The sequence below is a fragment of the Mucilaginibacter sp. A3364 genome (genome assembly GCF_059690715.1).
On record NZ_JCAWED010000002.1, the window covers coordinates 460,219 to 575,561 of the forward strand.

General features: G+C 45.9%; 62 protein-coding genes, 2 tRNA genes and 1 pseudogene (2 of these 65 only partly in view). 37 read left to right on the forward strand and 28 right to left on the reverse strand.

Translation table 11 applies throughout. From position 1 onward, the window contains the following. The 4 genes in view from AC59JT_RS14615 to AC59JT_RS14630 are tightly spaced (at most 4 nt apart) and all read right to left on the reverse strand, a layout consistent with a single transcriptional unit that may run on beyond the window. A protein-coding gene (locus tag AC59JT_RS14615; RefSeq protein WP_497400182.1) for an ABC transporter permease/substrate-binding protein crosses the window boundary here: on the reverse strand, window positions 1–788 show its 5' portion. The gene continues 781 nt to the left of window position 1, outside the view; only the first 788 of its 1,569 coding nucleotides appear in the window; its start codon is at window positions 786–788; its stop codon lies off the left edge, out of view. Beyond that, a complete protein-coding gene (locus AC59JT_RS14620) occupies window positions 785–1,744 on the reverse strand; it encodes an ABC transporter ATP-binding protein (protein WP_497400184.1) in 960 nt (319 codons plus the stop codon). Before AC59JT_RS14620 ends, AC59JT_RS14615 begins: the two co-directional genes overlap by 4 nt. Window position 1,745: 1 nt before the next feature. Continuing rightward, window positions 1,746–3,137 (reverse strand): mercuric reductase, encoded by a 1,392-nt coding sequence (locus AC59JT_RS14625; RefSeq protein WP_497400186.1) that lies wholly within the window; start codon window positions 3,135–3,137, stop codon window positions 1,746–1,748. A gap of 4 nt (window positions 3,138–3,141) precedes the next feature. After that, window positions 3,142–3,423: a DUF427 domain-containing protein gene (locus AC59JT_RS14630; RefSeq protein ID WP_497400188.1), complete on the reverse strand. Its 282-nt coding sequence runs from the start codon at window positions 3,421–3,423 to the stop codon at window positions 3,142–3,144. A 199-nt stretch (window positions 3,424–3,622) separates the two neighbouring features. Here AC59JT_RS14630 and AC59JT_RS14635 point away from each other — a divergent pair. From AC59JT_RS14635 to AC59JT_RS14680, 10 genes are all read left to right on the forward strand, one after another. Continuing rightward, window positions 3,623–3,694, forward strand: a tRNA-Glu gene (locus AC59JT_RS14635). Between the two features lie 317 nt (window positions 3,695–4,011). After that, the gene (locus tag AC59JT_RS14640; protein ID WP_497400190.1) at window positions 4,012–5,166 is read left to right on the forward strand and encodes a glycoside hydrolase family 99-like domain-containing protein; all 1,155 of its coding nucleotides are present in this window, start codon (window positions 4,012–4,014) and stop codon (window positions 5,164–5,166) included. Window positions 5,167–5,215: 49 nt separating this feature from the next. Beyond that, complete coding sequence (locus AC59JT_RS14645) at window positions 5,216–5,788, forward strand: RNA polymerase sigma factor (RefSeq protein ID WP_497400191.1); 573 nt, start codon at window positions 5,216–5,218, stop codon at window positions 5,786–5,788. A 125-nt stretch (window positions 5,789–5,913) separates the two neighbouring features. Continuing rightward, entirely contained in the window at window positions 5,914–7,059 is a 1,146-nt protein-coding gene (locus AC59JT_RS14650; RefSeq protein ID WP_497400193.1) for a FecR family protein, read from the forward strand. A gap of 289 nt (window positions 7,060–7,348) precedes the next feature. Next, window positions 7,349–10,675: a SusC/RagA family TonB-linked outer membrane protein gene (locus tag AC59JT_RS14655; RefSeq protein ID WP_497400195.1), complete on the forward strand. Its 3,327-nt coding sequence runs from the start codon at window positions 7,349–7,351 to the stop codon at window positions 10,673–10,675. Between the two features lie 29 nt (window positions 10,676–10,704). Beyond that, window positions 10,705–12,168 (forward strand): RagB/SusD family nutrient uptake outer membrane protein, encoded by a 1,464-nt coding sequence (locus AC59JT_RS14660; protein ID WP_497400197.1) that lies wholly within the window; start codon window positions 10,705–10,707, stop codon window positions 12,166–12,168. Window positions 12,169–12,264: 96 nt separating this feature from the next. Continuing rightward, window positions 12,265–13,839 carry an FAD-dependent oxidoreductase gene (locus AC59JT_RS14665; RefSeq protein WP_497400199.1) on the forward strand — a complete coding sequence of 525 codons (1,575 nt, stop codon included), beginning with the start codon at window positions 12,265–12,267 and terminating at the stop codon, window positions 13,837–13,839. Between the two features lie 4 nt (window positions 13,840–13,843). Next, on the forward strand, window positions 13,844–15,517 hold the full coding sequence (locus AC59JT_RS14670) for an FAD-dependent oxidoreductase (RefSeq protein ID WP_497400201.1): 1,674 nt from the start codon (window positions 13,844–13,846) through the stop codon (window positions 15,515–15,517). Window positions 15,518–15,531: 14 nt separating this feature from the next. Next, complete coding sequence (locus AC59JT_RS14675) at window positions 15,532–16,782, forward strand: MFS transporter (RefSeq protein ID WP_497400204.1); 1,251 nt, start codon at window positions 15,532–15,534, stop codon at window positions 16,780–16,782. A 91-nt stretch (window positions 16,783–16,873) separates the two neighbouring features. Continuing rightward, window positions 16,874–18,742, forward strand: coding sequence for a glycoside hydrolase family 127 protein (locus tag AC59JT_RS14680; protein WP_497400206.1), 1,869 nt, complete (start codon window positions 16,874–16,876; stop codon window positions 18,740–18,742). A 283-nt stretch (window positions 18,743–19,025) separates the two neighbouring features. Here AC59JT_RS14680 and AC59JT_RS14685 read toward each other — a convergent pair whose 3' ends face one another. The 8 genes from AC59JT_RS14685 to susR all read right to left on the reverse strand — a co-directional run bounded on the left by AC59JT_RS14685 (window position 19,026) and on the right by susR (window position 33,485). Continuing rightward, window positions 19,026–21,455 carry a glycoside hydrolase family 31 protein gene (locus AC59JT_RS14685; protein ID WP_497400208.1) on the reverse strand — a complete coding sequence of 810 codons (2,430 nt, stop codon included), beginning with the start codon at window positions 21,453–21,455 and terminating at the stop codon, window positions 19,026–19,028. A 45-nt stretch (window positions 21,456–21,500) separates the two neighbouring features. Further along, entirely contained in the window at window positions 21,501–22,277 is a 777-nt protein-coding gene (locus AC59JT_RS14690) for a 3-keto-disaccharide hydrolase (RefSeq protein ID WP_497400210.1), read from the reverse strand. 8 nt (window positions 22,278–22,285) lie between these two features. Then, complete coding sequence (locus AC59JT_RS14695; RefSeq protein WP_497400212.1) at window positions 22,286–24,118, reverse strand: glycoside hydrolase family 13 protein; 1,833 nt, start codon at window positions 24,116–24,118, stop codon at window positions 22,286–22,288. Window positions 24,119–24,123: 5 nt separating this feature from the next. After that, a complete protein-coding gene (locus AC59JT_RS14700) occupies window positions 24,124–25,470 on the reverse strand; it encodes an alpha-amylase family glycosyl hydrolase (RefSeq protein WP_497400214.1) in 1,347 nt (448 codons plus the stop codon). A 20-nt stretch (window positions 25,471–25,490) separates the two neighbouring features. Beyond that, window positions 25,491–26,888, reverse strand: coding sequence for a glycosyl hydrolase family 28 protein (locus AC59JT_RS14705; RefSeq protein ID WP_497400216.1), 1,398 nt, complete (start codon window positions 26,886–26,888; stop codon window positions 25,491–25,493). A 65-nt stretch (window positions 26,889–26,953) separates the two neighbouring features. Continuing rightward, a complete protein-coding gene (locus AC59JT_RS14710; RefSeq protein WP_497400218.1) occupies window positions 26,954–28,429 on the reverse strand; it encodes a RagB/SusD family nutrient uptake outer membrane protein in 1,476 nt (491 codons plus the stop codon). 12 nt (window positions 28,430–28,441) lie between these two features. Further along, window positions 28,442–31,387: a SusC/RagA family TonB-linked outer membrane protein gene (locus AC59JT_RS14715; RefSeq protein ID WP_497400220.1), complete on the reverse strand. Its 2,946-nt coding sequence runs from the start codon at window positions 31,385–31,387 to the stop codon at window positions 28,442–28,444. Window positions 31,388–31,763: 376 nt separating this feature from the next. Continuing rightward, window positions 31,764–33,485 carry a SusR family glycan utilization regulator gene (gene susR / locus AC59JT_RS14720; RefSeq protein WP_497400222.1) on the reverse strand — a complete coding sequence of 574 codons (1,722 nt, stop codon included), beginning with the start codon at window positions 33,483–33,485 and terminating at the stop codon, window positions 31,764–31,766. A gap of 221 nt (window positions 33,486–33,706) precedes the next feature. On the opposite strand from susR, the gene AC59JT_RS14725 reads away from it, so the two are divergent. The 6 genes from AC59JT_RS14725 to AC59JT_RS14750 all read left to right on the forward strand — a co-directional run bounded on the left by AC59JT_RS14725 (window position 33,707) and on the right by AC59JT_RS14750 (window position 43,751). Continuing rightward, window positions 33,707–34,276 (forward strand): RNA polymerase sigma factor, encoded by a 570-nt coding sequence (locus tag AC59JT_RS14725; protein ID WP_497400224.1) that lies wholly within the window; start codon window positions 33,707–33,709, stop codon window positions 34,274–34,276. 79 nt (window positions 34,277–34,355) lie between these two features. Further along, complete coding sequence (locus AC59JT_RS14730; protein WP_497400227.1) at window positions 34,356–35,375, forward strand: FecR family protein; 1,020 nt, start codon at window positions 34,356–34,358, stop codon at window positions 35,373–35,375. A gap of 114 nt (window positions 35,376–35,489) precedes the next feature. Further along, a complete protein-coding gene (locus AC59JT_RS14735) occupies window positions 35,490–38,942 on the forward strand; it encodes a SusC/RagA family TonB-linked outer membrane protein (protein WP_497400229.1) in 3,453 nt (1,150 codons plus the stop codon). 12 nt (window positions 38,943–38,954) lie between these two features. After that, a complete protein-coding gene (locus tag AC59JT_RS14740) occupies window positions 38,955–40,442 on the forward strand; it encodes a SusD/RagB family nutrient-binding outer membrane lipoprotein (protein ID WP_497400231.1) in 1,488 nt (495 codons plus the stop codon). A gap of 34 nt (window positions 40,443–40,476) precedes the next feature. Next, entirely contained in the window at window positions 40,477–41,976 is a 1,500-nt protein-coding gene (locus tag AC59JT_RS14745; protein ID WP_497400233.1) for a DUF5689 domain-containing protein, read from the forward strand. Window positions 41,977–42,176: 200 nt separating this feature from the next. Then, on the forward strand, window positions 42,177–43,751 hold the full coding sequence (locus tag AC59JT_RS14750) for a hypothetical protein (RefSeq protein WP_497400235.1): 1,575 nt from the start codon (window positions 42,177–42,179) through the stop codon (window positions 43,749–43,751). Between the two features lie 38 nt (window positions 43,752–43,789). On the opposite strand, the gene dgoD is transcribed toward AC59JT_RS14750, so the two are convergent. Beyond that, on the reverse strand, window positions 43,790–44,950 hold the full coding sequence (gene dgoD / locus AC59JT_RS14755) for a galactonate dehydratase (RefSeq protein ID WP_497400237.1): 1,161 nt from the start codon (window positions 44,948–44,950) through the stop codon (window positions 43,790–43,792). A gap of 536 nt (window positions 44,951–45,486) precedes the next feature. Between dgoD and AC59JT_RS14760 the strand changes: the two genes are divergently transcribed. From AC59JT_RS14760 to AC59JT_RS14775, 4 genes are all read left to right on the forward strand, one after another. After that, the gene (locus AC59JT_RS14760) at window positions 45,487–46,077 is read left to right on the forward strand and encodes an RNA polymerase sigma factor (protein ID WP_497400239.1); all 591 of its coding nucleotides are present in this window, start codon (window positions 45,487–45,489) and stop codon (window positions 46,075–46,077) included. Window positions 46,078–46,215: 138 nt separating this feature from the next. Further along, window positions 46,216–47,271 (forward strand): FecR family protein, encoded by a 1,056-nt coding sequence (locus AC59JT_RS14765; RefSeq protein WP_497400241.1) that lies wholly within the window; start codon window positions 46,216–46,218, stop codon window positions 47,269–47,271. A gap of 247 nt (window positions 47,272–47,518) precedes the next feature. Continuing rightward, window positions 47,519–50,779 (forward strand): TonB-dependent receptor, encoded by a 3,261-nt coding sequence (locus AC59JT_RS14770; RefSeq protein ID WP_497400243.1) that lies wholly within the window; start codon window positions 47,519–47,521, stop codon window positions 50,777–50,779. An 11-nt stretch (window positions 50,780–50,790) separates the two neighbouring features. Beyond that, on the forward strand, window positions 50,791–52,455 hold the full coding sequence (locus tag AC59JT_RS14775; protein ID WP_497400245.1) for a RagB/SusD family nutrient uptake outer membrane protein: 1,665 nt from the start codon (window positions 50,791–50,793) through the stop codon (window positions 52,453–52,455). Between the two features lie 154 nt (window positions 52,456–52,609). Here AC59JT_RS14775 and AC59JT_RS14780 read toward each other — a convergent pair whose 3' ends face one another. Continuing rightward, on the reverse strand, window positions 52,610–53,479 hold the full coding sequence (locus AC59JT_RS14780; RefSeq protein ID WP_497400248.1) for an AraC family transcriptional regulator: 870 nt from the start codon (window positions 53,477–53,479) through the stop codon (window positions 52,610–52,612). Window positions 53,480–53,626: 147 nt separating this feature from the next. Between AC59JT_RS14780 and AC59JT_RS14785 the strand changes: the two genes are divergently transcribed. The 3 genes from AC59JT_RS14785 to AC59JT_RS14795 are packed head-to-tail and all read left to right on the forward strand — an operon-like array spanning window position 53,627 to window position 58,563. After that, window positions 53,627–56,566, forward strand: a complete 2,940-nt coding sequence (locus AC59JT_RS14785) for a PVC-type heme-binding CxxCH protein (RefSeq protein ID WP_497400251.1) — start codon at window positions 53,627–53,629, stop codon at window positions 56,564–56,566. A gap of 6 nt (window positions 56,567–56,572) precedes the next feature. Further along, entirely contained in the window at window positions 56,573–57,433 is an 861-nt protein-coding gene (locus AC59JT_RS14790; RefSeq protein WP_497400253.1) for a sugar phosphate isomerase/epimerase family protein, read from the forward strand. A 14-nt stretch (window positions 57,434–57,447) separates the two neighbouring features. Then, window positions 57,448–58,563: a Gfo/Idh/MocA family protein gene (locus AC59JT_RS14795; RefSeq protein ID WP_497400256.1), complete on the forward strand. Its 1,116-nt coding sequence runs from the start codon at window positions 57,448–57,450 to the stop codon at window positions 58,561–58,563. Between the two features lie 40 nt (window positions 58,564–58,603). Here the strand turns inward: AC59JT_RS14795 and AC59JT_RS14800 are convergent, their stop codons facing one another. The 4 genes from AC59JT_RS14800 to AC59JT_RS14815 form a co-directional block, all read right to left on the reverse strand. After that, window positions 58,604–60,262, reverse strand: coding sequence for a hypothetical protein (locus AC59JT_RS14800; RefSeq protein WP_497400262.1), 1,659 nt, complete (start codon window positions 60,260–60,262; stop codon window positions 58,604–58,606). Window positions 60,263–60,528: 266 nt separating this feature from the next. Beyond that, the gene (locus AC59JT_RS14805) at window positions 60,529–61,998 is read right to left on the reverse strand and encodes a sensor histidine kinase (protein WP_497400266.1); all 1,470 of its coding nucleotides are present in this window, start codon (window positions 61,996–61,998) and stop codon (window positions 60,529–60,531) included. Window positions 61,999–62,056: 58 nt separating this feature from the next. Continuing rightward, window positions 62,057–62,503, reverse strand: a complete 447-nt coding sequence (locus AC59JT_RS14810) for a response regulator (RefSeq protein ID WP_497400269.1) — start codon at window positions 62,501–62,503, stop codon at window positions 62,057–62,059. 42 nt (window positions 62,504–62,545) lie between these two features. Beyond that, a complete protein-coding gene (locus tag AC59JT_RS14815; protein WP_497400271.1) occupies window positions 62,546–64,198 on the reverse strand; it encodes a GAF domain-containing sensor histidine kinase in 1,653 nt (550 codons plus the stop codon). 327 nt (window positions 64,199–64,525) lie between these two features. On the opposite strand from AC59JT_RS14815, the gene AC59JT_RS14820 reads away from it, so the two are divergent. Further along, a complete protein-coding gene (locus tag AC59JT_RS14820) occupies window positions 64,526–65,965 on the forward strand; it encodes an autotransporter outer membrane beta-barrel domain-containing protein (protein ID WP_497400273.1) in 1,440 nt (479 codons plus the stop codon). A 548-nt stretch (window positions 65,966–66,513) separates the two neighbouring features. Here AC59JT_RS14820 and AC59JT_RS14825 read toward each other — a convergent pair. The 7 genes from AC59JT_RS14825 to AC59JT_RS14855 form a co-directional block, all read right to left on the reverse strand. Next, complete coding sequence (locus AC59JT_RS14825; RefSeq protein WP_497400275.1) at window positions 66,514–66,798, reverse strand: hypothetical protein; 285 nt, start codon at window positions 66,796–66,798, stop codon at window positions 66,514–66,516. Window positions 66,799–66,800: 2 nt separating this feature from the next. Then, a complete protein-coding gene (locus AC59JT_RS14830; protein WP_497400277.1) occupies window positions 66,801–75,122 on the reverse strand; it encodes an RHS repeat domain-containing protein in 8,322 nt (2,773 codons plus the stop codon). 21 nt (window positions 75,123–75,143) lie between these two features. After that, window positions 75,144–75,941 (reverse strand): hypothetical protein, encoded by a 798-nt coding sequence (locus AC59JT_RS14835; RefSeq protein WP_497400279.1) that lies wholly within the window; start codon window positions 75,939–75,941, stop codon window positions 75,144–75,146. Then, complete coding sequence (locus AC59JT_RS14840) at window positions 75,938–82,462, reverse strand: hypothetical protein (protein WP_497400281.1); 6,525 nt, start codon at window positions 82,460–82,462, stop codon at window positions 75,938–75,940. Before AC59JT_RS14840 ends, AC59JT_RS14835 begins: the two co-directional genes overlap by 4 nt. 82 nt (window positions 82,463–82,544) lie before the next feature. Beyond that, window positions 82,545–82,961 (reverse strand): hypothetical protein, encoded by a 417-nt coding sequence (locus AC59JT_RS14845; RefSeq protein WP_497400283.1) that lies wholly within the window; start codon window positions 82,959–82,961, stop codon window positions 82,545–82,547. Further along, a complete protein-coding gene (locus AC59JT_RS14850) occupies window positions 82,958–84,037 on the reverse strand; it encodes a DUF928 domain-containing protein (protein ID WP_497400285.1) in 1,080 nt (359 codons plus the stop codon). Before AC59JT_RS14850 ends, AC59JT_RS14845 begins: the two co-directional genes overlap by 4 nt. A gap of 3 nt (window positions 84,038–84,040) precedes the next feature. After that, window positions 84,041–86,869: a hypothetical protein gene (locus AC59JT_RS14855; protein ID WP_497400286.1), complete on the reverse strand. Its 2,829-nt coding sequence runs from the start codon at window positions 86,867–86,869 to the stop codon at window positions 84,041–84,043. 410 nt (window positions 86,870–87,279) lie between these two features. Here AC59JT_RS14855 and AC59JT_RS14860 point away from each other — a divergent pair, with 410 nt between their 5' ends. The 5 genes from AC59JT_RS14860 (at window position 87,280) to AC59JT_RS14880 (ending at window position 95,839) form a co-directional block, all read left to right on the forward strand. Then, the gene (locus tag AC59JT_RS14860; RefSeq protein ID WP_497400288.1) at window positions 87,280–88,335 is read left to right on the forward strand and encodes a metallophosphoesterase; all 1,056 of its coding nucleotides are present in this window, start codon (window positions 87,280–87,282) and stop codon (window positions 88,333–88,335) included. Window positions 88,336–88,580: 245 nt separating this feature from the next. Then, a complete protein-coding gene (locus AC59JT_RS14865) occupies window positions 88,581–90,134 on the forward strand; it encodes a tetratricopeptide repeat protein (RefSeq protein WP_497400290.1) in 1,554 nt (517 codons plus the stop codon). A gap of 510 nt (window positions 90,135–90,644) precedes the next feature. Next, complete coding sequence (locus tag AC59JT_RS14870; protein ID WP_497400292.1) at window positions 90,645–93,428, forward strand: TonB-dependent receptor; 2,784 nt, start codon at window positions 90,645–90,647, stop codon at window positions 93,426–93,428. Window positions 93,429–93,460: 32 nt separating this feature from the next. Continuing rightward, the gene (locus AC59JT_RS14875; RefSeq protein ID WP_497400294.1) at window positions 93,461–94,717 is read left to right on the forward strand and encodes a beta-helix domain-containing protein; all 1,257 of its coding nucleotides are present in this window, start codon (window positions 93,461–93,463) and stop codon (window positions 94,715–94,717) included. A gap of 21 nt (window positions 94,718–94,738) precedes the next feature. After that, window positions 94,739–95,839, forward strand: a complete 1,101-nt coding sequence (locus AC59JT_RS14880; protein ID WP_497400296.1) for a phytase — start codon at window positions 94,739–94,741, stop codon at window positions 95,837–95,839. Window positions 95,840–95,887: 48 nt separating this feature from the next. On the opposite strand, the gene AC59JT_RS14885 is transcribed toward AC59JT_RS14880, so the two are convergent. From AC59JT_RS14885 to AC59JT_RS14895, 3 genes and pseudogenes are all read right to left on the reverse strand, one after another. Continuing rightward, entirely contained in the window at window positions 95,888–96,214 is a 327-nt protein-coding gene (locus AC59JT_RS14885; RefSeq protein ID WP_497400298.1) for a hypothetical protein, read from the reverse strand. 135 nt (window positions 96,215–96,349) lie between these two features. After that, a pseudogene (locus AC59JT_RS14890) lies at window positions 96,350–96,770 on the reverse strand (BLUF domain-containing protein). A gap of 156 nt (window positions 96,771–96,926) precedes the next feature. After that, window positions 96,927–96,998 (reverse strand) — tRNA-Cys (locus AC59JT_RS14895). A 197-nt stretch (window positions 96,999–97,195) separates the two neighbouring features. Between AC59JT_RS14895 and AC59JT_RS14900 the strand changes: the two genes are divergently transcribed. The 8 genes from AC59JT_RS14900 to AC59JT_RS14935 all read left to right on the forward strand — a co-directional run. Continuing rightward, window positions 97,196–98,965: a 7TM diverse intracellular signaling domain-containing protein gene (locus AC59JT_RS14900; protein ID WP_497400300.1), complete on the forward strand. Its 1,770-nt coding sequence runs from the start codon at window positions 97,196–97,198 to the stop codon at window positions 98,963–98,965. Between the two features lie 359 nt (window positions 98,966–99,324). Continuing rightward, window positions 99,325–108,642, forward strand: a complete 9,318-nt coding sequence (locus AC59JT_RS14905; RefSeq protein WP_497400301.1) for a cadherin-like beta sandwich domain-containing protein — start codon at window positions 99,325–99,327, stop codon at window positions 108,640–108,642. A 174-nt stretch (window positions 108,643–108,816) separates the two neighbouring features. After that, window positions 108,817–110,343: a glycoside hydrolase gene (locus AC59JT_RS14910; RefSeq protein WP_497400304.1), complete on the forward strand. Its 1,527-nt coding sequence runs from the start codon at window positions 108,817–108,819 to the stop codon at window positions 110,341–110,343. A gap of 154 nt (window positions 110,344–110,497) precedes the next feature. Beyond that, a complete protein-coding gene (locus AC59JT_RS14915; RefSeq protein ID WP_497400306.1) occupies window positions 110,498–111,745 on the forward strand; it encodes an efflux RND transporter periplasmic adaptor subunit in 1,248 nt (415 codons plus the stop codon). A 7-nt stretch (window positions 111,746–111,752) separates the two neighbouring features. Next, entirely contained in the window at window positions 111,753–113,210 is a 1,458-nt protein-coding gene (locus AC59JT_RS14920; RefSeq protein ID WP_497400308.1) for a TolC family protein, read from the forward strand. A 20-nt stretch (window positions 113,211–113,230) separates the two neighbouring features. Next, window positions 113,231–113,896, forward strand: coding sequence for an ABC transporter ATP-binding protein (locus AC59JT_RS14925; RefSeq protein WP_497400310.1), 666 nt, complete (start codon window positions 113,231–113,233; stop codon window positions 113,894–113,896). Window positions 113,897–113,920: 24 nt separating this feature from the next. Further along, window positions 113,921–115,159, forward strand: a complete 1,239-nt coding sequence (locus tag AC59JT_RS14930) for an ABC transporter permease (protein ID WP_497400312.1) — start codon at window positions 113,921–113,923, stop codon at window positions 115,157–115,159. A gap of 30 nt (window positions 115,160–115,189) precedes the next feature. Continuing rightward, a protein-coding gene (locus tag AC59JT_RS14935) for an ABC transporter permease (RefSeq protein WP_497400314.1) crosses the window boundary here: on the forward strand, window positions 115,190–115,343 show its 5' portion. Its footprint extends 1,034 nt past the window's final position; the window shows 154 of its 1,188 coding nt (coding positions 1–154); its start codon is at window positions 115,190–115,192; its stop codon lies beyond the right edge, outside the window.

Below are 115,343 nucleotides of genomic sequence, written 5' to 3' on the forward strand. Positions count from 1 at the left end.
TATTTACTTTGCAGGCCCAGGTTACCATCCTGCCTTCCCATAAACTCGGGCGTAAAGCCGGCGGTTAGTTTTCCCGCGGTAGCGGAAGGAATAAAATAAAAAGCCCCCATTACCAACATGGCCGCCAGTGTGCCTATGCCGACGATTTTTAATTTTTTGAGGTTGACGTGTTGAAGCAGCGACAATAGCTGATCGAACAATACCGCCAAAAGCGCCGCCGGGATGGCTCCCGCCAAAATCATGTTGGTATTGTTAAGCGATATACCGCCGAAAATAAACTCGCCTAAGCCACCCGCGGCAATGTAGGAGGCCAGTGTTGCCACGCCCACATTGATGACGGTAGCGGTGCGAATACCGGCCAATATAACGGGCATAGCCAGCGGCAATTCAACCTTGAATAATATCTGCCATTTACTCATGCCCATAGCTACGGCAGCTTCTTTTACCGATGCATCCACGCCGGTAATGCCCGTGTAGGTATTACGAATGATGGGTAGCAAAGCGTACAGCAGCAAGGCCACAATAGCGGGCTTAGGACCAATACCCAACAGCGGGATCATGAAACCCAGCAAGGCAATGCTCGGGATAGTTTGCAGCACCCCTGCTACGCCCAGTACCGAACCTGAAAACTTCCGTTTACGGGCTATCAAAATGCCCAATGGCAGGCCTATCAGCACCGCTATAATTAAAGAAATAAAAGTAAGCCCAATGTGTTGCAGTGTTTGGGTTAACAGTTTATCGCTTTGCTGAACCATAAACTGCCACAGGGTTTGCTGCTGCTCGTTCATGGTTTTGCTTTTTGTTTTTTATATTGATAAAAGGCAGCCATCAGCTCATCAAAACCAAGGCTTTTTAATTTTTTATGCTGATGATCATAAACCGATAAACTATCGCGCCCCGCGAATTTAAATACCTCTAAAACCGACCAAAAATCACTTTCGGCCTTAATATCTTCTTCGTGCAGTTTAAAGGTTTGCCCTTCGGGGATGACATTACTTAAAGTAACTGCCTTAAATTCCAATTGTAAGCGTTGTTGATCCAAAAAATCCTTCACAAAATCATTCGCTGGGTTAAACAACAGCTCAGCAGGTGTGCCGTTTTGGATGATCTTACCTTTATCCATCAGCGCGATGCGGTCGCCCAATTCAAAGGCTTCCTGCACATCGTGTGTCACCATCACAATAGTTTTGCGTTTCAGTTCATCAAGCGCCTTAAACTCGGCATGAATTTTTGAGCGGGTAACATTGTCCAGCGCGCCGAAGGGTTCGTCCATCAGCAATACGGGTGGGTCGGCAACTAAGGCGCGGGCAAGGCCTACGCGTTGTTGCTGTCCGCCGCTTAGTTCGGCAGGGTAAGCTTTTAAATAGCGTTTATCCAGGTGCAGTTTTTCTATTAATTCGCTAACGCGATGGTCGGTTCGTTTTTTATCCCAGCCCAACAGCTGCGGTACAATGGCTATGTTTTGCGCCACAGTATAATGCGGAAAGAGGCCGTTGTTTTGTAACACATACCCAATGCCCCGGCGCAGTTGCTCGGGCTGTTGTTGGGTTACGTCTTCGCCATTAATAAATACTTTGCCGGCGTCGGGCTCTATCAGGCGGTTAAGCATTTTAAGCGTGGTAGTTTTGCCGCAGCCGCTGGTTCCCAACAGCACCAGCGTTTCCTGCTCCTGCACTTCAAAAGAAATGCCGGCAACAGCTTTAACCCTATTAAACGACTTGCTTAATTGCTCAACCCTGATCATGCTATTGATCTAAACTCATGAACAGGTTATTTAATGATTCGGAGTACAGCGGGTGCGCGAACACACAGTAGCGCATCCTGTCATAAGTAATATCGCCCTCCATAGCCATTTGCAGTACCGACATGATCTCGCCGCCTTCTTCGGCCAGGATAGCGGCGCCCAGTATCTTTTTTGTTTTAGGGTCCACCACCGCTTTCATAAAGCCACGGGTATCGCCCACCTCAACAGCGCGGGCCACGCGGGCCATGGGGAGTTTGGCTACCAGCACATCCAGTCCTTGTTCCTTGGCTTCGCTTTCGCTGATGCCGATACGGCCCAGTTGGGGGTCGGTAAACATGCAATAGGGTACGGGACGATCGGTAGCCTTATAATTAGTTTTTTCGATGAGGTTGCGGTAAACAATAGTATAATCGTTGTAAGCGATGTGCGTAAACGCCGGACCGCCCTTTACATCGCCCAGGACATAAATGCCTTTTACGTTGGTTTCCAGTTTGGCATTTACTTTAACAAAGCCTTTATCGTCCAGCTTTACACCGGTTTTATCCAGCCCCAGCCTGTCCGTTTGCGGGGCACGGCCAACGGCTACCAGCACATGGCTGCATTTAATTTTCTTTTCGTGCCCGGCGTTTTTAACCGTAGCGGTTATGCCGCCTTTGGCGCGCTTTTTAAATTTAATAGCTTCCGAGCCGGTTTGTATGCTGATGTTTTCCAGCTCCAGTATTTTGCGCATTTCGATGGAAATGTCCTCGTCCTCGCGGGGCACCAATCGCGCCGAGCGCTCCAACACAGTCACTTTGCTACCAAAACGGGCGAACATCTGTCCAAACTCCAAACCAATGTAGTTGCCGCCCAGTATCAGTAAATGTTTCGGCACTTTTTCCAGTTCGAGGATGGAGGTGGAGGTTAAAAAATCAATGTCATGTAATCCTTCAATTTCGGGGATAACGGTGCGGTTGCCGGTATTAATAAAGATCCATTCGCCTTTGATCATCTTAGTGCCGCCTTCGTTTAGTTTTACCTGCAGGGTTTTAACATCGGTAAACTCGGCTTCGCCAAAGATAAGGTCGAGGTTATCGGTACTCTCCAAAGCCTTAGTGCTACCATTGCGGGCATTTAGCACAATATCGTCCTTGCGTTTTTTTATCTGCACCATGTCCACCTTAACCCCTTTCACCTTAACACCTACATGGGCGCTGTTAGCAGCCGTGTAAGCCGCCTTGGCTGATCCTATCCAGGTTTTGGTAGGCGTGCAGCCATCGTTAACGCAGGTACCACCTACCCAGCGCATCTCAACCAGCGCGGTTTTTTTGCCGGCTTTGGCCAGCTTTTTGGCCAGCGGCACACCGGCCTGCCCGGCGCCAATAATAATAGCATCGTATTGTTTTGGCTTCATAAGCTTATGCGGTTATTTTAACGCCACGCCAAAAGGCAATGTAATTTTTAATGTGGGCCGCCTCTGCCTTAGGCTCGGGATAATACCAGGCCGCGTCGGTATTGGTCTGGCCGTCAACCACCACGCTGTGGTAAGAGGCCACGCCCTTCCAGGGGCAAACCGTGTTGGTGCCCGAGCCGCAGAGAAACTCGGGCTTCACGCTGTCGGCCGGGAAATAATGATTGTTTTCAACCACAATGGTATCGTCGCTTTCGGCAATAACCTGGTTGTTCCAGATAGCTTTCATAGGTTAGCAGGTTTACTAAATAAAGATAAGTGTATGTTTTGATAGAAATACAATGCCTGAGCGCCCTTTTTGTTTGGGCAGCGTCACGATTTGGATGTGACGGAGAGGAAAAAAATATTTTTTTAAATTTTATTTTTGTTTTAGCGGCAGATGTCTATCTTTGCAATCCCAAAACGAAGGAAATATCCTTCAAAAAGACGGCCCGTTCGTCTAGGGGTTAGGACAGGAGATTTTCATTCTTCAAACAGGGGTTCGATTCCCCTACGGGCTACAAAACAAAAGCCGCTTTACGAAAGTAAGGCGGCTTTTTTATTTACGGCCGTGTTGATCAAAAATTTAAATATTCAAAGGCCTTCTCTCCCTCGCCCGGCATATTTTTTTAATTTATCTACTCCCTGTGGTTTAATTAGCTGTCATGCATTTAATACAAGGATTATAAACCAATAAACCAGGTACTCACTAAATCAGCCGGTGGCAATTACTGCTGCAAAACGCTCATAGCGACTATCAGTCTTTGTCAAGAAATTTGACCTAAGATGGTAGGGCTTTTATTTGATGTACTGAAATAAATTTAAACTACTAATATCTATGAGAACTATCAACATCATGGCTACTTGCGTGTTAACCGCGTTTTTGGCCATTGGCTGCACGGCCTGTAAAAAACTGAAACCCGAAGAAAAAAAGGTGACGCCCGACCCACCGAAACCCGACCCGGTTACCTACGAGTACACTGGCCCCGGCGAGTATAATATCGGTGTGTTTTATTATCCCGGCTGGCGCGATAATGTTATCCCATCAAACGCGGCCCCATGGAACCTGATCAAAGCCTCAACACCCGAGCGCGAACCACTGCTGGGCTGGTACCCAGAAGGTACCATAACCCTGGCCGAGCAGCAATTACAATGGATGCATGATTATGGCATTGATTACGTGGTGTATGATTGGTACTGGAACAAAAACAACTACGTTGATTACGGACATGCGCTGTCTGCTTACCTATCAGCCAAAAACAAAAACCTGCTAAAATTTTCTATCCTGTGGGATAACGTATCAACTGCGGTACTGAATGAACCCCAATTTACCACTATGGTTAACAACTGGATAACCACGCTGTTCAATCAGCCGCAGTTTTTAAAAATAGACGGCGCGCCGGTAGTGTACATATTCTCGATGTATAACCTGCACGAGGATGCCAAAAAGTTTAACACCACCACCAAAGAGCTGCTTGACAAAGCCGAAGCCATGGCCAAAGCCGCCGGCTACACAGGCATAACCTTCGTAGGTGGCAGTACCGGCCAGCCGGGCGATGAATACTGGATGGATTACGGAACCAAAAACAGCTATGATCTGTATTCGGCTTATAATTACCATCGCGGGGCGGATATTAATACACAATCAACCTCGTACCAGGACCTGAGTGATGGCTACCAGGCACACTGGCAGTTTGTACTCAACAAAAGCCACGGTTACAAATTTATTGTGCCCATGACGTCCGGCTGGAACAAAAAGCCCTGGGGTGGCAGCGCCAACCCCTTACATGACAACAGCGTAAGCACGCCCGAAACCTTTGAACAGCACTTGCTACGCGGCAAAGCTTTTATGGATGCCAACGCCGCCCGCACCATGAAAATGGGTGTAATATGCGCCTGGAATGAATACGGCGAAGGATCGTACATTGAGCCAACCAAAGCCTTCCAGATGCAGTATCTCGAAAAAATTAAAAAGGTTTTTGGCACACCGTAACCAATACTATGGCGGGTATTTAGGTATATTTAAATAACAACAATTATAAGTGCAAAGCTGCAATGCGTTTACTGATCATGAATTGATAGTTCTTGTAAAAGAGGGCCGTGAGGCTGCTTTTGCCGAATTGTATAACCGGTACAAAGGCAGTTTGTACCTGCATGCCTATCGCATGCTGCAGGATAAGGACGAGGCTATGGATATTGTACAAGAGTTTTTTGCCGCCATCTGGGGCAAACGCGAAACGCTTGTAGTACCCAACTCGGTTAACGATTACCTGTACGCGTCAATACGCAACCGCATTTTAAATTTTATTGCCCACCAAAAAGTGATAGCCCGCTACACCAGCACACTTAACGCTTACCTGGAGACCGATGGCTCGGCAACCGATGAGCGCTTTATACAAAAAGAACTGATCAGGCTGATTGAAACTGAAGTTGCCCAATTGCCCGCTAAAATGCGTGAGGTGTTTGAGTTAAGCCGCAAGCATGACCTATCGCATAAACAAATAGCGCAGCATTTAAATATATCAGACAAAACCGTGAAAAAGCAAGTAAGCAACGCCATTAAAATTATCAAGCTTAAGCTTAACCTGAATGTTTTACTTACGTTTTTTATGTAGAGGGGAAGTTTTTTGAAAATTAATCTGCTACCAGTAGCGCGACAGCTTGTCTTACGATTTTAGGCTCATTAACAGCTATGGGCCTGCCTTAATAAACCGGGTGCAAACCCTACATACCAATAGTGATGAACAAAAACGGAGCCGAGCAGCTTTTAGAAAAATACCGTAACGGTGAGCTTACCGAACAGGAGCGTTTAGATCTGTATGGATGGTACACGCACCAGGCCGGCCAGTCCGAGCCGTTGGCCGACGAAGAAATTTTTAAACAGCAAATGGCGGCGCTTGATGATGCTTTCCCGTTTCAGCGGGAAGCGCCTGTTAAACGCATTAACCTATTGCCGCGCGTTGCTGCTGCGGCTTTGATATTGGTAACCTTGGGTGCCGGCTTTTATTTTTATGCAGATAAGGGATCAAAGCAGTCCTCGCAAAAAAACGTAGCTGTTAAGCACGATGCGCCATACGGTAACAATAAAGCCTACTTAACCCTTGCCGATGGCAAACGTATTGAATTAACAGATGCCGGCAATGGCACTATAGCTGTACAACAGGGTATTGATATTACAAAAACACCCGATGGTCAGCTTGTTTATAAAGTAGCCAAAACCGACCCTGCATCTACCAGCAACGCAGCCGGCTTTAACACCATTGAAACGCCGCGTGGCGGCCAGTACCAGGTTTACCTGCCCGATGGTACGCACGTTTGGCTAAATGCCGAATCGTCACTAAAATACCAAACTTCGTACGCGGGCTTAAGCACCCGTAAGGTTGAACTAAGCGGCGAGGCTTATTTCGAAGTGGCTAAAGACAAAACCAAACCCTTCATCGTATCAACCAAAAATCATACAATTGAGGTGTTGGGCACCCATTTTAATGTAAGCGCTTACGCGGATGATGCTAACGCCAAAACCACCTTGCTGGAAGGCTCGGTAAAAATTGTGGCCGGCAGTGTAACCCGCCTGTTAAAGCCTGGTCAGGAAGCTGCTATCGGTAACACTATTGAAATAAACGAAGTAGATGTAGACGAAGCCATAGCCTGGAAAAATGGCTTTTTCCGTTTTGATGATGAGCGGCTGGAAAGCGTAATGCGCAAAATTGCCCGCTGGTATGATGTGGATGTGAGCTACCAAAACGAGGCGCTAAAAAACGAAACCTACGCGGCGGTAAGCACCCGTTTTACCAACGTATCTGCTCTGCTTAAAATGCTGGAGCAAACCGGCGATGCCAGGTTCACTATCGAGAACAAGAAGATCATTATCGCTCCAAAAAAATAAACCAAACAGGGCTAACCACCCGCATAAACCAATAATTATAACCTAATCAATTTTAAAATTATGAAGAGAAGAAAAGATCAGAATACCTCCTGAGCGGAAGCGTACATAAGGCTTATAAAAGGCAAGATCAGAAACACTCGCAATGTCTCTGATCTCTGGCCTGTATAGCGCCTTAATGCAATTTGTGGTTCACATTTTTTTACTATTAAAACAGACTAACCAAATGTATAAAAATTTTATAACAAACATTTGCAGGCCCTCGGCGTGCAAAAAAAAGTGCGTTTTAATAATGAAGATCACCTTCCTGTTATTCTTTGCTACTTTAATGCAGGTAAGCGCGGCTTCATTCGCACAAAAAATTACGTATACCCAAAAGGATGCTACCTTAAAGCAGGTATTCACCGAGATAAATAAACAAACGGGGTATAACGTTTTCTGGTCGCCCAAGCTGATAAAAAAAGCCGGCAAAATAACCGTAAGCTTTAACCAAACCCCGCTTGATGAAGCGCTGTTTTTTTGTTTGGATGGTTTCTCGCTAACCTACGCGCTTGATCAGAAAACCATCATCATTAAAGAAAAAGAAAAAACCTTTACCGAGCGTATAAAAGCCGCAATTGATATTACCGGTAAAGTGATCGATCAAACAGGCAAAGGCCTGCCCGGTGTAACCGTAAAAGTTAAAGGCGCAACCCTCGCCACTGCCACTAATGCAGATGGCACTTATACCATTAAAGACGCCGACAACAACGCGGTGCTGGTATTCAGCTTTATAGGTTTTGCTACACAGGAAGTGGTCATCAATGGCCGCACCAATATTGATGTAACCCTGCTGGAAGAAACATCAAAACTAAACGAAGTTGTGGTAGTTGGTTACGGCACCCAAAAACGTAAGGACCTTACCGGCTCGGTATCATCCATCAGCGCTAAGGATATAAAGATGCAACCCATCAACTCGTTTAACCAGGCCTTACAGGGTAAGGTTGCGGGTGTGCAAATTACCCAGGCCTCAAACGCTCCGGGCGGTGGTATTACCATCAGGGTAAGGGGCGCAGGTTCTATATCGGGTAGTAATGATCCCTTATATGTGGTTGACGGTTATCCGCTGGCGGTGCCCGACGCGCCTTCAGGTCCCTCAAATGGTGGTGCGCCTTATGCCAACCCTTTATCAACCATCAACCCAAATGATATTGAATCGATAGAGGTTTTAAAAGACGCCTCGGCAACAGCTATTTACGGTTCGCGCGGTGCCAATGGCGTAGTTATAGTAACCACCCGCCGCGGCAAAGCAGGCCAAACCCAGGTTGACCTGGAAACCTACACCGGTATTCAACGTGTTACCAAAATGTTGGAACTGGGCGATGCTATGGATCATTTAAACCTGAAGAACGAGCAACTGGCTAACCTTGGTTTTGCATTGCGCTATGGCATTCCGGGTAGCCTTTACCCAAAACCTATCGCATCCTACGGCACGGGCACCAATTGGCAGCATGAAATTTTTACAGACGCGGTAATGCAAAACCACCAGGTATCTATAACCGGCGGAACCGAAAAAGCCCGCTACCTGGTAAGCGCCAACTATTTTGACCAGGATGGTATTGTGATAGAAAACAAATTTAAACGCTACGCCACCCGCTTTAACCTGGATGCCGCTATTTCTGACCGTTTAAAATTTGGCAGCAATTTTACCATATCGCGCACGGTGAATAATGGTGTTAACGAAACGGGGGCTTCTTACAGCCCTGTTGGCGCAGCTGTAACTATATCGCCGGCCAGCCCTGTTTATGATGCTAATGGCAACTTTCAATTGATAAACTTTGGCCCGGGTAGTGGTTTTTCAACCGTGGCCAACCCGGTAGCCATGCAAAAAACATCAACCAATGCTTTAATTAGCGACAGGGTGCTGGGCAACATATTTGGGCAGGTTAACATACTACCCGGCCTTTCGGCGCGTGTAAGTGTTGGTGCCGACGTATTGAACTCCCGTCGCTCGGTATTTTATACCCCGCAAACATTGGTCGGAAGTGATCGTAATGGTTATGGCAGCAGCGGCTCAACAAACAACATCAACTTATTAAATGAGAATACAATTACCTATAACAAACAAATTAACGTTGACCACGCTTTTGAGTTTTTAGCCGGTGCAACCTTTCAAACCAATACCGAAGACAGGGCCTACCTGGAAACAGAAAACTTCCCTAACTATACCCTGGGTGCCAACAACCTTGGCGCAGGCGAAAAGTTGATAGCTTCAAGAACGGCATTGAACAAATGGGCGCTTAACTCGTACCTGGCACGCGTAAACTATCGTTTTAAAGACCGCTATTTATTTACTGTTACCGCTCGCGAAGACGGGTCATCACGCTTTGGTGCCAATAACAAGTATGGCTTTTTCCCTTCGGGTGCATTTGCATGGCGGGTGAGCGAGGAAAGCTTCCTGAAAAACAATAAAACTTTAAGCGACCTTAAACTTCGCGCCAGCTATGGTATTACCGGTAACGATGGTATTGGTTTATACAATTCACTATCGCGCTACATAGTAGGCCGTACCGTGTTTAACGATGTGGAAGTATTAACCAACCAGGTTGAACGTATTGAAAACCCCGATTTGAAATGGGAGAAAACGGCACAGCTTGATCTGGGTGTTGATGTAGGCTTTTTTAACAGCCGCTTAAATATCACCGCCGACTACTACATTAAAAAAACCACCGACTTGTTGCTGAGCGTTGAACTACCGGCCACCACCGGCTCAACCAGCGTTTTACGTAACGTGGGCAGTGTAGAGAACCGTGGTTTTGAGTTGGCAGTTAACACGGTAAATATCCAGGCAAAAGGCAATGGCTTGAACTGGACAACATCGGCCAATATATCGTTTAACCGTAATAAAGTATTGGCATTAGCCAATGGCGTAAACCGCTTCTTCGTGTCAAACGGGGTTGTGCAGGTAGGCGAATCAGTAGGCTCGTATTATGGTAACGTGTTTGGCGGCATTTGGCAAAGCCAGGCAGAGATAACAGCTGCCGGCCCGTTGGCTGCCGCAGGCGTACTGCCGGGTGCTTACCGCTTTGCGGATGTTGACGGTAATGGTATTTATAACGAAGCCAATGATCGTAAGATATTAGGCAATGGTTTGCCACGTTTCATTTTCGGTTTTACCAATACCATGACCTTTAAAGGGTTTGACCTTTCGGTGTTTTTACAAGGTGTGCAGGGTAACAAAGTATATAACATTCCGCGCACGTTGTTGGATGGATCTGACCCTAGCACCAACATGCTGAAAGCAGCTATAAATGATCACTTCACCGCAAATAACCCAAGCAACAAAAGGGCTTCTATCCGCCAGTGGCGCACCCCAACTACGTTTGATTATTATTTGGAGGATGGATCATTTATGCGTGTAAAAAATGTAACGCTGGGTTACCAGTTACCGGTTAAAAGTGGATTGGTTAAAAAGGCCCGTGTTTATGTAAGCGCGCAAAACCTGCTCACCATTACCAACTACCAGGGTTTTGACCCGGAGGTTAATGCCGCCTTTAACAATGCAACGGTATATGGCTTGGATAATTTTAACTATCCGCCGGCACGTACCTTCATTTTGGGCGCAACAGTTTCATTTTAGTAAGTAATTCATTTATAATAATATATACGATGAAAAGATTTAAAAATATAAGCAATAAATGGAAAGCGGTATGCTGCTGCATAGTGGCTTTAATGTTATCGGCAGGTTGCAACAAGCAGCTAAAAGAAGTGCCGTATTCATTTTTGGGAGAGGATAATTCCTACCAATCGGGCGCCGACGCGGTTACAGCTATTAACGCGGTTTATGATCGTTTAAGATCAATATATGGCATGCCGATGCTGATTTTGGCTGATATGAACGGCGAGGAAATGATGCTGCGCCCCGACGGTGGCGCCAACGTTTTGGAGATTGACAAAAACACTTACACCGCAGCCAATGGCAACTTTGATGGTTATTATACCAATTGCTACCTCATTATAGATCGTGCTAACCGCGTGCTTAAAAATGTACCACGCATTACCATGAACGAAACCCAGAAAGCCCAGATATTAGGCGAAGCCAAATTTTTGCGCGCCTTAATTTACTTCGACCTGGTGCAGGCATTTGGCGATGTGCCCCTGGTAATTGCCCCTACCAGCGACGTTGTTAACGTGGCTCTGCCACGCGACCCGGCCGCCGCCGTGTATGCCCAAATTGTAAAGGACCTTAAGGAAGCTGACGCTGCTAACCTGCCGGCAAAATACACAGTATCGGGCGAGATCGGTCGTGCAACTTCGGGAGCCGTAAAATCAATCCTGGCCAAAGTTTATTTAACGCAAAAAGATTGGACGAACGCTGCCGCGAAAGCCAAAGAGGTGATCGATGCTAACAACTACAGCCTGTTCCCTGATTATAAAGACATTTTTATACCAACTAATAAAAATGGTCGCGAGCATATTTTCTCGGTACAATACAGCTGCGTTAAAACGGCTTATGGCAGTAACATGGGCTTAAACTTTGCCATCTTCTTTTCATGGCCCATACAGCAAAGCGGCGGTAGTTGCCAGGTGGAGGACCTTTTTGCGGCATCATATTTAACCGATGATTATCGCAAAAAAGTAACCATTATTACCTCAAAAGTAAACCCGGCTACCGGCGTTAAGGTTGATTCGCGCACAGGCCCGCATTTGGATAAATACTGGGACCCATCGCCTTGTGGCCTTGAAACTGCGCGCAACAATTTTATGGTTATTCGCTACGCAGATGTGTTATTGATGTATGCCGAAGCGTTGAACGAATTAAGCGGCCCTACCACCCAGGCTTATGCTGCCATAAACCAGGTACGCGCCCGCGCCCGCAACGGCGTAGCCGCTGCCAACCCGCAGGACCTGGCCGGCTTAACGCAGGAGCAGTTTAGAGACGCCGTGTTAAAAGAACGCAGCTGGGAGCTTTGCTTTGAGGGCCATCGCCGTTGGGATTTGTTGCGTACCGGAAAATACACATCAGTACTAACAGCTGCCGGTATAGCAGTTCAGCCCAAAAACCTGCTGTACCCAATACCACAAAACGAAAGAGACGTTAATAGTGCCCTAACCCAAAACCCGGGTTATTAAGTTGAATAGCTCCCCTGCTGTTATGGCAGGGGGCTTTTAAAAGCTTTACAATATTGTTCATTATTGAAGCTGCTAGGGCTTCAGGCAATTCTCTTTATGAAAAAAATATTCTTTTTAATGGGCTTGCTCGCCATGCTATCGGGTGCGTTAAAGGCGCAAAAAAAATACCAGGTGGTGGTTTACGGTGGCACACCCGGCGGTATAACCGCGGCTGTTGCTGCTGCCCGGCAAGGGGCAAGCGTGCTGCTTATTGAACAAACCAAACACGTGGGCGGCCTTAACACCAGCGGCATCGGCACCGCTGAAACCGAGCATATGATAGAGCAAACTATATCGGGGCTGCCGCTTGAATTTTATACTGCGCTAGGCAAAAGCTACGGCTCGGATAAGCCTGCCTTCTATTTCGAATCGCACGTAGCCGAGCGTGTATTTAACAAAATGCTGGCGGATGCACACGTAAAAGTGATTTTTGATACCTATGTAAAGACGGTAAACAAAACCAACGGCGCCATAAAAACCATCAGCCTTACCAACGGTCAAAGCATTGCCGGCGATGTGTTTATTGATGCCACTTACGAAGGCGACCTGATGGCGCGTTCGGGCGTATCCTACACTTTCGGGCGCGAAAGTATTACGCAGTACAATGAACCGTTAGCGGGCATCCGTTTGCTGGATAAACCTATCGATGCTTCGCCTTATAATGATAATGGCCTACTGTTGCCGGGCTTTGTGGAGGCTTCTGCTTTGGAGAATGGCAAAGCCAGCAAGCGCGTTATCAATTATAACTTCAGGTTGATGTTATCTACGTTGGATAATAAAACACCTTTCCCGGCACCAAAAAATTATGATCCTAACCGTTTCCTGTTATTGAAACGCTTGCTGGCCAATCGTCCGCAAACTAAGCTGCAGGATATTATCGATCTCTATTCCTGGAACTATCCCAAAGGGAAATTCGAATCAAACAATAAGCAAAACTCATTGATATCATTGGGCCTGTTTGGTGGTAATGCCGAATATCCTGATGCTGATTATGCCAAACGTGCTATCATTTTTCAAGATCATAAAGACTGGACGCTGGGTTTATTTCATTTCCTGCTGAATGATCCATCGGTACCACCAACCCTAAAGGCCGAAACCGCAAAGTACGGTCTCTCGGCAGATGAGTTTACCGATAACGGCAACTTTCCGTACTACCTGTACGTGCGCGAAGCCCGCCGTATGATAGGCAGCTATGTGCACACGCAGAAAGATATTTTTGACGACCCCTATAAAAAAGATGCCATCGCCCTGGGCTCGCACTTTGTGGATTGCCACCATGTACAGCGCGTTGCTGTTTCCAAAACGCAATATGTAAATGAGGGGCGCATCTGGGTAAAAGTAGAGCAGCCTTACGAGATATCGTACCGAAGCATCATCCCCAAACAAACAGAATGTACCAACCTGCTGGTGCCGGTAGCGGCTTCAGCTTCGCATGTGGCATTTTGCTCTTTCCGGGTCGAAGTAACCTGGATGCAACTGGGGCAGGCTGCGGGTATAGCTGCTGCTATGGCGGCTAAAAGCAAGAAACCTGTGCAACAACAAAGCGTATCTGCCTTGCAACAGCAACTAAAAAAAGCGGGCGTTATCATCAGTCGCGATGCCCAACAATGGCATACCGACGATAAAATTTAAGTTTATGTGGAAGAAAATTTTAATCATAGCATTACTGCCAACATTGTTATCTGGCAGCAAAAGCAATGCGCAGGTAAAGCCTGCCCAAACCTATGATGTTATTGTTTACGGCGCTACGCCGGCAGGTGTTTGCGCGGCTATACAAGTGGCGCGGGTGGGCAAAAGTGTGTTACTTATTGAGCCAACAGCCAGCATAGGCGGCATTATGGTGAACGGTTTGGGCGGTACGGATATTGATAACCATAGCGATTTTCATAACAGCCCCGCGGTAAGCGGCATTGCCCTTGAGTTTTACCGCAAAGTAGCCAAACATTATGGCCGATTGGATGAGTTTGATACCAAGCTTAAAAATGGCATTAAAGAACCATCCATATGGCGCTTTGAACCGCATGTGGCCGATAGTATTATCACCCATTGGCTGAAGGAATATCGCATCCCCGTACAAACCAATACCGCTATTGCTGAAAGTGCAGGCGCGGTTAAAAAAACAGGAACTAACATCACCCAAATAAAAACCACCCAAGGCAAAGTTTATACGGCCCGTATTTTTATCGATGCATCGCTGGAAGGCGACCTGCTGGCTAAAGCTGGTGTAAGCTACACCTGGGGTCGCGAGAGTAATTCGCTTTACAACGAAACCAAGAACGGCATTATCCGCGAAACTACCAAAGCGCAGTTTTTGGTAAAGGTTGATCCCTACAAAATACCCGGTGAGCCTAACAGCGGCGTAATACCTACCATACAAGATGAACCTTTCGGCATACCCGGCGATGAGGATAGGTTGTTACAGGCGTATTGTTTCAGGATGTGCCTCACCAAAAACCCGCAAAACCGTATCCCGTTTAGCAAACCCGAAAACTACGACCGTGGCCAGTACGAGATCTACCTGCGCTACCTGAAAGCCGGCGGTAAATTGTATGTGCCCGATGTAAGCATCCCCAACGGTAAAACGGACCTGGGTGCCTGGCATGATCTGTCGCACAATTTATACGGCATGAACCGAGGCTATGCTAATGGCAATTACGAATTACGCAAACAGATATTTGATCAGCATAAAACATTTACGCAGGGTCTGTTTTACTTTTTGGCTAACGATGCCGAAGTGGGTAAACTAGCCCCTGCCTTGCAAGCCAGCTGGCAACAATGGGGGCTGAGTAAAGACGAATTTAAAGCCACCCAAGGCTGGCCCGCCCAGTTTTACGTGCGCGATGCAAGGAGAATGGTATCCGACTACGTAATTACCCAACACCATGTTAACCGCAACAATCCCATAGACGTGCCCGACCCGGTAACCATTGCCTACTGGCCCACAGATCTGCACTCGGTTAGGCGCATTGTTAAAGACGGTTATGCCTATAATGAGGGCTATGTTTTTGGCGGCAACGAATGGCGGCCCTTCGGCATATCATACCGCGCACTGGTGCCTAAAAAAGGCGAATGTACCAACCTGTTAACACCAACCTGCGTATCATCAAGCCATATCGCCTACGGTGCTATCCGCATTGAGTTTACTTATATGAATTTAGGGCAGGCTTGCGCGCTTGCGGCAGTACAGGCTATTGATAAGCGTGTTGCGGTACAGCAGGTAAACTACCTGCAATTGAAACAAAAATTATTGAACGCGACCATGAAACTTGATGCAACTAAAGTAGGCATGCCTGAAGGCCGCACTAAATAATACAACGTAAAACAATGATAAAAACCAACACATCTGCCGGGATAAACAATCAACCCATCAAGCTTTTTAGCGCCGCTGTGATCGTAGCATCGTTGGGTTATTTTGTTGATATATACGATCTGCTGCTTTTTAGTATAGTGCGGCTGCCCAGCTTAAAATCATTAGGCTTTATAGGCGACGAGCTGACCGATAACGGTATCTTCCTGCTCAATGTGCAAATGATAGGCTTGCTGGTTGGCGGTATATTCTGGGGCATAGCTGGCGATAAAAAAGGACGCTTGTCGGTATTATTCGGGTCGATATTTTTATATTCGGTGGCCAACATCGCCAACGGCTTTGTACAAAGTATTGAAGCTTATGCCGCCTGGCGTTTTATTGCAGGCTTTGGCCTGGCCGGCGAACTTGGTGCGGGCATTACCCTGGTAGCCGAATTAATGCCCAAACATAAACGCGGCTATGCCACTACCATCGTGGCCGCCGTAGGCGTAAGCGGCGCCGTCGTAGCTTTTATAGTGGCCCGCTATTTTGAATGGCGAACTTCGTTTTTTATTGGCGGAGGCTTAGGGCTTTCGCTATTGTTACTCCGTATCGGCGTTTCCGAATCGGGCGTGTTTGATAGCGCTAAGAACGCCCGGGCATCAAGGGGAAATTTCCTATCCTTATTCACAAACAGCGCGCAGTTCTTTAAATATCTGCGCTGCGTAATTATAGGCGTGCCTTTATGGTTTGTGGTGGGGATATTGATCACGCTATCGCCCGAATTTGGTTTCGCGCTAAACGTACAGGAGCCTGTTAATGCCGGGGCGGCGGTGGCCTGTTGTTATGCCGGTTTAGTTTTTGGCGATATTGCCAGCGGGCTGCTTAGCCAGTTTTTAAAAAGCCGCATCAAAGTGGTTTATGTATACCTCACCTTGGCCATGGTGGTTATAGCGGCTTACTTTACGCTGCATGGTATCAGCCTTACCACGTTTTATACCATTTGCTTTTTGCTGGGTTTTTCGGTGGGGTACTGGGTTATTTTCATGACTATAGCTACCGAGCAGTTTGGCACCAATATACGGGCTACGGTAACCACTACGGCACCAAACTTTGTGCGCGGGGCGGTTGTGCCCCTGTCTATGCTTTTTCAGTATTTAAAGGAGGTGTTTAACGGTTCTATTATTTACTCGGGCATCGCGGTTGGCTTATTGTGTATGGGCGCGGCGTTTTGGGCGCTGAGCAAAATGCAGGAAACTTTTTATAAAGACCTGGATTATATAGAATAGCCATAAATTTTTAAATTTATCTACACCCACAGGCGGCTGTTGCTGTCATGATTAAAAAGGGGAATAAGCCAATTACCCAAACCAATTTTAAATGAGAAACAAAACATACACCACATTGCTGATCCTGTTTATTGCTGCCGCGAACACTTTTGCGCAGGTGGTAGTAAAACCTGCGGTAACCGATAAACTTTCGCCGGCGCAGGCCGCGCAAATGAACGGCTATGTTGGCGCCAAACTGGAAGCATCGTACGAGCATCGCATCCTGGCTCAGGATGTGGACAGACTAATAGCGCCGTTTAAAGACCGCACGGAAACCAGCTGCTGGCAAACCGAGTTTTGGGGCAAATGGTTCACCTCGGCGGTGCTGGCCTATAAGTACAATCCTCAGCCAAAATTAAAAGCGGTGCTGGATAAAGCTGTGGCCGGATTACTGGCCACCCAAACGCCCGATGGCTACATTGGCAACTATACCGAAAAGGCGCAGTTTGAGCAGTGGGACATATGGGGCCGTAAATACTGTATGCTGGGCCTGCTGGCTTACTATGATCTTACAAAAGATCAAAAAGTGCTGTCCGCTACGCGTAAACTGGCTGATCATTTAATTAATGAACTGGCGGATAAAAAAGTATTAATAGTTAAAAAAGGAAACCACCGGGGCATGGCGGCTACATCGGTACTGGAGCCTGTTTGTTTGCTGTATACCCGCACGGGCGACAAGCGTTATCTCGCGTTCGCGGAAGAAATAGTGAATCAATGGGAATCGCCCGACGGGCCGCAGCTGATCAGTAAAGCAGGTGTTGATGTCGCCAAACGTTTTGCCAAGCCAAAAACATGGTTTGGCTGGGAACAGGGACAAAAGGCTTACGAAATGATGTCGTGCTATGAAGGTTTGTTGGAGCTGTACCGCATAACAGGCAAGGCCCCGTATCGCGAAGCGGTAGAAAAGACCTGGGAAAATATCCGTGATACCGAGATCAACATTGTAGGCTCGGGTTCGGCGGTGGAGTGTTGGTTCGGCGGCAAAAATATGCAGACACTGGGTATTGAACATTACCAGGAAACCTGCGTAACCGCCACCTGGATAAAATTAAGCCAGCAACTACTGCGACTTACCGGCGAAGCTAAATATGCCGATGTAATAGAGCAATCATACTATAATGCCCTACTGGGTGCTATGACACCTGATGGCAGCGACTGGGCCAAATACACCCCGCTGGCCGGCGAGCGTTTACAAGGAAACGAGCAATGCCACATGGGCCTTAATTGCTGTGTAGCTAGTGGCCCGCGAGGGTTGTTTACCTTGCCTTTAACAGCTGTTATGGGCGATAAGCAGGGCCTGCACGTTAACTTTTATGTGGACGGAAATTACAAGCTGCAAACACCGGCGGGACGTGCGGCCGAGTTGGTGCAGCAAACGGATTACCCGGCTTCGGGCAACATAAAACTTTCGCTAAAACTAGCGAAGGCTGAAAGCATGACCGTATTTGTGCGCATACCGGCATGGAGTAAGCAAAGTACACTAACCGTAAACGGCGAGCAAATTGCGTTAAAAGCCGGCGATTATGCCGCTGTAAACAGAACATGGAACACCGGCGACAATATTAAACTGACCATTGATATGCGCGGTCGAATTGAACACATAGGCACATCACCACAACACCTGGCCATTGTACGGGGCCCTATAGTTTTAGCTCGTGACGCACGTTTAGGCGGGCCTAATGTAGACGCGTCTATTGTGCCGGTGGCCGATAAAGACGGCTTTATTACGTTGGAACCTGCAGCCGCAAACGGCGACGAACTGTGGATGCGCTACAACGCACTATTTAAAATAGAATCATACAAAGAGGGCGGTAATAAGCCGGTGGCCATCGCGCTGTGCGATTACGCTTCGGCGGGTAATACGATTGATCAGCGGTCGTGGTTCAGGGTTTGGTTGCCGCAGTTGTTTGATCCGCGCTAGCAGTTAAAATAAAGAAATTTAAGGGGATGATATTTATCCGTGTATAAGTATCAGTGAGATCTTACGTGCTTGGTTCGTAAGTATGTATAATTGGTTGTAAGCAATGGTGGCGACTCCCCGTCGCCACCGCTTACTTAATGGCCGGATTACGTGTAAAAAGCAGGCATATTCAAGAAAATTTAATAAAAAAGCCCCGGTGAGAGAATCTCCCGGGGCTAACCAATTTATATCATACTTCTCGGACGAGTTGTAAAGGGAGGGACATGATTTATAGGTTCATCTGTTATTCAAAACTGATTGATTGTTTTTCGGAGCTGTTTCTAACAGTTAATTCATACACGTTACTGTTTAAATTGCCAACTGCTTTGCTTTGTAAGGGCGGCACAGGCGAACTAAAACCAACTGTATTTAAAGCTGCGTTATTAACTTTTAAACCCGGACCAAAGCCGTGTAACACCAATTTTAGATGATGAAATTTACTTGGTGCTCTGCCTGACAATTCGCCCATGCTGATAGTCTTTTGGCTTGGGTTAAATTCAAAAGTTCGTTTGTAAAACTCGTTTTTTTCGTAAGCGTAAGTTTTGCCGTCATCTTCATAATAAACAAATTTATTAGGCACGCTGCCATTGTAAATGTGCAGCGTCAGCGTATCTGTAGGCTGTTCGGCGGTTGACTGTACGAGGGATTGCATAGGGATGATGCTGCTTTCCTTTACATAAACCGGCAATTGGTCGATAGCCAGATCTTTAACCATTTCGGCATCGCCTGTCAGCTTTTTATCGGTGTAGAGATCATACCATGATCCTTTGGGCAGGTATATTTTACCAAATTCTTTATCGCTCTCAAACGGAGCAATCAGGAAGGAGTTGCCAAACAAAAACTGGTTTTGATAGGCCACATCGTAAACCTTGCTGTTAAAAGTATGATCAATAGCTAATGAGCGTACCACCGGCAAACCATTCTGTGTAGCCTCGTAAAAAGTAGAATACAGGTACGGCAGCAATTTATAACGCAGGTTAATGTAATTGCGACTTATTTCCAGTGCATCTTCACCAAAGGTCCAGGGCTCTGCTGATTTGGTGTTTAGCTGGGTATGGTTTCGGTAATAAGGCGTGAACGCGCCCAACTGCATCCAGCGGATGTATAATCCGGTACTGGGATTGCCGGTAAAACCGCCGACATCCATAGCCGTAAATGGCATACCGCTTATGCCTAAACTGGCCAATAATCTTACGCCCAGCAGCATATGGTTATCTTCTGCCCGGTTATCGCCTGTCCAGATAGCGCCGTAGCGTTGCAGACCGGCATAGCCTGAGCGGGTAAGTATAAAAGGCCGCTCTTTCATATGCTCACGGGCCCCTTCGTAGCTGGCGCGGGCCATTTGCATGCCGTAAGCGTTGTGCGCCTGAAGGTGGGTTGTTTTGGCACCATCGTAATCAAACAATACGTTTGATGGCATTTTTTGGCCCCAGGTGGCAATCTCGTTCATATCATTCCAGATACCGCTTATACCGGCATCGGCAAAAAATTTGGTTTGTTTGCGCCACCAGGTACGGCCCTTCTCGCTGGTAAAATCGGGGAAGTTGCACCAGCCCGGCCATACTTCGCCGGTGTAAGGTTTATTGTCTACGTACTTGATAAAAATATCTTCTTTAAGGCCGCTTTGGTAGGCCGCGGCATCTTGCTGTACTTTTATGCCCGGGTCAACAATAACCGTTAGTTTAAAGCCAAGTTTGTTCAATTGCGTTGATAGTCCTACCGGGTCGGGAAAACGCTTTTTGTCCCAGGTAAACAGCTGGTATTTATCCATGTAATGAATATCCAGTGTAATACCATCGCCCGGGATCTTTTTCTCGCGCAGTGTGTTGGCGATACGCAGCACTTCGGTATCCGGGTAGTAGCTGTAGCGGTTTTGCTGATAGCCTAAGCTCCACAATGGCGGCATCTTCATTTTGCCCGTAAGGGTGCTGTATGAGGTGATGATGTCAGCCAAACGGGTGTGATAGATAAAATAATAATTCATCTCGCCACCCTTAGCACCGAAGGATGAGAATCTGTCATTACTGGCACCGAAGTTAAAGTCACTTTGGTACGTGTTATCAAAAAACAGCCCGTAGTTAAGGTTGTGATGGATGCCTACATAAAATGGCACGGTAGCATACAGTGGATCCTGGTTTACCGAGTAGCCAAAGTTATCTTCGTTCCAATTGGTGTAGGCATTGCCTTTACGGTCTAAATTACCAACCTTTTCACCGAGGCCGATAAAGCGTTCATCGACATTCATGGTTTTGTAGGTGGTAACCTCGTCGCCTATCCACGAGGTGGTCAGGCCGGGTTCGTCCTGGTTTATTACTTTACCATCAGGCGTATAAAACGCTATCGCGAATGGCCGGGTAGTAACTTTCACCTTTACCGAGTCGGTGTTGATCCATATTTCGGTGGCCGATTGGGTGATCTTCACCTTCGTTTTCTGCGGCTGCTGGATAACGGCGTATGAAAAATCACGGCCCAGCTCTTTCTTATCCAGCCTTACCCGGATGACCGATGGAGTGTAGGCTGTGATACTTCCGAAAGCGCGCGTAGTTTTAAATGTTACGCCATTGGCATTTTCGCGCACACTTTGGATATTGCCGGGGCTTAGCACCGTACTTTGGGCAAATAGCCGCCCGTATTGCAGCAGCACCAGGGCCGCAATTAATTGGATAGTTCTCATGTATAAATGTTAGCTCAGCCTTTTGCAGGCTTAGATGTTATGTTGTTAGTTTGGCAATTCGCGCAGCCATATGTTTCTAAAGCTTAGTGGCTCGCTCCTGTCGCCGTGGGCCTGTAGCTTTATGGGCGATGCGCCGTGTTGTTTGTAGCTTGGTTTACCGATGTATTGTGTTTCGCCAACCAAATCAAGGCTGTTGTTAACCAGCACGCCGTTAAAAAATACGGTTACACGAGCAGGGGTTTTAATGGTACCATCAGCATTAAAAACAGGCGCCATCCACACCACATCATACGTTTGCCATTCGCCCGGTTTTTTGGCGGGATTGGCCAGTGGCGTAAATTGCTTGTATATGCTGCCGGCCATGCCGTTTACGTAGGTTTTGTTATTGTACGAATCCAGTATCTGCAACTCATAACCCGCGTCGCCTTTACCGGTTGATGCCAGGAAAATACCGCTGTTACCACGGCTCTGCCCCTCGCCGGTAATGCCCTCAGGCACCAGCCACTCCAGGTGCAGTTGGTAGTTGGTAAATGCTTGTTTGGTTTCAATATTGCCGGTTCCTTTTTTAACGGTAAGCGTGTTGTTGCTTACCGTCCATGCTGCTGTTTGCTCCCGGTTTGAGGTTGATACCCATTGGTCGAGATTTTTGCCGTCAAACAATACAATAGCATCCGATGGCGCATCTGTAAAAGGCTTTGCGGTGTTTACCGTTTTGGGGATAGGCTCCCACACTTCTGTATCCTGCGGCCGGCCGCGTTGCTGGGCATTAACTATGAAAAAGCTACCAACAAACGCTACCGTACCTATTATTTTTCTGATCATTGCTTCCATTATTTAAGATCCAACACTAACTCACCTTTAGCCGGGATAGTGAACGCAGTAGCCAGGTCAATATCCTTACCGGTTATCACGTCAGTACCGCTTTTATAAGTACCCATGATATCGCTAAAGCGATCTGTTTTTACAGACTGTTCTTTGTCCGAGCTGTTCAACACCACCATTACCCTGTGATTATCCTTCATACGTCCGTACACATAAATGCCACCCTTAGGCGCGTAGTGCATCATTTTGCCCTGGGTAACCGCTACGCTTTTTTTACGCCATTGCAATAGCTTCTGCATATAATCCCAGGCTTCATTTTGTTTGGCGCTGCGACCGGCTTTGGTAAACTCGTCTGTTTTATCGCCTGCCCATCCGCCAGGGAAATCTTTACGCAAACGGCCATCACCTTCTTCCTTGGTACCTGTCATCAACACTTCGGTACCATAGTATAACTGCGGGATGCCGCGCATGGTTAGCAGAAACGCGATGCCTTGCTTGTAGCGATTAAGCGTGCTGTCTTCCTTACGGTTAAAGCGGCCCAGGTCATGGTTGTCTAAAAAAGTAAGCAGGTGATAGGGATCCGGGTAGATAAAATCCTGCGCTATGTCTTCAAAAATGTTTTCCAGGCCTTTGTCCTCTTTAGCATCAAAAGCTTTTTGGGTGATAAAGGTTAACGAGAAATTCATCGATGTTTTCAGGAACGGATCTTTAGGGCTCAGCTTTGAGCCTTTTTGCCACCAGGCAGGCGAGGTACTTTTGTTATACCAGGTTTCGCCCACGATATCAAAATTCGGGTACTCGGCATACACCTCACGGTTCCAGCGGGCCAGGAAATCAAAGTCCATGTACGAGTAGGTGTCCTGGCGGATGCCATCAATACGGGCATATTCAATCCACCAGATACTGTTTTGGATCAAATAGGTTGCCACATGCGGGTTACGCTGATTCAGGTCGGGCATACCGCGGGTAAACCAGCCGTTAAGGAAAGTGTTTCTTTCGGTTGGTGATGCGTGCACATCCATTACCGATACGGTGGCGTGGTTGGTTTGCATAAATACGCCGCCATTGTTTATCCAGTCTTTTGATGGCATATCCTTAAACCACCAGTGCGAGCTGCCGCAATGGTTCAACACCATATCCATTACCATTTTAAGGCCTTTTTGATGGGCGGTTTTCGTCAGGTCCCGAAACTCTTCGTTGCTGCCATAGCGCGGGTCCATGTTATAAAAATCGGTAATGGCATAGCCGTGGTAAGAGCCACCGGGACCACCGTTTTCCTGTATCGGGTTCAACCAAACGGTAGTTATACCCAAGTCTTTCATATAATCCAGGTATTTGCCAACACCGGCTAAATCTCCGCCGTGCCTACCGTTAGGGCTGGTACGATTTACAGTTACGCCTAATAAGTTATCATTAGCCGGATTCGCGTTAGCAAACCTATCCGGCGTAATTAAATATAACACATCCGCAGGCGTAAAGCCCATAGCACCGCTTTTATCAGTACGTGCTTTTAGCGGATAGTTATGCGTAAATTTTTGCGTACCGGCGGTAAACACCATAGGCATATTACCGGCTTTGGTAGTTGGCGCAATATCAACATATACAAACAGGTAATTCGGGCTTTCCACCTTCTCTACACGGTTAATTTTAACGCCGGGATAGTTGATCGTTAGTTTGGCTTTGGAAATCTCAGGCCCGTGCACCAATATTTGCAGCTGGCGGTTTTTCATGCCCACCCACCAGTTGGCCGGTTCCACACGATCGATGCTTGCAGCTTTAACGGCCGGCGCGGCCAGTAATGCGGCAGCGCAAAGTAAAAGGGTATATATTTTCTTATTCATCATTCTTAATTTTTTAGCACCAGATAGGCGTACGGCTCCAGCTTTACGTTAGTGGTAAGTTTTGTTTTCGAGTTATTATAGGCGTCTTTCCATGAGGTGTTAGCCAGGTCGGCAGGCAATTCAAAAGTTACGGCCTTATCTCTCAGGTTTGATAGTACCAATACCTTTTCAGACCCGGCTGTTTTGGTGAACGCGGCTACGTCATCACTGCTGAATGATTTTAATTCGCCCCTGCGGATAGCGGTACTTTTGTTACGCAAAGCGATCACTTTTTTATACTCCTCGGTTACATCCTGGTTGCCTATCGTCCAATCTATTGAGCGGCTTTTAAAAGGGAACGTCAGCCTGAACGGTGTGGCTATCTCCTGCCCGTTATAGATCATCGGGATACCCTTCATATAAGCAATAACCACAAACGCGGCCATTGATCCTTTTTTGCCGCCGAACAGGTCGAGCGGCGTACCGTCAGAGCCGTTTACGTCGTGGTTGGTGGTATAACGTACCATGCCCTGGCCGTCTTCGGTAACGCCCTGGTATTCGCGCTGGTTTATGTCGTCAATAGACTTTACAGATTTGTTGTTTTTGTAAATGTTTTTCAGGTTACCAAAAAAGGTAAAGCCGAAATTATAATCGAACCCGGCGCCGAAATGCTCTTTACGGCTACCTTCGGCCAGCATCAGCAACTTATGGGTGCGGATGGTTTTTAGGGTATCCAAAGTTTGCTTCCAAAAGTCAACCGGCGGCCCATCGGCAAAATCGCAGCGGAAACCATCCACGTTTGCTTTCAAAACCCATGATTTCATCGACCTGATCAAACTCATCCGCACATCTTTATTATCAAAATTAAGCTGCGCCACGTCCCGCCAGGTGCGCGGATACTTTATGTTGCCTAACGAATCGGTTACATACCATCCTTTGTTGGCTATCCAGGGGTGATCCCATGAGGTATGATTGGCCACAATATCTATCATCACGGCCATTTTGCGTTTGTGCGATTCGTCAACCAGTTTGCGTAGATCGTCAAGCGAGCCGAACTCTTTTCCTACCGCGTCATAATCCTGTGTTGCATAGGGTGAATTAGCCCCTTTTAAGGTCCCTACAGGATAGATAGGCATGAGGTAGATAACATTTATGCCGAGGGCTTTTATCGAGTCCAGGCGGGCTGTAACGGCGTCTAATTTGCCATCTTTACTAAAGGCACGCATGTTAACCTGGTACATGGTTACATCCCGGCGGTCGGGCACCCCGGCGTAGGGTTTGCCATATTGCGGCGGATAAGCCTGTCCAAAGCTTGCGCAACTTGCCGTACACAACAAGGCGATGCTTAATAATTGGCGTATAGTTTTATTCATTTCAGTTCAATTAAAATACGTTATTTTTTAGTGTTTAATGGCGATTTAACAAACCTGATGTCTTTGGTAAACTCGGTTTGGAAATCGCCATCCTTTAGGTTGGTGAGCAGTTTGCCGCCCAGGTAGCAGTTATCAAAGGTTACGTCCTCCACAAAATTTTGCGGTACGCCTGCAATTACAAATGGCTTGTTGGTGTTTTCCCATTTAATATTTTTTAAATACACACCCACAATATTACCCGGTCCGGCGGTGCCATAGCGGCGCCCTTCGGTTACAATGATCTCCAGGTTCTTGTATTCAATTTCGCCTTCCACCCTTATGTCTTCAAAGCGAATGTTTTTCACCATCGAAGGGCCATCACACACAATACCAAAAGCAGCATGGCCACCCGTACGGCCCTGGCCGCGGGCACGCAAAATGTCGTTGTTTTTTACCAGCACATTTTGCACCACGCCGCCCTGCAATTCAAAGCCAAGTGTTACGCCATCTGCATGCTCCCACCCTACCAGCAAATTGTTGGTTATGGTAATGGAATCGGTATTAATATCCTTAACAGGGTTACGCTCGCTGCCTACCGGCGATTTAATAGCGATACAGTCATCCCGCGTGCGGATAAAGCAATCGTTAATTAAAAAGTCTTTGCATGATACCGGGTCAATACCATCTATGCCCCAAACGGTGCGGTAGGTAAATATTTTTACGTTGTTGTAAACGCTATGTCTGCAGTCGGTTAGTGTATTGGCCCAGCCATTGGTGCTGCGCATAAAAATGCCGTCAACCAATATATTTTTTGAGGCTGATATCCGCACGTTGCCATTCAGCATACCGCGGCCCATTATCTTCACATTCTCTACATTATTCCCACGCACATTGGCTTTAACCACGGCGCCTGCGGCGATGTAAATGGTTTGATTGCTCTTTAGATCTATCTGGCCAACGTTATGAAAACCGGGTTTGTAATAAACTACACCGGCATCGGTTTCCTTAGGTTTGTTAAGCTCTAAAGCGTTGGCGAATATGGCCAGGTGCGGCAGGTCGTTTATCTCTACATATAATTTACGCGGGCCACTGATTGTAAAGGAGAGCTCGCGCCCGTTAACTTTTCCAACTATACCTGCGCTTTTTGGCTTGATAGCGTACCTGGTAATATTGGCTGAAGCTATTATGGTAATGATTTGTGTACCGCTGCATTCAAAATTTGCGATGTTGAGATTTTCCATACCGCCATTGCCTACACGCTCGGTCCAGATGGGGGTGCCGTTTGATTTTACCGTAAAATCAGGACTTGTTACCAGCGTATCAACAGCCGGATAGGCTACAACCTTGCCTTTAGCGGGGGTAAGCTTACGCTGCGCATAGGCCTGCTGTAGCAGCAGCAAAAAACACAATGTGGTATAGATGGCAAATTTTTTATACATAGCTAGCAGCAATTAAATAACAGGAAGCGCTTGCGCGCCTCCTGTTATTTGCAATTATTTACCAATTAATAACCGGGGTTTTGTTTCAGGTTAGGGTTAGCGTTTATCCTGGCCGTAGGTATCGGGAATATCAGGAAGTGATCATCAACCGCCGGTACAAAACCATGTGCTTTGGTAAATGTGCCAAAGCGGATCATGTCCTGGCGGCGATGGCTCTCGCCAAATAACTCAAAGCCACGCTCGTTGTAAATATCATCGAGCGTTGGGTTTGCGGCAAGACCTGTTAAGCCTGCTCTAACACGTACCTGGTCAATAAATGGTTTGGCTGCTGCTGCATTGCCTAACCTTACATTACATTCGGCCTGCATTAACAGGATGTCCGCGTAGCGGAAGATCGGGAAGTCGTTGGAGTGACCGCCACCGTCTATTACGCCGGCAGGGTAAAATTTAACCCAGCGCACGCCTTCGTAAATCCCGGCACCCGGGTTAATCAAGCTGGTTACTTTTGGCGTGTAGGTTATGCCCGGTGTTTGCGGACCAACCAAAAATTGCTTTTTACGGATATCGGCATCATCAAACTTATTCCAGGTCTCTTCGGGCACGATAGTACCGTTCCAGCCCGAAATACCGGTGCCAAACAAGGCCACACCATGCGGACCGATCAGGCTTCGTAAGGCATAGCAGTTGTTACCAACTGTATTTTTTCTTATCCATACTGCCCAGATGGTTTCATCGGCAGGCAGTTCATCACCAAACATCTCAAAATACCTGTTGCCTAATGGCGATGACGCGTTAGCAGCACCCGAGTGCAACGTAAAACCACCTGTAGCTACCTTGTTACAAGCCGCTAAAGCTTCGGTCCATTTTGGGGTACCGGTATAAACACCTGCGTTAAGGTAAACTTTAGCCAAAATGGTATAGGCTACCCATTTGTTAATCCGGCCGTAAAATGTACCGCCTTTGGTTTCGGGTAACAGATCGGCGTTGGCTGTGATCTCTCCTACTATCCAGTTAAATATCTCTGTTCTGCTTTTAACTTTTAGCTCGGCAGTTGTAACGGTGTTCTCTAAATAGAAAGGCACGGCGCCATAGTCATCTATCAACAAATAATATATCCATGCACGAAACACTTTCATTTCAGCAATTTTAGCCGCAGGCGCGTTGGCCTTGGTTAACTGCTCAATGGCTAAGTTGGCCAGGTAGATGGTGTTATAGCAATCGCCCCATGGGTTGTTAAAGTTGCCCATATTAGGCAGCCATTGGCGGGTATATAATTGCGCGTTCTCGGGGCCCCAGTCGCCGCTTACACGGTGTGGTACCACCTGCTCATCCGTTGTCATGTTATTGGTATCGTAATACCGGTTATCGCCACCGAAAAACTGCGGCATACGGGCGTATACGGCTGCCAGTGCGATATCCGGTCCTTTAGGGTCTTCGTAAAACTCGTTGGATGGATACCTGTTGTAAATGTTTTCGTCAAGCTTGGTACAGCTTTGCGCCGCAAGCCCAACTAATAATGTGATGATTAATATCTTTTTCATGATGATCAATGATTATTTCAGTACAATATTTAAACCCATGGCGAAGGTTCTGATCCTTGGATAGATACCATTGTCGCCACCTGTTTCTTCCGGGTCGATACCTTTGTATTTGGTGATCAGTAACAGATTCTGGCCGGTAAGTGATAGGCGGAACGCGCTGATGTATTTCATTTTTGGTGTAGGAATTTTGTATCCCAAGGTAACGTTCTCTAAACGGATGAACGCGCCGCTCTCCAACCAATAATCAGAAGTACCGTAGTAGGCCGAAGTAAACATAGGATCGTCAATCGAGCTTGCCAGCAGGTTTGATTTACCCAGGTTTTCCAGGAAGCTTAAGTTAGCACGTAACTGGTTGTACAGTTTGTTACCACCCTGGCCGCGCCATACCATTGATGCATCAAAGTTTTTGTGGCTAAAGCTTGGCGTAAACGCGAAGGTGTATTTAGGCTGATTTTGACCGGCAACATATCGGTCTAAACTGGCCGCGCCGGCATCTATTGATCCATTGCCGTTCAGGTCTTCCATGGTTTCGGCACCGGCAGCTGTAACGCCTTTGTGTTTTAAAATACGGATGGTACCTACGGCCATACCTTCAACCAGGTAACCGTTTGCACCACCATAACCCGGGAAGTTAACCGTTAACGGGATGCCCATATAGGTACCGTTCAAACTCAATACTTTCGAATCCATTAGCGTACCGTTACCGGCTATGGTTAACCTGGTATTAGCGTTGCTTATCACATCATATGCTAATGATAACTCAATACCACGGGTGTAAAAGCTACCTATGTTGGCGGTAATGTTTGTTGAAGGGAACGGTGGCTGCGGTACGGTATAATTATACAATAGCTTGGTAGTGGTATTTTTGTAGGCATCAATACTACCGGTAAGGCGATTGTTAAAGAAACCAAAATCCAACCCAAAGTTTGTTGCTTTTTTGGTTTCCCACTCTACATCGGGGTTGGCATTCTGGTTAACCACGAAGTTGGTTTGCAGCTGACCGGCAAAATAAACCGTGCCCGAGCCATTAACAAACTGTTTTGACTGGCCGATGGCGATTGGTTGCTGGTTACCGGTTTCGCCATAGCCTGCGCGGAATTTCAAGGTTGAGAATATATTCTGCTCCTTCATAAAATCCTCCTGATCAATACGCCAGGCCACAGCTACTGATGGGAAATTACCCCACTTTTTGTTCTCGCCAAATACGGTCGAACCATCGCGGCTGATGCTGGCAGTGATCAAATAACGGTTTTTGTAAGAATAATTGGCTCTGCCTTTAAGCGATATACCACGGCGCTCGTCACGACCCGAGCGATAATCGCCGCTTTGTACTTTTGAAAAATCGCCAAGGCTTAAGTTATTGTATAAAGCCAAATCGTTAACAAACCCACGCGCGCTGGCACCAACACTATAACCAATGGCCGACTGCCATTCGTAAACGCCGGTTACATCAAAATGGTGTTCGCCGATATCTTTTCGGTAGCTTAACTGAGCGTCAAATAGTTTGTTATCGTCAAAATTGCTGTTAACACTGGCAAAGCCTTTCTGGCTGATGGCTGATGCCAGGGTTGAAGCTGCCGGGGTATAATTTGCCGACCATGCATCTGCCCTTAACCAGCTACCAAATACCTCGCCAGATAACCCAGGCAGAATTTGAAGATTAGCCCTTAATGATCCAACCAAACGGTTTTGGCTTATGGGGTTTTTGATGAGGTTTGCTGCTGCCAGAACGTTTAACGGCTCAAACAGTAAAGGATCGGTAAAATAGGTACCGTCTGCTTTGTAAATAGGGTCGGTAGGCCTGCTGATGTAAGCGTTTGATATCAGGTTTGAGGTAAACGCCGCACGACCAATGCTGCCCGAGTTATAGTTACCTGTATTCACCGAATTGTTCAGCGTCATGGTAATGGTTAACTTGTTGTCCAAAGCCTTCTGTGTGGCCTCTATACGCGCGTTGTAGCGTTTGTTATCCGAATTGATAACAATACCATTTTGCAGGATAGCGCCAAATGAGGCACGATAAGTAAAGTTATCGGTACCGCCGCCTAAAGCTATGGTATGGTTTTGGGTGAAACCATTGCGGGTAAGCAGGTCAAACCAATCGGTATTGGCACCAAAGTTTGATGATGCGGGGATGCCACGAGCGGCTGCTTCTTTACCCCATTCTTCGGCCGTAAACATTCTTAACTGGCGGGTTACCACGTCTACCGAAGCATTGGCATTATACTCTATCGAAGTTCTACCCGGGCGACCTTTCTTCATGGTTACGATAACCACACCCGTGGCACCACGAGAGCCATAGATGGCCGTAGCCGACGCATCTTTCAATATGTCGATACTTTCTATCTCCGAAGGTGATATTTGATTTAACAGGCCCACATCGCCCTGCACACCATCAATAACCACCAACGGGTTATTGCTGCCGTTAAATGATGATATACCACGGATTTTAATGTTAGGTGCCTGTCCCGGCTCACTGCCTGTTTGGGTAATGGCCACACCGGCTGCCTTGCCCGCTATTTGTTGCAGCGGGTTGGTAACCGGGCCGGGGTTAAAGTCTTTATTAGAGATATTAGTAACAGCGCCCGTAAGGTCTGATTTTTTGGCAGTACCGTAACCTACTACTACAACCTCTGCCAGTGATTTGGCGTTTGGCCTTAACTGTATGTTTACATTTTGGCCCATGCTTATGATACGCTCGCTGGCATCGTAGCCTAAAAAGCTTACACTAACAGTTATTGCTGTTTGGTTGATATTAATACTGAACTGGCCATTTGCATCGGTTGAGAAGCTTTGGTTGGTTCCTTTTACGCTTACGGTTGCACCGGGCAAGGGTTGAGCGTTTTCGTCAACCACCTTACCGGTAAAAGTTGACTGGGCATATACATTAATTGTACACACCATAAAGAGCACGGCAAGGCCATACTTAAATAAATACGAAAAGTAATTTTTTTCCATAATTCGGTTTATTAGGTTATTTGGTTTATGATTACCCGGCAAGGACTGCCTGTAACTCAAAATCAAAGTAAATGCTGTTTGAAAACCCAATCAAGAAATATGAAGGCGTATATTAAAAATAAAAGACGTTATTTTTAATTAAATAACTGAATATCAATTATTTAAAAAACAAGGAAGAGCCCGGATATATAGATAAATCCCTACCGCAATATTAACTTTCAAGACGATTTTTCATGAAAACCTATACTTTCGTTACACGTTTTTAGACGAAAAAACAGGCTTTTTCACCGGGAAATAAACCAAACGGTAAAGGCTATAAAAAAACAAGCCCCGTTGCGCTGCAAAGGGGCTTGTTGCTAAATGGTATTAAGCAATATTAAGAAACCGGTACGGTGTCGGGCTCTTTTACCGCTTTTATGCATAATATCTTTTCCTCAAATAACTCGTTAGGCACAAACGAGCGGTTTTTAACTTTGGTTTTGTAGGTGTAGATGGTATTAACCGAGTAGTTTAATATTTTGGCTATGGTTTCATTTTCATCAATACCTAAACGTATCAGCGCAAATATGCGCAGCTCATTGTTCAACAACTGACCCGGGGCAAGGTGTACCTGGTGTTCGGCATCAAACAAAGCATTAAAATCTTCCACAAAATTGGGGAACAGGTTTAAAAACACCTGGTCAAAACTATGCGACAGATTTTCGCGCTCGAAGTTTGTATTCAAACGGTTCAACACACTTTGCACTTCATCAAAGCGTTTTTCCTTCAACATCTTTTCGATGGAACGTTTCAGGCGGTCCAGCTTCTCAATATAATCCGAGTGGATATTAAAAAAATTACCGATATACTCATCCTTAATAAGGTTAACCTCATCCAGCTTTTTATTGGTTTGTTTTAATGATTGATTGGCAACATCTAACGAGGTATTGATATTTAACAGCGAAGCGTTGGCCGCATTCAGATCATTGTTTTTGTTGATGATCAACTGATCGGCAATACGTAATTTTTTCAATTGTTTTAGGGTGATGGAAGCAAACACCACCACCAATAATATTAACGAGGTGATGATAGAAGCATAAATGATCAATGATCGTTTTTGCTTTTCAATACCGGCAATCTGCTCGCGCTCGATAATGGGCAGTATCCGGCTTATTTGCACTTTACGGTGCCGTGCGCCGTAAAAGTTATTATCATATACAGCGTTGTTGATGTATTTAAACGCTGTTTCTATCTGCCCGTTTTGGTAATAATGGTTGGCTAGCTGCGTAAGCGCTACCGACTCTTTAGTAGCGTGCATATTATCAACAATAGCCGCCTTTATTAAAGTAGCCAAACCGCGCCGCGCATCGCCGGTTTGAAAATACAGGTAGCTTACGCAACTGTAATTAATGGCGCTATCCTGGTAAGGGCGTTTTATGGTCAGCATTTTTTCAAAAGGCTTTATCGCTGCCTTCATATCCTTTGCGCGCAATAACTTTAAACCCAAGCCAGACAGATATTCGTAAGAGTTAACGGGATTTTGATTAATGATCGAGTCGCAATAGCCTAAACCAATAGCGGTATACTTATTTGCATAATCTTCTACCTGGTCAAAATCGGCCAGGTCAAAATAGCTGCGCGCCTGCAAAAACATGTACTCGTATTTTTGCTGCTTATCCAGGTATTTCGACTTTACGGTACTCAGCGTATCAATCCCCTCCTTAAACATTCCTGACGATATGAGCACAAAACCCATTTTTACTTTGGCATCATTTATTCTGTTGGGATCATTTAACAGTCGTGCGCACGCTATCAGTTTCTTACTGTACACAAAAGCCGAATCATGAACGAAGGCTTTATACTCGTCAAACAGCTTTTGATAGTTATTGTAACGTAACGGCAATGATGCAAAGTTGGCATGAAGGCCTTTTTTAAGTGCCTCTATTTTATTCAGTTTACGTTGATGAATCAGGGCCTTGTTCTCAATTAAATTATCGAGGGTTTTAACCAGCACAGCAGGGTCATCAGACGGCCCATCCTGCCCGGCAAACACGTGTTGGGAGAATAATAGCAGCAGGCAAAAACCTGTAATAAAAGCAATTTTATTGCAGATACTCATTAGGGGTTACAAATGGTTATTGCAATATACGTTATCATGCCATACTTACAGCCTTATTTGTGTAACAAAATACTAAGATGAATTTTAGGCTACATCCGTAATATAAGGCTTGCCATCCTGTTATTTTGTTGACATATGTTTAAATCCCACCGTCAACCAGCCCAACAATTAACATTGGCATAACATTGGGCGCTTAACTTTGGCAAAAACACGGAGACGGCATGCACCTACCACCTACCGATGAAGAGTTAATGCGTTTGTTAAAACAGGATGATCACGCGGCGCTCGAAACACTATTTAATCGTTACTACAAAAGCTTGTGCCAGTTTTGCGCGGTATACACCAATAACATAGAAACCGCCGAAGAGATCATTGCCGACCTGTTTATTAAACTTTGGGATAACCGCCACAATCTTGCCATACTAAACATTAAATCGTACCTGTTTGTATCGGCTAAGAACCAGTCGTTAAACTTTATTCAGAAAAAGAAAGCACCGGTTGAGCTTCTGGATGACATTACCATCATACCACATACCCCGGCCGATGGCAACACACCGCTAAGAATTATCTCAGGCCGCGAATCATACTCGCAGATCATGAGCCTGATAGATACATTACCCAAAAGCCAGCGCCAGATACTGCTTATGAGCCGCATAGACAACCTGGAAAAACACGAGATCTCGCGCCTGCTCAAAATATCGGCACGCACCGTAGAGACCTCCTTGTACCAGGCCATCAAAAAGCTCCGCACGTTAATTCCCGACACTCATAATTTTATCAACGGCGCTTAACAATTCTTTAATGCAACGTTAATAAACTTCGCTACGTAAGCGTTGGGCCAAAATCTGTCTTTATTGGGAGAGACAGATAATGGAAGATCACTACTACCGATTAATATTAGCCTATTTTGATAAAACCATCAGCGATGATGGCCTTACCGAGTTACAGGACTGGATAGATGCCGGCCCCGATAACCAAACCCAGTTTATCGAAACCATCCGCATACTGGAAGCGGCGCGTGTATCGTTAAAAACACCACTGCACACCACCCAAAGCTGGGCTAAAATACAGGCTCATGCCGTAGCCAATCCGGCACCGGCAACATCCACCCTAAAAAAATGGAAATGGGCCTCTATAGCGGCAGCTTGCCTGGTGGCTAGCATTAGCGGCTGGTTAAGCTACAGCGCCTACCAAAACGGGCAGGAGCCCGAGTACGCCATTGTAAGCAATATAGATGGTAAACATGCCCAAATCGTACTGCCCGATAATTCAACCGTAATATTGAGCGGTGGCAGCTCATTAAAATATGCCAAAAACTTTAACGGCGACAAACGCATGCTGGTGCTTGATGGCGAAGCCTTTTTTGACGTAGTACACCACGACAAAAAACCCTTTGTAGTTAAAACCGGTAAAATAAGCACCATTGTGTTGGGCACCTCCTTCAACATAAAAGCTTACCGGGCCGATAATAAGGTTGCGGTTACTGTGCTCACCGGCAAAGTAGGCGTTGTTGCCAATATTGACGGGCAGGAGCAAATGGTAAAGCACCTGGTACGCAACGAACAGATCAACATCAACACGCAAAACGGCATTTACACCTTTAACGTTACAGACGCCGGCGCGGTGAAGGCATGGGTAGCCAACAACCTGGTTTTTTACGATACTTCTTTCAAAGACATCGCCGCCTCGTTGGAGCACCATTATGGGGTAAAGATAAGATTTACGGATGCCGAGCTGAGCAAAGTAAGGCTTACGGCCAAGTTTAATAACGCGTCGCTTAGCCAGGCTATGGATGACTTGTGTGCCTTGTCGGGACTGGCGTACACGCAAAAAAACAAACAGGTTTTTGTATCACAACACCATCAAAAAGGAGGCAGCATAATGAAATAATTATACATCAAAACCTATTAAAAAAACAAAGCCCCGGATTTGCTGGTAACAAACCGGGACTCAATGATCTGACAATTTAAACTCAATTCAAACAAGTATAAATTAAGTAAATATATGAAAAAGTTATGGTTAATAACCATGCTGATCCTGTTGCAATTGCCACTGGCTTACATCAATACCAGTGCACAGGCGATAGCCGCCAAAAAGATAGTTTTTGGGGCGGATGGGATCACTTTAAAAAATGCGTTTCAGCAGGTAGAGAAACTCGCTGATGTTTCTATAAGCTACAGCAACAATTTATTAAATGATAGCCGCACGGTAACTGTACCGCGCGCGCAGCGTTCGGTATCCGAAACTATCGATCTGTTATTAAAAGGCACTTCGCTTACTTTCAGGGCATCAGGCGAAAGCACTATTTTGATAGTAGCCCGCTCGCAAGGGAATGGCCGTATAGAGGGTAAAGTAAGCGATGAAAAAGGCGAGTCGCTGCCATCGGCAACCGTACGTATTGTAGGCACTAATGTGTCTGCCGCAACAAATGTTAACGGCGTTTACTCGCTTCCGGTTGCTGCAGGCACTTATTCGGTTGAGGTTAGTTATGTATCGTACCAAACACAGCGCATTGATAATGTTGTGGTTAACGCCAATGGCGCTACCGCTTTAAACTTTGTTTTAAAAGAAAGTGCCAGCGCCCTACAGGAAGTAGTAGTAACCGCCTTAGGTATTAAGCGCGAGCAAAAAGCCCTGGGTTACGCGGCCACTGTAGTTAAAGGCGACCAGTTAACCAACGCGCTTTCAAACAACTGGACCGACGCGCTTTCGGGCAAAGTGGCCGGCTTGAACCTTATCCGTTCAAACAGTGGGCCCGGCGGTTCAAACAAAATTATTTTACGTGGCGAAAACAACCTTACCGGCGATAACGAAGCGCTGATAGTGGTTGATGGTGTTGTAATAAACCAGGGTAGCGGCAGGCGTACTTCAAACGCGGGCGAAGTTACCTACGGCGTGGGCAGCGATAACATGCCGGCCGACTACGGCAGCAACCTGAACGACCTTAACCCCGAAGATATTGAAACAGTAACCGTGTTAAAAGGCCCCGGCGCATCGGCCCTTTACGGCCAGCGTGGTGCCAACGGTGCAATTATTATCACTACCAAATCGGGCTCGCGCCACCAGGGCCTGGGGGTTACCTTTAACTCTAACTCGGCATTTGAACAAGTTAACCGCTGGCCCGATCTGCAATATGAGTATGGCCAGGGTACTGCGGGTTCACGCTATTACTCGTTTTTGGCGGGGCCTGATGGAGCCAGCACCAGCGCGACAAGCTCGGCTTACGGTCCTAAGTTTGATGGGCAGATGTTCTACCAGCTTGACCCGGTAACACAGGCACAATCAAAAGTGCGCACACCATGGGTACCTTACAAAAACCAAAGCCGCGAGTTTTTTGAAACCGGCCAAACCTTTACCAATTCGGTAAGTATTGATGGCGGAAGCGATAAAACCAGCGCGCGTTTTTCGGCTACTAACGCTACTAACCACTGGATAACGCCAAATACAGGCTATACCCGTAACAGCATAGCGCTATCGGTTAACTCAAAAATAAATGATAAGCTAACCATTAGCTCAAAAGTAAACTACAACAACAAAAACAGCGGCAATTTGCCGGGTGCCGGTTATGGTAACCAGTCGTTAATGTACTGGTACATTTTCTGGCAGCCAAACGCCGATCTGAACTGGCTGAAAAATTATTGGAAGAACGGGCAGCAGGATAAAGCGATATTCTATCCGTTCTCGTCATTCCCCGAGAATCCATACGCGGTATCGTACGAATTCATCAACCGCTCAAACCGCAACTCGGTTACCGGTAACATTATGGCCGAATATGCTATAACCAAAGAATTAAGCATACAGGTACGTGCCACCCTTGATATGGGTTATGAGCAACGTGCACAGGAAAGGCCTTATGATGCCGGTACTAAATTCCCGAAGGGATCATATCGCACACAAAACATTTATTCGCAGGAAACAGGTGGCGATTTCCTGATCAGGTACAACAAAAAGATCGACAAGAATTTCACCATTACAGCAACTGGCGGTGGCAGCATGCTGCGTAACAATTATAACCGAGACGAGGTACGTGCCGACTCCCTGGTATACCCGGGCGTATTCTCTATGGCTAACAATGCCGGTCCGCTGGTAACAGCACCTTACAGATCGCGCTACGCGCTTAACAGCTTTTACGGTTTATTAACCGCCAGCTTTAAAGACTATTTATACCTTGACGTTACCGCCCGCCAGGATTGGGCAAGTACGCTTGCTACTAAAGACAGGCTTGACCGAGTTGGTTTCTTTTACCCGTCAACAAGTTTAAGCTTCATCGCTTCTGACGCTTTAAAACTTCCGCAGGTTATTGATTATGCAAAGTTAAGAGCGTCATTCTCGGGCGTTGGTAGCGGTACCACCACGCCATATCAAACCGCGTTAAATTATCAATCAGCCGGTAGTACCTACGCGGGTGGCTTGCAAAACCCTACCACGCTACCTAACATGGACCTGAAACCGCTACGTACCTTCACCCTGGAGTTAGGTGCCGAAATGCGCTTCTTTAAAGACCGTTTGGGCTTTGACGTAGCAGTATACAGCGGTGTTACCAAAGACCAGATACTTAACCGCAGACTTGATCAATCATCGGGTGCCTCATACGCGGTTATCAACATAGGTAAGGTAAATAACCAGGGTATTGAGCTTGCCCTTAACGGCACGCCTATACGCACCGGCAGCGGTTTCGATTGGAAGATATACGGAACATTCGCGGCCAATAAAAACACCATCAAGCAACTGGCAGATAGCGCCGTTGTATTACGCACCGGGCCGGTAGGTAACGGCCAGATAGTGGCGCAGGTAGGTGGCAGCATGGGCGATATGTATGGCCGTGGCTACTTACGCGCACCTGATGGACAAATAGTTTACGACCCGGCTACCGGCTTCGCCAAACTATCAGATCAATTGGTTTACCTGGGCAACACTCTGCCAAAATGGAAAACCAGCATGGCGCATGATTTTAGGTACAAGCAATTTAACCTCCATGTATTGTTCGACGCGCAGTTTGGCGGCGTAGCTTACTCGTTATCAAATTATAAACTGGCGGAACAGGGTAAAACCACCATTACCCTACCGGGCCGTTATAACGGCATTATAGGTACGGGTGTTATACAAAATGCCGATGGCAGCTACCGCCCTAACGATGCCATTGCGCAGGATATTGACGGTTACTATCGCTCGCACTATGGTATTGATAACGCCGAAGGAAACACGTTTTCAACCAACTTCCTGAAGTTTAGAGAGGCCCGTTTTGACTATTCACTTACACCAAAACTTACCAGCAAACTAGGCTTGCGCCGCGCTACCATTGGTGTATACGGTCGTGATCTGTTCATCTGGTCAAAATGGCCAATATTCGATCCGGAGTTTGGTACACTATCAGGCAACGACATTGTGCAAGGCTTTGAGGTTGCTCAATTCCCGTCAACACGCTCATTTGGTTTTAACCTGGTTATTGGCATTTAATCATCCCATAAAATGAAAAAGAGTTTTAAAATAATAACTATGATGCTAACGGGCTTGGTGCTTATATCATCATGCAAAAAGGGTTTTATTGAAATTAATACCGACCCTAACGGAACACCAAACGCGCTGCCGCAGCAATTGCTGGCACCCGCGCTGGTAAATACGCTTGGCATAAACATGCTGCGCAACCGCAATTTTAATAACGAGTTGATGCAGGTTACTGTTGACCCGGGCGATGCTGAAGGCAAAGTTTTCAGGTACGATATCCGCCGATCAATGGCTGACAATACCTGGAATGGCTGGTATACCCAGTTAACCAATTTTAAGGATATATATACCATAGCCAGCCAGCCTGTAACCTATAACCGTAGCTATATGGGTATATCATTAATATGCCAAAGCTGGTTATATTCTATGCTGACCGATACCTATGGCGATGTACCTTACTTTGAATCGAACAGAGGTAAGGAAGGCATTTTTACGCCTAAGTTTGACAAGCAGAAAGACATCTATCTTGATATTTTTAAACAACTGGAATCGGCAGATACGTTATTAAAAACCGGCCCCAACGTACAAGGCAACAGCGACCCGGTGTTTAACGGTAACGCTGCTAAATGGCGCAAGTTTGGCAATAGCCTTTACCTGCGCCTGCTACTGCGTTTATCCGGCAAAGCCGAAGTATCTGCACAGTGCATTGCCAAAATCAAAGACATTGTTGATACTCACCCGGCCGACTATCCTATTATGGCCGGCAACGAAGACGCGGCCGTATTACGCTGGACCGGCTCCGGATCGCTTACCTCACCTTTTATTGGTGGTGTTAGGGAGCAGGACTGGAGAGCATTAGGTATTTCAGAGTTTTTCATTAACAACCTGGCACAATGGGGCGACCCACGTTTAACCACCAACCGTTGGTCAATATCAACCTACCAGGGTGGTTACGCCGGTATCCCAAGCGGTTATCCGCCGGGCCAGGGTGTATCAAACCGCTCGTACTTTTTGTCAACAACATCGGCCACTTCGTTAATGAACGATCCGTTAACGGGCAACATTATGAACTATGCCGAGCTGCAATTTATACTGGCAGAAGCCGCGGCTAAAGGCTGGATAAGCAGTAGTGCCGAAAGCTATTACAAAGCAGGCGTACAGGCAGGTATTACCTTCTGGGTGCCTACATTCAATACGCCGATAGACACCTATTTAACCAGTGCCGATATTGTTTGGAACGAAGCGCAATCATTAGATGCCAAGATGGAAGATATCCACCTGCAAAAATACTACGCCATGTTCTTTACCGATTTTGAGCAATGGTTTGAGTATCGCCGTACCGGCCACCCGGTATTGCCAAAAGGCGCGGGCCTGCGTAATAACGGTGTTATGCCGGCACGCTTGCACTACCCGGTTTATGTACAATCTGCCAATCCTGATAATTACAAAACGGCGGTAGCCGCGCAGGGTGCCGACGAGATAAACACCCAGGTATGGTGGCAAAAACCATAATTCAAATCAGTGCTATAGTCAATACATAAACAAAATGAAAAAGATATATTTATTACTGATCATGATTGCGGGCCTGAGCTTTTCGGCCTGCAAAAAAGTAAACTATGCCGAGGGTACGTTAAGCCCCATCATAGCCGTTGTTGATCTGCGCGACCTATACAAAGGTGCCGACGTGGCCCTGGGTACCGAATCTTTGAACGGTGCCAAACAAATGGTAGGCGTTGTAATTTCCGACGCGGCAAAAGGCAATGCCCCATCAGGTTTACTGGTAGTGCAAAACAGCAGGCGTAACGCTTTGCGTGGTATTGCAGTAAACATCGGCGCGGCTGCATCAAACTACATTCCCGGCGACTCGGTGGTGATACAACTGACGGGCGCTACCTTAACCAAAGTAAACGGCAGTCTGCGTATTAACGGTGTTGCGGCATCGGCGGTTAGCAAAGTAGCATCGGGCAAGGCCTTAAGGGTACAATCTGTACCTTCATCTACCCTGATGGCTTCGCTGGATGTTTATGAGCATACCATGGTTACCATCAGCAAAGCGGTTACCACGCCGGAGCCAACCGCGGGCGAAAAATTTGCAGGCGATAAGCAGATAAACGATGGTTTTGGTACTATTACGCTGCATACCGAAGCTGCTGCATCATATGCTAATAAGGAACTGCCTTTCAGCGCCAACTTTACGGGCATCCCGGTTATTACTACTACAGGAACTACCACTAAAGTAGCTTTATGGCCACGTTCGGCAGATGATATCTTCGCGTTAGCGGCTACCAAGCCAACGCCCATAGTGATCACCGGTTACCTGACAGACCCAACCAGCACCGACGCCAATTACGAGTACATACAGTTTAAAGCAACCAAGGATATTGATTTCGCGGTTACGCCTTACTCGGTAGTTACCTGCAACAACGCGGGCACCAACCCACCGCATCCGGATGGCTGGGCGCAAGGTGGTGTACGTACTTACAAGATCAACATCACATCGGGTAAAGCTTTAAAAGGCCAGTATTTTTACGTGGGCGGAAATAAAAACATTTGGGGTGCAAGCACTACCGACATCAGCGCCGCCAACTGGGTAGCCAGCGTACTTTACGCCAACGGCCCGGGAGCTGATTTCGGCACCGCCACTACCAACCTGTTAGCCAACAGCGGTAATGTAGCGGGTATAGCGGTATTTGATGGACTTACCGTAACTTCAACCTCGGTTCCGCTTGATGTGGTGATGTACGGTGGCAACGGTTCGGTTTATGCTGCCGGTCCGCCGGAGATTGGTTACCGCATTACCAATACCGATTACTATAGCACCATTAATGCTTTAACCCGCCAGCCACAGGCATTCTACGCCGGTGGTACCAACACGGCCAAATTAGGTTTCCCGGCCACGGGTAACTTTACGCGCCTGGGCGGTGTTTATGATGCCCTGACGGGAAGATGGACAACCGGCAGAACGGTTACTAGCTTACCATTAACAGCAACTTCGCTATTAACGGTTATTGAAGCCGGCGAAGGTGTCACAGCTATTCAGAACTAAATAATTAATGAATGATACAATAGCCGTTTTACCCAGGTAAGGCGGCTATTTTTTGCTATACAAACCAGCTATTCCGCGCGCTAACGTAGCTGGCTTAACCTACGCTCTACCAGGCTCTGCCTATTAAATTTGTTACATTACGATCCTGATAAAACCGGCGAATGTAGCGGTATATTTAACTAATAATAAGCCCAATCAATATGCTTAGAATTAAAGCCATAAGTTTCCTTTCGTTATTGCTGTTAGCTGCGCCGTCTATGGGCCAGGTTAAGTGGCCGGCGGGCCAGTTGTTGCCGTCATTCCCGGCACCTGCGCCGGTTCAGGATCTGATCATGCTTGGGCGACAAAGTTCTTCGGCTGAGCAGTATTTATTTGCATCCTTAAAAGGATTGGTAAACCGCACCAAGCCGCGTATTTTTTCGTATGAGGGCAATGCCTCCGGCGAAGGGCCTTATACCTGGCTCAAGTCCTTAGATCTAAAATGGACAGAGCCTGCCGATAAGTGGGACCTGATCACAAAATACCGCAAAGAAATTTCGGGCCTGATCGTTTATGATACCGCCCAGGTACATACCGTAAACCTGGCCACCATGTTGGCAAAAAGCCAAAGCGCGCTTATCGCTTCGCCATCCTTATTAGCCAGGTTAACTGCCGCGCCTTATAACTTTCCGGTACTGCTTGATCTGCGCGGAAAATTTAACAGCAAGCTGGAAGTTTACCAGGCTTTATATGATACGTACTGGCCCAAACTTGACCACCGTTTGCTCATCGGCTTAAACCCGGCATCGCATAAAGCCGCACTGCGTGAATATGCCGTGGCCTTAGGTAATGCTACCGTTTGGCTCGATCCGAAAATCGCCGGCGAAAGTGAGCTGCTGGATAGATTTTTATCCACCATGTCGCCCGGCGCAAGCTATATGGGTTGGTGGCCCGAGGAAGCGCCCGGCATCACCAGGGCTTCTAAATATGGTATTGCTACCATTGCCAGCGATTGGTCGTATAACCTAACGATATACAGCGGCACATCCCGAAAGATCAACATTAAACCGGCTCCCCCAAAACCTGCCCTACAGAACAAGGTGTATGTCGCCTTTATATTGAGCGACGGCGATAACCTGCAGTTTGTAGAACACCTGATGCGTAAACTTTGGGATAACCCCGACCGTGGCGCGGTACCCATGGGCTGGACCGTATCACCCGCCATGGTTGATGCCATGCCCGGCGCACTCAATTATTACTATCAAACAGCTACCAACAATGATAACCTAATTTCGGGACCATCCGGCTACGGTTATACTTATCCTAATACCTGGACAGACGAGAATTTCCTGAAAGCCTTCGTTGCAAAAACCGAGGATTATAACAAACGCGCCGGCCTGCGGGTAACCACCGTATGGAACACTATCACCGGCGGCATTAACCCTAATGTAGGGAAGATATTTGCCGGCGGCGCAAAAACACTGCTTGGCTTAACCGCGCAAAATACCGGTGGCGGATTAACGATTTATGACGACAATTTACCTGGCATGGCGCTATCCTGCAACTATTGCACCAATGAGCAGGCTATGAAAGATCATATTGCCCGTGCGGCGTCCGGTTGGGATAAGGCATCACCCCGTTTTGTGATCATACAGGCGCAGCCCTGGAAAGGCGTAACACCTACCAGCTTTAAAAATGTGGCCGCTTCATTAAATGAGGATTATGTAATTGTTCGCCCCGATCATCTTTTTCAGCTGCTTCGCGAGAAGAACGGGTTAGTTATTGATCCTAAATAATTACCGGATATATCCTTTTGAGGAAATCGCGATAATTTTTACCACTCCGCCAGGCTACCATCTTCCAGGCGCCAAACCGGGTTGGCCCAGTTATGGCCTATCTTTTGGGCTTCCAGTAAAGCGGCTTCGTTTATTTCGACGCCTAAGCCCGGTTTTTGGAACAGATCGATATAACCATCTTTAATGTCAAATATTTCCGGGTTGGCTACATAATCCAGCAGATCAAAGCCCTGGTTATAATGTATGCCGATACTGTTTTCCTGAATGATGGCGTTAGGGCAGCTAAAGTCAATATGTAAGGCCGATGCCAGCGATATTGGGCCCAGCGGGCAATGCGGCGCTATGGTTATGTCATAAGCCTCGGCCATACTGGCTATCCTGAATACTTCAGATATACCACCCGCGTGGCTCAGGTCGGGTTGGATGATATCCACGTGCCCGTCATGCAATAAATTTTTAAAATCCCAGCGCGAAAACATACGTTCGCCGGTGGCGATGGGGATGCTGGTGTACGAGGCTATCTGTTTAAGTGCTTCATTGTTTTCACTCAGCACGGGTTCTTCAATAAACATCGGGTTGTAGGGTTCCAACTCGTCTATCAGCCTACGCACCATGCCTTTGTGTACACGGCCATGAAAATCCAGGCCTACCTCCAGGTTGTCGCCAAATTCTTCGCGCAGCAATCGAATATTCTCGGAAACTTTTTTGATCTCTTTCTGGGTAGTGATCCATTCCAGGGGACCGGTGGCATTCATTTTTACAGCGGTAAAACCGGCATCCAGTTTTTCCTTCGCCTGCTGAATTACTACCTCAGGATTATCACCGCCTATCCAACAATACATTTTTACTTTATCGCGCACCGCGCCACCCAATAACTGGTAAACCGGCACACCCAAATGCTTGCCTTTAATATCCCAAAGGGCCTGGTCAATACCCGCTATCGCGCTCATTAATATGGGGCCGCCACGGTAAAAGCCCAGGCGGTACAGCATTTGCCAAATATCCTGAATACGGTGGGCGCTTTGCCCTATCAGGTACTGCTCCATCTCTTTAACGCAGGCCTCAACGGTATCGGCTTTGCCTTCAACAATTGGCTCGCCCCAGCCTACAATGCCTTCTTTGGTGGTGATCTTTAAAAACAGCCATCTCGGCGGGACTTTGAATAATTCAATGCGCTCAATTATTAATTCGTTTTGCATACCGTTTTCTATTTTTTGTTCGACAAAATTCCAGCCCGATCCAGCCAACCTGCGGCGATAAATTTAACATCTTTAAACGGGCTAAACAACGCTTAAAACAAACCCCTTCAAAAGCAAATAAAATAATAGCCATGCGGCGCAGTGTAGCGGCGTATGCGTAGCACCCTAAAACGCTACACCCCTAACACTCGCTACACCTATGGCTATCAGCAACTTACAAAAACAGCCGCTACACCTGTGCATTATTGCGCTACCCCTGTTTTTCAGTTTTACAGAATGGCTAACAGGGCATCAAACCCAAATTTGTAATTGCGGCTCCCGGCAAACCAACAAGGCACTTATTATTAAAAATATTAAATAGTTAACGAACACGATGTAGTAGCGTCAAAAAGCCGTCTATAGTTTAAAAAAGGCATTTTTTTGGTTGATAAGGCAAGGCCACAACTACAGGGTGTTTGAATTAGTGGCGAAAAACTTATAGTTTTATTGATTGGAGAGCTTATCATATCCTACTCCTTTATTAACCAGTTTTGCATTTGAACAGAGACGGAATAAGTGTTGAAGGTATACAGTCGCCCGGGCAGGATGACCACAACCGGCGTGCTTATACCAACCTGATCAAGCAATATTCCAAACAACTTTTCGACTTTGGTTACCGGTTTTGCCCTGATGAGGACATTGTTAAAGATTGCATCCAACAACTTTATCTCGACCTATGGAACCGTGGGTTTGACATCAGCGGCAGCAATACTATTAAAGCCTACCTTTTTAAAGCCATACGTAACCGCGTGCTGCGCGAAAAAGAGAAATGGGCCAAAAACAACCCTTTAAACGAGGATTACAGCTTTATGCTGGAGTTTGGCATTGAACATAAACTGATAGCCGACATTGCCGACCGCGAACTGGCCGAAAAGGTAAAAAAAGCACTGCAGGCCCTGCCCGAACGGCAACGCGAAATTATATACCTCAAATTTTTTGAGGGGCTTGATGTTCAGCAAATAGCTATTGTGATGAATATTAATAAGCAATCGGCACATAACCTTTTGCAAAAGGCCTACAACAGCATCAGGGCTGATTGGGGCGTACTTACCTTCTTCATCGCAGCGCTGCATTTGCAGCGCCCTTAAAGCATTCCCACTAATATCTTCACAGATTAATATATTGTTTTACAGTTATTTAATAATTATTTGAAAAAAATATCTATTAAATAGGGTAATATAAGCAGGTAAGCGGGTATTACTATTGAACCGATCAATAATACCTTTATGAAAGATTACCGGGACTTTACTGCCGAGGACCTCCTTAGCGATGAGTTTTTTATGGAATGGGTGCTTACCCCTGGCACCGAACATACCTTATTTTGGGACAAATGGCTCGCTGAAAACCCTGATCGCGTTCACGAGGTTCAGCGTGCAACCAATATTGTTAAAGCCCTATACATCAAACCCAACGACAGGCAGCTAACAGATGATGAGGTAGCCACCATGGCCGATCATTTTCTGCAAAACACGGGTGCCCCGCGTGCGCGCATTTTTACCTTACCTGTGCGATGGGCTGCTGCGGCTGCTGTTTTAATAGTGGCCCTGGTTTCAACACTAATGCTTTCCAAGCAAAATAGTAAGCCTGCTGAAACAGCTCAAACAAATGCTTCTGTAGCCCAACTCATCAACATAAAAAACGCTGAACAAACCTCAAAAATGCTGAAACTAAGCGATGGCAGTATCATCGTGCTTAAAGGGCATTCGGAGTTAAGTTATTCGCCTGCATTTGGTAAAGCTAAACGCGAGGTATTTTTAAAGGGCGAAGGCTTTTTTGAAGTAACAAAAAATCCCGCCAAGCCATTTTTAGTACATGCCGGCAATATGATAACCCGGGTATTGGGCACCAGTTTTACAGTAAGCGCCTACCACGGCGATGACGATTTTAAAGTGATTGTAAATACCGGCCGCGTACAAGTTTACGACAAACGCAAAACTGCCGATGGTACCGGCGACGGCGCAGTAATACTGATGCCAAACCAACAGGTTATACACCCGCGTGGCCTTGGATCGCTTAAAACAAGCACGTTGAAAGAGCCGCTTTTACTTTCGCCCGAGCTGGCTAAAAAAGAGTTTTTATTTACCGATGCGCCGCTGCCTACCATTATTGCCAAATTGGAACAAGCTTACGGCGCCACCATTAATTACGATAAAGCAAAATACTCCGATGTTACTGTAACCGCTTCTTTATCCAAGCTTCCGCTTGATGAGAAAGTGCGCGTTATTTGCAAGGCTATTGATGCCAAATGCGAATTCAAAGACGGCAACATCTGGATAAGATAAGAAACCAATCATAAAATTATAAACCAAAAATCCCTACACACTATGAGAAAAAACGATTCATAAAATCCCCATAAAAAAACAAAACCGATAGTATTCGCAGTACTACCGGTTATTGTAAGCCCTTTAATGATGTTGAGCCATTTTACACACCTTTTCAGGTTGTGCGGGGGCTTCTTTGTCGAGTTTTAATCAGAAAATTATAACCCAAATCAAATGTATGAAATATAAATATCTACTCGTAAAAATTATGAGAATAACATTTTTACAGTTAACTATTTTGATCTCGGTGTTTGGGACCGCGCTTGCCAAAAACAGTAAGGCGCAGGCGGTCTTAAACACTAAAATTACCATTAACGAGCCATCTATAGGTTTCGACAAACTGTTGAAACAACTGGAGAAAGATTACGATGTGAACTTTGTTTACAGCCCAAAAGCGGTAAATGTTAAAGTAAAAGTGAACGCCTTTAGCCAGGTGCGCCCTTTAGCCGAACTGCTTGACCAGATACTTACGCCGTTAAACCTTGAGTATGAGGCATCAGAAGATGTGATCATCATATCAAAAAAACAGGCCGATAAAAGCCTCCGCCAGCAAATTGCCGTAAACATCCCCATAACCGGTAAGGTGGTTGACGAGAAAACCGGCGAACCCTTACCCGGCGTAACCATAAAGGTAAAAGACAGTAATATTGGCACGGTTACAGATGAAAATGGTATTTACAAAATAACCGTTCCGAGCGAGCAATCTGTATTGGTTTTTTCCTACATCGGCTACGCTACCGATGAACACCTTGTCGGCACATCGGCCATTATTAACGTAGTACTAAAGCTTAACCAAAGCAACCTGAGCGAAGTGGTGGTAGTTGGTTACGGTAAACAAAAACGTACCAATGTAACCGGCTCAATTGCCAGCGCCAATTTAGAGGTATTTCGCGATGCGCCTAATACCAACATTGCGCAATCATTACAAGGCGCGGTGCCGGGCCTTAACGTTGGGCCGGTAACTGTAGCGGGTTCTACGCCATCCATCTCTATCCGGGGTCGTGGCTCGTTAAACGGTAACCAAAACGCGCTTATTATATTAGATGGTGTGCAATACAACAGTTCGCTGCAATCTATCAACCCTGATGATATAGAGAATATTGATGTTTTAAAAGATGCAAGTTCTACCGCAGTTTACGGTGCGCAGGCAGCCAATGGCGTGTTGTTAATTACCAGCCGCAAAGGCAAAGCCAATAGCAAGCCACGTATTACCTTTTCAAGTTCATTTACCACGCAAACCCAGTCGGGCAACTTACGCATGATGAACCGTGAAGAGACGCTTGAAAAAGTGCGTAACTTTTATTGGGACGAAGCCTTCCTGGCACCAACTTATACACAACCAAACCCGGCATTTAACATAGCCAACCGGGTAGACGTTTCGCAGCGCGATGCCAGCGGCAATCTGGTAAGCACCGATTTCGACTGGGAAAAAGCCGGCAGGCAAACCGGTATGATCAATGATAACCAGGTAAGTATTTCGGGTGGCGGCGATAAGATAAATTATCTTATCGCCGGCGCTTTTACCAACCAGAAAGGTATCGTAATTAATGACCTGTTTAAACGTAAAAGTTTGCGTGCCAATATTGAAACGCAACCGGCAAGCTGGTTTAAAGTAGGTGTACAGGCATTTGGTTCGTTTGTTAACCAGGATGGCGCCGAGCCTTCGCTTACCGACCTTCGCCGTCAGTCGCCGTTAAACCCGGCATACCGGGCCGATGGTACGCTTATAGTTAACACTTTTGAGGGTAACAACTCTACCAGCCCCTTGCTAACCTATGATGTTGACGATTTTGAGCGCCATAATTATTTCTTCGCCAATTTATATACCGACGTTAATGTCCCTTTTATAAAAGGCCTCAACTACCGCATGAACTTTGGCAACAACGCCCGTACAGATCAGCGTTACAGTGCCAGCATATACGCCGCAGGCCAAACCGGTGAAGCTTATAAACAAAACGAGCAGTATTACGACTATATGTTCGATCATATTTTAACATACAGCCGTATTTTTAGCAAACACTCTATTACCGCTACAGCGCTTTACGGTTCTATCGAACGTAAAGACGACTATACCGAGGCCAAGGCAAACGGCTTTACCAGGCTTACTTTGGGTTATAACAACCTGCAACAGGGTACCAACCGCTTCACCACATCAAATGCCTGGAAGGAAGCGCTGGCCTACCAAATGGGTCGCTTAAATTATGCTTATGACAATAAGTATTTATTAACCGCAACGGTAAGGCGCGATGGCTTTTCCGGCTTTGCTAAAAACTATAAATATGGCGTTTTCCCGTCGGCATCAGCAGGCTGGGTATTCACCGAGGAATCATTTGTAAAAGATGCCAAATGGTTAAACTTTGGTAAGTTAAGGGTGGGTTATGGTGTAAGCGGTAACCAAACCAGCCGCTATAGTTCTATTGACCGTGTACTTACGCAACCGGCTTACATATTTGGCGATGGCGGTACTACCCAATATGGCCAATACATTGAAATATTAGGCAACCCCGATTTGAAATGGGAGCGCACATTTGAGTTTAACGCCGGTGTTGATTTTACCGTGCTTAATAACCGGTTAACAGGTAGTGTTGATTTTTATGATCGAAACACCAAAGACCTTTTATACCTGGTTAACATACCAAGTATTACCGGGTACAACAATATAAATACCAACATTGGCCAGATCAATAACAGAGGTTTTGAGATAAGCCTGAATTCAAAAAATATTGAATCGGGCCCCTTTAAATGGAACACTACGGTATCATTCTCGCGTAACGTTAACAAGATCATCGAGTTGTTAGGTACAGGTGATTTGATAGCCAGCACCCTTTTTATAGGTAAACCAATCAGGTCTGTATACGGGTATCGCACCAACGGCATTTACCAGGTAGGCGAAACTACACCTACCGGCTACTTTACCGGTAACTATCGCGTGGTAGACAATAACGGCGACGGCGTTTTAAACACTGCCGACAGAAGCATACTAGGCTCTGAAGACCCTGCTTACCGTTTTAGTGTTTTAAACTCGTTTAAATACAAGGGCTTTTCGTTGAGTGTGTTTATCAACTCTATACAAGGTGGTACAAACGGCTATTTAGGCAATAACAGCCAATCGCGTCTGCGTACTGATAACGATATCAGGTGGAACTGGATAAGCTCTATCAATTTCTGGAACCCGAGAAACCCTGATGGCGAATATCCATTTTACCAAAAGGCACCTACTATTAACCCGGATGTATGGCGCAACAGAAGCTTTGTACGTATACAGGATGTAACCCTGTCATACAGTTTTCAAAACGCGTTTACCAAAAAGCTTAACATTCAAAACCTGAATGTATTTGCCAGCGGTAAAAACCTGCACACTTTTACGAAGTGGAAAGGCTGGGACCCTGAAACCAGCAATGGTGGCTACAACCTTGACGGCCGCCCATTACTGGTAGGCTATTCATTTGGTGTTAATTTAACTTTCTAACAGAAACAGACATGAAAAAAGTAACTTTTATAACAGGCCTGCTTGTCATTTCGTCCATATTATCATGCAAGAAAAGCTTTCTGGATGAAAAACCGCTTGACTTTTTAAGCGGCGCGAATGCCTATGTAACCAACTCTGATTTTACCATAGCTATAAACGATATGTACCGTGTAACCCGTACCGAGTTTTACACGCGCGATGAAAACTTCCCGTTTGATTACCTGTACGGATGCGACATTGTTTATGATGGCCAGCCTGATCCTGCCCGCCACACCAACATGGCGGCAGCTTATCAGCCAAGTGGCGGCCGTAATATTCCGCTAACGCACTGGTCGGCATTTTATAAGATCATCTCCGAGGCTAACATCATCATAGCCCGCGCGCCATCATCGCAAATGACGGATGCACAAAAAAACCTGGCTGTTGCCAAAGCCCGCTTTTTCAGGGCACTTGGATACCGCAGTTTGGCTTATTTATATGGTGGCGTACCTATTACCCTTAGCGAGGTTAGCGTACCCAAAACAGATTATGTACGTGCCACTAAAGCCGAGGTTTATAAACAATGCATTGAGGACCTGAAATTCGCGGTAGCAAACCTGCAACCTATTAATACGGTACAGGATGGTGAGATTAACGTAGCCGCAGCGGGCCATTTATTGGCCGAGGTGTACCTGGCAGCAGGCGAATTTCAAAATGCTGTTGACGCTGCTACAGCAGTTATCAGCAGCCCGCTGGTAAGTTTAATGAAAAACCGTTTCGGCACCAAATCAACTGTGGCTACAGGCAATGTGTACTGGGACCTTTTTCAGCAAGGCAACCAAAATCGCAAATCTGGCAATTTGGAGGCACTGTGGGTTATCCAGTTAGAAACCGATGTTCCGGGAGGCGCTTCCGTATCAACCCAGCAAGGTGGCAATTACTTACTGGAACGTCATCATGCACCGTACCTGGCACAGATCACTAAAGTGCCTAACCCGTTCCTGCACCCTATCAGCGACCTTACCGGTGGCCGTGGTATAGGCTGGGCCATATCAACCAATTACTTTAGTAACACCATTTGGCAAAGCGATTTTAGCAATGATATCCGTAACGCCAATATCAATATGGTACGCGAATTTGTTGCTACCAATCCGGCATCGCCACTATATAAAACGGTGATAACTACTGCTAACCCGCCGTCGGGCATGACTGCGCCTTCAAGGCCTTTTTACACCTTCCAGGCTAAATGTACCACACCGGGAGGCCACCCGGCGGGTTTGTTTCAAAACCCGGCTAATGGTTTGTTAAAAGCAACTGCAGGCGGAACTTACATGGATCAGTATATGTTTAGGCTGGCCGAAACCTATTTAATAAGGGCCGAAGCTTATTTGGGGCTTACGCGCACTGACCTTGCCGCTGCAGATCTGAACACCGTTCGCAGCCGTTCAAACGCATCAGCTGTATTGCCTGCCAATGTAAACATGGACTATATTTTAGATGAGCGCATGCGCGAATTAGGTGTTGAAGAAAAACGTCGCCTCACCTTGATGCGAACCGGCCTTTGGTATGACAGGGTAAAAAAATGTAACCCGTATTACAATGATGCAGATCCTAAATACAACCTATGGCCTATACCGGCCGACGAAATAGAGCGTAATAACACAGGCAAACTAACCCAAAACCCGGGTTACTTGTAAAACACTTCTCCCGGTTGCCATGCTTGGTTGGCGCCGGGGTTGCTACCACCAACCTGTACGGGGAAAGATATTAGCTCTAAAACAATACCCCTTATGGTTGGTTAGCCGCTTTACGAAAGTAGAGCGGCTTTTTTGTTTTGCATGCGCGATGCGACTAGATAGTTAAAAACTCGCGTTTATAATCCGAAGGGGTTTTGAGCATTTCATTACGGAATAGCTTATTGAAATTAGAAAGCGTTTTAAAACCCGAGCGCTCGCATATGGCCGCGATGCTCAGGTCTGTTTCGGTTAAAAGCTTGCAGGCATGCTTTACCCGCAGCTCGGTAACAAAGCGGGCGAAACCCTTGTTATTTACCTTGGCAAAATAACGGCTGAATGAGGATGAGGTCATACATAACAGGTCTGCCAGCTCATCCTGGTGGATCTTTTTCCGGTAGTTTTTCAATATATACTCATACACCTTCCCCATACGGATGGCTTCGGCATTGTTGATAGGGTCAACATATTCGGTATGCGATATAACGTGGTAATCTTTTGTGTTTGATAACAGGTTTAAAATTTGCAGCAGATGGATAAACGCGGCCATCCCTTTTAACGCTAATAGCTCCTTCATCAAGCCAATTACCTTACGTTTCACAGTGCCATGAAATTCAAGGCCCCGTGACGATCGTTGAAAGAGCTTGCTTAGTTGCGTCATCTCTTCTTTTGACATAATGTGCTCGCCCAATAAACTTTCCTGCAGGTATAGTACGATGCCCCTTATCCGCATATTACTGTTCTTCTCAAAATAAGCTTCATCACTACGCCACAAATGCGGAAGGTTGGAGCCTATTAATATAAGCTCGTTAGGTGCAAAGGCTTTTATACTATCGCCAATAAAGCGTGTGCCGGTGCCTTCCAACGGTACAAATAGCTGGTACTCGGAATGCGAATGCCAAACCGGGTCAAAAAAATGATCCTCCAGGGATTTGATCATAAATATCTGCGATTCGGGAATGGAAGATTTATGAATGGCCGCTTTCATTGAGTTATTATTTGCATCAAAGAAATCAAAAATAAAAAACAAGAGACAAAAAACAGTCAGAAATAGACAAAAAACAGAATGATTTGCTTTGGATATTTGTTAATACCCTGAAACCAATCAGGCATACAAACCTACTTTCAATAATTCATGAAAAAATATACCCTATTGGCTGCGCTGTGCATAGCAGCCCTCATCAGTATCAAGGGCGTTTTTATCAAAAGCGCGCCATCCCATCGTCTGGAAATTTTGCTGCTGGGGCACACTGCTCAGCATCATGAGTCGGGTAAACTGGCGGAGATTGTTCAGCAGTCTTTTTTTAAAGACGGCATTAATATCACCTACACAACAGATCCTAACGATTTGAACGACGTCACGTTATCCAAATACGATGGCCTGATGATCTATGCCAATTATGATACGATCTCTGCTTCGCAGGAAAAGGCCTTGCTGCAGTTTGTTAAAAGTGGCAAGGGTTTTATACCCGTGCATTGCGCGTCGTATTGCTTCCGCAACTCGGCAGAGTATGTTAAAATGGTAGGCGGCCAGTTCAGCACCCATAAAACGGATAGCTTTCCGATGGTCGCGGTTGATAAAAAACACCAGATCATGAAAGGCATCAACCCTTTCACTACCTGGGACGAGACCTATGTGCACACCAGCATCAACAAAAGCATCCATGTGCTAACCGAACGCGTGGAAGGCACACACCACGAACCTTACACCTGGACCAACAACTACGGCAAAGGTCGCGTATTTTACACCGCTTACGGGCACGACGAGCACACCTGGAAAAACCCGGAATTTTTAAAATTGTTAGAGAACGGCCTGATATGGGCAGTAGGAAAAAAAGCTGAAAAGGAATTAGCGAAACTCGCTAAACCAAACCCTGCTTATACTGATGCAGAGATCCCGAACTACGAAAATCGTAACCCCGTACCTAAACTGCAGGCACCCTTATCAGCCACCGAATCGCAATTGCTGACGCAGATACCGGTTGATTTTAAAATGGAGCTTTTTGCACAGGAGCCCGACATTGAAAAACCTATTGCCATGGCATGGGATGAGCGCGGCAGGTTGTGGATACTGGAAACCATTGATTACCCTAACACCGTACGAGAAAACAAAGGCGAGGGCCTTGACCGCATTAAAATTTGCGAAGACACCAACGGCGACGGCAAGGCCGATAAGTTCACCATATTTGCCGATAAACTAAACATCCCTACCAGCATTGTCTTCGCGCGTGGCGGAGTGATCATTTCGCAGGCGCCTGATTTTATTTTCCTGAAAGATGCCGACGGCGATGACAAGGCCGACATACGCGAAAAGCTGATTACCGGCTGGGGCACCTTTGATACGCATGCCGGCCCGTCAAACCTTAAATATGGTTTTGATAACAAAATTTGGGGCACTGTAGGCTACTCAGGCTTTAACGGCACCGTTGGCGATCAGAAATTTAACTTTAGCCAGGCGGCCTACCGATTTACCTCAGATGGTAAAAAACTGGAGCATTTGGGCGCTACCAGTAATAATACCTGGGGCCTGGGTTTTTCGGAGAATAATGATGTTTTCATCTCCACCGCCAACAACTCGCATAGCGATTACCTGGGTATTCCATTGACTTATCTGTCGCGCCTCGCAATTCCGCAGATGGAATCGGTGAGGAAGATAGACGGGCACTACAACATGCACGTGGTTACCAAAAACCTGCGCCAGGTGGATGTGTTTAACGGTTTTACAGCAGCCGCTGGTCATAACCTGTACACCGCCCGTAATTTCCCCGAAGAATACTGGAACAAAATTGCCTTTGTAAACGAGCCGACAGGTCGTGTTATTCACCGCGCGATATTGGAGCCGGATGGTTCTGGTTTTAAAGAAAAAGACGGCTGGAACTTTTTGGCCAGTGCCGATGAGTGGATGGGCCCCGTACAAGCCGAAGTAGGCCCTGATGGCGCCGTTTGGGTGAGCGATTGGTATAACTTTATCATTCAGCACAACCCTACGCCTAAAGGCTTCCAAAACGGCAAAGGCAACGCCTATATCAATCCGCTACGCGATCGCACACATGGCCGTATATACCGCATAGTCTACAACAACGCCAAACCATCAGCCATTACCAAACTGGATAAAAACGACCCGGCACAATTAGCAGCCGCCCTGCAAAGCGACAATATGTTTTGGCGAATGACAGCGCAGCGCTTGTTAGTTGAAGGATGGTACAAGCAAGTTGCGCCGCAGCTGTTTAACCTGGTGCGCAACAAAACTATAGATGCTATTGGCGTGAATGCGCCGGCCATCCACGCACTGTGGACGCTACATGGACTTGGCTTATTAGATGGCACTAATGCCGAAGCTTTAACTGTTGCCGAAGAAGCACTGCGCCATCCTGCTGCCGGAGTACGCAAGGCCGCTTTGCAAGTACTGCCTTTAACTGCCAGAACCATGACTGCTATTCAAAACGCAGGCTTGCTTAATGATGTTAATTTAAATACACGTTTAGCGGCGATATTGGTTATTGCAGATCTGCCTGCTTCTGAAGCAATGGGTAATACCTTGTTGGCTGTACAAAAAGTGCCTCAAAATGCGAATGATTATTGGATAAGTCGCGCTGTTAAAGCTGCCATAGGCACCCACGTAAAAGGCGCTTTAGAAGAAATGAAAGCCGAAAACGAAGCCGTGGCAGCCAAACGCGCTTTGGAACGCGCCCGCCCGGATCAAACGCTTAAAATAGAAGTGGTGCAAAATGAGATGAAATTTGATACCAAAACCTTCAGCGTAAAGGCGGGCAGCCTGGTAGAGATCGAGTTTAAAAACCCCGATTTTATGCAGCACAACTTGTTGATACTGCAAAAGGGTACCATGGATAAGGTAGGCGCAGCGGCCGATAAACTGGCCCAGGACCCAAAAGGACCTGAACAAAACTACGTACCTAAAATGCCGGAGGTACTGTTTGCCACCAAGCTTATCAACCCCGAAGAAACGGTGAAACTGAGATTCAGGGTACCTGCAGATGCTGGCGACTATCCTTTCATCTGCTCGTTCCCGGGGCATTGGCGTATTATGAACGGTATAATGAAAGTGACTAAATAAACAGCTATGCCATTACCTGTAAAATTTGCTGTAAGCACCTGGCTGTTTACCTCACCGTTTCAAACCTCGTCTATCGCAGAGCTTTTCCCGATGATTGCGGGTATGGGATATGATACTGTGGAGATAGCCGTAGAAGACCCGGCCTTGATAGATGGCAACGCGGTAAAGATCGCGCTAGCAGAATATAACCTGAAAGCCATTGTATGTGGCGCTTTCGGCCCCACCCGCGACCTTACCAATGAGGATCCGGCCGTGCACGAAAACTGTTTTAAATACATTGAAGAATGCCTTGACCTGTGCGCCCTTTGGGATACGAAATTTTTTGCCGGCCCCATGTATGCCGCGGTTGGAAAAGCCCGTATGCTGCCACCGGAGCAACGTAAATCGGAGTGGGATCTTGCGGTAAAAAACCTCAGAAAAGTGTGCCATATGGCCTCTGATCGAGGCCTGGAGCTAGCCATTGAGCCATTGAACAGGTTTGAATCAGACCTGGTAAATACGGCTAGTGATGTGGTACGTTTGATCAATGATATAAACCACCCGGCAGCTAAAATACTATTGGATGGCTTCCATATGAATATTGAAGAACCAAGCGTTGAAGAAGCTATTAAACTAGCTGGCGACAAACTGCTACATGTACAGGTAGCCGAAAACTACCGGGGAACTCCCGGCACGGGCCAGGTAAACTGGGATGCCTATCGCCGCGGCCTTGAGGCTATTAACTACCGGGGAACTATATCAATAGAAAGCTTTACGCCTGATAATAAAGAACTGGCGCAGGCGGTTTGTATATGGCACCCGCTGGCGGCCAGCCAGGATAAATTTGCATCAGAAGGACTAACATTTTTAAAGCAATGGGCACAATAGCCTAACCAAATCATATGGAAACAAAAAAAATAAACGTGGCCATTATCGGCTTAGGGTTCGGGGCAGAGTTTATACCTATTTATCAGCATCACCCCGATGCAAATATGTATGCAATTTGCCAGCGTGACCATACCAAACTTCACCAGATAGGCGATGCCTTTGGTATTGAAAAACGCTATACCGATTATGACGAATTGCTGCGCGACCTGGAAGTAGACGCGGTACATATTAACACGCCCATACAAAACCATGCAGAGCAATCAATAAAAGCCTTACGTGCCGGCAAACATGTGGCCTGTACGGTACCCATGGCTACCACAGTTGACGAATGCCGCCAGATAGTAGAAGCCGTTAAAGAAACCGGGCTTACCTATATGATGATGGAAACGGTAATATACAGTCGCGAGTTTTTGTTTGTAAAAGAACTTTATGAAAACGGCGAACTGGGCAAACTGCAATTTTTACGCGCATCGCACCAGCAAGAAATGGCCGGCTGGCCGGGCTATTGGGAAGGCTTACCTCCTATGCACTATGCCACCCATTGCGTAGGCCCTGTTTTGGCTTTAGCCAAAGCCGATGCTGAGTATGTTTCCTGCTTCGGCTCGGGCCGTATTGATGAAAACCTGATCAGCAAATACGGATCGCCGTTTGCTATCGAGAGTTGCCATATCAAGTTTAAAGATTCTGACCTGTCGGCAGAAGTTACCCGCTCGTTGTTCAATACCGCGAGGCAGTACCGCGAGAGCTTTGACGTGTACGGATCAAAAAAGAGTTTTGAATGGACCTTGGTAGAGCACGAGCCTTCTGTGATTCATACCGGGGAAGTGCCCGAAAAAGTGACGATACCTGATTATGCGCACCTGTTGCCGGAGCCAATACAAGCGTTTACCACAGGCGGTGTTTATGATGCGGATGATAACCAGCATCTGTCCTTCCTGCAAGGCTCAGGCCATGGCGGCTCGCACCCGCACCTGGTGAACGAGTTTGTCTCGGCACTGGTAAACAAACGTCAGCCATTCCCTAACGCGCGCCAGTCGGCCAACATCACCTGTGTGGGTATCCTGGCGCATGAGTCGGCCATGGATGGCGGCAAAAAAATAGACCTTCCTACCTTTACCTTAATAGATTAACATGAGTAGTAACCCCCGGTATAATACCGGGGGTTTATTGTTAATTGTCAAAATTTAGCTGGATGCTATTTTGCTGTGGATCAAGCCTGAATACTGCGCCGTTTTCGCCTTTGGCAAACGAACCTTTTTTGGCCAGCAGCTGATAATCATGTCCATCAAAACTATAGTTTAGTTTATTAGCATCGATGCCTTTTAGCGGTACTTTAGTTTGATCAGTAACCGCCAGCTCCAGGAACCAATTTGCGGCAGGAGCGCCTTTCGTGGTGATGCTTATCGCATTCTCTTTCAAATCAATCTCAAAACTACCACCGCCCGAAGGCCATGAAACATGCACGGTTTTGGCATCAACGTTAGTAAATATAGGGTTGCCGCCTTTTACAGGCACCGACTGGCCGTTTTCAAGCGTGTACAAACAGAGGCCTGTTGGCTTTCCCCTTTTACCCCACTGGAAACCATCAATAACAGGCAGCGTATAAAAAAAGCTCTGATTAATGGTAGTTACACCTGTATAGTACTTATCGGGAATAGCTTCGTTAAACAAATGCATATCGGCTATGCGCATATTGCCTTCGTCCCAAAGCAAATTAACCCGGTAAAAGCGACTGTTGTACCATATGGTTTTTTTATCGCTTTCGCCCAGGTCCTTACTTACTGCGAAGGTGGTGGCCGGGGTTACCTTATAAGTTTTTTTAAACCATTCTCCTGATGTTGACATGGTTTCAACACGCACTTTACCCTCGTCGCGCAGTTTAGCTATGATGGGCATTTGCCACTCCAATCCTTTCTGCATATCCTTCCAGGTGAATGAATTTTCCTGGCCGGCCTGGGTGTAATTAAAGCCCAGGGATGGATCATTAGCAAAGCTTTGAAAAAACCAGTTTATCCATTGCTCATTACCCCCGGCGTGCTTATAAACCGGCTCTAACGTGGTTACTGATCGTCCATCTGCATATTGTCTTATCGGGTCGCTTCCCAACATGCGGAATACAGGCACAGGCAATTGTTGCTTAGCATTTTGTGCCGGCATGTAGGCGTTAACACGACTAGGGTAATAAGCCTGGTTCCAGTAACCGCCCCAAAGCGTGAAGCCATCGGTACCTACCTGGTCTTTACAGTTTGCTGTCGCGACTATTTTGTACTTATCATACATATAATTCAGCGAGTGAGCGTCTATCACCCACGAAGCAACCGAGCGCGGATAGTAACCAAATATCTTTTTAAAATCGGCAAAATAAACGTCGATGATCTTCTCGCGCTCGGCGGGAGTGTAACCTACAGAAAAGCCCACATCCGAGTGCCAGTCCCAGGCGTACTTGCCGCGCCATTTAATGCCGGCTTTTTCAATCAGCGGTTGCGGAAGTTCCCACCAGGCGCCTATTTCAAACTCGCTTTTAGGCAGGGTTTTAAGCAGGGTTGTATAACGTTCGTCTATCAAAGCATCATACTGCAATAAAAAAGTACCGCCCAATTTATATTGCTGCATCAATTTGATCTGGCTTACTACAGTTTGGTACAGTACATCTTTGGTAATGCGGGCATCGCGCGGTTCAATATCCCGTATAAAATTGACGATATTAACTATACGCGGGCTACCTTTTGCAGGCTCATCTACCGGGCCATTGCCGGCAAACGAAGATAAGGCGAATATAAACAGCATACCTGCCAGCAGCCAAAAGCGGGCCATATAGTTTCTTTTCATATAATGATTATAATTGCTTACGAAGGTGAGGAAAATTAAGTAAATGACTACGGCCATCTGTCCTGCGCTATCCTGTTGTAGCGGGGAGGTGTCACCCTGAGGCACTCGAAGGGTGCGCGTAGAGGCCTTTGCCCGCATGCTTCGAGTGCCTCAGCATGACACCCTCTTTTTTAATTCGTCCAAACCGGGAAATATCGCGACAGCAAAAAAAGCCCCGGATAAAAATTTATCCGGGGCCATTAGTTTTATGAAGCAAGCCGTAACAATTATGCCGCTTTAAAAGCAACAAAAAAACTGGTGCCCTCGCCCAGGTCAGACTCTACCCAGATGCGGCCGTTGTGGCGTTCCAGTATCCGTTTTACAATGGTAAGGCCCATACCAACACCTTCGTATTGGCTGCTGCTGTTGTGCAAACGGCTAAATATTTCGAATATCTTTTTATGGTTTTCTTTGGCGATACCTATACCGTTATCCTTCACCGTAAATATTTGTTCGCCCTCCTGCTCAAAGCTGCGCACGGTAAGTTCGGGTGTTTTGCTGCCGCGATATTTAATACCGTTGCCCAACAGGTTTTGAAAAAGCTGCACCATTTGTACATAGTTGGCTTCAATGCCGGGCATATCTTCAATGGTTACCACGGCACCACATTCGTTCACTTTGTTTTGCAGGTTTCGCAAGGCTTCCTCGGCGGCTTTCTTCATATCAACCGGCACAAACGCATCCGCCTGCGAATCCAGCACGGTATACTGGTAAATACCTTCAATAGTATTGGTGATATTGTGCGATACATCGGTAAGCATACCCATGGTTTCCTGCAAATCGGGCGACAGGTCATCAGAAAGCATCTGCAAGGTATCAACCAGCAATATGGCCGAAGCAATAGGCGAACGCAGGTCATGGGCAATGATGTAGGCAAAGCGTTCAAGGTCCTGGTTTTTGATGCGCAACATCTCCAACAGGCCGCTATTGTAGGCTTCCAGCTTTTTGTAATTGAGGACAGATTTTACAATGGCCGGCAGCAACAGCATGTGTTCGCCCATGTTTTTATCTTTGATCAGGTAATCGGCCGCGCCGGCTTTCATTATCTCCACAGCCGTTTTTTCCGATCCCTGGCCCGTAGCTATCACTATCGGGATATCGGCTTCTTTAGCCATGGTGATCGAATCGAAAGCGGTACCATCGGGCAAATTAAAGTCGGATACGATAACATCATATCTTTTTTCACCCATCTGCTTTTGCAGATCAGCAACGGTTGATACAATGTCGCACTCGTATTGCGGGTTTAGCTTGATGAACTTCCGTTTGATGAAAGTGATATCGATCTCCTCATCTTCCAGGAATAGTATTTTGTTTTGCCCGGCCAGGGCCAAATGTTCATCAATTATTTGTAGAATAAGTGAAGGTAGCTGTGTAAGATAATTACCTTCAGCATCTTTAGTCAACTCATCGATCACATTATTTTTTACAGATTGTGATCCTTCGGCATCCCTTAAAACCAGCAGCGGGATTTTAGTTAATTCAAGAAAGGGAGTAAGCCGGTTATAAAAGATCCGGTTCACCACCGACTCCTGGACAATGATAAAATCGCAATTGTAAAGCTTTACTGATCGCTCAAAACCGTCCTGGTTCTCGCAGAAGGTAAGTTGGGCTCTTAGTGCTGCATCATTTAAGGCTTTGCTGATCAATGCCTGTTCTTTATTATCGGCTATAACAGTAATTCTCAGATTATTCATCATAAATTAATTACGGTTTTATAGTAAGAAGTTTGGAGAAAAATTTGCTCAGTTTACACTATTACTGTCCCGGTTTGGGTGGTTGATTAAGCATCAGCCAATACATCCCTAACTGCTTCACCGCATCGGCAAAGTTTACAAAGTTGATGGGTTTTACGATGTAGCTGTTCACGCCTAATTCATACGCTTTTTTAATATCTACATCCTCTTTTGAAGATGTCATGATAATTACCGGTATAGATTTTAGCCCCTCAGATGCTTTGATCTGCTCCAGCACCTCAAGGCCATTTACACGGGGTAGTTTAAGGTCAAGTAATATCAGTTTGGGGATAGCTTGCAGTACTTTTTCGGGGCCGGTGCCAAAAAGGTAATCAAGGGCATGCTGCCCGTCTTCCAGCCATTTTATTTCGTTTAACAGGTTGTGTTTTTTTAGCGCGCGAATAGTAAGCTTTGCATCCTCTTCGCGATCTTCTACCAGTAAAACTTCAGGGTATTCTACGGTGATCATAAGGGTAAAAATTACAATTGTTGTTGTGAAAAAATTACCTGCTTAAGCAACAGGCAAGCTGAAACTAAAGGTGGCACCCTCGCCTAAAACCCCATCGGCACTTACTGCACCGCCATGGCGCTCTATCACTTTCTTCACGATGCTCAGGCCAATACCGGTTCCTTCAAAATCACGATCGGTATGCAGGCGCGAAAATATTTTGAACAGCTTATCCTTATGTTTCTCATCAAACCCGGCACCATTATCTTTTACAGAATAGGTGGTACTGCCCTCAGTAGTTTCAGAGCTTACTACGATCTTTCTTTCGGCTTTGTTGCGCGAATATTTTAAAGCATTAGATATAAAGTTGGTTACCACCTGGATGATCATAGCCTGATCGCCAACTGATGGTGCCAGTTCGCCCAGTTCAAAAATTACGTTGTTGCCGGCCGGTTCCTGTTTTACCAATTCATCAAATACACTTTTAAATATGGCTTTCATGTCCAATATTGTATTGGTTTTTTCGGCCCGGCTTAGTTTGGAGAATGATAGAATATCATCAATAAGCATACCCATACGTAAGGCATTGCTAACAATGGTTTGTAGGGTTTCCTGTCCCTCTTCATCCAACTTATCGGCATAATCTTCCAGCATAATATTGCTAAAGCCGGCAATGGCGCGTAATGGCGCGCGCAAGTCATGACTAACAGAATAAGAGAATGCCTCCAACTCTTCGTTGGCACGCGTCAACGCGGCTGTACGCTCCTCTACCAATTTTTCCAAATGGTTTTTATGATCTAATATCTCGGCCCTGATGCGCCTGTTCTCGATAGCCAGGTTGGCAAAACGAGCGCCGTAGGCAATTCTTTCCAGATCGAGTTTTTTCGGTGTACGCGGTTCGCGATGGTAAATGGCGAAGGTACCCACCATATCGCCCGTGCCCGATAAAATGGGCTGCGACCAGCATGATTGTACGCCTGCTTTAAAAGCCAATTCCTTAAACGGAGCCCAATAAGGGTGCGTACCAATATCATCAACCGTTACCAGTTGTTTTGAGAAGGCCGCAGTACCGCACGAACCCACGCCAGCGCCCACACTTATACCATCAATAGCTTCGTTATAAAAATCGGGCATGCCCGGGCCTACGCCCGAACCTAAAGTGTTGGTTTCTTTATCGTATAATAAAATGGTACAAATAGAAGTAGCATCTTCCTCTTCTATCGACCGTACAATAGAGTGCATGACAACAGAAATATCTGCATCACCCGCTAGTTGTTCCAGTATTTTAGCGCGGTTACGTTCGCGTATGCGCAGCAGGTTACGTTCGGTTACATCTTTTATGGTACACTCATAAAAAGTGTCGCCGTTTTTATCAAAGCTGCGGTAGTTTATTTCAACCGGGAAGGTTGTGCCATCCTTTTTCCTGAAATCACGCTGCAGTATCAACGAGCTTTCTTTCAGGAAACTTGCCCAGTCTTTTTGTGTGGTAATAATTTCAAGGCCTACTTCCAGCTCCGCAATGTTCATGCGAAGCAATTCTTCTTTAGTATAGCCCAAAACCCGGCTGGCTTCCTGGTTGGCATCAATTAAACGCCCCTGGTCGTCATGCACCAGTATACTGTCTGAGTTTCCATCAAAATAGGCTGCATATTGTTCGTGGCCCTGCTGCAAAATTTCATCTGCAGCGAGGGTAGATCGGCTGTCATGTGTTTTCATATTTGGGGGTAAACTTGTTGAGTACTAAGATACAACACATCAAATCTGAACCTAAATTTAACTAACAACCAGCGGTTGTTTTGCTTAATGGTTAAATCAGGCATCTTAAAGCCGGCAGCACCGCCGCTTTGTTAAGCATAGGTTTAGTACTTGTTAAACTATTTTAAAGACAGAATTTTATTTTATTGTTAGCAGAAATTATACGAAAAAAGAATTATATTTAACGTGTAGCCACGGCTTATATACTACCTTGTAGTTGCCAATGGCTGCCATTGCTATACATGCGCATGTTGCGTATTTATAAAATGAATTAACTAAACCCTTATCATGAAAAAAATTTACACAACCCTGGTTGCAGTATTTGCAATTGCTCAATTTTCGTATGGCCAGTTTAGTACTACGGGCCACAAAACAACCACAACCGATACGGTAGGCATTGGAACTACATCTCCGACTGCCCTATTACATGTAAATGGTGAGATACATGGAAATACGGTAGGTTCATATGGCAAAATAGTTATTGGAAAAAACGTAAACCAGCCCACCGGTTACCGCTATTTATTGCTGGCCAAGTCAGGTAATGACGGAGGATCAGGCTATGGCAATATTGTAGGCAAACGTTCAAACGCTTCGGGTGCAGGCTCTAACTCGGCCAATTTTTATTTTAACATCCGAGGTGTAAACAGCGGCGGGTCCAGAGTTCATTGGGAGGCTGATATGGGGCCTGATGGCGCAGCCAAAACGGTTAGCTTAGTTACATTGACCTATAACGACGGTACGGGTGCAGCAACATGGTACGCTATTGATGCCGTTAATACTGGTGCATCTACTTTAACTTTTCAAACTGCAACCTTTACCGGCGCAATTGGAAGTCTGGCACTCAAATGGCTTGCTGACACCTCGGTAACCAATGTTGCCGTAAAGCCGTCCACCGCATTTAAAAACATTGGCGGCTGGGTGGGCATACACGAAAACGGTAACGTATCAATAGGAAGTACGGCAGACCCGGGCAGAAGGTTAAGTGAAACCGTAACAGATGCCACAATAAGTACTGTAACTTATGCGCAAAGGCACAATCACCTTACTACAGGTACACCCATAGTGGGTTTTGGCGTGGGCGAAGAGTATGCGGCGCAAAATGCTTCGGGGACCAACCGGTCATTAGGGGCACATGATTTTGCATATACGGATGTTGTTAACGGCACGGAAGATGCGCAGTATTCGCTAAGGTTACGCAAAGATGGGGTTATGACAAGTGCCCTGGTAGTGAACTCCTTAGGCCAGATCACTACCGGCACCTGGAGTGCCAGCACCATAGCCGTAAATAAAGGCGGCACAGGTACAACCACGTCAACCGGTACCGGGAGCGTAGTACTCTCCGCTTCGCCGGTGTTTACCGGGAAAATAGGCATAGGCACCGCATCTGCCGATGAAGCTTTAACAGTAAAAGGTAAAGTGCATGCCGAAGCTGTAAAGGTTGATGCAGCCATCCCCATCCCCGATTATGTATTTGAACCCGATTATAACCTAACCCCACTAACCGAGGTAGCTACCTACGTTGACAAAAACCACCACTTACCCGAAATACCCTCGGCCAAACAAATAGCTAAAGAAGGCCTTGACCTGGGTGATATGAACCTTAAGCTACTTAAGAAGGTAGAAGAGCTAACCCTATACCTGATAGACCAAAACAAAAAGCTAACCGAGCAGGAGAAAATAAACAAAGCTTTGCAACAGCAGATTGATGAGTTGAAGAAGGGGAAATAGGGCGATGGAATTGCATGAAACTGCGCCGGGTGCGCCACTTTAAAAGTGGCGCACTTGGCGCAGTTGTTTTTGGCTAAGTTATTGACTATTTGGCATTTGCGCAAAAAAGCGGCGCACCCTGGCGCAGACTTATTCGTCAGGATTTTTCAGGTTCAGATTAAGATAAATAGCTGGTAATCAGGATGAAGAAAATCGGAAAATTTACGGTAAAAGTGGCTCACTTTTGGCGCTGACCCGTCCTAAAAAAGTTTACATTTCTGGTGCGAGTATGCAGCGACGGCCAAAAGCGTGGTGTACTCGCGACTTTAATTAGCAAATCAAAGGATCTACTAATGTTATTTCCATCAGGCCCGGCAAGTCGTAATAGTTACGTGCGCTACTGTATAAATAGTCTTCGGGGGTTTCTACTATACCTAACATAACAGGATTATTATGAATGTAATCCAGTTTTTGATGAAGTATTTTAGGGTCAAATAAGAGTACACAGTCGCACAGGCCGTCGCTGCATACTCGCGCCAGATTGAGGGGAATACCCGCACAAAATTAAATTACATTGGCTTTAAATAATTAAAAAAACCGACTCTCCAAGACTTGTAAATAGCGGCTTCCATATTTTCTTTAGTTACGTCAAGAACAACTATCAAATTTGGAATAGCTATATAAATTTCCTCTTCGATATCTTGCGCTAATCTAACTGGATCATAAAAGCACATCTTATATTTTAACGAATTAGGTAACGTTACGTAAACATGTTCACAGTAACCTTTCATCCTTATAATCTCTTCGTAAACATAAATATCAAATCCATACTCTACAATTAGGTTAGGCTCCATTTTTATTCAACTTTCTTTACTTTTATTTGGTTTAAAAGTTTTTGGAAATCATCTTTGGACATTTCGTGTTTTGGAACAATTTCAAAATGATCCGCATCCTTTCCTCTTTGTATGATCGACAACTCGTCAGGAATACTCTCAATTTGATAAGCTCCACCAAAACTAGACATTTTCTCGGGATTTGTATGAAGGGAAAGACCATGTGTAGGTTTAACCATACCATTTTCGGGATTAATTTTAATCTCCATGTCTCTAAGTTTAAAAGTATTTCCGCCTCTATATACAAGTTTAGCCTCTTTATTCACAAACACAGTAATCTTTGCTTCAGTTTTAGCCGCAGATGCCACTTCGGCTAAAACTTTGAGTTCACCGGTCGCGACTATACCTTCTGACGATAACTTCGCCCCTCTAGCTTCAGGAGCAAGCAATAATACCCCATATTTTGCCACAAACATACCTGCAGCATATGCCCCTTCTTGTTCATCTCTAAGAAATGTAGAGCCGACTAGGGCTGCATCAATTACTGCCCGTATTGCTTCTTTTCTAATCGCTTTTGAAAGGGATTTGTCTATGCTCGAAAGCAATTTAATCGGATCTTTCATGGCTTGACTCGCCATTTCATCAAGTTTTTGTTGCCCTTCTTTACTTGAAAGCAATTCAATCACCGCTGCTGCATCATTAGCCTGTTGATTCAAGCCATTCTGAATCCCCTTAATAAATAATACCAAATTATCATCCTGGCGACTAGGTTTAGCTGGTTCAAGACCATCTGCATCTATAAAAGCAATAGGATTGTCTCCTCCAAACTGATATGGCGTTAAATTAGGAAGTTCTCTACTTATCGGATCCACGCTCAAAAACCTCGCAATCCTCGGATCATATATCCGCATACCATAATCCTGCTGGTTGCCGGTGCCTTTTACATCATTATCATTTTCCTTACCATTAAAGCCATAGCGATATACCTTATCAGCCGTATAACTTCTATCGGTTATCAAGCTACCAAAAGCGTAATAATCATTAGCGGTGCTAACATCAGGTTTATAGTAAGCTACGGTGGTATCGCCGGGGGCCGCTTGTTGCGTGCGCCTGTCGGTAATGGTGGCCAGTACGTTACCCAGGTGGTTGCTTAGCTCGTATTGCTTGCGGCCCAGGGTGTCCCATGTAACGCGGCTGCTGTCGGTGCCTACGCGTATGTTTGGCGTCCATAAACCCAGGCGACTGCTGCCGTACAGGTGTTGCTCGCGCCAGTTGCTGGCGCCGCCTTTGTTATCATATACGGCCAGGGTGTTGCCCTGCGCGTCGCGCACGTAGTAGGTGTTTACACCGCCAAAGCGTTTTTTGGTGCGCTGTTGTGCGCTGTTGTAATCATACTTAAGCGAGCCTGTTTTCGTTATGCCTCTTATTTTGCCGTAAACGTTCCAATCAACATTGGTAATGCCGGCCTGGGTATCTTTTATCAGGTTGCCAATGGCATCATAGGTATAGTTATTGGCACTTTGGTTTGTGCCCATCTGGCTTACGCCGCTGTTGCCGGCTACATAATTTAGGCGGTTGTTTAGCAGCCTGCCGCCGCTTTTGTTGTAGTTGTAGGTAAACTGGTCGGAAACCGGGCTTGTGCCCGCGCCGTAGCGTACCGCGGTTTTAATGTTACCGTTACCATCATAACTAAACACCTCGCCATTAGCCAGCGGACTGGCAGAATCATACCCCACAAAGTTGGAGCTGATGAGACGGTTTAGCTGGTCGTAGCTGTAAATACGGTCGGCATAGTGTGCGGTCAGCTGTGGTATGTTTAAGCTGCTGGCGGTAATATTGCCATTGTACAACTCACGTATCACATTGGTTGATGCCAGTGTAGTTTCAAACGGCTGCGAGCCGCGTACAGGAGCATAGTCAAGCCTTGTGCTGTTGCCGTAGTAGTGCAGGCTATAACCAAAGGCATCAGTAGGTATGGTAGTTTGGCTGATTGCATCGCCGCCCATGTCTGCGCTTCCTGTATTAGCTATGCCGTTAACACCTTTTAGCCAACCTTGTAGGGTGTAGGCATAGTCAATACCCTGTACTTTGCCATACAGGTCGCCCAGCTCTACGCGGGCCAGCGGGCCGTGCAGGTAGTAGGCGTAATGTGCATCAAGCTTGCGGTTATATTTTAATAGTTCGCTGCCGGTGTTGGTGTTAACCATGGCTTTGGTGCCGCTCCAGGCGTCAATCAGGCGGTTTTCGGCATCGTAGCTATAGCGGTAGTAAAACCGGTCGGGCTGGCCATCCTGGTAGCGTACAAAGTTTACCTTACCGCTTACCAGGTCGTACTCGTAATCAACGCGCTTGGTGCCCAGGCTATCCACCTGTTGCCATAGGGTTTTTACGTTCCCCGCCAGGTCATAATCATAATAAGTGGCCTGGCGCACAGCTACGCCAACGGTATCGGTATAGGTAGTGGCCGATACACGCTTGCGCAGGTTGTTTTGCGGCAGCGTAGTTTGTACCCCGCTCACCGCTGCCGGCGCGCCATCATAATAAGTAGTGGTTATCTGGCTGTTAGCCGGTTGCGCTTTGAATGATGTTATCGTGGCGTCGGCCAAATAATCGGGCGAGCCAAGGCTTACCGCGGTTTGCTTTTTCTGGCCCACCTGTGTAATGCGGCCCAAATCATCATACAAGGTATAACTGTAGTTATTAACCGTAGTCTGCTTATCATTTTGCGATATGTTGAGTCTGCTTAGTATGTCATACCAAAACTTATTGGTACCACCATCGGGCGAGTATTGTTTTACAACCTGGTTGGTAGCATTGTAGGCGTAAACCGTACGTAATACGTGCGCCGGGTAAATTTTAAATATGCGGCTTTCTACGGTGCTACCCGCTGCAATTGTTGTACTATCGCCGGCTGTTGGCACGTTAAAGCGGAACCAGGTCATGCCGCTATTGTTTGACGGCAACAAGCAGGTGTTGGCGGCGTTAGCAGCAATTTCGCCGGATGTAAGCAGGCGGTTATAAGTACGTAAATGTTTAAGCGTAGCAATATTATCCGGATACACCACCGGTGTGCCGCCTGTTACCGTCCAGGCGCAATCGCAAGTTTGCGGAGCGGTTGCCGCGGTTAGCTGCGTACCATTTAAATATACCTGCATACTGCGCGATGTAAGCGTATCGCCCTGTATTACCAGGTGTGCCCAGGCATTTATTGGTATGCTGCCGGCATTGGCTGCAAAGTGATTTGACAGGGTAAAAGTAACACCACCTGTGTATGGGGTTAAACTAAATACGTCAACATTTACTTTACCATTGCTAACACATAGCTGGAACAGGTATTTACCATCAGATGTTTTTTGTATAACCTGGCTTGGGGTGCTGTTTGAATTAAACAGCCAAAACTCCATTGCCCTGTTGGTGGTTGACGATAATACATTTGATACCGTATCAAAAGCCCTGGTTTTATTATTTGCAATTATGGACGATAGGTAAGCGTTGAAATCAGCTTCGCAGTTTATACCTGCCACATCATAATTACGGGCTTCGTCAATAGCATCAAATTTTGATTTGTCGATCAGCGTAACACCCTCGGGCGGTATGGTGGCCAGCAGGTTATCGGCCTGGTCATAATAATACAAGGTGTAATGATACAACTGCTGCTTGGTGGTAATCATGGCGCTTGGGTTGGCTTGTTTACACACATCGACATAACTTATGCGGAAAGCTTTGCGGGCAGCTTCAATATAAAGTGTATACTCCTCGTGGCCCTTATTAATGGCTTGGGTAACCACGCTTTTTATGTCGGCATAACGGTCAACATTTGCAGGTCCTGCGGCATACCTGTTGCATAATATGGCTGATGTATCGGTAACTATCAGTTTTTCATAGGCCCTATAATCTTCATAAACCAATGCAAAACCAAAGCGGTGATTCATGAAGGTAGCCAGGATGGTGCGGTAATTAATACCAGCCGTATCAAGCGGCGTCGCGAAATTTGAATTCAGCGCACTTAGCGCTGTTACGTAATCTGTGCGTTTGATAGTTCCTTTTGATCCCGGATCAAGAAACACGGGCAGGCTTACATCCTTAGCCAGTAAAAACTTACAGTTTCCGCAGGCATTTTGCAGGTCGGTAACATTATCTGCGGTGAGGGTCATGGCCTCGCCGTAAGTGGATACCAAATAGTTATACAGCGTCATGCTTGCAGCAGAAGCTTTGGTAGAATAAGTCGCCAGTAAACTACATATGTCGACGTTGGCCTTGCTAACAGACCTTGGCGCGGCCTGTACCGGCGTGCTATACGGATAAGGCGACTCGATAAGCCATGGATTGAAAAACGGCGTAAAGTCTGTTATACCAATAACGCCTTTTATAGCAGCACCAAAACTCATATAATCCAGGCCGGTGGGCGGCGATGGATGACCGGCCAGGTCGCTTACGCCGTTAATACGTTTGGCATCGGCACCGGCCCTGCTTAGTTCAATAAATTTTGCTTTTAAAGTATCCTTCAACTGCTGACGCACTACAGGGTCGCTAATGCTTCTGAAACCCGAATCAAGCGCCATTATCCACTGGTCGGCCTCGCTGGTAGAAAGTGAGTCGGTGTAAGAGTGTGTTTGGGCATCAATGTCGGCTATCAGAGCGTCTTTTTCTTCGTTGCTCATGCTGCCGTCCGAGCCCGCGGTCAAAGAGGAAGGTAAAGTGTATTTAGGGAACCGCGATTTTTTGGACGCGTAAGCATTGCACGGCGATTCTGCATAGGTATATATGTAGCCGGGGTGATTTATATATGACCCTATGCACTCTATTGCCCTGTTGGGCAGGTAAGGAGGTACTAAATTAGGAAGTGTGTAGCCTGGATTTATGACAGCGTTGTCTAACTCAAGGACACAATGAAAATACATGGGGTCTGTTCCGCACGCATTTTCAATATCTTGTTCCCCGGTTATATGAGTGTAGTGGAAAGAAGTTTCGCCATATATTACAGTATCTCTATACGTACCCGTAAGATCCCTAAAATAGCGTAGTTTCACACGTACGGTTTTAGGCGGAGTGATTCTGGTTCCGGTATTATCTACAAAGAAAATGTCGGTTCTATATGACGCACAGTTGGAACCTACAATCGATGATGAATTTTCATTAACGACTAAAATTACATTGGTTATAACCGTACTATCTACAACAACCGGAGCCACCGGTACACCAATCGGGCATGAACCAATGCAAGTTGCATCTCCTACCTTCTCAAAATAAGTTTTCTTTAGGTTGAGATACATATCGCGGTAAGTGGTCCACTCGCGGTCAATCACCCGGCATGAAGGATCAGGAGTGCAATAATCCCAGTTATTAGGGTTTGAAGAGGTATTGGTAGTAGTACCCGCGGTATCGGCACAATACAATAAAAAATCAGTAAAAGCGGTAAGGCCTTTTACGGCAGCACCAACGGGTGCTTTTACTATATTGGTCGAGTAATTCAGCAAGTCATTTTGCATGGCGGTTTTATAGGCAGCGCCCGTCGCCCCTGTTTTAAAGAAGGGGTCGGCGCTTAATAACCAGTCACCCGCGTTGCTTGAGCTATATGACATTGCCGATGCACCCGGAATGGTATGTATATCGGCAGCCAGATCAGTTTGCTCAACTTGTGCATCCCAATTGCCCGAGGTGCTGTTATTCATACAAAACTGCAGCTTGCAATACTCGGGGTGATACTTTAAAAAGCGGGTTGCCCATTCGGGTTTCCAGTATTTTATCACCTTGTCCAAAGTAAAGTCGGGGGCGTAGGCTGATGTTATGGTACCATCGTCCTGGGTTATCAATTGGCTTTTATAGGTAACGTTTGAGGTATCGGAAATAGTTGGGAACTCTGCCAGCCAGTTCTCTATTTTCAATACGTTTATGGCTGGCTCTAATGGTACTCCGCTACTGTTAAACAAAGCGTACTGCCCGCCGGGCGAAACGTCATCAGATAATAAACGCTCGATAGAAACACAAGGTTGATAATCGCAATGTGCCCTTGCCGAGTCGCACCGTGTTTTTAAGGCGGTGTATAAGCTATCGGCCCAATTTTTAAATTGTATGCCGCCGGTAGCTCCGGTGTCGATACTAAGCGTTTTAAATTTATCGGTTAATGCTTTAGTAAATTCTGATTGTTGGCCGAGCAAGGTACTGCAGGTTTGGCAATCGGCGTAAAGGCCGTTCACGTCAAGCGTATCCAGGTAACGCTTTTTAATGTAGCTAAACTCCTGCTCCAGGTAGCCGCTTAGCTTGCTTTGGGCAACAAAGTTGTCGGTATAATCATTAACTACCTTTTCATCAAAAGCCAGTTCTACTTTAATGTAGTATTCGCCAAGCTTGGCAAAGTTAGGTATGGTAACTAAGGTTTGATGATAAGCTACAGTATCGCCGGGGTTAGATGTTTTCGAACCAATTTGAATGGTGTCTGTTATCGGCAGCAAGTCTACACCGCAGTCGTCTGTTATCCGCACCGTCATGTTATAAAAACAGTTGCTGCAAACCTGGAAAGCGCCGCCCGGATAGTAATTAATTAATTTTTTTACATCGATAGTTATTGGCGCCTCGCCTATTACCGATGCCAGGTAGGTTGTTGTAGCGGTAAGCTTCAGTTCGGTAGCGTCAAAAGCAAACTGCGAAGGTTGCAATACCTTAACGTTTTGATAGGTTTTTGACCCAGGTGCCACCAACGAGTCAAGGTTAGCAGGCGACTTGCCGGTTAACGCGGTAGCAATGGTTTTACCACTAGAGTTAAGATAGCTTATACTGGCTTGCCCGTTAGGATCGATCACCATGTTTTTCATGTATCGCTCTGCAAAACCCACGTCGTTACCAAATAATTGATTAAGCTCCCACTGTTCGGGCTTACCGTAATAGTATTTTGTAGTATGGCTAAGACTGGTAGAATCTCCGGCTCCCGGCTGAAAAACGGGGCCTACACCACCTTGTATTTTTATTCGGCCGGTATTATCGGCTGTATACTGGGTAACAGATAATGGGTAACCCCCGGCATTCGGAATAAAATTATTGTAGGGCTTATCATTCAAAAACTGGTTTTGATTTGAATAATATCTTGAAGCGCCCGAACTAGTTTTAAGCGGCTGTGGCAGGGGTTCACAGGCACTGGCATCCAGGCCCGTTATGTTTTTGTAATTATAGGCCAATTCCGATGAATCAACATTAAACTTCGGAATGTAATGTAAGTACGGTTTGGCCGGAGAGTAATAAGGGGCGGGTAAAATACTGGCTACCGGCCTGCCAAATTGGTCGTATACATTTTCCTGGGCAACGGCAACATTGTCAGTATTATTTATAGTAACTGTTTGCCGGCCGCGCAAGGTTCCGTCAAAATAACTTATCACTTCCTTCTTCTTACCATCTTCGGCAAACGAGGCTGAGTACTGCCAGTTCAAATTTTGATGGTGCCAGTGCCCTATCGGCAGCATGGCAAATCCGGCGGCTTTTAGTTTATAATCCCAGTTACCGGTTTTCCGGATACCACTATCTGCATACTGCACCTGCCTTATCCGCAACAACATATACGGATCGGTAGCTATAGCCTCAATAACATAACTATTGGCCGATGTGGTAATACGGCTGGCATTATTTCTGAAAGCTTTCTCTAACATAGCCTGGTATGCTGCCGAGTCTGTTACGGCGGAGGTAAGTGCGCTGTAATAAGGGTTTCCGTTGTTGATGGTAGTCCATTCCAGGTCAAACTCCTCGGCGCCGTTAACAGGCGTCCAGGTGGTATTTATAAGGGTGCTATCGTTAGTATAGGTATATTCGGTATACAGGCGGCTTGTTGGCGAAAAAAGATAGGTACGATCAATAATAACATCAGCCCTCAGCTCAACCATCGACCCTGCAGGCGCGGCGGTACCATTCATTGCCAAAACGCTATCAACAGTAACCTCTACACGGTAAGCGCCTGTAAACTCATAGCTATCCATGTTTTTATAGGTACTGTGCGCAACGGGATCATAGCTTACACGCAGGTACTTACTTTCAACAATAGGGGCGTTAGTTATCGTATCGGCAGACCAATACCTTTTTACTTTTAATTTTACCCTGTAATCAAAGGCATAGTTGATCAGCGTATCATCCGAAACACGTAAAGTAACCGCATTTTTAACTGACTTGTTGGTAATATTAGCCCAGTTAACCAGGGGGTTTAAATACTTAACATCAGTTACAGAAAACTTACTGTGCCCCGGGTTAAAAGGCCCTTTAAGCGTGGTGCTATAAGGGTCAATACCTGCAAAACTTTTTACAGACGTTAACAGCAATATAATACTGCTCAATATCAGCAACCGGACTTTTGTAACACTACGCATATTTATATACATCAATAAATATTATCTTACTATGAGTTGATATTTTAAAAACTTGCCGGTTGTGCGCCAGCTGCCGCCTTTTTTTGCTACCACGTTGCTACTGGTTAAATACATAGCCAGATTGGCCTTATCGTCAAAGCGGTTAACCTTTACATCAAGTACTTTTTCTTTATCTTTTCTTTCGGGTTCATCAATATTGGTAAGCCTTACGTACAGCCGTTTCAGCTGCGACGTGGCCGGCACAAACGATATCGAATACTGTTTGCAGGTAATATGCCGTTCGTTTAAAAAGGTGATGGTTTGCTGGCCGTTTACGGTGGCACTACTCATGGTATAATCTTCAGCTTTCAGATTTTCGGCCATTTTGGTGAAACTGCTTAGCGGCACCTGCGGGTTGATCATTTCTTTTTGCTCGGATAGCATGATAACCTTTGCCTGGTTATCAACCACCAGGTATAAGCCATTGGCATTAATGGTTTCGGTTTTACCCATTTTGTAGTAAAAACTTTTGCCTACCCTGCACATGGTGAAGCCTACATTTTGCAGCTTGCCGGCAGTATCGGCCTTATTAATCAGGTTAATGATGCCGCTTATGGTATAATTTTTCTGGCTTAACTGCTCATACTTTTTATTGACAGCCATAAAGCGGCTCAGTAATTTTTGATCATAAGCCTGGACCTTACGCACGGTATCGGTAGTAAGCACCCGTACAGGTTGCTTTTTAACCGGCGCCGGTTGCCATGCGCGCGCGGCCAGCGCAACTGTTGCCAGCAACAGCGTTATGCCTACGGTTTTATAAATGTGGCGTTGCTGTATCATGGCGTTGTTGTTTTTTTGTAAGATGATCTGCTTTCCTTAATGGTCATGATACCGCGTTCGGTTTCTTTTTTAACCCGTATCAGTAAGCCCTCATCATCATATTCATAAAATGTAGCGAAACCATTTTCATCCAGCTCGGCCATCAGGCGCATTGTTTTGTCATCGTAGGCATAGGTTTTCATATGCGCCGCGGCAGGGTGTATGCGGATGTCGTCAATGTAAATGGTAGCGCCGCTGTTTGGAGTAATGGTAATAACCTGGTTACCACTTGCTCCGGTGGTAAATTTGCCTTCTACCAGTTTCCAACCTTCTACTATTGCTTTGCAGGTAAGCGGTATGGTGGTGCCATTAAGTTTCAATGCCACCAGGTTGGCATTTTTCTTAGTAACGCTGTCGTCCTTTATCCAGGCGTTGAAAATGTATGGGCTGCTTGGTTTGGGTTCGAAGCCGTTAGGGTACAAGCCGTTATCTCCCTTGGTTACATATTGTTTATCAGCATCCAGATTTAAATAAGTGTTACCTGATTTGTGTGTTGCAGAGTGTGCAATGGTCAATAGCTTAATACCATCAGCAGGTAGTTTAACGCTATAGTTGCCGCTATGAGATTGTGTCGTATCTATCAATAATTTGATATTTTGCTTGGTAGATGGCCTTACAAACTCTCTTACGTTCACTGTATCTACAGCTGTAGATGTACCCGGCACAAAGCGGGCATCTTCAAGGCTTGCAGTATAGATCTCACGGTTCATCGCATTTGATGCTACCGCCGAAGGCAACTCACCGTTAAAATCAAACTTGGCCGCGCTGTACCTGTTCAGGGCATCCTTATTCTCCAATTGCTGGCCGTATCTATCGTATTGTGTTACGGTATTAGCTGTTATCCATTTATTACCGTTAGGGTTAACGGCCCATGCTGTGCTGTTGTAATCCCAGTACGAGTAGAAACCGTCTATGTAGCCGGCATTTTTTATATCTAATGATGTTCGGTTTGCAGCAAACAAGTCGACGTACTTGCGGTTTTTCTGGTAAACTTTAGTTTGGTATTGGCGCCAACTACCTACGTAGCCAGAGATGTAGGGGTTGGATACTGTAGCTAAAAAAACTTTAAAGTCAATCGGATTACACGCGTCAATCGGAATTCCAAATGGATTAGTGAAGCGATATCGCGTAGGAGAACCGTTATACGACTGAAAAGTACGAACATTACTTATGTTTTTAAGATTATTAGCACTGAAAATAACGTTAATGCCCATCCCTGTTGTGTCTTTACTAAGCAATTGGGCTTTTGTATTGTCATATATTTCTAATCCAATATATTTAGGTTGTCCTGAAAGTTCATAAAATTCTACTGACAATCTATGCTTCCCTGCGGTCAAATAGCCTTTCGGGTGATTAATAACTAAGTTCCACGCTGAGAAAGTACTTGAATTATTATATATTGTACCAACCCACGAATTTCCATCTATCTTGACGAAGCATCCAGATGTTCCAATATTATATTGTTTAGTTTCAGGCACCGTTATACAAGTATCGAATCCCCCTCCCCAAAAACTTCCTGTTGAGGTTTTAGTATAAGAAACTAATGAATTTGCTCGTTGACTAAATGATTTAAAATAAGAGGAATCTAATGCTACATGGCCCCCTGTGCTATCATGTAAAAACGCGAGCCGTCCTGAAGATTGCGACAAACTTAAACCGTTAAAATCCAATCCTAAATCATTGTCTACTACGGCGTTATTGTAGTATTTCGGCACTTCCTTCTCCACCGCCCACTCCTCATCAAACGTAGTAACCGATGCATTAATAACCTTTAAAGCCGTCAAATCATCACCTTTGGTAATGCGTAATTTGGTTACCCCGCTTTCGGTTATAAACGGGTTGTTTAGGCACACTATGCTGCTGGTGGTTGCTGTTAGCATATTACGATTACCTGAACGAAGAACTTTTACCAGCAATGGCGGAAAACTCGTCATCAGTGTACCATCGCGCTTAATCAGCTTTTTGGTATTGCCGCCGCCGGAGTACGCGGCGTTGTTTATTACCCAAAACCGATCTGCCGTCAACGTTAGGCCGTTGAGATAAACCGCCAATACCTCATCACCTGCTTGTAAGTGGTCGCTGTATTTATTAAGCTCGCCGTGGCTGTTGGTGCTAAATCCTGTTAACACAGTCCCCAGGTTTTTATACGCTCCACCCATGCCCTGGTAAACCCAGTAAGCCGGCATGTTTACCGAATAGATATCGCCGCCAAACTCGTTATTGGTTTTGGTTACCAGCGGTTCGCCTGTCAGGCGGCTAAAGGCTACGTTTTGCGTGGTTACAGATGAACCATTTTGCGTTTTAACGATCTTATCTACTATAGCATAGGTTTGTATCGTTTTCATGGCGCATGCCGAGCGGAATCGTTTTACATCATCGTTGCCCCCACGCGGCCAATGTGGTATAGGTAAAGGAAAAGGTATCCAGCCCATAGGTATTACATCTAAACCTATATTAACCGCGGTGCCTTTATTTTCGCTCAAATTCTCCCTAAAATCGGTAAAAAACTCAATGTCGCGGCCCAGTACTTCTTTTTTAACTACGCCTTTCTCGTCTACGGCATCTACCCGGTTATCCAGGTCGCCGTTCCTGTTTTGCTTGTAATAGTATACGGTTGATGATACTTCGCTGCCACCCTTGTTTAATATGCGCGTTGCCTTGGGTTTACCATGCATATCATTCAACTCAATACTATAACCTTGCGACAGGGTGAGGTAATCATAACTATTGGTATTTGTGATAGAAAACGAATTACGTGGATTATAATGAATCGGGTCTATAACCAGGGCAGTAACTTTAACCGGGAAGTCCCTGGCGGTATAAAACTCGTTAATCACATAACCAGTTTGGTTTGATGCTTCATGATCGGCACCCAGGTCATTAACTGTTACCTTGCTGTAGCCTACCGATGGCGATGGATATAGCGATTCGGCAAAAGGTTTCTCTAACTGGTAATAGTTGTTTATACCGCCTTTTACATTCTGGCCGTAAAGCACAGGCTGTTTCAAAGCGTTCTCATCGTTACCAATGGCAGGTTCATAGGTTGCCACACCGCTACTTATTACCTTATTCTGGCTTACGGTAGTGTAGTTATAAGCCTGGCCATACATACCGGCCACGGCTGTGTTGTCTCCGCTCATGTTTTGCCAGTCATCGGTAATGGCAATTTTTTTTACACGGGTGCCGCCGCCCAGTTTAAAGCCATCAATCTTGGTTAGTTTAACAAAACTTTTGGCCAGTTGCACCTCCGAGGCGTAACCACGACTATCGGCTTTTTTGTAAAAGTTTTGCCTAAGTTCGGCCAGGTTGCCAATAGCGTGGGCAATGGCCGAAACAGCCGCCGACAAGCCCCCACCTTCTGAAGGCCGGTTATCAAAACCCGGGTAGGCGTAACGCGGATATTCATTCTTCATGCGCTGCCAGGCTGCTATGCTTATCGGGTTGCGTTTAAGGCCCGCTTCGTCCATATCAGCAAGCCAGATCTTAGCTTTGCCCGAGCTTATGCTTACCGAATTGATTTTTGAATATACCGGCACATAGTCATAATCACGCCCGAACGAACGGCTTGCACTGGTAGACAGTTTAACATACATTTTGGTATACAGGTAGTCCGAGCCGTTTAAAAACACGTCTTTAAACCACCGCGTAGGGTCCATACTACCCGGACTTGCCGTGCCGATATCTACCTGTAAACCCTTGGCTTTATTTAACTGGTTTGTTGTATTAGTGCCGTCTAACATGGCCTCGATGGGCGCCATGGCCATGGCCCTTTTATCCTGCACGAAGGCATAATCGTTCGATTCGTAATTGAGGTTGATCTGGCCGCCCGTTGGCAGGCCAATTTTCTTTAAATGCCATAGCGCGGCATTCTGGTCGGCAGTTGATTTGTTTTGATTAGTGTATGGATAGAAATCGTTGTTAAGGCCATTGGTGTTCTCATCGCTATTTTTATACATGCCCCACCTGTCGGTTGATAGCGTGGCGTAAGTCACTTCGGCCCCCGAGTGTAGCGTTGTGGCCTTGTTGTACTCAAATGTATAAGGGTGATATTTGCCTTTATCAGTGTTTCCGTACTCAAACCAAACGCGTTTTAAAGTAAGTTTTCCGCCTTTTGCCGGGTCGGTTGTCCCGTAGTCGGCCGAGTTTGGTATGCCGCGGCAAAGTTCATAGTTGTACTGAAACTTAACTACCTTAATAGGCCGGCTCATGTCGCTTTTTGAGTAAAGCCTTATTTCTTTTAAAAGCCTTTGTTTATTGGTTGTATCCCGGCCTCCGTTTTGCCATCCGGCCACGCCTAAAGCATCGCGCCTTTCCTGTGTTATAAAGTAGGCCACTTTGGTTTTCGACTCGACAGAACTTACATACCAAATTTCTTTTGTACCATAAACAATACTGCCCTTGTCATCATCGGGGTCGGCCAGCAAACCTTTATTTAGCGTTGCACCTTCATAGGGCGTTCTCCACTTGAACAGAGCAGGCTGTTTGGTGTAGTTAAATTTTATAGCAGTACCCAGGTCATCATCGGTTATACCATTACCGGTTTTATCCATATAATCGGGCGATAAGATGGAGGTAAGTAAAAAACTGCTGGCATAGGCCGGTTTTATTTCTCGCTGATAATAGTTATCTATACCCAGGCCATTATCTACCGGGTTTGACGGGGTTGTTACCTGGTTAAGCGTACCCGGTATCAGGCTGGGATTACTACCAACAGCAAACGTAAATTCATCGTGCGAAGTGTTGTATACAGGTATACCATAAACCAAACGCTTGCCGCCATCATCGGTAACCGTCATTTCAGACAGGTGATGTGCCTGACGAACGCCGGCTGACCTTAGCAGGCTATCGGTATGAACCGGTTTATTATTTGCCGGTACGTGGAAACCTGCGTAATCATTATTAGGGTATATCCGCAGTTTTTTATCCAATGCAGCGGATGCTGCTTCGCTGGCTGTTAAATATGATATAACGGTACGGTTTAACCTATGGGTATTTTTATAGCCCCTTGCAGACGATTTGCCACCACTGCTATTAGTTCTAAATTGCGGATATGCTTTTGATTCGCCTATGGTAACAGCAACCGGTTCTCTGTTATTTACATACAAGGCGGTATCCTGATCTTCAACGCCTTTTTCGCCAACCTGTTTAAAATATACATGCTGTGCGTTAGGGTTAGTGGTTGATACGTCCTGAAAATCGCCGCCAAAAGGCAGATAATAGTTTTGTTCTGTCCATTTATACGATTCAGTATTAGTTTTTTGATCAAACAATGTTAACCCGGTATGTGCAAAAAGGCCGCCACCCAAGTCAAGGCCCAAAGTTCCAACTCGCGATTCATCTGTAGATTTATTATCGAAAAAAGCGCCCGTTCCGCCCCTGTACAGTTTAAACTGCCCGCTGCCCGACTGGCTGTTATACGACCATAGATCGGGCGTATGGATAGGTATGGCCAGGTTAGGCATTTCGGGGATAATGGGGTTATCTTTTTCCCTGATAAAATCCATCACCGCATCGGCATTGTTTTTACCACGTTCGGCATATAAAAAGCCATAGGTCGGTTTTCTTGTATCAAACTGTTTTACATCGCGCACGTTTTTATACCCGGCAAAGCCTGCGCCCACAAACCCGCCAAAAACAGCCGGGCCTAAATCAATACTAAATGTATTATAGGTTGATTTGTAAGGTACCTGTATTGCCGGTGAAATTGGCGGCGTATTGTAGCTGATACTTGAGCCAGACGAGAAAAAATCGGGCAAGTGTATTTTAGCCTTAGTGGGGTCGGCTTCCTTATCCATGTTTGAGGTTCCGCCAAAGCTTTTACTTAAACTGAGATTTTTCATGCCCGACCGCGTGTTATAACCCAACGAGGCGGTAAGGCCGGCATCAATGGTTGTATGCTCGGTGGCTTTTTGTTTTATTGATAATGAAATATAGGGCGTAGCATCAACCCCCGACTGGGTGTTTGATAATACCCCAACACCCAGGCCTGCAGTTAAATAACTATCGGTACCCCGTGAAAACGATATACCGGCATTTGCCCCAAACTCTCCGCCTATACCGGTGTAACTATCATTAAAAAGTCCTACAGACAACGAACCTTTGGTACGCCCGCCAAAAAACTCGGCTTTTACACTTATCGTACCCCCTACGGTAACTTTAGGTTTTATTTTTTGGTCGATTTCATTCACATCGCCTGAAAAATCATCCGGAACACCCCTAACCTGTCGGTTTATAGCGCCGGGTGTTAAGCTCCAACCCAGGCCTACCCAACTTGCTTCGTCATCCATACCCACGCCCGATTGATAGTTTAGGTTGATGGGGTAACCATCCACATCAAGCAGCGGGATATTATACTTAAAATCGCCTGATTGAACATCAACCATATCAGAAACGCCGGCCGGTTGAAAACCTTTAGTTTCGGGCTGCACCGGCCCCGAGGTTAGTGCATACGAAACGGATGGAGCCAAGGTATTGAACACCATTATAGTTAATAATGCCGTTGCAATTCTTTTTTTAGCCGGTTGTTTAAATTCTTTAAAAATCACTTTAAAAAAGCTTTAGTCGTTATTTTAAATTGTACTTTTTATGGGTAAGATATTTATCGGCGTATACCATTTCCATACCTTTTACTTTCTCTTTAGCTATCTCAAAATCAAGCATATACTCATAACTTCCGGCAACGCCGTTAGCTACTGCCTGTACAAATACAGGATAAACTTTTTGTATGCCATTTTGAAGGTAAAAGCAGCTGTCCATTTTGTATAACAGATGGGTTTTTTGCTGCCCGCTTACCTGTTGCTGCAGGCTTTTATCGGGTATTACCCTGGCTTGGTAGCTCGCCGTCTGGTTGTCGCCGGGCTGGTTTGCTACAGTTAAAACCTGCACGGTTAAATCCTTATCGGTAGCCTGTAACATGTTTTTACGGTTGCAGCCAATAGTCCCTATTACTGCCAATGCCAGCACTATAATTAGCTTCTTCATTTTACATCCTTATATAAAAAACGTAAGCTTTTGGTTGAACCATCGGGTAGCCACACGGTCATGATATAATATTGCCCATCGGCAAGTGTGTTACTTGTTGAAAAATCAATAATCAATTGGTTATCACCATTCTTTAATTTCAGTTTAGGTATTGATTTTATTTTACGATCGGGCGTATTAACAGCATGTATCTCATACTTCAGGTCCCGGGCCTGGTATGGGTTAACTGTCGCAAACTTTATCTTGCCTTCGGCTATGTAATAATTGCCTTTGGCCAGGTCTTCTATATCCCGGTAGCCATCATTCGGTTCCTTTTTAACGCTATCCTGGCAATCAACCGTGAACGACCATATTTCTGACCTGTTCAATACCGTTTGATCTTTAAAGGCGGTTACCTGCCAGGCATAAGTTTTTTTAGTAGCCAGATCGCGCACTATTGCCGGGAACGGTAATACCGGCGATACAATATTATTTTGGTTAATAAGCGGCATGTTATAGTTCAAAGCCTCGGTAGGATTCTGCCCGCTTTTAACTTCGGTAAGCACCAGTTGATAGTATGCTCCCGGTACTGCCGGAATTAGCGGCTGCCATGTTAGCATCGGCCTTTTGTCGCATATTTTATCTTTATCATACGGGTCAACCAAACTCAGGTCGGCAAATGGTGCCAGCATGTACGAAAAACATTGCTCATCGGGCGGGTTATCCGAGTGCAGGTATGACAAGCTAAAGCAGTACTCATAATCACCCTGCGGCAATAAGTGATTTGTCTTGATTAAAGCGCCCAGCTTATTGTTTGCAAACTGTACAGATGAAGTACGTATTGCTTGCGTAGGCAACGGATTTACACCCGGAGCAATGTCAAAAAGTGGCGTTTTTATAATAAACACCGTTCCTTGCTGACGCTCGCTTACCGTTATAGTTAATGTGGCGGTTTGTTTGGCAAACGGGTTAAGTATACGGCAATTGAACACGCCCTCTGTTGTCCGTCCGTTAATTTCAGGGATGAACTGAACGCTTATCTGGCTAAATGCCCTAAAGCTTAGTAAACTCAATATTATGGCTATATATATACGCATTGCCTATTTGCTTATATGGTATTTAATGGATAATTCTGCCCTGCATGCCGAATACAGATCGGGATACAGCGGCGTGATCAGGTTTTTTCGTAAATCGATATAAGTATCAAAGTCGAAATGCGAACTGGCGTACAGTTGCAGCCCCTGGCGTATACCGGCTTGTTGCGCGATACCTGTGTTTGACAGGTAGGTTACAGCCGACGAAAGATTTAGGGTATTGAGTACTTTATATTGGTACGAAACATCAGATGTAAACATGTCGCCAATTAATTTAAGCGACGATAATTCTTTGTTATAAAACAGCGTTGCGGTTAGGGCGTTGGTGTTTAAAATAACACTTTGGGTGTAGTTAAACATTAACATGGTACCATTTGACTGCGACACAGCACCATTAGCAAAGCTTTGCGTGCCCACGCTGAAATGACTTACCGTATACTTCTTTCCTATCTTATAATTTGAGTTACCCTCTAACTGAAATTTTTGGAGCGAATAAACGGATGAAGCGATACCATCAACCTTTTTGTTGGTACTTACGTTAGCGTACTTAAGGCTCATGTTAAATTTCCTGCTCAACACGTACCGCCCGTCAAGTTGTATATTGGCTGTTTTCCACTTATCATCTGATGTGTAGCTAATAGGCATATTGCTAAAATCAGTACGAACGTTCACGCTAAGTTTATTTTGGTAGAATGATTTTTTGAGGTTACCGCCAAACTTCATCCGGCCCCCGCCAAATCCGTTATTCCCCGGGTTTTGGTATCCCATGCCCGAATATTTGAAGTAAACATTATCTGACGCGTTTAACCCCTCTAAATCTAAATGATGATTAACACCAAAAGACAACGACTGCATCATATCTGTACCCAGGTTGTTGGTTAAGCCTCCCTGGCGGCTCAATATGGCTTCGGTTTGATAGTTATTGCTGAACAGGGTTGTCGACTTGGATACATCGACAGATACGTTACCTAGTTTTCTGAAATTAAAATCCTTAGTAATGGTAAATGCCACATTATTTGATGATACTGTGGGAATGGTATAACGCGAATTATTCATTTCACGATTTACCGAACCAATTACCGAAAACTTAACATTGCCGCCACCTATACCGCGCAAAGTTGTACCTAGGTAAGTAATGTTTTTAGGGCTGTTATATATCGACCCCTGGTAATTAGCATCCTTGGCAGAACCGATATCGTTCATCACACCATAACCTAAAGTGATGGGGATGTTGCCTGTTTTAACAGTTGCGGTTGTACCGGTTATAAATAGATCCTTATTATCTGTGTTGCCCGCCACCTTATCAGCAAACGATCCTATTTTAAAAGCTTGCACTGCGGCAAATGCAGATTGTAAACCGCTACCAGGTTTCCTGGCCAACAGTTTGCTTTCCTGTTCGGTCAGCAATCTTTTGCCCGCGGCACCGTTCATGTAGTTTTGCATTTGCATCATTTTACCTACGTCAAAACCTTCCTTCGCCAATTTAGATCTGATGCCGGTAATGGTTGATGCTGCGCTGTCAACCAAAGTAGCGTTATGCTCATTTTCAAAGGCTGACAAGCTATCAGCTAACCCGGCGGGGATATTTAACTTAGTAACCTTAAACAATTGTTCGGCTGATGGTTGATTACCGGAGGTTTTATACTGTTCAATATTTCCTACTATTTCATTTAATGCGCCATCCTCATTTGCCAACAGTGAATCTGCCGGATTTTTCTTTATTAATCCCGATAGCTTTTCCTTGATCTCATCTTTTGACAAACCTTTTAACTGCTCAAGATTAGCCGGCGATTTTAGAAATGAGCTTAAGCTGCTATTGGCAGAAAGCGATGTGATCGCCTGCTGTTGTTGCTGCAATTTACTAAGCACCAATTGTTTTGCACCTGCCGAAAGTTTGCTCGATAAAATGGCATTAGCATCCGGCATTTTAGCCGATAAACCTTTTTCAGTGGCTACGGTCATCAGCTTGTCCTTCAATTGCCTTTCGTTCAATTGCAACAGCTCGCTTACGTTAACTTTATTTGACAGGTATTTACCTAATGCCCCGCCGCCTGATACGCTACCGGCTGTTTTCTCACCTTCATTCTTAAGTTTATCAACCAGAGCCTTGCTGGTATAACCCTGCACATCAAGCCCCCCCAACATGTTCTTTTTCAGGTTATAGTACTGTTCCATATCGCTTTTAAACATGTTCGAGAACTGCTTGGGATCAAAATCGAACTTGAACATATCATGCCCCATCCCCGGAAAAGCGGAATACGGCGACCTATCAGTGGTAAAATTTACATTTAAAGGTATGCCCCACGCCTCGACAAGGCCGGTTACGTTGAAAATATTGACAAACTTTTGGCTATAGCTGTTCCCCACAAAACCAATCGGGCGCGGTGGTTGGTACCGGGTGGCATTCTCGATGGTTAAGTTTAATGCAAGCGATTTCTTTTTTAATTTTTTTAGCCTGCCATCAATATCATCTGTAATGGCGCTTAACTTGCTTTCGGCTTCGTTTTTTAGTCTACTAACTTTTTTTGATGGATCTAGTTGATTGAGTTTATTTTTAGCATCGTTTTTTGCTTTAATGAACTTATCGGTAGGGTCCATTAATTTTAGTTTACCCTCGGCATCATTTTTTAGCTTATCAATGTTTTGAGCCGGGTTGGCAATTTCCTTAAGCTCGGCAACGCCGGTTAAGGGTAATACAGGCTTTATAGAAAATGATGATTTTGAGGTAGAATCAACCTTAATGGTATCCTGTACGGATACAGATTGCCCCATTGCTACTGCGGCACGCATGCTCACAGCAAAAAGCACGAAAAAAGTCATTAAACTTCTTTTCATTTTTTGTGATAATAAATTCCAAAGGTTATGGCCTTTGAAACCGGTCAGGTTGTTAAGTTTTTATATTGGCTGAAAACGGGGTATATTTTTCATCCCAATATTGCGGGCAAAAGATCTTTTTCCTTTACCCATACTATGTAAGCTTTGTGATAAGTTACGCCAACTAAATTATAGCTTTTTAATTTTTAAACAAATTTTATTTCGCATAATTTTAAATTATAATAATTTAATAACATACCGACCTCAAAAACGAAAGCACCAAATACCTTGTCGACAAAAAATAATCCTATACTAAACCTAATTATCCAATACTTAACATCAACTTAATCTTACAGTGCTTAATTTGCCGGCTCGCCGGTTTGTAAACTCCCGGCGTTATTTTAATTTTATATAAAAAACCAACACTCAACATGACACATAAAAGCCTGCTAACTGCCGCCTTGCTTTCAAGCTTAGGTTTTACTGCCGCTGCCGCGACAATAAATAATCCTGTTCCGGCGGCGCCTATTGCTTATGCAGATACTGCAACTACCGGCACTCCCGCGGTGGTTAAACCCGGCGATTTCACCATAGCGGTTTTGCCTGATACCCAATACTACCTGGCCCAGGCCCAGCTTGGCGGTAACTTTGATATGTTTAAAGCGCAGATAGCCTGGATACAGAAAAACCAGGTTAAAGAAAATATTGCCTTCGTGGCGCATATGGGTGATATTACAGAGCACGGCGACAACCCCGCAACCCAAGCCGCCGAATGGTACCTGGCCAAAACCGCCATCTATGGTTTGGAAAAGCCGGTAAGCATCCCTTACGGTTTGGCGGTAGGTAACCATGATCAGTTCCCGGCGCAGTACCCGGTTAAGGGTACTACCAATGGTTACAACAAATTTTTCGGTGTGCAGCATTTTGAGGGCAGGCCATATTATGGCGGTCATTATGGTAATAATAACGATAGCCACTACGACAAGTTCACGGCCGGCGGGGTTGACTTCCTGGTCATATTCCTGGAATTTGATTCGCATAACGAGGACCAGGCTAACCTATACGCCTGGGCCAACAAGGTAATGAAGGACAATGCCACCCGCAAAGCCATCGTGGTAAGTCACTCTATATTACACTTCGGGCCGGTTACGGGCAGCAACACGCCGCAGGCACCGCTTAATGCCGAGGGCAAGGCTATTTACGAGGGCCTGAAAGATAACCCCAACCTTTTTATGATGTTAAGCGGCCACGTGGGCGACAACGGCGAAGGCTACCGCGTGGAAACCAATAACGGCCGCACCGTAAAATTCTTTTTAAGCGATTACCAGAGCAGGCCAAACGGCGGCAACGGCTTAATGCGCCTCTACAAATTTTCGGTAAAAAACAACCAGCTTAGCGTGCGCACTTTTTCGCCTTATGCTAATGTGAACGAGACGGATGGTGACAGCCAATTTACCGTACAACTTTTTGACACACCGGTAAAGTAACCAAGGGCGCAGTGTAGCGGCTTATGCGTAGCACGCTACACTGCTACACCTAGTGTAGCGCGCTACACGGCTGATTTTCAAACCCTTGATTTTTTTGGTGGCACTGTTTTGTCAGTGAGCTTGCTACACCATTTTCTTGAGGTTATTCGGGCCTTGTTTTCTATCCCGCTACGCGGGGCGTTTGTTAACATTTACTTAATATTGATTTACGTAATTTGTTGACAGATTTTGTCAGTCCCCTATAAATGAGAGCTTTCCTGTTTCTTACGGTCGCGTTAATTGCCCTGTCCTTCGGTACGAAGGCGCAGTTTAAGGCGGTGGATGCTATCAGCCAGCAACATCCGGATTCGGCACTCATTATTTTAAGGAAGATACAGGCCGAGGCGGTCGAAAAACATGATGCCGTTACCGAGGGCCTTTGCCTGCAAAAGATGGGGCAGATCTGTTATACCCAAAGCCATTATGCGCAGGCGCTAGAGTTTTACCTGCGTGCCGACAAAGTTTTTGACGACCTCAGCGACAAAAACCTGAACGCCGATAACCTGGGCGAAATGGGCGTGCTGTACTATTACAACAAACAACTTGGCCTGGCCCGTAAAACTTATAACGAGGCCCTTTCGCTTTACAAGCAAACCAACAACGTAAAAGGACAGGCTGATATTTTTGGCAAAATTGGTCACCTGTACGAAAAACGCCACCAATACGATAGCGCTTTTTATTACCAGCACCTGGCCTTGCAAAAATATAACTCGGTTAATTATGGCAGAGGGGCCGCCAAGATCTATGAAAACCTGGGCAGTATTTATGAAGATTTGGCCAAGTACGACTCGGCTTATGTGAGTTTTGAGCGTTCGCTTCAATTGTACCAGGCCGAACATAACGAACCGGCCACCATCGAAGTAATTAATAACCTGGGCGATATGCTGCGCAAAACCGGCAAATACGCGGCAAGCATCGTACAATCGCAAAAGGCGCTGGCCATGGCTACGCGGATGGGTAATATTTATCAGCAGGCATCATGTACCAAGGACCTTGGCCAGGCTTATTCTTTAATGGGCAAGCCCGATAGCGCCTATCACTATTCCGAGCTGAGTCGCCGCTACTCGCTGGATGTTTACTCGAAGGATGGTGCCAACCAAACCGCGTTTTTACAGGTGCTTTATGATATCAGCAAGAAAAGTGATGAGATAGATCGGTTAAATAACATCCGCAAAATAAACCGCATTGTGGTAACCGCCGTTGTTATTGTGGTGGTGTTACTGGTGATATTGAGTATAGTTATCTTCAGTAGGCAACGCCTGAAAATACGCGATCAGCAGGCGCAGCACGAGTTGAAAAAACTGGAAGAGGAAAGCCTGAAACAACAACTCGAACTGAAGAGCAAAGAACTATCCAGCCATACCCTCAACCTGATTAAAAACAACCAGCTGTTGGAAAACCTGCGCAGCACTTTACAGGCTATGGTAAAAGAGGATAAGCGCGACCAGAAAAAACAAATGCAGCAAATTATTTTGCAGATAAACGAAAGTTTTAATCATGAGCAGCACTGGAAGGAGTTTACCACCGCCTTTGAGCAGGTGCACCAAAGCTTTTTTGATACGCTGAAAAATTATAGCAATGAGTTGACTTCGGCGGATATGCGTTTGATCGCTTTGCTGAAGATCAACCTGGATTCGACGGATATTGCTACGTTGTTGGGTATCTCGCCGGATAGTTTGCGGGTGTCGCGGTATAGGTTGCGTAAGAAGTTGAATATTCCACAGGGGGATAATTTGACGGCGTTTATACAGGGGTTGTAACTGCATATTGTCTCTACCCATCGAGCCTACCCAATATGTCATTACGAGCGCAGCGTGGCAATCGCACGAAGATCGGTCTGCTGCTTTTCTACGTGCGATTGCTTCGTCGTTCCTCCTCGCAATGACATAATTTGTTATTCTTCCGTCTCAGCAGGGTCTCTCGATAGAGGACCCTGCGCGGGGGGTATCGCAATCGCAGGGTCCTCTATCGAGAGACCCTGCTCGGACAGAAAAGAATCCAGCCCCACCCGTTACATCCAACTCAAAAATCCGCCACCAAGTACCTGTTTCCCGCCCTTAACATTTACTTAATGTAACGGTAATAAAATCATAACGGCGTTTTGAATACATTATAATTAACTCATTATCAACAATATATATTTTTGTGTTGCTTTTTGATATACGTGCTTTGTAACGCTGTTGCTTTTATGTAACTCCACTTATTTCATTTGTACATCGCGGCCTTCACACTTTTGCGGCATCATTTAAAAAACGCAAATAATTATCGCAATGAATAAATTTTTACAGATCCTGTTGCCGCTACTATTCAGCATTGGTGTAGCAAGCGCAACCACCGTAAAAGGCTACGTGTACGACAAGGAAACCGGCGAACCCCTTGTTGGCGCTACAGTAGTGCTTGAAAAAACAGGGAAAGCCACCAGTACCGGCCTCGACGGTAAATTTGAATTTAAAGGCCTTTCTGCCGGACCCGCCAGCGTACGTGTAAGCTACGTTACCTACAAACCCTTTGTGCAGGCTTTTACGGTTTTAAGTGAAGATACCCCTCACCTAAAAATTTATATGGAACACACCGGCAACTTGCAGGAAGTGACCATAAACGCCCGCAATAACGGGGTGACTGATCGTGACGCGCGCCGCCTGGAGCAAAACGCTACCCAGGTGGTTAACGTGGTATCGGCCCGCGCTATTGAGGTATCGCCGGATTTGACCGTGGCCAATGTGATACAACGTGTATCGGGCGTATCGGTTGAGCGCAACAGCAATGGCGATGGACAGTACGCTATTTTACGCGGTATGGATAAACGCTACAACTACACGTTGGTTAATGGCGTGAAAATTCCTAGTCCGGATAATAAATACCGTTATGTACCGCTTGACCTTTTCCCGTCGGACCTGTTAGATCGTTTGGAAGTTTACAAAACCCTTACGCCAAACCTGGAAGGCGACGCTATTGGCGGTGTGGTTAACATGGTGATGAAAAACGCGTCCGAGCAATTGCAGGTAAATGTTAACCTGGCAACCGGTTATAACCAATTGTTTTTCGACAGAAATTTTACCAGCTATAACTCTTCGGATATCAGCAGCAAATCGCCTTATGAACTGCGTGGCCGCGATTTCAATGCCACCCAGGCCGATTTCCCGAAAGGCCCTTTAAGCTATACCTCAAAAAAACCTGCGCCAAATTTGGTGGGGAGCCTTTCTATAGGTCAGCGTTTTTTAAATAATAAATTGGGTGTTGTTTTGGCCGGAAGCTACCAGAATACCTATCGCGGCAGCAACAGTACGTTTTATAACTCGGCTGTTGCGGGTACAGATCAGTACGCCGTTATTACCAACAAGGTTTACCGCGAATACTCTGATCAGCAAAAACGTTTAGGCTTGCATGGCAAGGTTGACTATGTGTTTGATGCCAATAACAAGATCAGCTTGTACAACGTTTATGTAAACCTGGTAAACAAACAACTGCGCGATGCTTTAAGCACCAACTACACCGGTAGTACTTATCAGCCTGCCGCCGGCAATGCCGAGTTAACCTACGAAACCCGTAGCCGTTTAACCCAGCAGCAGATTTACAACAGCACCTTGCATGGCGATCATAAATTCTTCGACAGCAAATTTAAAGTGCAATGGTCGGCTGTTTACGCTTCGGCTCAAAACGAGGTGCCTGATAATACTACCATCAGCGTAAACGGTATCCAAACCAACTTTCAGCAAAAAAAGCTTTCGTTAGTGAACACCAACCCGGTTGAGCGCCGTTGGGAACGTAATACCGACGAAGATAAAGCCGGTTACTTAGACCTGGCCTACAACATTTTAAATGGTAAGAGTAAGTTTGATGTGATGGCCGGTGGTTTATACCGCGATAAACAAAGAAGCAGCTTCGCCAACAAATACAACCTTTACGCGCCGCTAAAAAGCGATGGCACCGCGCCGCGTTACGGTGTTGATTTTCAAAACTACAGCGATTTAAACCTGTTGGTATCAAACCCTACAGGCGCGGTTAAAAACCCGCTTACTTATAACGCCAGCGAGAAAACTACAGCGGCTTATGGTATGCTTAAAATTATATCGGGCAAAACCGAAATTACAGGTGGCGTAAGGGTTGAGCATACCGACCAGGGTTATGACCTATTATTCCCTGCCGGGGAAAGCAGGCCATCGGGCAGCCAGGTATATACCGACGTCTTGCCAAGCATTACCGTTAAACATCATTTAACTGATAAAGCACAGTTACACGCTTCATACTACAAGGCGCTTAACCGCCCGGGCTTTTACGAAATTGTACCTAGCAAAGTGGTTAACGAGGAGTATGTTGAGCGCGGTAACCCTGACCTGAAACGTGCCCTTGCCGATAACTACGACCTGCGCTACGAACTGTTCCCGGGTGCTGCAGAGCAGTTGTTAGTTGGTGCTTTCTATAAACGTATTCAAAACCCTATCGAGTACACCTTCCAGCCGGATGCTACCCGCGGACAGGATATTTACTATACACCGGGCAACTTTGGTACGGCCAATAACTACGGCGCGGAAGTTGACTACATCAAATTCTTTAACAAAATTGGTATCAAGGCTAACTATACCTACACCCACTCGCGCCTTACTACGCCAAAAACATCGCGCCGCATCAACAGCACTACCGGCAATATTGAACCCTTTTTGGTTGACCAATCAAGACCATTGTATGGCCAGAGCGAACACGTTGGTAACCTGTCCTTACTATACAAAAACACTAAAAACGGTGTGGAGCTACAACTGGCAGGCGCCTACACCGGCGAGCGTATAAACACGGTATCGCAGTTTTTGAACAATGACCTTTGGCAAAAAGGCTTTGTGCAGATGGATGCGTCGGCCGAGAAGAAATTTAAAAGCGGCATCAGCATATTTGTTAAAGCCAATAACCTGCTAAACACACCTGCCAAACTATTTATTAAAGGCACCAACCCGGTTAACAATGTAATACCCGAAAACATTGTATCAAACGGACAAACCCTGATACGTAACGACTCGTTCGGTCAAAGTTACCTTATTGGGTTACGCTATAAATTGAATTAAGATATAACCACACCTATTAAAAAATTAAAGAAATGAAACTAACAAAATTACTCACCCTGTTAAGCTTTGCAGCCCTGGCATTTACGGGTTGCGAAAAAGCGAATATTAATGTTGACACCACGCCCGAGAATGGATCGGCCATTGGCGAAATATCAGGCATATGGACCAAAGGCAGCGTGCACGAAATTAAAGGCGATATTGTTATCCCGGCAGGCAAAAGCCTGACCATTGAAGAAGGTGTAACCGTGTTAATGGATGTTACCGCTAAACCCGAGGTTGTGGTTAAAGGTAACCTATACGCGTTAGGTACTGCCGATAACCCGGTTAAATTTACCGTGAGCGATGCTTACCGTACCGAAGCCAACAAGTTTGGTAAACTTTGGGGTGGTATATTAGCTACACCAACTTGTGCCGAGCTGGTGCTTGATCATACTATTTTAGAGTATGGCGGCGCTACAACTTCTGATGCTTCTACATCAGTAAAACAAGGTTTGTACAAAGCCGTAGCCGGCGAGAATTTACCTGCGCTTTGGTTCTCCAACATCAATGGTAAACTGATCGTTGTTAACAGCATCATCCGTAATTTCCAGGAAGATTGTACTTATATTGAAGGTGGTAAAAGCATATTTGCCAATAACGTATTTTACACAACCGGCGTAAGCGGTGGCGAGGCGATGAACTTTAAATCGGGCTGTATTGCCGATGTGGCTTACAACCTGGTGTACAGCACCAACACCAATGCGCTTAAACTATCAAACAGTGGCGACCGTATTCCGCAGGCTTACATTATTGCCTACAACAATACTATGGTTAACACCGGTTGGAGAAGGCCAACTGCTAAAGGTGGTTCGGTTTGGATAGAAGCCAGCGTGCGTACCGAGTTGTACAATAACCTGTTTGCCAATACCCGTTTTGGCGTGAAACGCGATACCAAAAAACCGGAAGACAACCGCTCAAAATACAGCAACAACTGGTACTATGGTTATGACCAGGTTACCGTTGACCAGTTTCAGCCTAACAGCGAGATCGTTGGTGGCACAAACGACGTGATTAGCAAAACGGCAGGTGCTAACGATCCTAAATTTGTTAACTACCCGCTAAGCACTTCAATGACCAGTCCGGATTTTAATACCGCTTGGGATTTCCACCTGCAAGGTAACTCGCCTGCCCTTACAGCAGGTACTACCGCCTTTACCCGCAACCACGCGGCTGGTATTGTTGTAAACGGAACTACTTATACATCACCGGCCCCGGCAAATTTTGTAGGTGCATATGGCGTGAAATTATAATATCGATAAAATCTATAATTAATGAACAGAAAGATAAATATATTTTATATAGCGCCTTTAGCGGCGCTCCTGATGGCTTCTGCGTGCAATCAGGGCGCAGATTCTTCATCAGCAACTGCTACAGATACAGCCACCATAACCGAAGTTAAACCGGTTATTATTACCGAGCCGGTAAAGTATGATACCGATGATCCCGCTATATGGGTTAACAAAGCCGACCCGGCGAAAAGTTTGGTAATTGGTACAGATAAGGATGCCGATGGGGCACTGTATGTGTTTGACCTGCAAGGCAAGATCATCCAGGATAAAGTAGTACGCGGCCTTAAACGCCCCAATAACGTCGACCTGGCTTACGGCCTGGTACTCGGCGGCAAACCAACCGACATTGCCATAGCCAGCGAACGCATCACCCACAAGCTGCGCATATTTTCCCTGCCGGATATGAAACCGGTGGATAATGGCGGCATTGAAATTTTCCAGGGTGAAACCGGCCCCGAGTATCGTGACCTGATGGGTATTTCGATATACACCGCTGCTGATGGTAAAATGTACGCCATTGCCGGCAGGAAAAACGGCCCAACCAACGGTGGCTACCTGTGGCAGTATTTGCTGGGCGATGATGGTACCGGTCATGTTAAAGCAACGCTGGTGCGTAAATTCGGTACTTACAGCGGCAAGAAGGAGATTGAATCAATAGCGGTTGATAATAAGTTGAAACACATCTACTACTCGGACGAGCAGATAGGCGTGCGCCAATATGATGCCGACCCGGATAAAGGCGACAAGCAATTAGGCATGTTTGGCACCACCGGCTTTGAGGTTGATCATGAAGGTATCTCTATTTATAAGCTGACAGATTCAACCGGTTACATCCTGGTATCTGACCAGGGCGCTAACCGTTTCCAGATCTTCAGCCGCGAGGGTACCAAAGCAAACCCTTACGAGCACAAACTACTAAAAGTAGTTAACGTAGCCGCCCGCCAAAGCGATGGATCTGACGTAGTGAATGTACCGCTGAACGACACCTTTAAACACGGCTTATTCGTTACCATGAGCGATGACAAAACTTTCCACTTTTACCGTTGGGAGGACATTGCCGGTAAGGAACTGAAATCTAAATAATTGTTATTGCAGCGCGCCTGAATCAGGTACGCTGCAATTTACAATCTCCTACCTCACCACCGGGAAGGCCACTATCCTTACCTTGGTAAAGCCATAAGGCACCAGTGTAACCTTTTCTACTTTTGAGCCTGTTGGGCCTTTGTATATACCCTCGCGGGCGTTTACGGGTTGTGGGGCTACGTCGTTGGCCATGGTCCAGTCGGGTATTTTGCGGGCATAGGCAGTAAGCTCGATGGGGGCGTGTTCAAGGTCCCATTTAAAATCGCTGGTAACGGGGGTTTGCTTTGTGCAAGCGCGCCAGAAGCCATTGCACCGGCCAGTGCCGTGCATATAAATTGTTTCGTTAACATTACTGAAATAGGTTTGTATTAGCATACATTTTAGGCCGTGTATGCCGGTTTTTGCGCTAAATATAGCATGTTTATGCCAATTTGTGCCGCTTAACAAAAACGCCACTCTAAATACTTAGAATGGCGTTCGTGTTTTATATTATAGATCTTTCGTTTTTAACTAAACCAATCGCTCCAGGTTGGTGCGCACAAATGTGGTAAGCATTACCAATGCGGGATGATCATCTGTGGCAAATACTTCGGTCAGTTTGCGGGGATTAGTATAAGCTTCCATTTGCGCTATCTCTTTGGCGGTTGCTATTTGAAAACCCATAGACCATTCGCCAAAATTACGCTCTTTCAAGTCACCTTCGTTAACCACCATAATTTGCCTGTGCGAAGGGTCTTCGCTTATCCGCCTAAGTTTCGTCAACAGCGCTTGCTTCACCTTCAAGCAATTGTATAAAACTACCGTCATGATAAAGTAATACGCCGGTAACGTTGTTTGCTTTATTGCGGCTACGGCTTTTAACTAATAATTGCTGCAATGCCTGCTCGTCGCGCAATTTTACGGAGGTGCTTAAATAGATAAGATATTTCATGGTACCTATATATACGAAATGGGAATATTCCGGGTTTGGTTAACCTTACAACGTTGAGTTGTTTATGCCTTAAAAAAGTAAAGCCCCTGATGGGCAGGGGCCTTTACTAAACCAATTGTAAACCTAAAAGATATGAGAGAGAGAGAATTTTAAACGAGGCGTGAGAATGGGATCGAACCATTGTATAGCGTTTTGCAGACGCCCACCTAACCACTCGGCCACTCCGCCTTATTGACATTACAAAAATAAAAATATATTCTATAAAAACCATAGACTATATAGAATATATTTTTATTTTTCTCTACTGCTGTTTATTTTATAGTATCGAGGGCGAGCGTAATCCCTTTTATTTAAGTAGCTTCGCTCCATAAATCTATTGTAACACCTGGTAAATTAATTTAAACACAGCCCCCGGTTTTTAATTAATGAAAGCTGTACTTGTCTGCTCGACCATAACACTTCGGTTACCGAGGGCTATCCTGTTATTATTTTTAGCCTGCCTGGTCTCTTTTTCAGCAAACGCGCAAAACCGGGATACGCTAAGCAATGCCCGGGCACTTACCATTACCAACTATGAGGTGTTACCTGATAAAGGATACGATCTTAACAGGATACTCACAGACCGGTCGTTGTTTTTTAAGAATGATTCGTTAGTACTATCGGGGACCGATCAATACTGGGCACGATTGACGATCACCAATCCTTACCCTACAGATGAGCCTTATGTATTTTCGCTTGCGCAGCCTATAAATTACCGATTATACTATTTTGACAGGTACAGCAAGGCGTGGATTGGGCGGGCAACCGGCCTGGACGTAGCCGATGGCCGACGACGGGCGGGCATAGTAAAATTGGTGCTTCCCCGGCAATCAACCCAAACCATTTATTTAAAAATCAACTTAAAAGATATACGCGGGGAGTTGAAGGCTATAAAGCCTGCTGCCAATTTTGAAAAAGAGTTTACTTTTAATGCTGACGAACAGTTTATAAGCCTGATATACATATTTTGCTGCGTAGCGCTTATATGTTTTGCCGGATATTATTTGTACGCCTATTTTGAGCTGAAAGATAAGGCCTACTTATACTACGTAATAACGCAGTGCGGCGCATTGATCTATATTAGCGGGCACCGCTTTTTTATCAACTTAATACCTTTACGCTTATATTCCATCAGGGTGAGGCCAGATGGTGCCATATTTGCTTTTTCGTTAAATTCTTATGTCGATCATATTGGTCCGGTGTTTATTTTTTGGGGATTTTTGTTTTTTACGCGATCATACCTAAACACCAGGGCTATATTACCAACCTATGATAAGCTGTTAAAAACATTGGCTTATGTATACCTGGTTATTGAAACCGTATTTCCTACCTTAACACTGCTGCACCTCAGCAGCTTCGAAACATCTATTATAGCCAATATCGTTATCCTGGTCATTATACCCTGCGTAATTTTAACCGGCATTATGGCCCATAATAAAGGCGTAAAAACAGCCGGGATATTTTTGGCGGCCAACTTAATACCCATGATCTTCGCGGCCGGCACTTCTATCAGTATTATTAATGATGGCGGAAACCCTTTGCTGCCCGCGCTGGCCATATTATCGCAAATATTCACTTTCGCGCTGGCATTGGTTGCACGTTTAAAACTGATCAATGACGATTTGAAAGCCAAAGAAATTGAAGCCGTAAAACTGGAAAAAGATCTCACTATTACACAATACCAACGTTTGCTGATAGAGGAAGAAAATAAAACCATAGCCCTTACAGTTGCTTTTGAAAAAGAACGTAACGAACTGTTGCAGCAACAACTGGAGGCCAACCAGCGCGAACTGGTAGGCAACAGCTTATACATCCACCAAAAAAACAAATTACTGGCCGATCTGAAAACGCAGGTGCAGCACATGGATAGTTTGGACGATGACACCGGCGTTTTAAAAAGCATACGTTCATCGTTAAACGACGGTGAATACCTGGATGACGAATGGAATAAATTTAAACTGCATTTTGAGAAGGTGCATCCAAGTTTTTTTAGCGACCTGCAGGCCACAAACCCAAACCTAACCCGCAATGAATTAAGGCTATATGCCTACTTCCACATTAACCTTTCAACCAAAGAAATTGCGGCCCTTTTAAACATTGCGCCAACAAGTGTGCGGCAGGCAAAAATGCGTTTATATAAAAAGTTGGCTAAGTAAGCCCGCGGCTTAATGTTTAAACACCAATAACAACTTACTGAAATACAATAATTTACAGCTTTAACAATCTGCCACTTGTAGACGCTTTGTATACACCGGCTCTTGGTGTTATTATTTTTTATATGCTGTAATTTGCGCTTCCTTTAACTGATCTCCGATTTGACTTATTAATTTTTTTTCAGAAAACAGATTTTTTATAAAACATTTGGATGCCAACCTGCGTTTAAGCGCCGCCTTAAAATTGTCCCCCAATTGTACCCCTACGGGCATAAGTATTTGACTTATTTTGGCCAAACATTAACTGCAAGTCAAGTACTTAACCTAAACATAAAACCAAGCACTAAAAACAATCATTATATATGGAGAATTTTTACCCCCTAAGCTCACCATCAATTTTTAAAAAGTTAGCGCAATATATAGCGCTTACTTTTATGGTGTTAAGCGTTGGTAACCTGGCAGCCAGGGCACAAACGCCATCGATAACCTATGCCAGTCCCAAAACTTTTGGTACAGGCGCGGCTATCGCCACCTTTGGGCCAACCAGCAGTACCGATGTATCGGCGCTGAGTTATGCATCTTCAACCGTTGTTCCATACACGGTCGATTTCCCGGGCACTTTGGCTATAGACGCGGCAGGTAACCTCTATTACGGTACAAGCGACCAAGTATTTAAAGTACCGGTAGGCAGCGATAGCGGAACAAGCATTGCTTCAGGATTTAGCTATATTTCTTGTCTCGCTTTTGATGCAGGCGGTAATCTTTATATTGGCGATGGCTCCGCTAAAACTATTATAAAAATAACTGAACCCGGAGAAGTTGGTAGCATCAGATCCACTGTAGCTACTACGTTAGGCGTGCCGGGCGGGATTGCCTTTGATCAGCAAAGCCACATGTTTGTAACCGAATATAATGGCCCTGCGGATTTGATAAGATTTACCTTATCTGGTGGTGTTGGCACTAACAAAACGGTTATTGTTCAAAACATGATGTCGCCCAGAGCTATGTCTTTTGACAATGCCGGCAATCTTTTTATTGCCGACTTTGGAAATGTTTATAAAATGGCAGCTACCATTACCTCGTATCCAATTCAGGCATCAAGCCTTGAAGTTTTAGCTTCAGACCTGGATGGCACAGACGGGCTGGCGCTTGATAACAGTGGTAGTATATACGTCACCGGTTTTGGTAGTAGCAAATTACACCGTATAGACGCTGTTACCAAAGCTGTTACTGATTTGCCGGGGGACCATTTTAGCCCGGGAGCTGTTGTGCGTGATGTTGTTGGAAATATATATGTTGTTGCTGCAAACGGTCAAAATATCACCAAATATGTACAAACAGGCGGATATACCATATCTGGTTTACCGTTTGGCTTAGCTTTAAATGCTAATACAGGCGAAATAAGCGGAACGCCGACAACCGTAACTTCTGCCACTGATTATACCATTACCGGCCATAATACTAATGGTAACAGTGCAAGTGCCGTTGTAAACATGCAGGTATTATCAGGCAATGCCAATTTATCGGGCATTACCTTAAATTCGGGAACGCTTATGCCTACGTTTAACGGTAATACAATTACATACAGCGCCTCGGTTATTAACAGCGTGAGTACTTTAACCGTTGGTGCTACCGGCGCTGACGCTGGTAGCACGATCAGCATCAACGGCGCATCGGCCACTTTGGGCACTGCTTCGACAGACGTTCCCTTAACGGTGGGTGCTAACGCGATCACTATTTTAATTACCGCGCCGGGTACCAATACCAAAACCTATACTTTAAATATAACCAGGCAAGGTGAGCTTTCATTAGCTTACGCGGGCCCGCAAAAATATGTGGCAGGTGCAGCTATAACGCCATTAGTGCCTTCGAGTGGCGGTACAGAGCCATTTGGTTATAATACCCAGGCATCGTTTTTTGCGGCCGGGGCCGCGCCTAATGGCATAGCGGTTGACAAAAACGGAAACATAGCGGTAGCGGTAGGTACCAACGTACGAAAAATAGCCGCGAACGGAACGCAAACCGCCAGTGTGGCTATGAGCTATACACCGGCATATGTTACTTTTGACGACGCCGGCAACATTTATACGTTAAGCTCGGGCACAGGCGGTGTTTTAAAGAAAATAGCGGCCAGCAATAACGCTGTTACTACGGTTGCCAGTGGCATTACCATCACATCGTCGGGAGGTTTAGCTATTGACCCAACAGGCACTTATTTATATTATACGTCAGGGGCAAATCTAAGGCGTGTAATAATTAGTAGTACTAATAACACCGTTGTATGCAGCGGATTAACCACGGCTACTGGCCTGGCCGCTAATAAGGCCGGCGATATTTTCTTTACCGACAACAGCGGGCTTTACAAGATACCCGGCAGCGCTACTTTTCCGGTAACGAAAGCAAGCCTGGGCGTATATGCAACCGGCTTTAGCAGCATGAGTGGTATTGCAGCGGGTAATGCCGGCGAGGTTTTTGTATCGGACCAAACGAACAAGGTAGTTAAACGTATTGACCCCAGCGGCGCTATAACTACTATTAGCGGCACACTTACGGGCCCCAAATGGTTAGCATCAGACGCCAATGGGCATGTATTTGTGTCTGACAACGGAGGCACAAACATTTACAAAATAGCGCAAAACGGAGGTTATTATATTAGCCCGGTATTACCAACCGGTTTAACGTTGAATACCGCAACCGGCGCAATAAGTGGCACCCCATCTAAAGCTTCAGCCGCAACAATTTACACCGGCATAGCGTATGGCACCAGCGGCGCTACGGTAACCAATAACGTTACTATATCGGTTGTTGACCCAACCCTGTCAGGCCTGGCATTAAACCAGGCAGGCCTAAGCCCCGCATTTAATTCGGCCACCGAAAATTACACCGCAACGGTAGGTGCCGCAACGCTTAAAATTACGCCTACTGTTAACAATGCATCGTCTACCGTTACCGTTAATGGTGTTACGGCAACATCCGGCCAGGCCTCAACCGTAGCTTTAAGCGTTGGTAGTAATATTGTGCCCGTAGTGGTAACAACAGGCGATGGGCTTGATACTAAAACGTATACCTTAACCATTACCCGTGTGCCCGTACCAACAGTGGCCTATTCGGGCGGTCCTTATACGTTTTTGGCAGGTTCTGCTCCTATCACGCCAATTAGTACTGGTGTAGCTGCCCATGGTTATGAATCATACAACCTTTATTACAATACCATATCGTCTACAGCGCAACAAGCTGCTGCCGATGGACTGGGTAATGTATATACCATATCGGGTACTGTTTTAAAAATTCCACCGGGCGGGGGCACCGCTATCACGGTAACTTCAGACGCTTTGGTAACATTCGGGGCCGTAATGACGTCAGACGCTGCCGGTAACCTTTATTTTGGCACATCATCAGCTGTACATAAAGTAACCCCGGCCGGTGTTCTTACAACGTTAGTTACAGGTCTTACCGGCACTGTTTCGGGCATAGCGGTTGATGCGGCAGGAAATATTTACTTTAATGATGGCGCCATCAAAAAAATTAATACAAGCAACGTAGTAAGCAATGTAACCGCATCAGGTATCATTGCTAACGCCAGCCAGTTAGCAGCAGACAGGGCCGGTAATATATATGTAACCGGCGGTTTGAGTACGCAATACGTATATAAGATACCCGCTACCGCGTCATACCCGGTAGCGCTTGCGCAAATGATACCTATGGGCGTAGGGCTAAGCAACATGAGTGGCGTTGCTGTTGATAACCTTGGTAATTTAATTGTTATTGAAGGGCAAAGAACTGTTAAAAAAATTACGCCGGCGAACGTAACAACTACACTGTTTACCGTGCCTAGCGCGGGTATCGGTATAGCGGTTGACGCGGTTGGCAATATTTATACCCCAAGCCAGGGTACACCGTTAGGTTTCCTGCAAAACAAACAGGTGGGCGGCTATTATGTAAGCCCGGCCCTGCCTACCGGCCTTACTATTGACCCCAATACCGGCGTTATAAGCGGCACGCCTACGCAAACCACACCCGCTACTGACTATACGATATATGCCTATAACCTTGGTGATAATTATGGCGTAACTACTGTAAACATTCAAACTATTGATGCAACGCTTTCGGGCCTTACTACAAACAGGGGCGCTGTAGTGCCGGCATTTACCTCATCAACAAACAACTATACCTTAACTACTATACAGCCTACAATTACGGTTACGCCAACAACTACGGTGGCAGGCGCCACCATTAAGGTTAATAATATTACGGTAGCTTCGGGCGCTGCTTCGCAGGTTATTAATCTGGTAAAAGGAGAAAATGTTATCCCTGTTACTGTTACTACCGCCGATGGCTTAACCACCGGTACTTATACATTAACCGTAACCAAAACTGTTGATGCCAGTTTATCTGCCCTTACCACAACAGCCGGCTCAATAAGCCCGGCATTTAGTGGCGCAACCACCGGCTATACAGTGTCTACTATAGCGTCTTCAATAACTATAACACCTACTGTATTAGTACCAGCCTCTGCTGTTACCGTTAATGGAACTGCTGTAGCCTCGGCCGCAGCATCAGAGCCTATAGCATTGTCTATTGGTCAAAATATAATCCCTGTTGTAGTTACAGGCGACGACGGTACAACCACCCAAACTTATACGCTAACTATTACCAGGTTAATACCACCAACTGTTGATTACGCCCTTGCCGGCACCAAAGTTTACAACGTTGGCGCCGCTATTACAGCGTTAACACCAACAAGCAGTGGTGTAAGCTCATTTGGCACCAGCGGCTACCTGGCTGATAAGGCTGCATTAACAACCGTAACAACGGGCATTGCCGACCCATGGGCGGTGGCCGTAGATCCGACGGGAAACCTATACGTTGTAACCGTAACTCTTGCCAAAAAAATAATAGGTGGCACAGTATCAGCCCTTAGCGGTACTTACACAAACCCATATGGCGTAGCAACTGATGCTGCAGGAAATGTTTATGTTGCCGACTACACCCGGGGAATTATTAAAAACGGGGCATCCTTCGGCACTGGTATTACTAACGCACTAGCCATAGCTGTTGACGGCTCGGGGAATATATACGTGGGAACAAACAACAACACCGTGATGAAAATTGCTGCCGGTGCCACCGCCGCCACTACATTTGCGACAAGCATGAGCAGCCCTTACGGGGTTGCCACAGATGGTGCCGGAAACGTGTATGTTACCAAATCAACTTCATCAGGCTCATTAACTAAAATAAGCCCGGCCGGCGTTAAAACCGTATTGGTATCATCGGGCCTGAATTATCCTGCCGGTGTTGAGGTTGACGGAAGCGGGAACATTTACATTGCTACTATCGACAAATTGTTAACTATACCGGCAAGTGTAACATCTTTCCCAACCACGCCTGTCAATTTATTAGGTACCGGCACTTTCACCAGCCCTGGCCTTGGAGACGTTACTGTTGACCAGGCTAATAACTTATACCTAACCGTTGACGGCTCGTCAACAGACCTTGTTCAAAAACTAACGCCAAATGGTGGTTACTTTATTAACCCGGGTTTACCTGCCGGATTAAGTTTTGATAATACTACCGGTATTATAAGCGGTACGCCTACAGCAAGCAGCGCTACCAAAACCTATACTATCTCAGCTTATAATGCCGCGGGCATTGCAGGCACAACTACCATATCACTAAAAACCGCGGGTACTGATGCGACACTTTCTGCATTGGCGACTAACGGCGGCGCGTTATCGCCGGCGTTTAGCGGTGCTACTACCGAATATGCCAGTACCACTGCGGGTTCATCCATCATCATAACCCCAACTGCTACCGACGCGAGTGCAACTATAAAGGTTAATGGCGTTGAAACCGCTTCGGGCTCACCATCGGCAAGTGTGCCATTAACATTGGGTACAAATGCTATTCCGGTGATCGTTACTTCAGGCGATAGCTCCAGCGTTAAAACCTATAATTTAACTATTAACCGTGTAGCGGGCCTGCAAACTTTAACGGCCAGTACGGGTACATTCTCGCCAACATTTACTACGGGTACGTTAAGTTACACCTTACCAGTGTCAAGCGCTACCTCAAGCATAACCTTTACCCCGACTAATCCTGATGCTACAATAACTGTAAATGGCAACACTGTTACTTCGGGTACAGCGTCGCAATCTATTTCATTAACATCGGGCGCAAACCCGGTTAGTATTGTGGTAAATGTAGGCGATAGCACGCGCACTTATAACATCAGCGTTAACAGGTTATTACCACAAACTATTACCTTCCCGGCCTATGTTGGTAACCAGCCTACCGGTAATCCTGATAGTTCGCCGGCAACGGCAAGCTCGGGCCTGCCGGTTAACTATGCGTCATCAAACACCTCAAGGGCAACCATTGTAGGTGGTAAGATCCATTTACAAGCTACGGGGTCGGTTACCATAACAGCGTCTCAACCCGGCAATAGCGTTTACGAAGCTGCAACTTCTGTACAACAATCGTTAACCGTTAGTAAAGGCACCGCCGTTATTACCCTGGCAGCCTTAGATACAGTTGCCTATGGCGACGCCAATTATTCGCCTGCGGTAAGTACCAATACCGGCACTGCCGTTACTTACGCTACCAATAACAGTAGCGTGATAGCTTTGGCAAGTGGCAACACCTTAAGGGTTGCCGGCTTAGGTACAGCAACTATTACCGCGTCGCAGGTAGGCACATCAAACTACAATGCACCAACCAACAAAACACAAACTATTTTGGTGGTTAAAGGCCAGGCAACAGCACCTATCGTGTTCCCACCGCTTACAGCTGTTAACCACAACACGCCTGATTTTTCGCCGGGCGCAACAAGCACATTGCCAAACGTTATAACTTATACCAGCAGTGATACCACGGTAGCCAAGATCGTTGACGGAAAAATACACCCGGTTTATAGTGGCACCACTACCATTACCGCATCGCAGGCTGCCGAAGATGGCAATCACCTGTCGCCGGCTGACGTTGCACAGGTATTAACCGTTAAAGCAATACCGGTGTTATTAGACAGCCTTTCGGCAAGTTCGGGTATTATCACCAAGGTTAACAATGCGCGGTACAATATCCTGGTATACGGGCGCGGTACCGATCGTATTAAAATCACCCCCAGGACTACTGATTCCACCGCGGTAATTTTGCTAAACGGCGCACAGGTACAATCAGGCCATCCATCGGCTGATGTGATGCTTAACCCGATAGGTACGCCGACCAGCGTTCCGTTGGTAATTCAGAATCCTGCCGGTGGCGATAACCAGGAAATCACCATAAACATCACCCGCAAAGCATCGCCAATTGCCGACCTAAGTTTGCTATCGGTAAGCGAAGGTGTGCGCACCCGTGTGGGGCCCGAAGAGTTTAATGTGGTGATATACAACCTGGGCGTTACGCAGGTAACACAAAGAGTTTTAACGCTGGATACCGGCGCCCGTGTAACTGTTAATGGCGTGCCAACACTATCCGGCAAAAACTCGGCCTTCATAACGCTGCAAGCCAGCGGCACAACGTTAATAACTACGGTTGTTACTGCCGAGGATGGCATTGCCACCAAAACCTATAAGGTAAACATTACCAAAGCCGCGGCAAGCAATGCCAACCTGGCTAAGCTTGACCTTACCGGCGGTACATTAACTAAAATAGATGCAACAACTTACACCGCTACCGTTGCCGGTTTAACCACCGCCATCATAAAACAACTGGCCCGTACCGACGATCCGAATGCTACTATTAAAGTAAATGGCGCAGACGTTGTATCTAACGTTAATACAACCTTTGCTTTAAATGCCGTAGGCACTACCATTTTAAACACCGTAGTAACAGCCGAGGATGGTGTAACCACTAAAACCTATACCGTCACCATCACTAAAGTTGGGGCCGCCAATGCTAACCTGGCCAAGCTTGACCTGAGCGAGGGCACGGTGACCAAGATCGATGCGATAACGTTCACCGGTAACGTACCGCTTATTACCAGGGTAAAAGCACAGGTACGCACCGACGACCCTAACGCAACGGTGACCGTAAATGGCGTATTGGTAACAGGTACCAGTTCGGACTATATTCCGTTAACAACGGTTAATACGGTTATTACCGCGGTTGTAACTGCGGAAGACGGCACTACTACCAAAACCTACACGTTAACTGTTACCAGGCCACCTACAACTAATACTAACCTGGCCAGGCTTGACCTGAGCGACGGTAAATTAGTAAAGGTTGACCCTATAACTTATACCGCTACTGTGATAGGTGTTACACGCCTGAAAGTACTGACACGTGCTGAAGACGCGAATGCTACCGTAACGGTAAATGGCCAGCCGGTTATAAACGGCAGTTCAGATTATATTACGCTGAATGCAACCGGCAGCACGCCAATAACCACGGTAGTTACTGCAGAAGATGGTACTACTAAAAAAACATATACCATTACAGTGAGCAAAGCCGCGGCAAGCAATGCCAACCTGGCTAAGCTTGACCTTACCGGCGGTATATTAACTAAAATAGATGCAACAACTTACACCGCTACCGTTGCCGGTTTAACCACGACCACCATAAAACAACTGGCCCGTACCGACGACCCGAACGCTACTATTAAAGTAAATGGCGCAGACGTTGTATCTAACGTTAATACAACCTTTGCTTTAAATGCCGTAGGCACTACCATTTTAAACACCGTAGTAACGGCCGAGGATGGTGTAACCACTAAAACCTATACCATCACCATCACTAAAGTTGGGGCGGCCAATGCTAACCTGGCCAAGCTTGACCTTACAGGCGGTACAATTACCAAAATTGATCCGCTTACTTATACCGCTACGGTTGTTGGGTTAACTACGGCTACTATCAAACAGCTGGCCCGTACCGATGATCCGAATGCTACACTAAAAGTGAATGGTATGACAGTGACATCAAATGTAAACACAACGTTTGCTTTAAACGCTGTTGGCACTACTACCTTAAATACCGTAGTAACCGCCGAAGATGGCACCACTACAAAAACTTACACCATTACCATCACCAAAGTTGGCGCGGCCAATGCTAACCTGGCCAAACTTGATTTTAGCGAGGGTACTTTAACCAAACTTGATGCCGTAACCTACACCCTTGCCTTAAACTCGGCAAGCACAACCCGCATTAAACAGCTGGCGCGTACAGATGATCCAAATGCCTCGTTGAAGGTGAACGATGTTGCTACCCCATCTAACGTGAGCACTTATTTTCCGCTTAATGCTTCGGGTTCAACAGTACTTACCACCGTGGTTACTGCCGAAGATGGTACAACCACCAAAACCTACACAGTTACGGTTACCAAACCGGCCATGCGCATGGTAGCAGCTACCGTTGATAAAACTAATACGCTCATCAACAATGGCCCGGCAACCGAAGGGGATGAACTTGTTCCGCATCAGTCATTATCACCTAATGGTGATGGTATTGGTGATGTGTTTAAGATCGATGGCATTACCAACTTTAAAAACAACTCGGTAACCATTATTAACCGCAGCGGCGCCAAGGTTTACGAGGTGAAGAATTATGATAACACTTCAAAAGTGTTCGACGGACATTCAAACCTAACCGGATCCTTAGTACCGGCAGGTACTTATTTCTTCCTGATAGAATATCAGAAAGAAGGACAGTCCTTACGCAAAACAGGCTATCTAATAGTGAAATACTAACCCCCCCTTCCCTTAATTGCAAACGCCGTTCCTCAAAAAGGAGCGGCGTTTTTGCTTACAGGCTCCGTTGTTTTCAATATTTACTTAACAATATAATTTTTATGAGGTTTTGCGATTTAGGCGATATCAAACACATTTAATACATTAGCTTAATACCAATTGATTGTACGCGACATGAACCATAACCTTTTTTTCAAACTTACTGCTAACCTAACGTTGCTCGCAAATACCCTTGTCGCTACAGCGCAGGTAAAACAAACAACACTCACCGTCAACCCCTCTAAAACCTATCAAACCATCAACAACTTTGGCGGCTCGGATGCCTGGGCGGCGCAATTTGTGGGCAACTGGCCCGACGAAAAGCGTAATGCCATTGCCGATCTATTGTTCAGCAATGAAAACCGGGCGGATGGTTCGCCGAAAGGTATCGGTTTATCCCTATGGCGCTTTAACATTGGCGCAGGTAGTGCAGAGCAGGGTCGCGAGAGCGGGATAAGAGACGAGTGGCGCCGCGCCGAATCTTTCCTCAATAACGATGGCACTTACAACTGGCAAAAGCAAGCCGGGCAGCTTTGGTTTTTAAAGGCGGCAAAGCAGCGCGGGGTTACACAATTTTTAGGATTTAATAATAGCCCACCTGTGCAGTTTACTTTGAACGGGAAGGCTTATGCAGTTAAAGGGCAGGCCAATATCGCGCCAGCTAAGTATGCCGATTTTGCTACCTTTTTAGCCAATGTGGTAAAAGGCATTGAGCAAGGCGTCAAAATAAAGCTCAACTACATCAGCCCGGTAAACGAACCGCAATGGGATTGGAGCGATGGCGGCCAGGAAGGCGCGCCCTACAACAACACCGAAATTGCTGGATTGGTACGTGCAATTAATACGGCTTTTGTGCAAAACAAAATAAGTTCAAAGATCATTATCGGCGAAGCCGGGAAAATAGATTACCTATTTACCAAAGGTGATAAGCCGGGCAAGGGTTTCCAGATCAATGATTTTTTTAAACCCGTATCGCCCAACTACATCGGCAACCTGCCAACTGTAGCCAAAACCATAACGGCTCATAGTTATTTTACCACTTCGCCTATTGCTACATCCATCAAAATGCGCAAGGCATTGGCGGATAGTATAGCACGGGTAAAAGGCCTCGATTATTGGCAATCTGAATACTGCATTTTGGGCGATAACGCCGGCGAGATAAACGGCAGCAAGCGAGATCTGGGCATAGATGCCGCTTTGTATATGGCGTCAGTTATCCACAACGATCTGACCGTAGCCAACGCCACCGCCTGGCAGTGGTGGACATCTATATCGGCCTATGATTATAAAGACGGCCTGGTATACGTAGACAAAAACAAAACCGACGGCAATTTTTACAGCAGCAAAATGCTGTGGGTACTGGGCAATTACAGCCGGTTTATCAAGCCCGGTTTTGTACGGGTTGATGCATCGTTGGGTGGCATTGATATGCCTAAACCGTTAATGCTATCAGCCTACAAAAAAGATAAAAATTTGGTGTTGGTTATGGTGAATGCTAACAGCGAAGACTTCAGCCTGGATATTGCAAACGCAGGCATTAAACCCGGTACGGCATCGGCCTATACCACCTCGGCAGATAGCGATCTGAAATTTGCTAAAGTAAGCGGCACTTCGGTGCAGGTTAAGGCGCGCTCGGTTGTTACTATAACTGCCAAATTGTAAAACTACCATCTGCCACTGACGATGATAAATGCTCGCTAACGAATTGCTTTGTCCGATATCGAACGCTTTTTGAAAATAACAAACACACAAATAGCTGATTTATAATATTTTATCTTTGGTATAGCTCTTGCAAAATCCCCGGCAAATAATTGCTATGGATAAAGAAATTACGCAAGAGGTCAACGCGCAAAAACGCAAGCGAACTATCTTCATCACTATAATTGCCGCCATTGTGGTACTTGGGCTGATATGGCTAATGCGCGTGTGGCTCAACTCATCTATAAGTCGTACCGAAATTACTACCGCGCCTGTTGAAATTGGCAGTGTAGAAAATACCATCAACGCCAGCGGCGAGGTGTTGCCCGAGTTTGAAGAGATCATCACCAGCTCGGTAAACGGATCGATAAAACGGGTGCTGAGCGAGGCCGGTGCTACCGTGAACCCGGGCCAGTCTATTATCGAGTTGGATAAATCGGCATCAGAGAACGATTACATCAAACTCAAATTCCAGCTGGAGACCAAACGCAACGAGATAGCCAAACTGAGGCTGGATCTGAACCAAAGCTTTTACGACATCAAATCCAACAACGATATTAAACAACTGCGCATAGGCGACCTCACCAATGCCGTTGAAAACGCCAAGCGCCTGTTCAAAGCCGGCGGCGGCACCCGCGAGGATATTCAACAAGCCGAGCTAAACCTACAGGTGGCCCAACTGGAAAAAAAGCAACTGGAAAACGAGGTGCGCAACAAGCAAAAAACCATGATGCTGGAACAAAAGCAAGCCGAACTTGCCGCCAGCATACAGGAGCGCGACATGCAGCAGTTAGAGCGCAAACTGCAACTGGCCAGCGTGGCCGCCACCCGCAAGGGCGTTATTACCTACGTTAACAAAAACATTGGCGCCAATGTTAAAGAGGGTGAAACCTTGTTACGCATTGCCGACCTGAGCAGCTTTAAAGTAAGCGCCAGCGTAGCCGATAGCTATATGAACGATCTACACAACGGCATGCCCGTAATTGTACGCATTAACGATACCCAACTGCAGGGCCATGTATCCAATGTGTCTCCATCGGTACAAAACAATCTGGTGAGTTTTGATATACAACTTAACGAACGCAACAACAAACAGCTGCGCCCTAACCTGAAGGTTGATGTTTACCTGGTTACCGCCGTGCATAACAAAATAATGCGGGTGGCAAACGGAGCAGCGTTTAAAGGCGCTAGTCCGCAGGATGTGTTTGTGGTGGAGGGCAACAAGGCCGTGCGCAAAAGCGTGCACACCGGCCTGAGCAACTTTGATAACATTGAACTGCTTGATGGTGTAAAAACCGGCGACTTGGTCATCACGTCGGACATGTCATCCTTCAAAAACAGTAAACAGGTAACCATAACCGATTAAGCGCGCGATGAAACGAGTAACCACAATATTGCTATTAGTTTTTGCGGGCGCGATGAGCAGCCGGGCACAAACCGATACGCTGCGTCTTTCATTATCGGATGTGGTAGAGCTGGCCAAGGGCAATTCCATAGCCTCCAAACAAGCGTCAACCACCCGCGAAACGCAGTACTGGCGCTGGCGTTCGTTTAAATCGAATTATAATCCGCAGCTGTCTTTAAACGGCACCCTGCCGGGATATAGCAAAACCAGTCAGCAGGTTATACAGCCGGATGGAACGATTTTATTTCAACAGATACATAACGATAACTCGCAGCTAACACTCAACTTTAGCCAGAGCATTACCGCCACCGGCGCCACTATTTACGGCATGAGCCAACTGCAGCGCTTCAGCGATCTGGATCGCAATAATACCCTTTACAACGGCGTGCCTTATGCCATTGGATTGAGCCAGCCGTTGGGGCAGTTCAACAAGTTAAAGTGGGATAAAAAAATTCAGCCGCTGCTTTACAACGAAAGTATACAGGCTTACATAGAAGCTAAAGAGCAGATAGCTATTAAAGCGACTTCGCTTTTTTTTGACCTGCTGCTGGCGCAGGTGAGCCTGCAAATAGCCGAAACAAATTTTGCCAATACCACCAACATCCTCAAAATAGCCAACGCCAAGTTTGAGATGGGAAAAGTTAGCCGCAATGAGCTGCTGCAACTCCAGCTGGAGTTAGTTAATGCGCGTAAAGCCACCGGCGCCGCCAAGCGCGACATGGAGGTAGCGGGGCTGGCGTTGCGCAGCTACATTGGGCAGGAAGGCAACGAAAAATTTAAACTGGAAGTACCCCAAAACATCAGCCTGATGACTGTTACGGCCGACAGCGTTTTACAACAAGCTTACAGCAACCGATCAGACGCTATTGGCTTTGTGCGCCGCCTGGCGGAAGCTAAGCGCGATGTAGCCATAGCTCGCGGCGAAACCGGTTTAACTGCATCTTTAACGGCCAACCTGGGCTTTAGTAATAGTGCACGTAATATCCCGGATGTTTACCGTTCGCCGCAAAACCAGCAGTTATTGCAGTTAACTTTTAGCTTGCCAATACTGGATTGGGGCCGTTCGCGCGCCAAGATAAAAACGGCCGAGGCCAACGAGCAGTTTACCAACTATGCCGTGGAGCAGGACAAGCAAACCTTCCGCCAGGAAATTGTAACGCAGGTTACCTTGTTTGACCAGATGAAGGACCAGGTAAGCCTGAGCGCCGAGGCCGACGAGATAGCCGGCGAAAAATACAAGATAGCCCGCGAGCGCTACGTGTTGGGTAACTTAAGCATTACCGACCTCAGCATCGCCTTCCAGGAAAACGACCGCGCCAAACGCGACCATGTTACCGCTCTGCGCGATTTTTGGGGAGCCTATTATCAGCTTCGCTACCTATCGCTTTATGATTTTGAGAACAAACAAAAAATAACGTATAAATAAACCTTAATACAGCTAACAAAATGATCAGCTTAAAAAACATAGAAAAAGTTTACCGTACCGACACGGTAGAAACTCTGGCGCTAAACAGCATTAGTTTGGATGTAGCCAAGGGCGAGTTCCTGTCTATAATGGGTCCTTCGGGCTGCGGCAAAAGCACCCTGTTAAATATTATGGGTTTGCTGGATGCGCCCAGCAAAGGGCAGGTAGATATAGACGGCCATCAAACCATCAGTTTAAATGATAAAAAGCTTGCGGCTTTCCGTAACCAAAAGCTGGGATTCATTTTCCAGAGCTACCATTTGATCAATGACCTGCAGGTATTGGATAATGTGGAACTACCCCTATTGTACCGCAACGTATCTGCCAAAGAACGCCGCGAACTGGCCGAGGCAGCACTGGCTAAAGTAGGCCTGGCTAACCGCATGAAACACTTCCCTACCCAGCTATCGGGCGGACAGCGCCAGCGTGTGGCCATTGCCCGAGCCATTGTGGGCAAGCCCGAAATTATACTGGCGGATGAGCCTACCGGTAACCTTGACAGCGCCATGGGTAACGAAATTATGGACATATTGATGCAGCTGAACAAAGACGACGGCACCACCATAGTAATGGTAACGCACGACGAGAACATGGCCCACAAAACCCACCGCTTGGTGCGCTTGTTCGACGGATCGCAGGTACAGTAACAATCAACCTAAACAGAGTAAATCATGCTTAAAAATTATTTTAAAATAGCCATAGCCGTATTAAAGCGCCGTAAGTTTTTTACGTTCATCAGCTTGTTCGGCATCAGCTTTACGCTAACGATCTTGATGGTGTTGACTGCCTTTATGGATAATGTGATAAACCCTACTTATCCTGATCTGAAACGCGACCGCTCGTTATATGTTAATCGCGTTGAGCTGCGTAACACTAAAGAAGGCTGGATCAATATTTCATCACCATCCTTTTACTTTTTAACTCATTACGCGGGCAGCCTTAAAACGCCGGTAAAAATGGGTATCTCATCGGGTACCAAATCATCAAACGCTTACGTGGGCGACAAAAAAATTGTTTTGGATATTAAGTATACCAATGCCCCATTTTGGGAGGTGGCCGATTTTGTTTTTGTGGAAGGCAAACCTTATGACCAGGCACAAATAGCACAATCGCAAAAGCTGGCTGTAATTACCGAGCGCACCAAAGCCAATTATTTTGGCGACGGATATGATGTGGTAGGCAGATATATTGAAACCGACAATATTAAATACCGGGTAATTGGCGTTGTAAAAGACCCGCCCATTACCAGCGAAACCTATTATGCCGACATCTATCTGCCTTACACCCTTACAAAAAGTAATTTTAAAGACCAGGGGCATATGGGCGATTTCAAGGCTGTTCTGTTAGCAAAATCAACAGATGACGTTGAAAAAATGCGTGCAGAATATGCGCAGCTTGTAACCAAAATACCCACCAATGATAAGGGTATGGATAAACTGTACAGCAATGCCGACACCTATTTTGGCGACAAGGTACGCGGCCTTTATGGCGATGGCCCAAAATCGGGCTTTACAAGGTTTATGCTGCTATTTGTTGGTGCTGTTTTACTGTTTGTTTTGCTACCTACCATCAACCTGGTAAACATCAATATCACCCGTATCATGGAGCGCTCGTCAGAGATCGGCGTGCGCAAAGCATTCGGTGCATCGTCAAAAACATTGGTTTACCAGTTCATTATCGAAAACGTTATCCTCACTGTTATTGGCGGCTTACTGGGCGTCGTGTTTTCGGCCATAGCGCTGGCGGTTATCAACGAGTCTGACTTTCTGATAGGCCTCCATCTTACGTTAAACTTCACCATCCTGTTTTATGGCTTTTTGGCTTGTTTGGTATTTGGTGTCATGTCTGGCGTTTACCCGGCCTGGCGCATGTCAAAGCTGCACATTGTTACGGCCCTAAAAGCACAGTAGATCCATTCAATCACAATTAATCAAAACATTATGTTTAAGCATTTATTTAAACTGATCTGGAACAAAAAGAAACAAAACGCCTTGCTGATAACCGAAATGCTGGTATCGTTCATGGTGATGTTCTTCGTGTTTACCATGATCGTAAAGTTTTACTATAACTACCGCAAACCTATGGGTTTCGAGT

What these genes read in the sequence shown, in the direction of transcription:
- AC59JT_RS14620 (WP_497400184.1), bottom strand. Translation starts at nt 1,744, where the DNA reads ATGATCAGGGTTGAGCAATTAAGCAAGTCGTTTAATAGGGTTAAAGCT.
- AC59JT_RS14625 (WP_497400186.1), bottom strand. Translation starts at nt 3,137, where the DNA reads ATGAAGCCAAAACAATACGATGCTATTATTATTGGCGCCGGGCAGGCC.
- AC59JT_RS14630 (WP_497400188.1), bottom strand. Translation starts at nt 3,423, where the DNA reads ATGAAAGCTATCTGGAACAACCAGGTTATTGCCGAAAGCGACGATACC.
- AC59JT_RS14640 (WP_497400190.1), top strand. Translation starts at nt 4,012, where the DNA reads ATGAGAACTATCAACATCATGGCTACTTGCGTGTTAACCGCGTTTTTG.
- AC59JT_RS14650 (WP_497400193.1), top strand. Translation starts at nt 5,914, where the DNA reads ATGAACAAAAACGGAGCCGAGCAGCTTTTAGAAAAATACCGTAACGGT.
- AC59JT_RS14655 (WP_497400195.1), top strand. Translation starts at nt 7,349, where the DNA reads ATGAAGATCACCTTCCTGTTATTCTTTGCTACTTTAATGCAGGTAAGC.
- AC59JT_RS14660 (WP_497400197.1), top strand. Translation starts at nt 10,705, where the DNA reads ATGAAAAGATTTAAAAATATAAGCAATAAATGGAAAGCGGTATGCTGC.
- AC59JT_RS14665 (WP_497400199.1), top strand. Translation starts at nt 12,265, where the DNA reads ATGAAAAAAATATTCTTTTTAATGGGCTTGCTCGCCATGCTATCGGGT.
- AC59JT_RS14670 (WP_497400201.1), top strand. Translation starts at nt 13,844, where the DNA reads ATGTGGAAGAAAATTTTAATCATAGCATTACTGCCAACATTGTTATCT.
- AC59JT_RS14675 (WP_497400204.1), top strand. Translation starts at nt 15,532, where the DNA reads ATGATAAAAACCAACACATCTGCCGGGATAAACAATCAACCCATCAAG.
- AC59JT_RS14680 (WP_497400206.1), top strand. Translation starts at nt 16,874, where the DNA reads ATGAGAAACAAAACATACACCACATTGCTGATCCTGTTTATTGCTGCC.
- AC59JT_RS14685 (WP_497400208.1), bottom strand. Translation starts at nt 21,455, where the DNA reads ATGAGAACTATCCAATTAATTGCGGCCCTGGTGCTGCTGCAATACGGG.
- AC59JT_RS14690 (WP_497400210.1), bottom strand. Translation starts at nt 22,277, where the DNA reads ATGATCAGAAAAATAATAGGTACGGTAGCGTTTGTTGGTAGCTTTTTC.
- AC59JT_RS14695 (WP_497400212.1), bottom strand. Translation starts at nt 24,118, where the DNA reads ATGAATAAGAAAATATATACCCTTTTACTTTGCGCTGCCGCATTACTG.
- AC59JT_RS14700 (WP_497400214.1), bottom strand. Translation starts at nt 25,470, where the DNA reads ATGAATAAAACTATACGCCAATTATTAAGCATCGCCTTGTTGTGTACG.
- AC59JT_RS14705 (WP_497400216.1), bottom strand. Translation starts at nt 26,888, where the DNA reads ATGTATAAAAAATTTGCCATCTATACCACATTGTGTTTTTTGCTGCTG.
- AC59JT_RS14710 (WP_497400218.1), bottom strand. Translation starts at nt 28,429, where the DNA reads ATGAAAAAGATATTAATCATCACATTATTAGTTGGGCTTGCGGCGCAA.
- AC59JT_RS14715 (WP_497400220.1), bottom strand. Translation starts at nt 31,387, where the DNA reads ATGGAAAAAAATTACTTTTCGTATTTATTTAAGTATGGCCTTGCCGTG.
- susR (WP_497400222.1), bottom strand. Translation starts at nt 33,485, where the DNA reads ATGAGTATCTGCAATAAAATTGCTTTTATTACAGGTTTTTGCCTGCTG.
- AC59JT_RS14725 (WP_497400224.1), top strand. Translation starts at nt 33,707, where the DNA reads ATGCACCTACCACCTACCGATGAAGAGTTAATGCGTTTGTTAAAACAG.
- AC59JT_RS14730 (WP_497400227.1), top strand. Translation starts at nt 34,356, where the DNA reads ATGGAAGATCACTACTACCGATTAATATTAGCCTATTTTGATAAAACC.
- AC59JT_RS14735 (WP_497400229.1), top strand. Translation starts at nt 35,490, where the DNA reads ATGAAAAAGTTATGGTTAATAACCATGCTGATCCTGTTGCAATTGCCA.
- AC59JT_RS14740 (WP_497400231.1), top strand. Translation starts at nt 38,955, where the DNA reads ATGAAAAAGAGTTTTAAAATAATAACTATGATGCTAACGGGCTTGGTG.
- AC59JT_RS14745 (WP_497400233.1), top strand. Translation starts at nt 40,477, where the DNA reads ATGAAAAAGATATATTTATTACTGATCATGATTGCGGGCCTGAGCTTT.
- AC59JT_RS14750 (WP_497400235.1), top strand. Translation starts at nt 42,177, where the DNA reads ATGCTTAGAATTAAAGCCATAAGTTTCCTTTCGTTATTGCTGTTAGCT.
- dgoD (WP_497400237.1), bottom strand. Translation starts at nt 44,950, where the DNA reads ATGCAAAACGAATTAATAATTGAGCGCATTGAATTATTCAAAGTCCCG.
- AC59JT_RS14765 (WP_497400241.1), top strand. Translation starts at nt 46,216, where the DNA reads ATGAAAGATTACCGGGACTTTACTGCCGAGGACCTCCTTAGCGATGAG.
- AC59JT_RS14770 (WP_497400243.1), top strand. Translation starts at nt 47,519, where the DNA reads ATGAGAATAACATTTTTACAGTTAACTATTTTGATCTCGGTGTTTGGG.
- AC59JT_RS14775 (WP_497400245.1), top strand. Translation starts at nt 50,791, where the DNA reads ATGAAAAAAGTAACTTTTATAACAGGCCTGCTTGTCATTTCGTCCATA.
- AC59JT_RS14780 (WP_497400248.1), bottom strand. Translation starts at nt 53,479, where the DNA reads ATGAAAGCGGCCATTCATAAATCTTCCATTCCCGAATCGCAGATATTT.
- AC59JT_RS14785 (WP_497400251.1), top strand. Translation starts at nt 53,627, where the DNA reads ATGAAAAAATATACCCTATTGGCTGCGCTGTGCATAGCAGCCCTCATC.
- AC59JT_RS14790 (WP_497400253.1), top strand. Translation starts at nt 56,573, where the DNA reads ATGCCATTACCTGTAAAATTTGCTGTAAGCACCTGGCTGTTTACCTCA.
- AC59JT_RS14795 (WP_497400256.1), top strand. Translation starts at nt 57,448, where the DNA reads ATGGAAACAAAAAAAATAAACGTGGCCATTATCGGCTTAGGGTTCGGG.
- AC59JT_RS14800 (WP_497400262.1), bottom strand. Translation starts at nt 60,262, where the DNA reads ATGAAAAGAAACTATATGGCCCGCTTTTGGCTGCTGGCAGGTATGCTG.
- AC59JT_RS14805 (WP_497400266.1), bottom strand. Translation starts at nt 61,998, where the DNA reads ATGATGAATAATCTGAGAATTACTGTTATAGCCGATAATAAAGAACAG.
- AC59JT_RS14810 (WP_497400269.1), bottom strand. Translation starts at nt 62,503, where the DNA reads ATGATCACCGTAGAATACCCTGAAGTTTTACTGGTAGAAGATCGCGAA.
- AC59JT_RS14815 (WP_497400271.1), bottom strand. Translation starts at nt 64,198, where the DNA reads ATGAAAACACATGACAGCCGATCTACCCTCGCTGCAGATGAAATTTTG.
- AC59JT_RS14820 (WP_497400273.1), top strand. Translation starts at nt 64,526, where the DNA reads ATGAAAAAAATTTACACAACCCTGGTTGCAGTATTTGCAATTGCTCAA.
- AC59JT_RS14825 (WP_497400275.1), bottom strand. Translation starts at nt 66,798, where the DNA reads ATGGAGCCTAACCTAATTGTAGAGTATGGATTTGATATTTATGTTTAC.
- AC59JT_RS14830 (WP_497400277.1), bottom strand. Translation starts at nt 75,122, where the DNA reads ATGCGTAGTGTTACAAAAGTCCGGTTGCTGATATTGAGCAGTATTATA.
- AC59JT_RS14835 (WP_497400279.1), bottom strand. Translation starts at nt 75,941, where the DNA reads ATGATACAGCAACGCCACATTTATAAAACCGTAGGCATAACGCTGTTG.
- AC59JT_RS14840 (WP_497400281.1), bottom strand. Translation starts at nt 82,462, where the DNA reads ATGGTGTTCAATACCTTGGCTCCATCCGTTTCGTATGCACTAACCTCG.
- AC59JT_RS14845 (WP_497400283.1), bottom strand. Translation starts at nt 82,961, where the DNA reads ATGAAGAAGCTAATTATAGTGCTGGCATTGGCAGTAATAGGGACTATT.
- AC59JT_RS14850 (WP_497400285.1), bottom strand. Translation starts at nt 84,037, where the DNA reads ATGCGTATATATATAGCCATAATATTGAGTTTACTAAGCTTTAGGGCA.
- AC59JT_RS14855 (WP_497400286.1), bottom strand. Translation starts at nt 86,869, where the DNA reads ATGAAAAGAAGTTTAATGACTTTTTTCGTGCTTTTTGCTGTGAGCATG.
- AC59JT_RS14860 (WP_497400288.1), top strand. Translation starts at nt 87,280, where the DNA reads ATGACACATAAAAGCCTGCTAACTGCCGCCTTGCTTTCAAGCTTAGGT.
- AC59JT_RS14865 (WP_497400290.1), top strand. Translation starts at nt 88,581, where the DNA reads ATGAGAGCTTTCCTGTTTCTTACGGTCGCGTTAATTGCCCTGTCCTTC.
- AC59JT_RS14870 (WP_497400292.1), top strand. Translation starts at nt 90,645, where the DNA reads ATGAATAAATTTTTACAGATCCTGTTGCCGCTACTATTCAGCATTGGT.
- AC59JT_RS14875 (WP_497400294.1), top strand. Translation starts at nt 93,461, where the DNA reads ATGAAACTAACAAAATTACTCACCCTGTTAAGCTTTGCAGCCCTGGCA.
- AC59JT_RS14880 (WP_497400296.1), top strand. Translation starts at nt 94,739, where the DNA reads ATGAACAGAAAGATAAATATATTTTATATAGCGCCTTTAGCGGCGCTC.
- AC59JT_RS14885 (WP_497400298.1), bottom strand. Translation starts at nt 96,214, where the DNA reads ATGCTAATACAAACCTATTTCAGTAATGTTAACGAAACAATTTATATG.
- AC59JT_RS14900 (WP_497400300.1), top strand. Translation starts at nt 97,196, where the DNA reads ATGAAAGCTGTACTTGTCTGCTCGACCATAACACTTCGGTTACCGAGG.
- AC59JT_RS14905 (WP_497400301.1), top strand. Translation starts at nt 99,325, where the DNA reads ATGGAGAATTTTTACCCCCTAAGCTCACCATCAATTTTTAAAAAGTTA.
- AC59JT_RS14910 (WP_497400304.1), top strand. Translation starts at nt 108,817, where the DNA reads ATGAACCATAACCTTTTTTTCAAACTTACTGCTAACCTAACGTTGCTC.
- AC59JT_RS14915 (WP_497400306.1), top strand. Translation starts at nt 110,498, where the DNA reads ATGGATAAAGAAATTACGCAAGAGGTCAACGCGCAAAAACGCAAGCGA.
- AC59JT_RS14920 (WP_497400308.1), top strand. Translation starts at nt 111,753, where the DNA reads ATGAAACGAGTAACCACAATATTGCTATTAGTTTTTGCGGGCGCGATG.
- AC59JT_RS14925 (WP_497400310.1), top strand. Translation starts at nt 113,231, where the DNA reads ATGATCAGCTTAAAAAACATAGAAAAAGTTTACCGTACCGACACGGTA.
- AC59JT_RS14930 (WP_497400312.1), top strand. Translation starts at nt 113,921, where the DNA reads ATGCTTAAAAATTATTTTAAAATAGCCATAGCCGTATTAAAGCGCCGT.